Consider the following 97,485-nt stretch of genomic DNA (forward strand, 5'->3'; position numbering starts at 1 on the left):
AAGCTGCAAGCGTCTTGGGTCACCCCTGCAACGTCAAGCCGCTTGCAGCCGGCAGCTTCAGCGATCTATTACCGCTCCAGCAGGATGCGCAGCATGCGGCGCAGCGGTTCCGCCGCACCCCAGAGCAACTGGTCGCCCACCGTGAAGGCGCCCAGATATTGGGAGCCCATGTTCAGTTTGCGCAACCGGCCTACGGGAACACTCAGAGTGCCGGTTACAGCAGTCGGGGTCAGTTCGCGCATGCTAATCTCGCGCTGGTTCGGCACCAGTTTCACCCAAGGGTTGTGCTGGCTGATCATGCCTTCGATGTCGGCAATCGGCACATCCTTGTTCAACTTGATGGTCAGCGCCTGGCTGTGGCAACGCATCGCGCCGATACGGACGCAGATACCGTCCACCGGGATCGGGCTCTTGAAGCGGCCGAGAATCTTGTTGGTTTCGGCCTGGCCTTTCCACTCTTCGCGGCTCTGGCCGTTCGGCAGTTCCTTGTCGATCCAGGGAATCAGGCTGCCGGCCAGCGGCACGCCAAAGTGCTCGGCAGGGAACGCTTCGCCGCGCATGGCCTCCGCCACTTTACGATCGATATCCAGGATGGCACTGGCCGGGTTGGCCAGGTCATCGGCCACCGAGCCGTTGATCGCGCCCATCTGCTTGATCAGCTCGCGCATGTTCTGCGCGCCGGCACCGGATGCCGCCTGGTAGGTCATGGCACTCATCCATTCGACCAGCCCGGCCTCGAACAGACCGCCGAGCGCCATCAGCATCAGACTGACGGTGCAGTTGCCCCCGATGTAGTTCTTCACGCCGTCGTTCAGCGACTGGTCGATCACCTTGCGGTTGACCGGATCGAGGACGATCACCGCGTCGTCCTGCATGCGCAGGCTGGACGCCGCATCGATCCAATAGCCCTGCCAGCCGGCCTCGCGCAGCTTGGGGAAAACCTCGTTGGTGTAGTCGCCACCCTGGCAGGTCAGGATCACATCCAGGGTTTTCAGCTCATCGATGCTGTAGGCATCCTTCAACGGGGCAATATCCTTGCCCACGGCAGGCCCCTGCCCACCGACGTTGGAGGTGGTAAAGAACACCGGCTCGATCAGGTCGAAATCCCGCTCTTCCAGCATCCGCTGCATGAGCACGGAACCGACCATGCCGCGCCAACCGATCAGACCTACACGCTTCATGACGACTACACCTTTCAAGAAAAAGTGGGCCGCCGGCTTACCGGCGGGCCCAAGAGATTACAGATTCCGCAGCGCCGCGACTACCGCATCGCCCATCCCGACGGTACCGACCTTGGTGGTGCCCTCGGAGTAGATGTCGCCGGTACGCAGCCCTTGATCCAACACCACGCTGACCGCACGTTCAATGGCATCGGCTGCATCGCTCTGGCTGAAGCTGTAACGCAGCATCATCGAGACCGACAGAATGGTCGCCAACGGGTTGGCGATACCCTGCCCCGCGATGTCGGGAGCAGAACCGTGGCACGGCTCGTACATGCCCTTGTTGTTCGCATCCAGCGAAGCCGAAGGCAGCATGCCGATAGAACCGGTGAGCATGGAAGCCTCATCCGACAGAATGTCGCCGAACATGTTGTCGGTGACCACCACGTCGAACTGCTTCGGCGCGCGCACCAGTTGCATGGCGGCGTTGTCCACGTACATGTGGCTCAACTCGACGTCCGGATAATCCTTGGCCACTTCCTCTACGACCTCGCGCCACAACTGGCTGGAAGCCAATACGTTGGCCTTGTCCACCGAGCACAGTTTCTTGCCGCGCACACGCGCCATGTCGAAACCGACCCGGGCGATGCGGCGAATTTCGCTCTCGCTGTACGGCAAGGTATCGAAAGCCTGACGCTCGCCGTTCTCCAGCACGCGGGTTTCGCGCGGCTGGCCAAAATAGATGCCGCCGGTCAGCTCGCGGACGATGAGGATATCCAGGCCCGCAACCACTTCCGGCTTGAGCGTCGAAGCCTCCGCCAGTTGAGGATAGAGAATGGCCGGCCGCAGGTTGGCGAACAGCCCCAGCGCCGAGCGAATCTTCAGCAGGCCGCGCTCAGGACGGATATCGCGCTCTAGCTTGTCCCATTTGGGCCCGCCGACTGCACCGAGCAATACGGCGTCGGCCGCCTTGGCACGGGCCAGCGTCTCGTCAGCCAACGGTACGCCGTGCTTGTCGATAGCGGCGCCGCCAATCACGTCATGGCTCAGTTCGAAGCCGAGCTGGAACTTGTCGTTGGTCAGCTCCAGTACCTTCACCGCTTCGGCCATGATCTCCGGGCCGATGCCGTCGCCGGGAAGAATCAGAATCTGCTTGCTCATTGAATCCTCTCGATTGATGGTCGGACCGACGCTCAGGCGCCGATCCGCTCTCCATAGATTGCCGCGATGCGCTCATCCTGCTCGCAGGCGGAAAAGTGTTCCCACTCGATGCCATTGACGTCCGGCGTACTGGTAAAGCCTTCCGCGTCGTCGTCCTCGAACCCTACATGGCGCAGCATTCCAGCGCGCTCGGGCATCTGGTTGATCGAGAAGTTAAGTATCCCGGTACGCCACATGGCGTATTTACCCGGCACCACCACAGTCGCGGGCTGGCCAAGGCGACGATCGTAATCGGCGATGGACGCGTCGAGATCGGCCACCGCCAGCGCAATATGGAAGCGCCTCATGGTGTTCGCCTCAGGCTTCGCGAAACAGCCAGGGGCTGCGTTGCCGGTAACTTTCCTCGAAGCCCTTGATCGCATCGGCATCCTGCAAGGTAAGGCCGATATCGTCCAGACCATTGAGCAGGCAGTGTTTGCGGAAAGCGTCGACCTCGAAGGCGTACTGCTTGCCGTCCGGGCGCGTCACGGTCTGCGCCGCGAGGTCCACGGTCAACCGATAGCCCTCTGTGGCCTCGCATTGCTGGAACAGCTCGTCCACGTCGCTCTCGGCGAGGATGATCGGCAGCAGGCCGTTCTTGAAGCTGTTGTTATAGAAGATGTCGGCGAAGCTCGGCGCGATGATCGCGCGGAAGCCGTACTCGTCCAGGGCCCAAGGCGCATGCTCACGGGACGAACCACAGCCGAAGTTCTCGCGGGCGAGCAACACGCTGGCACCCTGGTAGCGCGGAAAATTCAGCACGAAGTCCGGGTTGATCGGACGCTTGGAGTTGTCCTGGTTGGGCTGGCCGACATCCAGGTAACGCCATTCGTCGAACAGGTTCGGACCGAACCCGGTGCGCTTGATCGACTTCAGGAACTGCTTGGGAATGATCTGATCGGTATCGACGTTGGCGCGATCGAGCGGTGCGACGAGACCAGTGTGTTGGGTAAAGGCTTTCATGTCGGTCTCCTCAGGCCTGCATCAATTCACGCACATCGACGAAATGCCCAGCCACCGCGGCAGCGGCGGCCATCGCCGGGCTCACCAGGTGGGTCCGGCCACCGGCGCCCTGGCGGCCTTCGAAGTTGCGGTTGGAGGTGGAGGCGCAATGCTCGCCGCTCTCCAGGCGATCCGGGTTCATCGCCAGGCACATCGAGCAGCCCGGCTCACGCCATTCGAAACCGGCCTCGATGAAGATCTTGTCCAGCCCTTCCTGTTCGGCCTGCGCCTTGACCAGACCGGAGCCCGGCACCACCAGCGCCTGCTTGACAGTCGGAGCGACCTTGCGGCCCTTGGCGACTTCCGCCGCGGCACGCAGGTCTTCGATACGCGAGTTGGTGCAGGAGCCGATGAAAACGCGATCCAGCGTGATGTCGGTGATCGGCTGATTGGCCGCCAGGCCCATGTATTTCAGGGCACGGACAATCGAATCGCGCTTGACCGGATCGGCCTCGGCAGCGGGGTCGGGCACGCGCTGATCGACCGCGACCACCATTTCCGGCGACGTCCCCCAGCTGACCTGCGGTTTGATGTCTTCCGCACGCAACTCGACCACGGTATCGAAATGCGCGTCCGGATCGGATACCAGTCCGCGCCACTGCGCCACGGCCTGTTCCCAGAGCGCCCCCTTGGGCGCGAAGGGACGACCTTCGACGTAGGCGATGGTCTTCTCGTCCACCGCCACCAGCCCCACACGAGCACCGGCTTCGATGGCCATGTTGCAGATGGTCATGCGGCCTTCCATGGACAGGTCACGGATGGCACTGCCGGCAAACTCCAGGGCATGACCGTTGCCACCGGCGGTACCGATCCGACCGATAACGGCCAGGACGATATCCTTGGCGGTGACGCCGAGCGGCAGCTTGCCCTCGACGCGCACCTGCATGTTCTTCATCTTCTTCGCCACCAGGCACTGGGTAGCCAGCACATGCTCGACCTCGGAAGTGCCGATGCCATGGGCCAGGGCACCGAAGGCGCCATGCGTGGAGGTATGCGAGTCGCCGCATACCACGGTCATGCCCGGCAGCGTGGCGCCCTGCTCCGGCCCGACCACATGGACGATGCCCTGGCGCACGTCGTTCATCTTGAATTCGAGGATGCCGAAATCGTCGCAATTCTCGTCCAGGGTCTGGACCTGGATGCGCGAGACTTCGTCAGCGATGGCGTCGAGGCCACCCTTGCGCTCCGCCTGGGTGGTCGGCACGTTGTGATCCGGCGTGGCGATGTTGGCGTCGATCCGCCACGGCTTGCGCCCGGCCAGTCGCAGCCCTTCGAACGCCTGCGGAGAAGTCACCTCATGGAGAATGTGGCGATCGATGTAGATCAGCGATGAGCCATCGTCGCGCCGCTTCACCTCATGCATGTCCCAGAGCTTGTCGTAGAGCGTTTTGCCAGCCATCAGCCTATCCCTCATCAGCGTGTTTCTATGCCCTCAGGGCTTGTGGGGATGATCCTAAGGACTTGCATTGAATAACTCAAATTCATATTTTTCATTCAAAGCATTCCCATGCGGAATACACCACATACCCTTCAACCTGTGTCTCCCGGAGCATCCATGGATCTCGCCAGCCTCAACGCCTTTATCGCCATTGCCGAGACGGGCAGCTTCTCGGAGGCGGGCGAACGGCTGCACCTGACCCAGCCGGCCGTCAGCAAACGCATCGCGGCGTTGGAACAGCAACTCGGCGTCCGCCTGTTCGACCGCCTCGGCCGCCAGGTAAGCCTCACCGAGGCCGGACGCGCACTCCAACCACGCGCCTACCAGATTCTCGGCGTACTGGACGACACCCGCCGGGCGCTTTCCAACCTGAACGGCGAGATCGGCGGCCGTCTGACGCTGGCTACCAGTCACCACATCGGCCTTCACCGCCTGCCGCCCCTGCTCCGTGCCTTTACCCGGGCACACCCTCAGGTGGCCCTGGATATCCAGTTCCTCGATTCCGAAGTGGCTTATGAAGAAGTCCTGCATGGCCGCGCCGAGCTGGCGGTGATCACCCTGGCGCCGGAAACCCACGCCACGGTCAAGGCGGTGCCGGTCTGGGACGATCCTCTCGACTTCGTCGCGGCGCCGGAACATCCCCTGGCCCGGAACTCGGCCATTGGACTACCGGATATCGCCCGGCATCCGGCAGTCTTTCCCGGCGGCAACACCTTCACCCATCACATCGTACGGCGGCTGTTCGAGGCCGAAGGCCTGACGCCGAACATCGCCATGAGCACCAACTACCTGGAGACCATCAAGATGATGGTGTCCATCGGACTGGCCTGGAGTGTGCTGCCGCGCACCATGCTGGACGATCAGGTGGCACGCCTGCCGTTGCCGGGCATCCAGCTCAGCCGGCGGCTCGGCTATATCCTGCACACGGAACGGACCCTGTCGAACGCTGCCAAAGCCTTCATGGCCCTGCTCGATGAGCAGCGCAGCGGCCTTGCATGGGAATAGTGGCAACGGCTAACGTGAAGCCAGGACGAACGAGCTGGCGACCGGAGCGTTTCAGATCGGCCGCCATACCTATGAACAGCAGATGGGCCACCGATGGCCAAACCCACTGACCGCACGCCTCCACTCCCCTACATTCCGGCACTCGACCCTGCGGAGTTCGAACAGACCTGGCAAGACGCGCCACGCCTGCTCGCCGCACTGAACGGTGCCCGGTTGGGGGCCTGGTCGTGGGACATCGAAAACGGGCAGGTCAGTTGGTCGCGCGGCGCCCAGGCGCTGTTCGGGCTGGACCCGCGGCGCCCATTGAGCCAGCGGGTCGACTACATCGACCTGATCCCCGAAGAAGACCGCGCCGCGGTGATGCGCTCCTTCCAGGCGGTGCTGACCGGTGCCCCGGAAACCCACTCGCTACGCCACCGTATTCGCTGGCCGGACGGCAGCCTGCACTGGCTGGAAATCAGCGGCCGCCTGCAGCCGGAAAGTGATCGCCCGATGATGATCGGCGTGATCCGCGACATTACCCTGCAGCGGGCCCAGGAGAGTGCGCTGGAAGAAAGCCAGGAGCGCCTGACCCTGGCGCTGGAGTCCGCCGACCTGGGCACCTGGGACTGGCACATTCCCAGCGGCATGCTCTACGGCTCCGCTCGCGCGGCGAACCTGCACGGATTACCGGCGGAGCCCTACCACGGCGACTTCAACCAGTTCTTCCGGCATGTTCCGGAGGAAGACCGTGAGTTCATGCGCCAGGTCTACAAGGAACTCCTGGCGGGCAAGCGCCAGGAATACCAGATCACCTACCGGATGAACCTGAGCGCCGGCGATGTGCATCACCTGGAGAGCACCGCCCGCCTCTACCGCGACGAGGCCGGGCAGCCGCTGCGCATGGCCGGCATCATCATCGACATCACCGAACGGGTGCTGCGCGAACAGCGCCTGGCAGCCTCGGAGGAGAAATTCGTCACCCTCTTCCAGGCCAGCCCGGAACCCATTTGCGTCACCCGCCTCAGCAACGGCGAATTCATCGAGATCAACCCCAGCTTCAGCGAAACCTTCGGCTGGCAGCCGGAGGACATCGTCGGCCGCAACGCGCCCGAGATCGGCTTCTGGGTCGACCTGGAGCAGCGCCGCGCGCTCTACGAACGACTGCACCGGCAGCAGGGCCTGGATAACGTCGAGGCGCGCTTTCGCACCAAGGATGGCCGCGAGCTGACCTGCATGGTCTCCACCCGCTTCATCCACGTGGAGCGTCAGCCCTGCATCACCACCACCTTTCGCGATATCACCGAGCATCAGCGCGCCGAAGCCGCGCTCAAGGCCAGCGAAGAGAAATTCGCCAAGGCGTTCCACTCCAGCCCGGACGCGATCACCATCACCGAGCGGGACACGGCCCGCTATATCGAGGTCAACGAGGGTTTTTCCCGCCTGACCGGCTACCGGCCGGAAGAAGTGATCGGCCGCACCGCCTACGAGATGAATGTCTGGGCCGACCCGACTGAACGCGCCTTGCTGCTGGAAAAACTGCAGCGCGACGGCCGCGTGCACCACTTGGAGATGCACGGCCAGCACCGTGACGGCAGCGTCCGGGTCGTGGAGGTATCGGTCGAACCGATCAACCTGGAAGGCACCGACTGCCTGCTTCTCACCGCCCGCGACATCAGCGAACTGAAAAACGCGCAGGCGCAGATCCATCACCTGGCCTATCACGACTCGCTGACCAACCTGCCCAACCGAGCCCTGCTGATCGACCGCCTGACCCAGCAGATCTCGCTGCTGAAGCGCCACGACCTGCGGGGTGCCCTGCTGTTCCTCGATCTGGATCACTTCAAGCACATCAACGACTCGCTGGGCCACCCGGTCGGCGATGCCGTGCTGAAGATGGTCACGGCGCGACTGGAAGCCAGCGTACGCCTGGAAGATACGGTGGCCCGGCTGGGAGGCGATGAGTTCGTCGTACTGCTTTCCGGCCTCGAAGGCAAACGCTCCGAAGTGACGCGGCACGTGCGCCAGATCGCCGACAAGCTGCGCAAGCTGCTGGCCGAACCCATGCTGCTCGACGGCCAGCGCCTGCAGGTCACGCCAAGCATCGGCATCGCTCTCATTCCCGACCACGGCAAGACGCCCGCAGACCTGCTCAAGCGCGCCGACATCGCCCTCTACCGCGCCAAGGATTCCGGCAGGAACGCCATTCAGCTGTTCCGCACCACCATGCAGGAAGCCGTCAGCGAGCGGCTGCGCCTGGAGAACGATCTGCGCCTGGCGGTCACCCGTGGCGAATTCGAGCTGTATTTCCAACCGCAGGTGGACGCCCGCAGCAACGCCATCGTCGGCGCCGAAGCCCTGATTCGCTGGCAGCACCCGAGCCTTGGCCAGCAGTCGCCGGCCCTGTTCATCCAGCTACTGGAGGAAAGCGGACTCATCCTGGAGGTCGGCGCCTGGATCCTCAGCGAAGCCAGCCAGATCTGCGCCCAACTGCTCCAGGATGGCTTGGTGGACGAGGACGACTTCAGCCTCTGCATCAACATCAGTCCGCGCCAGTTCCGCCACAACGACTTCGTCGAGCGGGTGGAAACCTGTCTGACCCGCAGTGGCGTGCCCAAGCAGATGGTGACCCTGGAAATCACCGAAGGCATCGTGATTCAGAACCTCGAGGACACCATCGCCAAGATGCATCGCCTCAAGCGCCAGGGTGTCAGCTTCGCGATGGACGACTTCGGCACCGGTTATTCCTCGCTGACCTACCTCAAACGGCTGCCGGTGGACGTGCTGAAGATCGACCAGTCATTCGTCCGCGATGCCACCACGGACCCCAACGATGCCGAGATCATCCGCGCCATCGTGGCCATGGCGCGCAGCCTGGGGCTGGAAATGATCGCCGAAGGCGTCGAGCAAGCCGACCAGTTGGACTTTCTCCAGCAGCAGGGCTGCCATCTCTACCAGGGCTACCTGTTCAGCAAGCCCTTGCCCCTCAATGAATTCCGCGCCCTGCTGGTTCGCAAACCGGAACAATCGGTGCAAGCCTGAACGAAAAAGGGCGCCATCGCTGGCGCCCCTTTGACAGGTGAATATCAGTGTTCCAGAGCCGGCAATTCGCCGCCGATCGGGATGCGCTTCGGCTTGGCTTCTTCGGGCACATTGCGCACCAGATCGATGTTCAGCAGGCCGTTGACCAGCGCTGCCCTCTTGACTTCGATGTGGTCGGCCAGACGGAACGACAGCTTGAACGCGCGCTGGGCGATGCCCTGGTGCAGATAGGTGACGTTCTCGTCGCTGCGATCGCGCTTGCCGCCACTGACCGTCAGCACGCCGCGCTCGACCTGCAACTCCAGATCGGCTTCCTGGAAGCCGGCAGCCGCGACGACGATGCGGTACTCGTCATTACCGTGCTTTTCGATGTTGTAGGGCGGGTACGAACTGCCCGCGTCATTGCGCAGGGCCGCTTCGAACAGATCGTTGAACCGGTCGAAACCGATGGACTGACGGAACAACGGAGCCATGGAAAATGCAGTGCTCATAACTAATCTCCTGATTTCAGCGAGTGGTTACTTGCGGGACCCGCTAGCGGCATCCCGCATGGTCCTAGATAGGGACAGCCGAATGGATTTCAAGGGCATCCGCACAACGAGGGGTTTATGTCGAAAGTCATGCTGATCACAGGGGCGAGCCGGGGCATCGGCGCCGCCACCGCCCGCCTCGCCGCCGCACAGGGCTATGCGCTGTGCCTCAATTACCGGGAACGCCGCGAAGCGGCCGAGGCGCTGCTGCGCCAGCTCGAAGCCTCGGGGACCGAGGCGATTGCCGTGGCCGCCGATGTCGCGGACGAGGAACAGGTGATGCGTCTCTTCGAGCGCCTGGACCAGGCCTTCGGCCGCCTGGACGTGCTGGTCAACAATGCCGGCCTGCTGGAGCCCCAGGCACGGCTGGAGCAGATGGACGCCGCGCGCCTGCAGCGTGTCTTCGGCGCCAACGTGATCGGCAGCTTCCTCTGCGCCCGCGAGGCGGTAAAGCGCATGTCCACCCGCCATGGCGGCCAGGGCGGCGCCATCGTCAATCTCTCCTCGATGGCTGCCCGTCTCGGTGCGCCCAACGAGTACATCGACTACGCCGCCGCCAAGGGCGCCATCGACAGCCTGACCATCGGCCTGGCCAAGGAGGTCGCGGCGGAGGGCATCCGGGTGAACGGGGTGCGCCCCGGCCTCATCCACACCGATATCCATGCCAGCGGCGGCGAACCGGGACGCATCGAGCGGCTCAAGTCCAGCGTGCCGCTGGGGCGCGGCGGCGATCCCGAGGAGGTGGCCCGGGCCATTCTCTGGCTGGCTGGCGACGAGGCGTCCTATACCACCGGCACCCTGCTCGACGTCAGCGGAGGCCGCTGAGGGTCACACCGCCGTCGCCAGGCCTGCGAGCGGATCGGAGATGCCCAGCAAGGCATCGATGCGCGCACAATCGCTTTCCCGGCGAACTTCGGCGAACAGCACCACCGCCTCCGGGTAGCTGCGGGTCAGCATGGCCAACCACTGCTTCAGGCGCCCCGGCGCGTAGCGTGGCGACAGCTTGCGCCGGGCCTGCAGCCAGAAGTCACGCAACAACGGCAGCAATTCGCCCCAGGTCATTTCCCAGGGCACCTGCCCTGCTCGTACGGCAGCGATCTGCCGGGCCAGGTCCGGGCGGGATACCAGGCCCCGGCCGAGCATGACGTCATCGACGCCGCTCACCTCACGGCAACGCCGCCAGTCGTCCAGGCTCCAGATTTCGCCGTTGGCGAACACCGGCACCTTGACCGCTTCCTGGACCCGCGCCACCCACTCCCAGTGGGCCGGCGGCCGGTAGCCCTCCGCCTTGGTCCGGGCGTGCACCACGATCTGCGCCGCGCCGCCATCAGCCAGGGCCCGCGCGCAGTCCAGCGCCCCGTCCGGGCTGTCGAAACCCAGGCGCATCTTCGCCGTGACCGGAAACTCCCGCGGCACCGCTCGCCGGACCTCGGAGATAATCGCATGGAGCAGCTCGGGCTCCTTGAGCAGCACTGCCCCACCCCGCGAGCGGTTCACCGTCTTTGCCGGGCAGCCGAAATTGAGGTCTATCACCGGCGCGCCCAGCTCGCAGGCAAAGGCGGCGTTTTCAGCCAGGCACACCGGATCGGAGCCGAGCAGTTGCACGCGCATGGGCGTGCCGGCACGGGTGCGCGATCCGACCGCCAGCTCCGGAGCCAGCTTATGGAAATGGGCGGCAGGCAGCAGGCGGTCGCAGACTCGGATGAATTCGGTCACGCACCAATCGATGCCGCCGACACGGGTCAGGACATCGCGAAGAATCTCGTCGACCAGCCCCTCCATGGGCGCCAGAGCGATCTGCATTCAGGCTTCTCGGAAGAAAAAGGCGCGTAGTTTACGGCGATCGCCGGGACGCGCAAATCCCGGCCGGCGGGATGGCTGCGGAGCTTCACCGAGTCGACGCGGTCTGCTCATAAAAGGCTACGGAAACACGTCATGAGAGCTATCGCATCCTTCGCCGCCCTGATACTGCCCCTGTTCACCACCGGCATTGCCGGCGGCGAATCCATTACTCCGGACAGCAGCGCACGGCTGATCGTCGAACGCGACAGCTCGTCAGCAAATGCCTGCGACATCGAGCTGTATGTGCAGAACAGGCTGGCCGCCCAGCTAGGCCCCGGAGAGCGGGCGGTACTGCAGGTCGCAGCGGGAGAAGTCTCGCTGGCGGTCACTCAGGCCAGCTCCGGCCCCTGTCTCGAGGCAGCTTCGCCCAGCCGCCCACAGTCCGCCCTGTTCGCACCGGGACAAACCCGGGCGTACCGGATCATGCAAGATGCCTCCGGTCTGTTTCTCTCTCCGGCTTCCGAATGAGCCTTAGAGTTCCAACGGATATGGCTGGATCAACGCCTGTCCATAACCCTCGACGAACTCCACCGGCATGCGCTTGGGCTTGCCACTGGACAGTTCGATGCAAACGAAGGTGGTCGATGCGCGCAGCAGAGTCGCCGCATCGGCCGGCCGCACCAACTGGAAACGCCGCTGCATCTTCACGCGCTGGTCCGACTCGACGATCCAGGTGGCCAGTTGCAGCTCGTCCCCTTCGTAGGCGGCGGCCAGGTAGTCGATCTCATGGCGCACCACCGCCATGGCGCGATCCAATCGGCGATATTCGCTCAGGTCCAGCCCCAGGCTCTGGGAATGACGCCATGCGCAACGCTCCAGCCAACTGACGTAGACCGCGTTATTGGCATGTCCGAGGCCATCGATGTCGTCCGTTTCGACACGGATATCGATCACGAAGGGGTTAGCAAGATCCCAGTTCATTTCACCGCTCCGGCTGGTGGCTATGGCCGGGGAGCGCACCGCTGGAACAGGCACTCCCGGGTTCGGCCGGCCATTCTAGGCGCTTGCCGCGCCCGAGACCAAGCGACGACGACCTGCAGGCCGGCCGACTGGTCCAAGTGCTACCCGAGTGGTCAGTGGCGGAAAGCGGGGTCTTCGCCGTCTATCCGCACGCACGCTTCCTGCCGATGAAGACCCGGGGGTTCGTGGACCATCTCGCCGAGGCGATCGCAGCTGAGTCCGGCGACACGTTTACCTCGCCTGGAAGAACGCATCCTGACGCAGCGCCGTCCCTCGAGCACCAGCTTGCTCTTCCAGCAGCTCCATGACCGCGCTCACTACGCGGGGATCGCCAAGAACCCGGTGATGCCCACCCGACTCCAGCAACAGCAGACGACTGTCGAACCAGTTTTCGTGGATTCGCTCCGCTTCGCTCGCCGGCACCATGGTGTCGTCGGCCGCATGGATCACCAGGCCTCGCATATCCAACTGATAGCGCGTCACGTCCAAGTGCGCGGCCGGCATACCGGCGTGTTGCTCGACCAGCCGGACGAAGTGCGCCCGAGCCAAGGGCGGCAGAGCCATGAAGCGGGCGAACTGGCGCAGCACGGTCAATATCCGGCTAGGCGTCCCGATGGTCACCACCGCCTCGCTACGCAACCCCAGCTGGGTTGCGAGCAGCACACTGGCACCACCCATGGAATGCCCGATCACCGCTTTCAGCGGCGGCAGCTCCCCGGCCGCTTCGAGCACAGCGCGAGCGAACAGGACCACACTGGCCTCCTGCCCCGGCGAGCGTCCATGGGCCGGTCCATCCAGCGCAACCACGGCGTAACCGGCCCGGATCAGCGCCTCGATCAGCGCGGCGAACTGCGTCGGCCGCCCTTCCCAGCCATGCATCAGCAAGACGGCGGGCCCGCTTCCCCAGCGCAGCGCGGACAGGCCAAAGCGCAGCGTTATGCGTTCCGCACTGCCCAGCAGCGGCAGCTCCCAACTCCGCGGAGGCAGATCGCGGGGCGTCATGAACTCGCGACGCATTTTGCTCGCCACCGCATGCGGAGCCACCCAACCCAAGGTGGCGTTGATACCGCGAACCCAGTTCAAGCTGCTCATCACAAGACCCTCATCGATTAACGGCGGACAGCGCTACCGCCTGGATGGGCGCCCAGCGGGCACCCGGTATGAAACCGAGCCTTCCCGGGCTCAAATCACTGCCGATTTCGCGGCCCGCAGTACCCGGTCGGACATCTCGCCCCGCCCCAGCGCCCGTGCCAGCACCAAACCACCCACCATCAACGCCATGTCCGCCAGGACCTTGTCGGCCTCCTCCGGGCTGTCGGCGAGTTCCGCCATGACCAACTCCAGATGCTCGGCCAATACGGCGCGAAAGCCTTCCGGCATATGCGCCAACTCGGCCAGCGAACTGGGAAGCGGACACGCCTCACCGGTTTCCGCATCGCGGTGCTTGCGTGAGAGATAGAACGCCGCCGCCAGGGCACGCCGCTCGGATGCCGGCAAGCTCCGGTCCAGCTCACCCATCAGGGCACGCCGCCGCCGGAGCGTCTGGCTGAAGGCCTCCAGCATCAGCGCATCCTTGCTTTCGAAGTGCGCGTAGAAGCCACCGACGGTCAAACCGGCCGCGCCCATCACGTCCCCTACGCTGGGTTCGGCCGGGCCACGCCGAGTAAGCGCGGCACTGGCGGCGGACAGGATGCGTTCGCGGGTCTGGGCTTTTTTGTCGTTCATGGGTGAGGCTCCAAAATATTACACCTGAAATATTATGCTCGTAATAAATTTTAGCAAGCCTTTGGGGAACGCCATTCGTCGCCGGATAAAACAGGAGAAAAAACAAAAGGGCCACCCTGACCGGATGACCCTTTAAAAGCCCGCATTGCGGGTTGGAAAAGTGGCGTCCCCTAGGGGACTCGAACCCCTGTTACCGCCGTGAAAGGGCGGTGTCCTAGGCCACTAGACGAAGGGGACGAAACCTTCGATGAACAAGACCGGCATAATCAGTCGGCCTTGCCGTGGATTGGTGGAGCTAGACGGGATCGAACCGTCGACCTCTTGCATGCCATGCAAGCGCTCTCCCAGCTGAGCTATAGCCCCGAATTTAACGTCTCGCGACTCGCGCTACCGTAGCAACACTGCTGGAATATGGCGTCCCCTAGGGGACTCGAACCCCTGTTACCGCCGTGAAAGGGCGGTGTCCTAGGCCACTAGACGAAGGGGACGAAACCTTCAAAACCAATCAACCTTCAGGCTGACCGTGGCACTCTCCCGAAGGAAAGTGGTGGAGCTAGACGGGATCGAACCGTCGACCTCTTGCATGCCATGCAAGCGCTCTCCCAGCTGAGCTATAGCCCCGTCTCGAGGACGGGGCGCATATTAGGGGGGCTCCCCTGGGCTGTCAACAGATTTTTTTCCGATCCCGAAAATTTTTTGCCATTAGAACAATTACTTAAGAGCACCGACGGAAAAAGAGTCAGCTCCGCCCTCTCCTTCCATCGGTGACTGCGGTCTACCGTGGCATCAGCCGATGGCAGCCAACAGCTTCTCCCACTCCTTGTTCTCTTTCTTCGACACACCACCGAGCAGTTCGATGGCCTGGCGCAGGCGGAAGCGGGTCAGGTCCGGCCCAAGGATTTCCATCGCATCCAGCACCGAAACGGAACTGGCCTGCCCGGTAATGGCAGCGAACATCAGCGGCATGGCGTCGCGCAGCTTCAGCTCGAGGTGCTCGACCACCGCCTGGATGCAGCTGGTGATCCGGTCCTTCTCCCACTGGCGCAGGGCTTCCAGCTTCCAGAGGATCAACTGCATCACCTGGCGCACCTGGTCGGGCGACAGCTTCTTGTGCTCGAACAGCCGGGCATCCAGCGGCACGCTGCCGGCGAAGAAGAAGCTGGCCAGCGGGGCGATATGGCTGAAGGTCTCCACCCGCCCCTGGACGTGCGGAGCGATCTTCATCAGATACTCGGGGTTCAACGCCCACTTCTGCACTTCGGCGGCGAAATCCTCGACGCTCAGCTCACGCAGCCACTGACCGTTCAACCAGGACAGTTTCTCCAGGTCGAAGATCGGCCCGCCCAGGGAAACCCGCTGGATATCGAAATGCTCGATCATCTCGGCGAGGCTGAACTTCTCGCGCTCGTCCGGCATCGACCAGCCCATCCGGCCCAGGTAGTTGAGCATCGCCTGGGGCAGGAAGCCCATGCGCTCGTAGAAAGTGATCGAAGTCGGGTTCTTGCGCTTGGACAGCTTGCTCTTGTCCGGATTACGCAGCAGCGGCATGTAGCAGAGCTTGGGCTGCTCCCAGCCGAAGTATTCGTAGAGCTTGATCAGCTTCGGTGCCGAAGGCAGCCATTCCTCGCCGCGCAACACATGGGTGATCCCCATCAGGTGGTCGTCCACCACGTTGGCCAGGAAGTAGGTCGGCAGGCCATCGGCCTTCATCAGCACCTGCATATCCATGCGGTCCCACGGGATCTCCACGTCGCCGCGGAGCATGTCCGGCACCACGCAGACGCCCTCGGTCGGGACTTTCATGCGCACCACGTTGGACTCGCCGGCCGCCAGGCGGCGGTTCACCTCCTCGGCGGACAGGTGCATGCAATGGCCGTCGTAGCGCGGGGTTTCCTTGCGCTCCATCTGCTCGGCGCGCAGCGCATCGAGGCGCTCGGGGGTGCAGAAGCAGTGGAAGGCATGGCCCTTCTCCACCAACTCCTTCGAGTACTTCTGGTAAATCTCGCCCCGCTCGCTCTGCCGGTAGGGACCATGCGGGCCGCCGACGTCCGGGCCTTCGTCCCACTCGATGCCGAGCCAGCGCAACGCATCGAAGATCTGCTGTTCGGACTCGCGGGTCGAACGCAACTGATCGGTGTCTTCGATGCGCAGGATGAACTGGCCACCGTGCTGACGGGCGAAGCAGAGGTTGAACAGGGCGATATAGGCGGTGCCGACGTGCGGGTCGCCGGTGGGCGACGGCGCGATGCGGGTACGAACGGTGGTCATGGAAGCTCTCGAACAGAGGGATCGATCAAAGCGGCGATGTTAACAGGGGCACTGCCGTGGGCTCCAGCGTAGTGGCCGCCTTCGATCCGCAGGTTGCCCATGAGGAAATCGAGGAACGCCTTCACCTTCATGGCCTGGAAACGCCGTGACGGATAGACCGCGTACAGCTCGCCGACCGGCAGCCGCGCCTCGGGCAGCAGCTCCACCAGACGCCCGCTGCGCACCGCCTGTTCGGTGATCAGCAACGGCAACCCCGCGATCCCCGCCCCGGCCATCGCGGCCTCCCGGGCAAAGGTGATGTTGTTGCAGGAGAGCACGCGCTGGCAGGGGACGCTCTCCCCCTGCACCGGCCAGTAACGCGGCGAGTCGTGGGGCAGCAGGATCGCCCGGTGGTTGGCCAGGTCCTGTACCGTGCGCGGCGTACCGTGGGCGGCCAGATAGCCGGGACTGGCGCACAGGCGCCGGGCGGTCTCGAACAGCTTGCGGCCGATCAGCGTGGAATCCTGCGGCTGGCCGACCATGATGGCTATATCCACGCCCTCCTCCACCGGATCGACGTAGCGCGAGGTCAGCTCCACCTCGGCAGTGATCTGCGGGTATTGGCGCATGAACTCGCCCAGGACCCGCCCCAGCAGCAACTGGCCGAACTCGATCGGCGCGGTGATCCGCAGCAGGCCCGACGGTTCCTGCTGCAACTGCATGACCGCCTGCTCGGCCTCGGCGAAATCCAGCATGATCTGCCGGCAGCGGTCGTAATAGGCCTGGCCGACCTCGGTCAGACGCAGCTTGCGCGTGGTGCGGTTGAGCAAGCGCACCCCCAGGCGTTCTTCCAGCAAGGCGATGCGCCGGCTCACCGTGGACTTCTGCATGCCCAGGCTTTGCGCCGCCTGGGTAAAGCTGTGGCACTCCACCACCCGGGTAAAGATCAGCGCGTCATCCAACCCCATTATTGTTCCCCATAAGCAACAAAGTTTCTGAAGTGTACCGGCTATAAGCGAGTAGGGAACACTGCTAGATTTCCGAAATTCTGCCCCGCTCATGAGCATTTCCATGCCTGCCCAACTGCAACGACGCCTGTTCGTTTTCCTGCTCGTCCTGGCGCTGGTCGCCGGGGCCTTCTTCCTGCACTGGCTGTTCGTCGGCCGGTTCGTCGAAACCACCGACAACGCTTATGTGCAGGGCGAGATCACACGCATTTCCAGCCAACTCGGCGCACGTATCGAAAAGGTCCTGGTGGAAGACAACCAGCACGTGAACCAGGGCGACCTGCTGGTGGTACTGGAAGCGGAGGACTTCCGACTGGCCGTCGAGCGAGCCCGCGCCACCCTGGCGACGCGCGAGGCGGAACTGGCGCAGGCGCGCAGCAAGCTCGAGCAGCAGGCCAGCCTGATCGCCGCCAGCGAGGCGGACGTGGCCGCCAACCAGGCGACCCTCGGCCGCACCCAGATCGACCTGTCGCGCGCCCAGACCCTGCGCAAGCCCGGCTATGTCTCCGAAGAGCGCGTCACCACCCTGTCCGCCGACGCACGCGTCGCCCGCTCGCAGCTGGCCAAGGCGGAAGCCGACCTCAAGGCCCAACGCCAGCAGATCGAAGCCCTGAACGCCGACATCCGCCGGCTGGAGGCGCAGATCGCCAATGCCCGTGCCGACGTGGCCCAGGCTGAATTGAACCTGACCCGCACAGAAATCCGCGCCCCGGTCGGCGGCCTGGTCGGCCAGCGTGCCGCGCGCTCGGGCCAGTACGTACAGGTCGGCGCCCACCTGCTGTCGCTGGTGCCGGACGACGACATCTGGGTCCAGGCCAACTTCAAGGAAACCCAGATTGGCCGGATGCAGCCGGGCCAGAAGGCCGAGCTGCTCTTCGACAGCTTCCCCGACACGCCCATCGAAGGCACCGTGCAGAGCCTGTTCGCCGCCTCCGGCGCCCAGTTCAGCCTGCTGCCGCCGGACAACGCCACCGGCAACTTCACCAAGGTGGTGCAGCGCATCCCGGTCAAGCTGACCTTCGCTGCCGACAACCCGCTGAAAGGTAAGATCCGCCCCGGCATGTCGGTGGAAGTGAAGGTGGAATTGAAGGACGAGCAGCGTGGCAGCTGACGCGCTGATACGTCCCACCAACGAGCCCAGTCGCCGCGACTGGATCGCCGTGATGAGCGCCATGCTCGGCGCCTTCATGGCAGTGCTGGACATCCAGATCACCAACTCGTCGCTCAAGGACATCCAGGGCGCGCTGTCCGCCACCCTGGAGGAAGGCTCCTGGATTTCCACCTCCTACCTGGTGGCCGAGATCATCATGATCCCGCTCACCGCCTGGCTGGTGCAGCTGCTCTCGGCCCGCCGCCTGGCGCTCTGGGTTTCCCTGGGGTTCCTCGCTTCATCGCTGCTCTGCTCCCTGGCCTGGAGCCTGGAGAGCATGATCGTGTTCCGCGCCCTGCAGGGCTTCACCGGCGGCGCGCTGATCCCCCTGGCCTTTACCCTCACCCTGATCAAGCTGCCGGAACATCACCGCGCCAAGGGCATGGCGCTGTTCGCCATCACCGCCACCTTCGCCCCGTCCATCGGCCCGACCCTGGGCGGTTGGCTGACGGAAAACTTCGGCTGGGAATACATCTTCTATATCAACGTGCCGCCGGGCCTGCTAATGATCGCCGGCCTGCTCTACGGGCTGGAAAAGAAGGCACCGCACTGGGAATTGCTGAAAAGTACCGACTACGCCGGCATCGTCACCCTCGGCCTGGGCCTCGGCTGCCTGCAAGTCTTCCTCGAAGAAGGCCACCGCAAGGACTGGCTGGAATCCAACCTGATCGTCAGCCTCGGCAGCATCGCCCTGGTCAGCCTGATCCTCTTCGTCATCCTGCAAGTATCGCGGCCCAATCCGCTGATCAACCTGGGCATCCTGCGCAACCGCAATTTCGGCCTATCGAGCATTTCCAGCATCGGCCTGGGCATGGGTCTCTACGGCTCGATCTACGTGTTGCCGCTCTACCTCGCCCAGATCCAAGGCTACAACGCGCTGCAGATCGGCGAAGTGATCATGTGGATGGGTATCCCCCAGCTGTTTCTCATCCCGCTGGTGCCCAAGCTGATGAAAGTGATCTCGCCCAAGCTGCTCTGCGGGCTCGGCTTCGGTCTGTTCGGGCTCGCCAGCTTCGCCTCCGGCGTGCTCAACCCGGACTTCGCCGGGCCGCAGTTCCAGCACATCCAGATCATCCGCGCGCTGGGCCAGCCGCTGGTGATGGTGACCATTTCACTGATCGCCACCGCCTACATCCTGCCCCAGGACGCCGGATCGGCCTCCAGCCTGTTCAACATCCTGCGCAACCTGGGCGGCGCCATCGGCATCGCCCTCCTCGCCACCCTGCTGGATGCCCGCGCCAAGATCTATTTCGACTACCTGCGCGAATCCATCGTGCCGACCAATCCCCAGGTGGCCGAACGCCTGAGCCAACTCACCAACACCCTCGGCAGCGAGCAGGCGGCGCTGGGCAAGCTGAGCGAGATCGTCCACCAGCAGGCGACGATCATGGCCTACAACGATGCCTTCCACTTCATCGGCATCGCCCTGGGCATCAGCATGCTCGCCGTGCTGCTGACCCGGCCGCTCCCCAAGGGCATGCAGGGCGGCGCGGCGCACTGAGTTCCCAAGCGGGTGCATCAATCCCGGATCGGCAACCCGGCCGCCAGACGCAGCGCCAGATGCAGCGAGGCCGCCAGCATCGGGCCATGGCCGAGGCCGGGCAACTCTCGGTAGGTGACCTCCAGCCCGTCGTGCCCACCCAGACGTTCGGCCAGGCGCTGGAGTGCATCGTCCGACAGCGTGGCCATGGCACGCGCACGCGACGAATCCCCAGCCGCGTCCCGCGTCGCCGTCCCCTCCTCGCTCCCCCTGAGCAACAGCAGGTTCGCCTGGGCACCTCCGCGATAGCTCCGCTCCAGCTCGGCGAGCAGACCGGGCTGCCACCACAGCGACGGGCTGGCGGCGATGTAAGTCTGGAAACTCGTGGGTGCAGCGAACAGCGTGTCGAGGACGAACAGCCCGCCGAAGGAGTGTCCCCAGATCGCCTGGCGCGACGCATCCAGCGGTTGGCGCGCCGCCACGGCCGGTCGGATGCGTTGCTCCAGCAGCTCACGGAAGGCCGACGAACCGCCGCCGTCATGCTCGCCGTAGCGCTGCAACGGACGGCCGTCCGGCCAGCCCGGCGTGTAATCGCGCGTCCGTGCCGGCAGGTCCAGGCGGCGGTCGCTCGCCGGGCCGATCAACACCAGCAGCGGCGGTTCGGCGGCATCCAGCTCGGCCAGCCAGTCCTCGCGCAGGGCCTGCAAGGCGGCGTTGCCGTCGAGCAGGTAGAGGGCCGGATAACCATCGGCGGGCGGCGGACGACGCGGTATCGCCAGACGGACCCGGTAGTGGCGCTGGCTATCGCGCGAGTCCAGCTCGAAGTGTTCGAAGCGGTAGAACGCCGAGCCGCGCTCAACCAGTGTTTCGCCGAGGACGGCATCGGAGTCGGGCCGCGCCGAGGCCGTCGAAGCCAGCAGCAGGCCGAGCCAGGCCAGGCAACGCAGATAGGGTGGAGTCATGGGCATCCCTCATGAAACGGCGCCACGGAAGCGGACTCCCGTGACGCCGTCGGTACCGGGCAAGCGGTCAGAACGAGGTGGTGATGGAGGCGAAATAGGCACGCCCCGGCTCGTTGTAGGTGTAGGCGCCGGCGTCGCTGGCATTGCCTTCGCGATAGATTCGCTTGTCGAACAGGTTGTTCACGCCGACCCGCAGGCTGAGGTTCTTGCTGAACGCATAGCCAGCGCTGACACCCACCAGGCCGTAGGGATCGACGTCCTTCTGCGCCTCGTCGTCGTATTCCTGGCCGGTGCGCAGGTTGAGCGACGGCGCCTCCTGCTTGCCGTAATAGGTGGCGTTGACCTGGAACGAGAGCTGCTCGCTGGCCTGCCAGTCCAGCGTGGTGTTGACGGTGTACTCGGGGATGATGCTGAGCGGCTCGCCGGTTTCCTTGTCCTCGGACTTGATCATGTAGGTGAGGTTAGTGTTCCAGTCGAGCTGCGGAGTCAGTTCGACGAACAGGTTGCCCTCGATACCCTCCACCACCGCCTCGTCGGTATTGGTCCATTGCAGTACGCGGCGACCGTTGCCCAAGCGATAGAGGTACTCGTTGCTGGCGACGATCTTGTTGCGGTAGTCGTTGCGGAAGTAGGTCGCGCTGGTTCGCCAGGTGCCCTTGTCCAGCGCCAGGCCGATTTCCTTGTTCACGCTGGTTTCCGGTTCCAGGTTCGCATTGCCCACCAGGTAGCAGCCGCCGCTGTTGGTCTCGCCGGCATTGCAGCCGTTGCCGCGGCTGTATAGCAAATAGTTGGGGTTGGACTGATAGAGGTTCGGCGTCTTGTAGGCGCGGGCGATGCCGCCTTTCAGGGTCAGCTCGTCGGTCAGTTCGTGCGAGGCGTTGAGGCTCGGGCTCCAGTTGCCGCCGAACTCTTCATGGTCGTCGAAGCGCAGGCCGGGGGTGACGGTGGTCCTGTCGTCCACTTCGATGTTGTCCTCGGCGAACAGCGCGTAGCTGCGCGCAGTGGTCTTGGTATCGCCCCGGCTGAAGCCCTCGATGGCGTCGGTGTCCCAGCTCTGCGCCCGCAGCGAGCCCGGGTCGTTGAGCGACTCGTAGAGGTATTCGCCGCCGAGGGTGAGCACCTGCTCGAAGCCAGCACTCAGCGGCAGGTTGACCTCGGCGCTGGCGCGGGTGTTGCGCAGCCGCGAGGTGAAGGCCCCCGCCCCTTCGCTGGGCGCGCCTTCCGGGCCGCCGGCCAAGCCCTCGTTGAGGCGCCAGTTGCGGGTGTAGTCGTAGCTCAGCGAGGCCTTGGAACTGCCCCAGTCGAACAGGCCGGTGTGGGTCAGCGCGTAGTGGGTACGTTGCAGGACGTTGGTTTCCTGGCCATACAGGCTGTCGATGAAGGGGATGTTGCCGCCCCCGTTGTTGAGCATGGTGTCGCCCGAATAGATATTGCCCTGGCGGCTGTAGCCGGCCTCCAGTTCGAGGCTGTGCTCGGGGCTGAGCTGCCAACCGAGCAGGCCGTCGATGTCCTTGTTGCGCACGCCTTCGCGGCCGGCTACCAGGGTGCCGTCGCTGGCCTGGTGCGAGGCGTTGATGTCGGCGTCGTCGGCGTCGGTCTTGCTGAAACCGCCGTAGACGCGGAAGGCGAACGGCTCGCCGAGCGGTCCGCTGAGACTGAAGTTGGTGCGCCTGGTCATGCCTTCGGCGTCGTCTTCCGGCAGCGAGGTGTAGGCGGTCAGCGAACCGCTCAGCTTGTCCGACGGGCGCTTGGTGATGATGTTGATCACCCCGCCCATGGCGCCGGAGCCATAGCGCGCCGCGGCCGGGCCGCGAAGAATCTCGATGCGCTCGACCTGCTCGGCTGGCACCCAGTTGGTCTCGCCACGGGTATCGCGGTCGCCGTTCCAGCCGTAGCGCACCGCGTTGCGCGAGGCGGACGGCTTGCCGTCGATGAGGATCAGGGTGTTTTCCGGCCCCATGCCGCGCAGGTCGATCTGGCGGTTGTTGCCCCGGTTGCCGCTGGTGCTGTTGCCGGTCAGGTTGACGCCCGGCTGGCGGCGGATGATCTCGGAGAGGTCGTTGGTCGGCGGTTGCCTGGCGATATCTTCCGCCGTGATGATGGATACGCCGGGTGCCTGCTTCAGCTCTTCCTCGGCCGTGCCCAGCACCCAGGCGTCATTCAGCTTGAGGACGCCCTCGTCCGCCGCCTCGTCGGCCAGAGCCAAGGGTGACGTGGCGACCAGCATGGCCAGGGTCAGTGAGCTGAATGTGAAGCGCGGCTGCATCTCGTATCTCCCGCAGATCGAAAGGACTGGCATGGCGGGAGGATCGGGAGCGTTGCGAACGGCAGGAAACCCCGGCAGCGCCCCGCCGTCGCCAGCCGGGAACGCGCCAAATGATATTAACTATCATTTGAGAGTAAAGTTCATTTACGAACTATACAATTGCCAGCCGCAGGTGCAGGCGCAAACCGGGAGAGGCATTCTCCGCCCACAGCTCGCCGCCTTGCAGACGCACCATGCTGCGCGCGATGGCCAGGCCGAGACCGAAGCCGTCGTTGCCCGGTCGAGCCGCGCTGAGGCGGGTGAAGGGTTGGAAGATCATCTCCAGCTGATCCGGCTCGACACCCGGCCCCTGGTCTTCCACCCACAGGTGCCAGTGGCCCTCCTCACGATGTCCGTCGAGGCGCACCATGCCTCCGGGCGGCGAGTGGCGGATGGCGTTGCGCAGGATGTTCTCCAGGGCCTGGGCGAGGCCGTTGAGGTGCCCGCGCACCCGGCACTCCGGCCCCAGTGCGCAAGGCAGTTGTACGGGGCTCCAGCCGGTTTCGAAGCAGGCATTTTCGCGCAGTACCTCCCAGAGCGCCGCGACCTGCACGTCCTCGAGCGGCAGCACCGGACGCTCGGTATCCAGCCAGACCAGCTCGAGGGTGTCGCCCACCAGTTTCTCCATGCCTGTCACTTCGTGCTCCAGCCGCTGGCGCAGATCGGCGGTGTCTGCCTCGCGCTCGGCCGCGACCCGCAGGCGGCTGAGCGGCGTGCGCAGCTCGTGGGACAGATCGCGCAGCAACTGGCGCTGGAAGGCCACCGTGCCCTCCAGGCGGCCGGCCATGTGATCGAACGCGCGCGCCAGCTCGCCCAGCTCATCGCGGCGGGCACTCACCTCGGCGGCGACCCGCGCGTCCAGGCGGTCGCCACGCAGGGCGTTGGCCTGGGCTCGCAGATGTGCCAGCGGCCGGCTCAACTGGCGGTAGATCAAGCCACAGAGCAACAGGGCCAGCAGGCCGGGCACCAGCACGTTGATGAACAACTGGATGCGCAGATCGGAGCCGCTGGGCAGGAAGCGTTCGGGAAGCTGCACCACCAGGCGTCCCTGCTCCGGGTTTTCGGGAAACGGCAGGCTGACATGGGGCAGGTCCGTCATGCGCCGGCTCATCGGCCAGTCGATGCGGCGCATGAAGGTCAGATTGGCGTACTCGCTGTCCAGCAGAGGCCGGCTGCCCAGGGAGCGCAGGTCGGGCCCGACCACCGCCGCCCAACTCGGCTCGTGCCGGCCGAGTTCCGCCAGCCAACGGTCGATCCCTGCCCGCCCGCCGGAGCGCCAGGCTCGCTCCGCCTCTTCGGCGTAGCGGGACAACTGCTCGCGCGCGGCAGGCGACAGGAAATAGCTGCGCTGGTCAACGTATTCGGCCCAGGAGTGGGTGAGCCAGATGATCGATACGCAGAAGCCGACCTGCAGCAGCGCCAGACGCCAGAACAACGAATGGCCGCCCGGCAGCTTCATCGCTCACACCGGGTCATCACATAGCCTTTGCCCCAGACAGTGGCCAGGCGTCCCTGGGTGTATCCCACCGTCTGCAACTTGCGGCGAACATGGCTGACGTGCATGTCCAGGCTGCGGTCATGAACGGCATAGGCGCGGCACAGCGCCTGCTGATAGAGAAAGGGCTTGCTCAGCGTCTCGTCCGAGTGCCGCCAGAGCAACTCCAGCACGCGGTACTCGCTGGGCGTCAGCCCGGCCCAGCGTCCGTTCAGCGCCACATCCTGGCGGCCCTCGTCGAATTGCAACCCGTCGCCGTCGACAACCGGCGCATGGCTGCGCCGCTCGTAGGCGACGCGGCGCAGAATCGCCTCGATGCGCACCTCCAGCTCACCCAGGCTGAAGGGTTTCGGCAGGTAGTCGTCGGTGCCCTGGCTGAACCCGGCGATGCGGTCCTGCTCGCCACCCAGCGCCGACATCAGGATCACCGGCACGCCCCGGCGGCGGCGCAAGCGCTGCAACGCGTCCAGGCCGTTGGTCCCCGGCAGCAGGATATCCATGAGAATCAGGTCGAAGTCTTGCGTCTCGGCCAGACGCAGCCCCTCGCTGCCGTCCTGGCTGTGGGTGACGGCATAGCCGGTGCCCCGCAGGTGATCGAGCAGGTGGTGGGCGAACACGAGATCATCCTCGACGGCAAGGATACGGGCGGCGAAAGAGGCGGAATCAGGCATGCGAAACCAATGCAAACAGCAATGAGAAATATTCCTGACCCATAGTACAGCTATTCGCCATCATCGGTGCTAGCGAAATCAGCCCTGTCGTCGCGCAGAGACTCTCGAACAAAAGCGCACATCCGTTCAACTCAGGCACAACGTTTCAAGCCAGCCCGCCATGGCGGACCGACACTGGACATCTCATAAGACCCAGTCCAGGAGCCCTCCATGGCAACCGCATCCGCAGCACCCGGCAAAACCCTGCTGAACCCGCTGGACCACACCCTGATCCTGATCGACCACCAGTCGCAGATGTCCTTCGCGACCAAGTCCATCGACGCCGTCACCTTGCGCAACAACGCGGCGCTGGTGTCCAAGGCCGCCCGTGAGTTCGGCGTCTCCACGATCCTTACCACCGTCGCCGAGAAGAGCTTCTCCGGCCCGATCTTCGACGAGATCAAGTCGGTGTTCCCCGATCACACCGTCATCGACCGCACCACCATGAACACCTGGGAAGACCCGCGCATCGCCGTGGAGGTGAACAGGTTCGGCAAGAACAAGATCGTCCTCGCCGGGCTGTGGACCTCGGTGTGCATCGTCGGCCCGGCGCTCTCCGCCCTGGACCAGGGCTTTGAGGTCTACGTGATCGCCGATGCCTGCGGCGACGTGTCCACCGAAGCCCATGAAATGGCCCTGCAGCGCATGATCCAGCTCGGCGCACGGCCGATGACGTCGCTGCAGTACCTGCTCGAACTGCAACGCGACTGGGCACGCGGCGAGACCTACGACCAGACCGTGAAGACCTCCATCAAGCATGGCGGCGCCTACGGCCTCGGCCTGATCTATGCCAAGACCATGTTCAACGCCTCCGAAGGCCATTGATCCATTGGGGAGCGCCCGGCGCTCCTGCGAGAACCGCCCCGAAGAGGTCGCGCGATGACACTGGAACAATCCGACGGCGTGGTCACGCTGCTGATCCGCCACCGCGTCCGTCCCGGCGAGGACGAGGCCTACGAGGACTGGCTGCGCCGCATCGTCAGGACGGCCCATGGCTACCCCGGTCACCTCGGTATCGACGTCATCCGCAGCCGCGACGGCGACTTGCACCTGTTCACCTGCGTGCTGCGCTTCGCCAGCGCCGGCCAGTTGCAGGACTGGATGGGCTCGGACGACCGCAAGCGGCTGGTCGAGGAAGTCAGCCCGCTGCTGGCCACCGGCGACGAGCAGGAACTCAACCCGACCCGCGAGTTCTGGTTCACCCCGACCACGGCCGGCAGCCGCAAGCCGCCACGCTGGAAGCAGGCTTGCGTCACCTTTCTGGTGATCCTGCCGCTGAGCCTGCTGGTCCCGCGCCTGTGGCAACCGGCATTCGAGGCGCTGCCCTGGCTGGGTGGCTACCTGCCAAGCAACGCTTTGATCACCCTGACCATCGTCCTGCTGGTGGTGTACCTGTTCATGCCACGGGTGACCCGCTGGCTGGCGCACTGGCTCGACGCGCCCTGATTCGGAGAAACCCATGTCCCAAGCCCCTGCCAACGACAGCCGGCGGCGCTTCCTCGCCGCCTCGTCCATCATCGGTGCCACCGGCGCGCTCTGGCCGGCCCTGCCGCTCTTCGCCGCCGACGCCCAAGGAGATCCCATGAATCCCGATCTGATCCTGCACAACGGCCGCATCCACACGGTCGACCGCGAAAAACCCAGCGCCACCGCCGTGGCCATCAAGGACGGCCGGTTCGTCGCGGTTGGCGACGACACCGAGGTCATGCCATTGCGCGGCGCCGCCACCCGCGTTATCGACCTGCAGCGGCGCACGGTGATTCCCGGTCTCAACGATTCGCACCTGCACCTGATCCGTGGCGGCCTCAACTACAACCTGGAGCTGCGCTGGGAAGGCGTGCCCTCGCTGGCCGACGCCCTGCGCATGCTCAAGGAGCAGGCCGAACGCACCCCGGCGCCGCAGTGGGTGCGAGTAGTCGGTGGCTGGAACGAATTCCAGTTCGCCGAGAAGCGCATGCCTACGCTGGAAGAGATCAACCGCGCCGCGCCGGACACCCCGGTGTTCATCCTCCACCTCTACGACCGCGCCCTGCTCAACCGCGCCGCGCTGCGCGTGGTCGGCTACGACCGCAACACGCCCAACCCACCGGGCGGCGAGATCGTCCGCGACGCCAACGGCGAACCCACCGGCATGCTGGTGGCGCGGCCGAACGCAATGATCCTCTACTCGACCCTGGCCAAGGGGCCGAAGCTGCCGCTGGAGTACCAGATCAACTCCACCCGCCAGTTCATGCGCGAGTTGAACCGCTTGGGCGTGACCAGCGCCATCGATGCCGGCGGCGGTTTCCAGAACTACCCGGACGACTACGAGGTGATCGAGCACTTGGCCAGGGAGGGCCAGCTGACCGTGCGCATCGCCTACAACCTGTTCACCCAGAAGCCCAAGGAAGAGCTGGCCGACTTCAAGCGCTGGACCGGCTCGGTGCAATACGGCCAGGGCAACGACTTTTTCCGCCACAACGGCGCTGGCGAGATGCTGGTGTTCTCCGCCGCCGACTTCGAGGACTTCCTCGAACCGCGCCCCGACCTGGCAGCCAGCATGGAAAGCGACCTGGAGCCGGTGGTTCGCCATCTGGTGGAAAACCGCTGGCCGTTCCGCCTGCACGCCACCTATGACGAATCCATCTCGCGCATGCTCGAGGTATTCGAGAAAGTCGACCGCGACATCCCGTTCAACGGCCTGCCCTGGTTCTTCGACCATGCCGAGACCATCAGCCCCCGCAACATCGAACGGGTCCGGGCCCTTGGCGGCGGCATCGCCATCCAGGACCGCATGGCCTTCCAGGGCGAGTACTTCGTCGATCGCTACGGCGCCAAGGCCGCCGAAGCCACGCCGCCGATCCAGCGCATGCTGGCCGAAGGCGTGCCGGTGGGCGCCGGAACCGACGCCACCCGGGTTTCCAGCTACAACCCCTGGACCTCGCTGTATTGGCTGGTCAGCGGTAAGACCGTCGGCGGCCTGGAGCTTTATCCGCAAGGCTTGCCACGGGACATGGCACTGCAGCTGTTTACCCACGGCAGTGCCTGGTTCTCCAGCGAACAGGGCAAGAAAGGCCAGATCAAGGTCGGCCAGCTCGCCGATCTGGTGGCCCTGTCGGCGAACTACTTCAGTGTCGAGGAAGAGCAGATCAAGTGGCTCGAATCGGTGCTGACGGTGGTCGACGGTAAGGTGGTCCACGCCGCCGCCGAGTTCGACAAGCTCGGCCCGCCGCACTTGCCGGTGCTGCCCGACTGGTCGCCGGTGACGCGGGTACCCGGCCACTGGAAGCCCAGTGCGCCGCTAACAGCCAGCGTGCACCAGTGCGTCGGCGCCTGCGTCGTGCATGCCCACAGCCATGAGCGAGCGCGTCTGGCGTCGGTGCCGGTCAGCGACTTCCAGGGTTTCTGGGGCGCCTTCGGCTGCTCCTGCTTCGCCTTCTGAAAGCGACGCGCGCCGGGCAACGCCCCTGGCGCGCGGGCTCTGGCACGCGGCTCCGCTGTAAGAGAGACTTGCTATCCTCTCCCAACACAGCGAGCCGGTGCGACCGCAAACCATGAAGAGCGTGGCAATCCTTCTTTTTCCCGATGTCCTGATGCTGGACGTGGCCGGACCGATCGAAGTGTTCTCGATCGCCAACCGCTACCTCGCCCCTGCCGATCACTACCGGATCAGTACCATCAGCATCGCCGAGCCAGGCGTGCGCGCGTCCAATGGCCTGCGCCTGCTGACGGACCATGTGCTGGCCGACGCACCCGAAGCGTTCGATCTGCTTCTGGTTCCCGGCGGCCCCAACGCCTACAACGAATCGCACCCGGCGCTGCTGCCCTGGCTGCGGCGAGCCACCCAGGCCTCGCGACGCTACGGTTCGATCTGCACTGGCGCCTTCATTCTCGGCGAGGCCGGCCTGCTGGACGGCCGCCAGGTCACCACCCACTGGAACTACACCGAGCGGCTAGCCCGCCGCTTTCCCGCCGCCCGGGTCATCACCGACCGGATATTCATTGCAGATGGCGAGCTGATCACCTCGGGCGGGATCACTGCCGGCATCGACATGGCCCTGGCGATCCTGGCGGACGACCATGGCAAGAAGCTGGCGGTGGACGTGGCCAAGGTGCTGCTGGTGGCCATGAAACGCCAGGGCGGCCAGGCCCAATTCAGCCCCATGCTGGCGGAAGTGGCCAGGGAAGACTCGCCCATCGCCCGGGCCCAGCAGTACATCTTCGACCGCCTCGAAGAGGAACTCAGCGTCGATGTCCTGGCCGAGGTGGCCGGCATGAGTGCCCGGCACTTTTCCCGCCTGTTCGCCCGCGACACCGGCAAGACGCCAATGGAGTTCGTCCATGCCGCCCGTATCGACCGTGCCCGCAACCTGCTGGAAACCACCGACCTGCCGCTGAAGACGGTGGCCTACCGCAGCGGCTTTCGCAGCGTGCGCTGCATGCGCATCCTGTTCAGCGAACGGCTCGGGCTGAGCCCGGCGCAATACCGCCATCAGTTTGGCTGAGTGTCCGAATCCGTCCCCAACTTGGCAGCCCAGGTCCCCACACGCACGTTTGCCGGACGGCAGCGTGACGCGATGATTCTCCTCATGCTTCGGAGTCGCCAAGCCAGCCAGTCGGTCGGGTGATCCTCTACGGTGCCCTTGACGGCACCCGGATCCCCACTCGGTGCGAGGGCCCGTAGCGCCATCTCAGCACCAGGGAGACGCGCCGGATGAGCGGACGATATTCGACACGGGGTCACGCCGACTTCGACCCGCTTCTCGAACGAACGGAAGACCGGGAGGAAGCGCCCGCGACGTCTTCCCGGCAAGCAATACGCCTGTCCGCCTGGCAGGAACGACGGGCCAAGGAGTTGATCGCGGCCCATCTGGGCAGCGGCTTATCCATCGCCCGGCTGGCCCGCGAATGCAGCCTGTCGCGCAGCCATTTTTCCCGCGCCTTCCACGGCAGCACCGGCGTTTCGCCTCACCAGTGGCTGACCCGGCAGCGCATCGAACACGCCAAGCGGCTGTTGCTGGACGACCTGCTGATCACCCGGATCGCCCAGGATTGCGGGTTCGCCGACCAGGCCCACTTTTCGCGAGTGTTCACCCGGCTGGTGGGCCTGTCGCCGAGCCGCTGGCGGCTCGGCCTCCTGCGCGGCAAGGGCATCGCCCGAGAGCGATGCCCGTCCGGCGCTACTTGCCGATCAGGGTGAAGTAGCTAGTCATCAGATTGCGATAGTTCGGGATGTGGTTGGACAGCAGATTGCCCAGTCCCTCGATATCGTTGCGCCAGTCGCGATGCAGCTCGCAGGCCACGCTGAACCAGTTCATCAGTTGCACGCCGGCGGCGCTCATGCGCGACCAAGCGGCCTGCTGCACGGTCTTGTCGAAGGTGCCGGAGGCGTCGGTGACGACGAACACGTCGAAGCCCTCGGCAATCGCCGACAGCGCCGGGAACGCCACGCACACGTCAGTGACCACGCCAGCCAAGATCAATTGCTTGCGGCCGGTACTCTTGATCGCCGCGACGAAATCTTCGTTGTCCCAGGCATTGATCTGGCCCGGACGGGCGATGTAGGGCGCGCCAGGGAACAGCTCCTTCAGCTCCGGCACCAGCGGGCCGTTCGGACCCTGCTCGAAGCTGGTGGTGAGAATGGTCGGCAGGTTGAAGAACTTAGCCACGGCCCCCAGGGCCAGGACGTTGTTCTTAAAGTCGCTGGGGGTGAAGTCCTGCACCAGCGAGATCAGACCGGACTGGTGGTCGATCAGCAGGACGACGGCATCGTCCTTGTTCAGGCGCTTGTAGGGAACAGTCATTTCGGACACTCCTTTCTTTTCGTGGGATGAACGTCAAACACGGGGGGCGGCGAGCAGGTGGCGAATGCGGATCGGCACCCCCTGCTGCTGGTAACGCCGCGCATTGGCCTCGATGCGCTGCTCGGCGCGGGTGACCCGGCCGTGGTGGCGCAAATGTTCGAGCCAGGATTCGTCGAAGAAGAACTCCTGCCAGAGCCGAGGGTCTTCGCTGTCCTGCACCAGGCCCCAGGAGAAGGCGCCATTGCGTCGGCGCATCCGGCAGACCGCCTCCATGGCCTGGCGGAAGTCCGGTATGTGCTCCGGCGCAATGCGGTATTCGAGGGTGACCATCACCGGGCCGCGCTCGCGGTCCAGTGCCTCGTCGAGCAGCGGCGCCGGCCAGTGCAGCGACGGTGCCAGGTCGTCCGCCGCGGTCGTCGGCAGGGAAAAACGCCAGCGCGCGGTGATACCGAGCACCAGCAACACGCCGCCACCGGCGAAGGCAGCGCTCAATGACAGATGGCTGGCCAACGCGCCCCAGGCGATGCCGCCCAGGGCGGAACAGCCGAAAAACACCAGGATGTAGACGGCCAATGCGCGGGCACGCACCCAGGACGGCACAGAGGTCTGTGCCGCCAGTTGCAGGCTCGACAGCACGGCGATCCAGGCCATGCCGCTCAGCAGCATCAGGGCCGCCAGCAGCGGAAACGAACGAATCCCGGCCAGGCCCAGCAGCACACCGGCATAGGCCAAGCTGGCGACCATGACGATGACGTCGCCGCTGTAGCGCGCCCGCAGCCGAGGCAGGTACATCGCGCCGACAATCGCGCCGATACCAATACACCCCAGCAGGATGCCGTAGTCCATGGCCGTGCCGGCCAGTTCGCGACGCACCAGCAGCGGCAGCAACGCCATGCCGGCCGACGCACCGGTGAAGAAGGCTGCGGTACGCACCAGCACCGCCTGCAACGGCTGCGCACTGCGGGCATAGCGCACTCCGGCACGCAGCGCGCCGAACAGCCGCTCCGCCGGTAATACCGTTTCCCGAGGGCTGCGCCGCCAGGCCAGCAGCGCCCCGATTACCGCCAGGAACGAGACCGCGTTCAGCGCGAAGGTCAGCCAGGGACCGCTCAAGCTCACCAGCACGCCGGCGATCGCCGGGCCGATGGCACGGGCCACGTTGACGCCGAGGCTGGACAGCGCCACCGCAGCCGGCAAGGCGTCGCGTTCGACGATTTCCGGCGCCAGGGCCGCCCACGCGGGCATCATCAAGGCGGTGCCGATGCCCATAGCGAAGGTCAGCAGCAACAGCAGGATCACCGACATCTGCCCGTTCAGCGTGAGAATCGCGAGGATCAGGGCGGTGGCCGCCATCCACAGCTGTACCGCCAGTAGGTAGCGGCGCTTGTCGACGATGTCGGCCAGCGCCCCGGCCGGCAGCGCCAGAAGGAAGATCGGCAGCGCGCTGGCCACCTGCACCAGCGCCACCGCCAGCGGGCTGGCAGACAGCGAGGTCATCAGCCAGCCGGCACCCACCTCGTGCATCCAGGTACCTATGTTCGAGGCGATGCTCGCCAACCAGAGCCAGCGGAATACCCTTACCCGCAGCGGCTGCCAGGGCGAGGCCGCGACCTTCTGCAGAGTTTCCATGGGCTCGCTCAACCTGCAAGGAAGGCCAGCAGGTCCTCGTTCAACGCTTGCGCATGGGTCGCGGCGACGAAGCCATGGGGAGCCCCTTCATAGACCTTCAGCCGGGCACCTTCGATCATCCGCGCCGCCTGCTTGCCGGTGGTCTCGAGCGGGACGATCTGGTCGTCGTCGCCATGGATCACCAGGGTCGGTACGTCGATCTTCGCCATGTCGGGGCGGAAGTCGGTTTCGGAAAAGGCCGTCACGCAGTCCAGGGTGCCCTTGAGCGACGCCAGCAGAGCAATGTTCAGGGTCTGGGTCAGTACGCCCTGGGAGACATTCTGGCCATGATTGGTGCCATAGAACGCCGGGGCGAAGTCGGTGATGAACTGCGCGCGGTCCTTGCGCAGGCCAGCCTTGATGCCGTCGAAAACCGCCTTTTCGACGCCCTCGGGATGATCGGCGGCCTGGCCGAAGATCGGTGTGACGGCACCCAGCAGCACCAGCTTGGCCACTCGCGTGCTGCCGTGCCGCGCGACATAGCGGGTAACGTCGCCGCCGCCCATGGAGAAGCCCACCAGGGTCACCTCATACAGATCGAGGTGCTCGATCAGCTGCGCGATGTCGTCGGCGAAGGTGTCGTAGTCATAGCCGCTCCACGGCTGGCTGGAGCGGCCGAAACCACGACGGTCGAAGGCGATGGTGCGATAGCCGCGGCTGCTCAGATACTCCATCTGGTATTCCCACATGTCCGCATCCAGCGGCCAGCCATGGCTGAACAGCACCGGCTTGCCGGTCCCCCAGTCCTTGAAGTAGATCTCGGTGCCGTCGCGCGTCGTGAAAGTCGTCATGGGAAGCTCCTTGCGTGATGGACTCCCAATGCAGCCGAAACCGGCCGTACATGAGAGAGCCCGTGGGGTTCGGGTAGCTTCACTATCCAGGGTTGCCGGCGCGGCGGATTGCACGGATGTGCTCGTTTGCGGAGAGGGTTTGGGCCCTGAGAACCCGGCCACTTGAGGAAGAACCGGCGGCAGGCACAGCACATCGCGACAATGCGGGCGAACCGGCCTGCACCTCACCGGACGTTCTTGCCGGGCAAATGAATTCGCCTACAAAAGCGCCGGAGCTTCAGACGCCCCCAGCCCCACTTCCGTAGGAGCCAGCTCTGCTGGCGATGTTTCTGAAGCCCATTCGCGAGCAGAGCTCGTTCCTACAAAAGCGCAGGACGGAACACCGCTAGGGCGAATTCATTCGCCCATCAAACCGGCGTCGCCATGCACTGCCAGATCCGCTCGCGCAGCCAGGTTTCGGCGGGATCGCTGTCGTAGGCGCCGCCCCACACCATCGACAGCTCGGCCTCATTGATCGGGAACGGCGCGTCGTCCGCGCGCAGGCTGCCGTCGTCCGCCAGGATACAGGCGGCGTAATCCGGCACCGTCGCGATCATCTCGGTATTACGCAGCAAGGCCCGCAGACTGCCGAACTGCGGTACGGCCAGCACCACCCGGCGCGAGCGGCCGATACGCGCCAGGTCCAGGTCGATGTTGCCGGACAGGTCGCCGGAGAACGACACCATCACGTGCGGCCGGGAGCAGTACTCGTCCAGGCTCAGCGGCCCAGGTCGCCGGTCGCCGCGCAGGACCTTGACGCCGATGTTGCGCAGCTTCTTGCGCTTGGCATTGGCCGGCAGGTCGGTGGTGTAGCTGACGCCCACCGAGATTTCGCCGGACGACAGCAAGGCAGGCATCAGCAGGAAATTGGCCCGCCGGACCACCACCACGGTGTTGGGTGCTTCCTGCTGGAGCACCTGGAGCAGCCTGGGAAACAGGCCGAACTCGGCATCGTCGGAAAGACCCAGGCGAAAGACATTGGTGCTGGTGGCTGGATCGAATGCCTTGGCCCGGCTGACGGCCGCGGAAATCACGTCCATGGCCGGACGCAGCTCGTCGAGGATCTGCAATGCCCGAGCGGTCGGTTCCATTTGCCGGCCGTTGCGGATCAGCAGCGGATCGTCGAACAGATCGCGCAACCGGCTCAACGCGGCGCTCACGGTGGACTGGGTGACGAACAGCTTCTCGCCGACACGGGTCAGGTTCCGCTCGATCATCAATGCCTCGAAGACCACCAGCAGGTTCATGTCGAGGTGACGCAGGTCGTTTCTGTTCATCAACCACCATCCGGTTATGCGGCTACACCTGTCATTTCAGCAGGCCTTGCCCCCTTGCGCTTGAATATTTGTGCGGATTTCCCACTTCGCCAGCCAGTGGTTGAGGTGCCGGTTCTTATCCACTAGGGTGAAAAGAAGTCGCCTCCGAGCGGCACGCGAATTCCCTGTAAAAACAATGAGTAACGACATGATTCGGCTAGGCGGCGCCTGGGTCTCGCTGGAACGACGCGAGGCCTTCAGAGAAGGGACTCCCGTTCGGCTCGGGAGCCGTGCCTTCGACATTCTCGAAGTCCTGCTGGCGTCGCCGAACCGCCTGGTGACCAAGGACGAACTCATCAGCACCATCTGGCCGGGGACGGTCGTCGAAGAAAACAACCTGCAGGTCCAGATATCGACGCTGCGCAAGGCACTGGAGCTGGACCGCAACCTGCTCGAGACCGTCCCCCGCCGCGGTTACCGGCTGAACCTCCCGCTGCCGCCCGGCCCGACGGGCTGCCCCTCACTCGTCCCCGAACCGCCGCGCCCGGAAGCGGACGCCGATGCCTGGACGCGGCTGGCCAACGTGTATGTGGTCGATGATGAACCCGCCGTGCGGACCGGGCTGGTCCGGCAACTGCGTTCGATGGGCATCGCAGCGACGGGCTACGCGTCCGCCGAGGCGTTCCTCGCCTACTGCGCCTTCGACGCGCCGGGCTGCCTGCTGCTGGACGTGCGGCTGCACGATGGCAGCGGCTTCGACCTGCTGGACGAACTCGCCCGGCGCCAGGCGCCCTTCCCCATCGTATTCATCACCGGTTTCGGCACCATCGACATGTCGGTACGCGCCATGAAGGCCGGGGCCGAAGGCTTCCTGACCAAGCCGGTGGACGAGCGCCAATTGCTGGCGGCGATCCGCGAGGCGACGGAACAGGCCAGGATACGCCACGCCGAAAATACCCTGCGCTCCGCCGCCCGGGCCCGCTACGCCGGGTTGAGCGCCCGCGAACGCCAGGTGTTCGAGCGCCTGCTGCGTGGCCACCTGAACAAGGAGATCGCGGCCGAACTCGGCTTGCAGGAAGTAACGGTCAAGGTCCACAAGAAAAACCTGATGACCAAGCTGGACGCCAAAACCCTGGTGGACCTGCTGCAGCTGGGACGGATGCTCGGCCTGCTTCCGGATATCCCCCGCCACGCCCAATCGGCCTGATCACCGTACCGAGCCGTCCATGGCCACGCAGACAGACACGCCCCCCGAAAGCCCGGACGGAACGCCCCGCTTCGACGAGTCCTGGCTGGACCGGCTCCGCTGGAGTGAAATCGACCGATCCGGCGAGCTGAGCCGCTGGCTCGTGCTGGACACCCAGTCGGGCCGCCACTGGTTGGTGGTGCGGACCAGCCCGCACGCCTCCTTGTGGGAGCTTGCCCGGCTGGACCGCGAATATGCCCATGGCCCCAGCCTGGACGCAGCCTGGGCGGTAATGCCGGCAGCCCGGTTGAACACGTCGGACGGGCCGCTGCTGGTGCTCGATGACGATGGCGGCCGGCCGCTTTCCAGCCTGGTTGGCGCCCCGCTCTCGGTGGAACGCTTTCTCCGTCTGGGCATCGCCTCGGCCGCCGCCCTGGACCAGCTGCACCGCAGCGGCATCCTGCACCGCGACATCCGTCCAGAAAACCTGATCCTGGGCTGCGACGGCAGCGTCCGCCTGACCGGCTTCGCCTTCGCCACAGCCGCCGACGCCTCAACCGACAGCGCCCTCCCGCTCGCCGACAGCAGCCTGGCCTACCTGGCGCCGGAACAGGCCGCCTCGCCCCAGGCCGACCTCTATGCCCTGGGCGCCACCTTCTTCCGGTTGCTGACCGGCCACCCGCCGTTCCAGGCCGACGACCCCGTGCAATGGCTGCACCAGCACAGGGCCATGCCGGCACCGGCCGTTTCGACCCGGCGGCCCGGCCTGCCCCCTGCACTGGACGACCTGTTGGCCTGCCTATTGGCCAAGCAGCCGGAAAAGCGCCCCGAATCGGCCCATGCCCTCGAAGCGGAGCTGCGGCGCTGTCTCAACGAGTGGCGGGAGGTCGGCAGCATTCGCCGTTCCCCTTCGCAAGCGCCGGCCAGGACCGCCGGGACTTTGGTCGGCAGGGACCGGGAACTCGATACCCTGCGCAACGCCATCAGGCGGCTCGAACAGGGATTGGGCGGTGCCGTGCTGATCGGCGGCGAAGCGGGCATCGGCAAGACCTCGCTGGTCCGCCTGTTGCGACGCAGCCAGTGGAGCGAGCGGTGCCTGTTCGCCAATGGCAAGTGCGAGCTGTCGCGCCATCGGCTGCCCTATGCCGCCCTGTCCGCCGCGCTGGCATCGCTGTTCGCCCGGCTGGCGGGCGAATCGCCGGACGACGTCCGGCACTGGGGCAAGCGGCTGCGCGAGGCGGTCGGCGAGAACGGCGGCCTGCTCGTGCGGCTGATACCGGAGCTGGAGTGCCTGACCGGCCCACTGCCCGTCGGCGCCAACCCACCGCCCATCAGCGAGGCACGACGACACCTGCACGGAATGCTCCAGCGCCTGCTGGCGGCGCTCGCTGGCCCGGATCAACCGCTGGTCCTGTTTCTCGACGACGTGCAATGGATCGACGAGGAAACCCAGACGTTCCTCGGCGAACTGCCGCCCTCCGGTTTCGATCATCTGCTGCTCATCGCGGCCTACCGTGACCGGGAAGACGAACCCAGCCCCTGCCTGCGCCGGCTGATCGAACATTGCCGCGGTCTCGGCGCGCGCACCGTGGAAATCGTCTTGCGCCCGCTGGCCGCCGCCGAGATCGGCGACCTGCTCGGCAGCGAACTTGCGCTGCACTCGGACGAACACGCCCTGCTCGTCGCCCGCCTCAGCCAGCACGGCAACGGCAACCCGATGTACATCGCCCAGTTCGTCGCCATGCTGCGAGAGTCCGGCGGCCAGGGTCCTGTTCTGGACCTTCCGCCGTTGCTGGACGACATCGCGGCCCTGATGAACTCCCGCCTGGAGCGCCTGCCGGAGCGTACCCGCGGCGCCCTCGCGGTACTGGCGATCCTGGGCAATCACACGCCGCTGGACATCCTGGCAGCCGTTGGCGGCACCACGGTGGCCCAACTTCTCAAGGTCATGCATCCGGCCTTCGACGCCGGCCTGGTCGGTGAATACCGGGAGGGTCTGTCGTTTACCCACGACGCGGTCTGGGAATCGACCCGCGCCCGGATCGACGGCAGCCTGCAACGGGCCATGTGCATGGAGTTCGCCTTGACCCTGCTGGACAGGCTCGACGCCGACGCCGACACGGAGGAGGTGTTTCGCGTTACCGCACTGGTCATGCGGGCCGATGACACCAGGCTCGCCCCCCACCAACGCAGCGCCTTCGTCGAACTGCTGATCCGCGCGGCCCGCCTGGCCATGGTCGCCGCCGCGGCATCCACGGCGCTGGACTACCTGGCCCGGGCCGATTGTCTGCTCGCCGGAACGGCGACCGCCGATGACGCGCTCGCCCGCTCGGTCGCCCTGCTGATCGCCAACAGCCTGATACTCAACGCCGACTATCGCGCCGCCGACGAGCACATCTCCAGGCTGCTCGAGCGCACCAACGAGCCCCTGGCGCGCGCCGAACTCTACCGGCTGCGCTGCGAAATCCGCTCCCTGCGCGGCGACTACGACGGTGCCGTCCGCACCGCGGTCGATGGGCTGGCGGCGCTCGGCGTCAGCTTTCCGCCCGCCCCCACCGACCGGCAGGCCGAAGAAGCCTGGCAGGCACTGCAGGAAGCGCTCGGAGCGCGCACACCGGCGATCTTCGCCACGCTGCCGCAGATCGAGAATCCAGGCATCCAGGCCACTCTCGAATTGCTGGCCACGCTGGTGATCCCGGGCTCGTTCATCCAACCCAACCTGATGCTGGTCGCCACCTGCCGGATCGCCACCCTGACCCTGGGCCACGGCATGAGCGCCGCGGCCGTCCACGCCCTCGCCTGGCTGGGCGTGGCCAGCGCCCACCGCTTCGACGCCTACGCCCTGGGCTTCGACTACGCGATGACGGCGAAGACCCTGGCCGAGCAGCCTCGCCACACGGCCAGCAAGGTCTCCGTCCTGGTCGCCCTGGATCAGGTCAGCGTCTGGACCAGACCCCTGCTGTTCTCCCTGGAGTGCGCAGAGGCGGCCTACCAAGCCGGGCTCTCGCAAGGCTCGCCCAGCTTCGCCTGCTATGCCAACAACCACATCGTCTCCGACCTGCTGGTGCTGGGCGCTCCCATCGAACGCATGCTGCGGCAGATCGACGTCGGCCTGGCCCTGGCGCGGAACCTGGAGTTCATCGATGCGCAAAGCATCCTCTACATCCAGGCACGCTATATCCGCCGCCTGGCCGGTCAAGCCGCCGGCACCATCCCCATCCCGGACAGCCACACCGTGGCGGAGCGGGTCAGCCAGAGCAGCATGGGCCCGCTGCGCTTCTGGTGGGCGCTGTTCGAAGGCCTGCTGTCGTTCCTCGAAGGCGCCTTCGAACAGGCCGCCACCCATCTCGACGAGGCGTGGTCGCTGGCCTGGTCGGCACCCGCACACATCCACCTGATCGATCTGGCGATGTTCAGCGTGCTCAACCGCGCCGCCCTGCAGACCGCCACCGGCCGGCCGCAGGACTTCGAGCCACCGATGCAGCGCCTGCGCCTCTGGGCCAACCTCAACCCCCGCTATTTCGCCGACCGCCTGGCACTGGCCGAAGCGGAACTGCTGCGTATCGAGGGGCGCGGCCTGGAAGCGCTGCGCCGTTACGAAGAAGCCATCGACAAAGCGGAAAACTGCGGCGCCATTCATATACAAGGGCTGGCGCACGAGATGGCCAGCCGCTGCCATCGGAGCCTCGGCCTGCGGGCCGGCGACCGCGCCCATCTGCAGAAGGCACGGGAGGCCTGGCGGCGCTGGGGAGCGGTGACCCTGGCGGAGCAACTGGAAGCGGAACATCCGTTCCTCCGGGAAGGCGTGGCCGCGACGACCCGCCCCCTGCCCGCCGCTCCGCAACTGGACCTGCTGGCCATCACACGCGCCTGCCAGGCGCTGTCCCGAGAAATCGAACCCACTGCCCTGATCGAGACCCTGTTGACCAACGCCGTCATGCATGCCGGCGCCACCTATACCGCCCTGCTCCTGTCGAACGACGGGGTCCTGCGCGTCGAGGCGACGGGCCAGGCGAACGGCGACGATATCGCCATCCATCTGCAACCCTCGTCGAATGCCGCGGACGCCATACCGCTGCGCCTGGTCTTCCAGGTGATGCACACGCGCAAGGCCCAGGTCATCGACAGCACCGAAGCGCTCCGGCGTTTCGACGACGATCCCTACCTGGCCCACGTCGAGGACGGCTCGCTGATGTGCCTGCCGCTGCTCAAGCAGAACGACATCATCGGCACGCTCTACCTGGAAAACAGCCTGACCCAGGGTGCGTTCGAGCCGACGCGGGTGGATGTGCTGGAGCTGCTTGCCGCCCAGGCGGCCATCTCCCTCAGCACTGCCCGGCTGTATACCGACCTGCTGGCGGAGAACCGCCGCCGGTGCGAGAGCGAAGGCACGCTGCGACGTACCCAGGCGCTGTTGGCGATCGGCCAGGAGATCAGCCGCTACGGGACCTTCGTCTGGAAATACCCGTCCGAGCGCTCGTTCTGGTCGTCGCGCCTGCTCGGCGAACTGGATCTGCCCGTCCCCACCGACGACACCTACCTGAAGGACCCCGCCGTACTGGTTCATGCCGACGATCGCCGACGCTTCGTCGAATACCTGAAGGACGCCACCGGACGCCGGGAATCTTTCCGCCTGGAATTCCGCACCCTTTCGCTCGAAGGCAGCCCGCGCTATCTCGAGTTGGCCGGCGAGCCCGACGGCAGAGACGCCTTCATCGGCGTGGTGTCGGACATCACCGAGCGCCGCCAGACGGAAATCGCCCTGCGGGCAGCCCGCAGCACGCTCGATCGCACCTCGCAGGCTACGATGCTCGGCGAACTGGCCGCCTCGATCGCCCATGAAATCAACCAGCCGCTGGCCGCCATCCTGTCCAATGCCGGTGCCAGTGTCCGTTGGCTGGAGCGCCCGCAACCGGAGATCGGCGAAGCCATCGACAGCGTTCGCGACATCCTCAGCGAGGCGCAACGCGCCGCCGCCATTGTCCGCGCCATGCGCGACCTGGCCCGCCAGGCACCACCGGAACGCCAAACCATCGCCCTGGACCGGGTAGCCCGCCATGTCCTCGCCATCACCCGGGCGGACCTGGACGACAAGCATGTCAGCGTGACCCTGAAAACGCCGCACTCGCCCCTGGTCCACGGCGACTCGATCCAGCTCCAGCAGGTCATGCGCAACCTCATCGTCAACGCGGTCGAAGCCATGCAGGCGCTGCCACCCGGCGGCCGGCGCCTGGCCCTGGAAATCCAACCGGTGGGCGGCGAGTGGCTGGTCATCGTCGAGGACAGCGGCCCCGGCGTACCGCCCGACAAGCTCGACAGGATCTTCCAGGCGTTCTACAGCACCAAGGCGACCGGCATGGGGATGGGGCTGGCCATCTGCACCTCGATCGTTTCGGCCCATGGCGGCACCCTCGGCATCAGCCAGGGCCGGAAAGGCGAAAACCTGTTCTATTTCACCCTGCCCGCGCATCCGTCGGGCTGAAGCCCGTATTCAGAACTTTTCAGGGTTCGCAAAGGACTCGCCCACCCGCGCCGGAACAGGCTGTCTCGACCCAAGCAGGAGAGACGCCATGAACGCCCATGCCATTCCACCCACGGCCACCCTGGATCTCGAAACCTATCAGCTCACACTCTCGCTGAAGGAGGCGCTCGATGCGCCGCAAAGCAGGCTCGACAGACTCACGGAGATAAGCAGGCGCCTGTGCGAACATCTGCTCGAACACCACCGACGACACACCGGAGACACCCCGGGACGCTCCGCCCTCGCCCCCTGGCAAGAACACCGGGCCAAGGAAATCCTGGCGCGCAGCCTCACCGCCCGGCTGTCCATCGCCGACGTGGCACGACAATGCGCCATGTCGCGCAGCCACTTCTCCCGCGCCTTCAAGAAAGCCACCGGCATGTCGCCCCAAGAATGGTCGCTGGACGTGCGCATCCGCCGCGCCAAGGAATTGCTCGGCGACCGCGCGATGTCCGTTGCACAGGTCGCCCAGGATTGCGGATTCGCCGACCAGTCGCATTTCAACCGCACCTTCAGCAAGCTGGTCGGCATCACGCCGAAGCGCTGGCAGCGGTTGAATGCGCTCCGCACCGAGCCGGCCTGAAGCGGGTTATCCATTGGGATATGGCCGTTGGGGTAAGCGCCTGAAACGCGGGATGTTCAAGGTATCCAGAGCCGCACATGGACAATCGTCCCGTCCCTGGGGAACGCCACCAGCCGCTCCGTTTGCGCCTGGCCATCGACGGTCATCCGGTAGCTTCCGCATGGCAGGCCCTCGTCCCGCTCCACCCGGATCGCCAGCGTCCCGCTCGCTCCGCGAACCTCGGCACTGAAATGCGTCCATCCGGGCGGTAAGCAAGGCTCGATCCGCAGCCGCCCGTCTTGCAGATGCAGCCCCAGGATGGATTCCACCGCCAGGCGCCAGGTCCAGGCCGCCGAGCCGCTGTACCAGGTCCAACCGCCGCGTCCGACCCAGGGGGCGACACTGCCGATATCCGCCGCCAGCACGTAGGGCTCGACCCGGTAGGTCGCCAATTGTCCCGCTTCGCGGGCCTGGTTCACCGGGTTCAGCAGATCGAAGATCCGCCAGCCGTTCTTCGCATCGCCAAGGCCGGCGAAAGCCATGCCCAACCAGGCTGCGGCATGGCTGTACTGGCCCCCGTTCTCGCGAATACCGGGCGGATAGGCCTTGATATAGCCGGGCTCACGGGGCGTGTCGGCGAAGGGCGGCCACAGCAGGCGGACCAGCCGTTCCTCATCCCTGACCAGATGGCGCCCGGCGCTGTCCATGGCGATCCGCGCACGCGCTTCCCCATCCGCCCCGCAGAGGAGCGACCAGGATTGGGAGATGGAGTCGATACGGCATTCATCGTCCGCATGGCTTCCCAACGGCCGACCGTCATCGTCGATCGCGCGCAGGTACCAGGCGCCGTCCCAGGCCGCCTGATCCAGCCGCTCGGCCAGGGCCTGGGCGCATTTCGTCCAGTGGATTTCCACGTCGTAGAAGGACTGGCGCCTGGCCAGCCCCGCGAAGCCCTTCATCGCCGCGATGGCGAACCAACCCAGCCAGACGCTCTCCCCACGCCCCTCCCGGCCGACACGGTCCATGCCATCGTTCCAGTCCCCCGCCCCCATCAGCGGCAGTCCGTGCTGGCCCCGGGTCACGCCGCGTTGCAATGCCCGCTTGCAGTGCTCGAACAGACTGAAGGCCTGACCGGTAGCCGGGAAGCGGGCATAGCGGTCATGTTCGTCGTTGGCCAGCGGTGGCGCCTGCAGAAACGGCACCGCCTCGCCGAGGATGGATTCGTCGCCCGTCGCCTCGACGTACTGGCTGGTGGCGAACGGCAGCCAGAGCAGGTCATCCGAGCAACGGGTACGAACGCCCCGGTCCGACGGCGGATGCCACCAGTGCAACACATCGCCTTCCTCGAACTGGTGTGCGGCACAGAGCAGGATGTGCTCCCGCGCGCGCCGTGGGTCGGTGTGCAACAGCGCCAGCACGTCTTGCAACTGGTCGCGAAAACCGATGGCGCCGCCGGCTTGGTAGAAGCCGGCACGCGCGAACAGACGCGACGCGATCGTCTGGTATTGCAGCCAGCGATTGACCATGACATCGAATGCCGGGGCCGGCGTGCTGATGCGAACCCCACTCAACAGGTGATCCCAGAACGTCCGGACCTCGGCCAATCCCTGCTCCGCCCTGCCCGCCTGCTGCCAGAATCCGGCCAGGCTCTTCGCGTGCTCACGATCCTGCCCCTGGCCAAGCACGAAGACCAGTTCCTCGCTGCCTCCCCGCGCGAAGTCCAGGTGAACCTGAAACGCCGCGCAGGGGTCGCCGCCCACCTCGACGCGGCCGCCCAGCGCCCACCGGGTCAATGCCGCGGGCAGCGCGGGATGTCCCTCACGGCCAAGAAAGTCCTGGCGATCGGTGCTCAGGCTGTGGGGCGGTTTGTTGGCGGTGAGGAATGCCACGCGCTCGGCGAAATCGGGGTTCCAGGGGTTTCGGGCGAGCAAGGCATGGCATTCGGCGTCGTAATCGCAGACGACATGCGGCCTGGCCATGCTCGCCAGGGCGCCGAGCAGCCATTCGACATAGCAGGTCGCGGTGATCCGCCGGGACCGGCCGCTGACGTCGCGCAGGCGCAGACGCAGCACCTTCACCGGCGCCGTCGGCGGCACGCATACCAGCAACTCCTGCTCCAGGCCGTGGCTGTGCTGCCGCCAGAGGGTATAACCCGTGCCATGACGGATCTGGCAGGTACAGGCCTCCCCGGCGGGCAACGGTGTGGGCGTCCACACCTCGGCGCTCTCCTCGTCGCGCAGGTAGAGCGCTTCTCCGGGCGCGTCGCCAAGCGGATCGTTGGACCAGGGCGTCAGGCGATTCTCGCCGCTGTTCACCGCCCAACTGCAGCAGTTGCCCGACTCGCTGACGAGGCTGCCGAATACTTCGTTGGCCAGTACGTTGCACCAGGGCGCCGGCGTGTGCCGGCCCGGCTCGAGATGAATGACGTACTCGCGGCCATCCGGGCTGAAACCGCCCAGGCCGTTGTCGAACAGCAAATCGCCGGGGCGCTCCAACGGCGTGTCGATGCATTCGCCCGGTGGCGCACCGGAGCCGTCGAAACGCGGCATCGGCGGCGGCATCGGCATGGCGGCGGCGAGCTGCCGGGCCAGCGGTCCGGCGCTCTCGTCGAGAACAATGCGGGCGGTGCTCTCCAGCAGGCGGATATCGTCATCGTGCAACTGGTCGGCGAACAGCAGATGCACATCGCCACCGCGGCTGGCCAGTTCGTCCTGGACGCCGCTCTCGCGCAGCAAGGCGAACACCTGCTCCCGCAGGGGTTCGGCATAGCCCGAGGCGCCCGTGCGCAGAATCACCAGATCGACCAGCAGGCCGCGCCGCCGCCAGAACTTGCAGGCACGCACCAGGGTAGCGAGCAGGCCGCTGTCCTGTTGGGTGGCAACACGCAGGAGCAGGATCGGATGGTCGCCCGACAGGCTCATACCCCACAGGCGCGGCTGGCCGAAGCGGTTGGCCGCCAGCGTTTCCGGCCCGGTACGCAGCGTCGGGTGCGGGTACAGCAGCAGCGACGCAAGCATCTGCAGCTCCGGCAACCGCTCCGGCTCCAGCCCGAGCTTGCGCGTTTCCCGGCTCGCCTCGCTGGCGGCATCGGCGAAGGTCCAGTCCAGCGACGCCAGGGAGGCATAGCGTTCGGCCAACTCGAGGATCGACTCTCGCGATCCTCCGGCCAGGGTCAGGAAGGCCAACTGCCGGCGTTCCCCAGGAGCCAGCCCGATCCGCGCCTGCAGCGCCATGACCGGGTCGAGTGTCCAGCCGGTGCGTCCTTGCAGCCCGTTCAGAATCCCGATGGGACGACGCTCGTCGCCATGGCGTCCGAGAAACGCCTCGCGGTCGCTTTCGAAAGCGACCGCCAGGGAATCCGTTTCGTCGACGACCAGCCGGTGCAACAGCAGCGCCGGCTTTTCATCGGCGTGGCGGGGCCGCCGCGTGAAGAGCAGGGCCCGCAACCCGGGCAGGTATTCGCTGCCCACGAACAGCTTGCCGAAGGCCGGATGCCGTTCATCGTCCAGCGGCGGGGCCAGCGCCACCTCGGCATAGCTGGTCAGGCTGAGCGTGCGCGGCCGGTCGGATTCGTTGGTCAGGGTGAGCCGGCGGATTTCCATGTCCTCCGCCGTCGCGACCGTCACCTCCATACGCAGACCGATGCCATGGTCGTGCCGGTGAAACTCCGCCATATGAGGATGGAAGACAACCCGCTCCTGCGCGGACACGGCACCGGTCGGCTGCCGGCCAGCCGACCAGAGATCGCCGCTCTCCTCGTCCCGGACGTAGACCCAGAGTCCGTGGTGATCGCGGGTCGCATCCGGCCGCCAGCGCGTCAGCGCATGCCGGTGCCAGCTCAAGCCACCGGCCCCGGCACGGGATATCCAGCTGTGGAGCCGCCCGTTGCCCAGCAGATGCGCCTGCGGAAACCACTCGTCGCCCGTTGGCGTCCAGGCCTGGGGCGGCGCCACGCCGCTCCAGTCGGGTGCCGGCCGCTCCAGCGACTCGCTGCGCCGGGGATCGGCCGGTAACTCCAGGGGTACGCGCTCGTGCAACAGCAACTCCATGACCTTGACGCGCGGCACGCTGCCGAAGCGGCGGACCAGGGCATTGCCACACAAGGCGTTGTTCAGCGCAGCGAAGATCATGCCCTGGTGGTGGGCCATGTAGGCCCGGACGGTGGAAAAGCGACGCCCGCTGGGTACTCGGTCGGCGGTGAAATCCGCCGCCTCGTAGAGCCCATAGCTGCCCACCAGCCCGAGCCGTTGCAACTCGATCAGGTTCTCCACCGCCGCCCTGGGGCTGACCGCGAGCGCCAGGGCCGACGCATAGGGTGTGATGACCAAGTCCTGCGCCAAGTCGCGACGCAACCCCAGCTCCGGAACGCCGAACGCGCGGTAGCGGTAGCGATGCTCGGGATCGCGCGAGGCGAACGCCGATTCCGAGATGCCCCAGGGAACATCCTGCGTCCTCGCGTATTCGCGTTGCACGGCCACTGCCGCGCGCTCGCTCTGGCCGAGCAACGAGCCGGCGTGGCTCGGCAGCAGCAGGGGCGGCATCAGGTATTCGAACATCGAGCCGTTCCACGACACCAGGGACAGGCGGCCGGCGAGACGGGACAACGGCCGCCCCAGATAAAACCAGTGTTCGAGGGGCACGTCGCCTTTCATGATGGCGAAGTAGCTGGCCAGTCGCGCCTCGGTCGCCAGCAGGTCGTAGTGGTGGCTGTCGATGCGGTCCGCGCTCAGGTTGTGGCCAATGTGGAACAAGCGCTTTTCCGCGTCGTAGAGAGGACGGAAATCCATCGAGAACGCCATGTCCCCAGCTCGCGTCGCGTCGTCGAGCAAATCCCGGCGCAAGGCCGACTGCTCCTCCAGGCCCTGCTCCAGCGCTGCATCCAGCTTGCCGAGCCAGACCTTCGTCTCGCCGTTCACGCCGGCGAAGCGGCCGAGCAAGGTACGGGCCTGGACGACCGCCGGACCGATTCCGCTCATGGGCAAATCGACCGGCAGGCATTGCTCAATCTGCCGGGCCAGCTTCGCCACCGGCGGCAGCGCGTCCCGCAAGGGGGAGAACCAAGGCATCAGCCGCTCGCGGTCGCGGCGGATCTCCCGCAGATGGTGGTGCAGCCGCTCCAGCCAGGTCTGTACCTCCTTCAGCTGCTGGATCGCCAGCCCCTGCTCACGGGCGATCATCCGCCCCACGGCATCGCGCAGCGCCTTCTCGCACTCATCGAGCGCATCGAGTCCGGCGGGATGCTCGCGGCACCGCGAGACCTGGATAGCGAAAGCGGCGAGGCGCTCTTCCAGCTCATGGTCGCCCACCGGCATCAGCGCTTCCCGGAGCAGCTCGAAAGTATCCTCCAGGCCATCCCACAGGCTGGTCGGCAACGCGGGGCCCGCCGCGATCTCCAGGCATCCCTGTTGCAGGGTCAGCAGGCAGACGGCGAGGTTGCCGCTGTCCACCGTCGAGATGTACCGAGGCTCCAGCGGAAGCAGCAGGCGGGTGTCGTACCAGTTGAGCCAGTGCCCGCGATAGCGCTCCATCCGTTCGAGGGTATCCAGCCCCCGGCGGATGCGTGCCGCGAAATCGGACAGCCCTACGTACCCTAGGTCGGCAGCGCCGAGGGACGATACGAACAGCATGCCGATATTGGTGGGAGAGGTACGGTGGGCGATCTCCGAATAGGGCTCCTCCTGGTAGTTGTCCGGTGGAAGCCAATTGTCGTCGGGGCCGACGAAGGTCTCGAAGAACAGCCAGGTGCGCCGCGCCAGCCGCCGGAGAAAGACATGCTGTTCACCACTCGGCTCATCAGTCGCCTCGCGGCGCGGCAGGCTGATGAACAGGGCGACCCCCGGTGCCAGCAGCCACACCAGCAGTAAGGGCGCGGCAGGCCAGAACGCGGCCGGATGGACCCGCCACAGGACAATGGCCAGGGTCACGGCCAGCATCGGCGAGGGCCACATCTGCCTCCAGACATAGCCATGCGAGCCCCGCCGCGCGAGGAACGAGGCCTGGTGCGCGGCCGTGGTCCACTCCAGCAGGTGACGGCGCGATACGCCGAGCCGCCACAGGGTACGAACCAGCGCATCGAGAGCGATGGCAGCATCGTTGACCAGGAATACCAGGGCGAGAAACCAGCGCCCGACGTGATCGAGCAGGCGGCGCAACAGGCCGCGCACCGCACCGCGCCGCCGGCCATGGGCGAGCCCGGTGATCAGGTCGGTGAACAGGTAGGCGCCCGGCGCCGCCACGGTCAGCAGCGTCCACACCCAGGGCGAGCCGGGCAGCCACAGCCAGCCGGCGGCGGCCAGGACGACCAGGGCCAGGGGGACCACACTGCGCCGCAGGTTGTCGATCAGTTTCCAGCGATCCAGCGCCGACAGCCGGTTCTTCAACCGCATGCCGTCGCTGCCGGAAACGGAGCGCCACAGCCACGGCAGCAACTGCCAGTCGCCGCGCACCCAGCGATGCTGGCGGCGCGCATAGTCGAGGTAGCTGCGGGGAAAGTTCTCGTAGAGCACGATATCGCTGACCAGCCCCGCCCGGCCGTGGATGCCTTCGAACAGGTCATGGCTGACCAGGCTGTTTTCCCGCACCCGGCCCTCCAGGCTGCGCTGGAAACTGGCTACCTCGTAAATGCCCTTGCCGACGAAGATGCCGCTGCCGAACAGATCCTGATAGACGTCGGATACCGCGCGCGTATAGATGTCGATGGCCGTGTCGCCGGTATAGAGACGGGCGAACAACGAGCGCTCGCCCTGCTCCGGGGCGATTTCCACGCGCGGCTGCAACACGGTATAGCCGCGCAGCACACGTCCGCTGTCGGGATCGAATTCGGCGCGGTTGAGCGGATGCGCCAGGGTACCCACCAGCCGAGCGGCGCAGCCGGACGGCAAGGCGGTATCCGCGTCGACCGTGATCACGAAGCGGATACCGCGCAGGGCTGCGGCATCGCCTTCGCGCAGGCAGAACGCGCAGTCGTCTCCGTCGAGCAGGTAGCGATTGAAGTCCTCCAGCTTGCCGCGCTTGCGTTCCCGACCCATCCAGCAGCGTTCGCCGGGGTTGTAGCGGCGCGGCCGATGCAGAAGGTGGAAAGGTCTGCCACCGTCCTTTCCATAGCGTTCGTTGAGTCGCCTCAACCCCTGGACCAGGGCGTTCTCCACCGCCCCGTCGGTGGGCAGGCTTTCGGCAGGCGCTTCGAGATGATCGCTGAGCAGAACGAAACGCAACGCCGGGTCAGGGTTGGCCAGGTAATGCAATTCCAGGCGCTCCAGCACCGCCCGCGTTTCGTCCACCCCATCGAGCAGCACCGGCACTGCGATCGCGGTGGCGCACGCCGGATCGATGCCCTGGCTGAAATCCAGCTTGGGCAGCAGCCGGGGCGGCACATTCAGCGTGACCCACCAGTTGACCACCGTGACGCTGAGCACCGAGGCCGGAATCAGCGCGAGCAGCAGTCCGGCGAACCAGAGCCCCGGCGTCGCCCCGGCAACGGCCAGATACCCACCGGGCAGGACCAGGGCGGCCACCCCGGCGAGCATCAGGCTGCCCGCGTAGATCGTCCCTGCCCGGCGATACAGCAGGCGGCGCCAGCCCGCCAGCCAGGTCGGCCGATAGCCCAGGGCAGTTTCGCAGACCTCCCGGCCCGGACCGATAAGCCAATAACCGACGTGGCCGCTGGACGCCCGCCTGTCGCCTTCGGCCGCGCGACGCAGCACCTGCTCGGCCACCTCGATTTCGTCGCGCTCCGCGCCCCGGGCCAGCTCTTCGAGCGCCTTGCGGTAGCGGTCGCGGGTTTCGAAATCCATGTGCGCATAGACCCCGGCGGGGTCGCGGGTCAACCGTTCCTCCACCAGGCTGCAACGCTCGAAGAAATCCTTCCAGGGTGTCGAGGCGATGATCGCCAGGTTCGCCAGCGCCCGCGCGACGCACTCGGTGTCTTCGAAGACACCGGCATCGGCACAGTGTCTGCTGAGCGGGAACGGGCTCTCCAAGGCGGGCAGCAACCGGCCCAGCGCACAGACCAGCACCTCCAGGCAGGTCAGGCGCAGCATGGTCGGGAACGCCCAGAGTTCGGCGATGCTCAGGGGGGCTTCGCCCTGGTAGGTACGGACGAACTGCACGACGCTCGACAGGGACAATTGCAGGCGCGAGGCATGCAGGTACCACTGGGCCACGGCGAATACCCTCGGCACCCCCTCCTCGCCCGGATTGGTCAGGCAGGGCAAGCGCTCGTAGAACGCCGCCGGCAGGTCGCGGACGACCTGCCGCACCGCCCGCTGCACCTGATAGTCGTTGTCCAGCAGCCACTCGGCGGCCTTGGTGACTTCCGGCGGCGGGTCCAGGCACAAGGTCCGGGCCCGCTCCAGCCAGCCTTCCAGCGCCTCGATCCGGGCCCATATCGGCAACGGCTCCGGCCTGCGGGAGCTGTAGCTATGGCGTTTGCACAGCTCGCACGCCGCCTGTTCGACCGGACTACGCTCCCCTTCGGGAGCAACCGCCGTCACCACGCTCCCCGCAATGGGGAATGTACCCCCGCGCCCCTGCCGCCCGTGCAGGTCTGCGTCATCGAGGCCGGTTGCTGGCGCATGATCAGCAGCGGCTTGCTGGCGTGAGTCATCAGAAATCCAGCCACGCTGCCGTAAGGGACATCCAGACGCCCGCTGTGCCCTTGGGCGGACAGCACCACGATGTCGACGGTTTCGTCGGCGACCAGACGCGCCAGGCTGCTGCGTACATCGGCGCATTGCACCAGCGTCCGGGCGACGACACCGTTCTCCGAGGCACGGGCCTGCAATTGATCCAGATACTGCCGGGCGACGCGCTCGTTGCGCCGCAACAGCTGCTGGCAGAGTTCGATATCTTCGCTTTCGGGCGGGCCGACCTCGGTCAATGCCGACGGAGGGACGATGTGGGCAAGCACCAGTTCCGCGTTCTGGACTTTGGCCAGGCGCATCGCGAACGGCAGGACGCTTTCCGCGCGGCATGAGCCGTCGACCGGAACCAACACACGACGGTAGCCCTCGGCAGTTACGGTTTCGGCTTCGCAGGGCACGAGTAGCAACGACCCCGGTGAACGCTCGACCACTTCCCGCGCCGTGTCGCCCAGGACCCAGTGCGACGCCCGCCACTCGCCGTGCGTACCCAGCACCGTCAGGTCGGTCGGATGACTTATCGCGTGCAGGCTGATCTGTTCCGCTGGTTGCCCCTCGATGATTTCGGTCTCGACCACCGGACACAGTTCGCGGTAGCTGCGGGCCAGGGCCTCCATCCGAGCCTGGGCCTCCCGGCAGCAGATATCCCAATCCACCGGGTCCAGCCGCCTGTTTCCCTCCGCGCGAGTCTCGAGCACTTTCAACAGCACAAGCGGCACATTCAATGCCCTGGACATCGCGGCCGCATGCTGGATGACCTTGCCGACCGGCTCGCTGGAGCCGATGCAGGCGACCACACGACCGAATCCGGAACCCGGACACACAGACAGTTCGTTATCGGCCGCTCTTCCGGCGAAGGACGGGGAACTGAACGGGTACATCGGCATGGCCTCCTCCGCTGCGCGAGCGGCTCCATGGGCAATTGCAACCCAACCTAACGGCAGCTGGCTGTCGCAGGTTTGATGCAAATCAAACGGGCCGGCACGTGGCTTTCCTTTCGTCCGAACGAGTCACGCCAATCTTCGCCGCAGGTAGTCCACCAGGACGTCGATCCGGTCGAGGCGCCGGTAGTCCTCCTCGGGAATGCTGACGCCCAGGCGTCGATGCAGGCTGGCCATGAAGCGCAGCCAATCCATCGAGTCCAGGTCCACCTCTTCGCGCAGCGGGCGGTCGCAACGCAGCCGCTCGGGCTCGACTTCCGGCGCAACGCTCTTCAGGGCCTGCAGCACTTCGTTGCGGATCGCCGCCTCGTCCATTTCCATCTCCTCACAGCTGGTCGGGTAGCAGAAGCAACCGGCGAATCTCGCCGAGAAAACGGCCGCCGTAGTGACCGTCGCTGGCCCGGTGGTCGGCCGCCAGGGTGGCATTCACCACCGGCCTGACGCACAACGCGCCGTTCTCGACCCAGGGCCGCTCGACGATACGGCCGAAGCCCACCAGGGCTACCTGTGGCGGATAGATGACGCCGAATACGCTGTCCGTACCCTGGTCGCCGAGCAGCGTGACGGTCAGCCCCGCACCGCTCAGTTCGGAACTGCGCAGGGAGCCGCTGCGGGCGCGCTGCACCAGGTCGGTGAATTCGTCCATCAGCGCTTGCACGGGTTTGTCCGCCACGTCATGCAGGGCCGGGGCGACCAATCCGCCCTGGCGCAGGGAGACGGCCACGCCCAGGTGGACGCCGCTGGCCGGCTGGAAGCTCCCATCGTGCCAGTAACCGTTGAGTTGCGGGTACTCGCGCAGCGCCAGTGCCACGGCCTTGAACAGCAGGACGGCGGGCAGCAGGCGGGCTTCCGGCGCCAGCGGCGCGTTGTACGTTTGCAGCCAGCTCAGCATCGGACCGAGGTCGAGGGCTTCTGCCAGGTAGTAATGCGGAATCTCGCGCTTGGAACGGCTCATCGCGGCGGCGATGGCCTGACGCATGGCGGCATTGCGATCGACCGGGGCCGCCGGCCAGCCCGCCCCTTCGACATCGTCCAAGGTGACCACGCCATGCGGACCGGTGCCATGCAGACGCTCGGCGTCGATACCCAGCTCGGCGGCCCGCTTGCGTGCGGCCGGAGAAATGCGTGGCCGACTGCCCAGGGGCATGACGGGGGCGACAGGAGATGCCAGCGGCTCCGGTGCGGCGACGGCAGCCTTGACCCTGTGCTGCGCGGTCGCTGGCGTTTCCCCAGCTTCGAGCAGGGTCGCGATCGGCGTGCCGACCGGCACCTTGACGCCCGGTTCGACCAGCAGCTCGAAGACCTCGCCCTCCTGCCAGCACTCCACATCCACCGCCGCCTTGGCGGTGTCGACCACGGCAATCACCTGGCCGCGGTGGACCTTTTCGCCGGGCTGTACCTTCCACTCCAGCAACCGGCCCTCGTCCATGTCGGCGCCCAGCGAGGGCAGCGGGAATTCGATCATCCGAGCAACCCCCTCGCCGCCGCGACGATGCCGGCAACCTGCGGCAAGGCCGCCTCCTCAAGATGCTTGGCATAAGGCATGGGGACCTCCGCGCTGCATACCCGAGCGGGCGGCGCATCCAGTTCGTAGAAGCCCTGCTCGACGATGCGGGCGATGATTTCGGCGGCCAGGCTGCCGCTGCGCCAGCCCTCGTCCACTACCAGGGCCCGGCGGGTCTTGCACACCGAAGCCAGCAGGGTGGCGTCGTCCAGCGGGCGCAGCACGCGCAGGTCGATGACCTCGGCGGAGAGGCCCTCTGCGGCCAGGCTTTCGGCCGCGGCCAGCGCCTTGCCGAGGGTGCCGCCATAGGCGATCAGGGTCAGGTCGGTGCCCTCACGGCGAATCCGTGCCGAGCGGATGTCCAGCGGCGCGCTGTCGTCGAGTTCGCCCTCCAGGTTGTAGAGCTGGGCATGCTCGAAGATCAGTACCGGGTCAGGATCCTCCAATGCCGGCCAAAGCATGCCGCGCGCATCTTCCAGGGTGGCCGGCGCGAGGATCTTCAAGCCCGGCACATGGGCGAACCAACCCTCGAGGCTGTGCGAATGCTGGGCAGCCAGTTGCCGGCCCGCCCCGGTGGCCATGCGCAGCACCAGGGGCACGGAGAACTGCCCACCGGACATATGCCGCAGGGTCGCCGCCGTGTTCACCAGCGGGTCCAGCGCCAGGAGGCTGAAGTTCACCGTCATCACCTCGACGATCGGCCGCATGCCGCCCAGCGCCGCGCCGATGCCCGCCCCGACGAACGCCAGCTCGGACAGCGGCGTGTCGCGGATGCGCTCGGCGCCGAACTCGTCGAGCAAACCCTTGGATACCGCATAGGTGCCGCCATAACGCCCGACGTCCTCCCCCATCAGGAACACGCGCGGGTCCCGCAGCAGAGCGTCCCGCAGGGCCTGGCGCAAGGCTTCGCGATAGGTGATGCGGGTCATGCCGAGCCCTCCCCGGTGTAGACGTCGAGGCACAGCGTTTCCAGCGGTTCGAGGGTGCCCGCCTCGGCGAAGGCGACAGCGGCCTCGACTTCACGTTCCACCTCGGCGAGCAACGCGGCGACGCCGTCGTCGTCCAGCACTTTCCCGGCAAGCAGCCGGGCACGGTAGGCGGGGATCGGGTCGCGTGCTTTCCAGCGCTCCACCTCGGCCTTGTCGCGGTACAGCTCGGGATCGAACATCGAGTGGGCACGGAAACGGTAGGTCTTGAACTCGAGAAAGTAAGGTCCCAGACCGGCCCGTACCCGCTCGACCGCCTGGCGCGTGGCATCGTGCACCGCGACCACGTCCATGCCGTCCACCGCCTGTGCCGCCACCTTGTAGGCCGCGGCTTTGGCGCACAGGTCGGTTTGCGACTGGGAGCGCTCCAGTGCGGTGCCCATCGCATAAAGGTTGTTCTCGCAGCAGAACAGCACCGGCAGTTGCCAGAGCGCCGCCAAGTTGATCGCTTCGTGAAAGGCGCCTTCCGCCATCGCTCCCTCGCCGAAGAAGCAGGCCACCAAGCGTGTGCTGCCCTGCATTTGTTCGGCCAGCGCCAGGCCCGCCGCCAACGGCAGCCCACCGCCAACAATGGCGTTGCCGCCGAAGAAGCGAGTTGCCGCATCGAACAAATGCATGGAACCGCCACGCCCACGCGAACATCCCTCCTGGTAGCCAAGCATCTCCGCCATGATTGCCGTCATCGGCACGCCCTTGAGCAAGGCATGGCCATGCTCGCGATAGGTCGCCACTACCGCGTCGTCCGGTGCCAGTGCGTGCACGGCGCCGACCGCCACGGCCTCCTCGCCGATGTAGAGATGCAGGAAGCCGCGAATCCGGCCCTGGCCATACAGCTCTGCGGAACGCTCTTCGAGCCGACGGATGCGCAGCATGTCGAACAGCAGGCCTACGGCGGCCGATGAGTCGATCGAGGGGTGCCCGTTCATGCCGGATTCTCCAGCGTCGAGGTATCGCCCTCCGGCAACCCCAGCTCGCGGGCCTTGAGCAACCGGCGCATGAGCTTGCCGCTGCGGGTATGCGGCAGGCTGATGACAAACTCCAGCTCCTTCGGCGCCACCGCGGCCCCCAGGCGTACGCGGGCGTGACCAAGTAGTTCGTCACGCAGGCCATCGCTGGCATGACGGCCGCCCTTCAACGAAACGAACGCCTTGACCCGCTCACCGAGCAGGTCGTCCGGTTTGCCGATCACCGCCACCTCGGCCACCGCCGGGTGCTCCATCAACGCGCTTTCCACTTCGAACGGACCGATCAGGTGGCCGGCGGACTTGATCACGTCATCACTACGGCCGACGAACCAGTAATAGCCATCGCCATCGCGGCGTGCCAGATCGCCGCTGAGGTACCAGCCGCCGGCGAAACAACGGCGGTAGCGCGCTTCCTGGCCAAGATAGGTACGGAACATGCCTGGCCAGGGTTGCCTGAGGGCCAGCTCGCCAATCTGCTCGTCGCCTAGCATTTCCAACGTACCGTCGTCGTGCAAATGGACAACGGCAGCCTCGACACCCGGCAACGGCTTGCCCATGGAGCCGGGCTTGATCGGCATGGCCAGGGTGTTGGCGATCATGATGCCGCCGGTTTCCGTCTGCCACCAATTGTCATGGATGGGCAGGCCGAGCACGTCCTGCCCCCACCATACGGCCTCAGGATTGAGTGGTTCGCCCACACTGGCGACGAAACGCAACTGCGGGAAATAGTGCTGGCACGCCAGCTCCGGCCCCGCCTTCATCAGCATCCGGATCGCCGTCGGCGCGGTGTACCAGACGGTAACCCGCTCGCGCTCCAGGATCTCGTACCAGCGCGCCGCATCGAAATCGCCGCTATCGACGATACAGGTCACACCCTGCATCAACGGAGCAAGGATGCCGTAGGAGGTACCGGTTACCCAACCGGGGTCCGCGGTACACCAGTAAATGTCGTTGGGGTGCAGATCCAGTGCGAACTTGCCGGTGACATAGTGGGTCAATGCCGCGCCATGCACATGCAGGGCCCCTTTCGGCGTACCGGTGGTACCACTGGTGAAATGCAGCAACGACGGCGTGTCTTCGGTCGTATGCACCACCTCGAAATCGTCCGCTGCCTCGGCCAGCAGTTCATGCAGATCGAGCCCCCCTCCGTACTCGACGGCCCCCCGTTCTCGTTATAGACCAACACCTGTTCGAGAGCCGGCAGACGCTCCCGCAACGCGGCCACCTTGCGCCGGTAGAGTGCCTCGCTGGTCAGCAACATTCGACATTCGCCCAAGCGCAGGCGGGTTTCCAGAGGCTCCGGGCCGAAGGCAGAAAACAATGGCGATACCACACAACCATTCTTCAGGCCGCCCAGCACCCCGAGGTACAGCTCGAGACTCCGTTCGCACAGGACGAATAGATGATCCCCGACCGACATGCCGAGCATCGTCAGGACATTGGCGAATCGATTGGTCAGGCTGCTCAACTGACCATAGGTGACGTCCCTCCGGCCGCCGCTCCGCTCCAGGATGCGCAGGGCGACATGCCGACGTAGCCCATTCAGGGCATGGCGGTCGACGGCCTCGTGTGCCAGATTCATGCCCCCTCCGGGCAGCCCCGCCAGCTCTCGCGCCGCTGCCTGCCAACTGAAGGCGGCCTGCGTTTCGGGACATGCCGACCAATTGGGCTCCACCCGCATGGCCTCTGGGTTCTTTTCGATGAGAGCCGGTCGCATTGTCCTTCCTCCGATCTCAGCAGCGCTGCAGCGCCGGTGCCGCACAAGAGTCCGTGGCACCGGTCAGCGCCAGGAAACGGTCATAGCGATAGGTCGGGCCGTCCAGACAGGCGTAGCTCGCCCCGATGTAGCAATGGCCACACAAGCCGACACCGCAGTGCATACGACGCTCCAGGGACACCCAGATGCGGCTGGGTTGGATGCCATGCTCGACGCTTGCACGGGCGGCACCCAGCATCAGCGACTCGGGCCCGCAGCACAGCAGGGTATCCGGCTGCACCGTGGCGAAGACTTCGTCGAAATGATCGAGGGGCGTGCCCCGCCGCTGACCCGCCGCGGCATCGTCCAATGTCTCGATGAACGGTATCGCCAACTTCCAGCGCAAACGCTCCCGAGCGAGGATCTGGTCCTCGTCGCGACGAGCCCCATAGACAACGCTCAGGCGCGACGACAGATGCTCCCTGGACGCCTCGTCGATCAGGCCTGCCAACGGCGCCAAACCACAACCTCCGGCGACTACCAGCACACGGCGCGGGCTGAAGAACAGCGGCCAGCCTTTGCCGAACGGACCACGATAGCCAAGGGTGTCGCCGGGGCGAAGCGCGAAGAGCGCATCGGTCAGGTTGCCCATCCGCCGTATCAGCGCATTGAAATGGCCATACAGGTTCGGCGGACTGACATAGGTGAACGGCGCCTCGCCGACACCCGGCACCGCCAGCATGAAGAACTGCCCAGGCATCGTGGCCAGGTCGTGCGCCTGGGGGAAATCGATACGAAAGCTGAAATGCCGGGCGTCCCGTCCATCCTCGTAGCTGTCCAGCAAGTGCAACTTGCGCGGAGTCAGGTCAATCATGGCCGCCCCACCTCCCCTATCACCCCGTGAACGCCGATGCCGCCGGGGCATACCCGGTCGCAACGCCCGCAGCCTACGCAACCGTAATGGCCGAACTGCTCGCGGAATGGCTCGCCGAACTTGTGCAACCAGAATCGCTGGACACGCTGACCCGGGGAGGCACTGGGGTTGTGCCCGCTCGCTTCGGCCTGGAAACCTTCGTACAGGCAGGAATCCCAGACCCGTTCATGCTGGACTTCGCCGCTCGCGCCGACCTGCTCCAACGGCGCGAAACAGGAACAGGTCGGGCATACCTGGGTGCAGCCGGAACACCCGAAGCAGTGTGTCCCCAGCGTTTCCCAGGTGTCCGCCGATACCTGCCCGGCGTTCAGCGCCGCCACGCCGTCGAGCAACTCCCGGTCGTGCAGTTGAGCCAGCGCCACCCGCGCGGCGTTGGATTCCCGGGTCGCCTGGCAGCCGTCCAGGTTCGTCGGCAGACGCAGCTCGCGAATGGCCTCGGCCCCCGCGGCGGAACCGACGCGCAGCCACCAGCCCCGCGCATCGTCGCGCCGCACCAGAACCAGGTCGGCGAGACCGTCGCCCACCAGCGGCCCGCTCTCCACCAGGCTGCAGAACCCGTTGCTGCAACTTTCCCGACACTCCACTCCCACCAGCAGGGTGGCGTGACGGCGCGCCTGATAATGCGGGTCTTGGGCGAAGAAGCGGTCCTGGTAGGCAATGGCCTGCAGGTCGCAGGCATGCAGGCCGAAGATCGCCTGCGGCCTGACCTCGGGCAGGGACGAATAGAACTGGCCGCCATCGAAGCGGAACAACAGTTCCCGCTCGGCGAAGAAAAACAGCTTCGCCGAGAACGGCGGCGGATCGCCCTCCGGTTCGAGTGGGGTGAAGTCCTTCGGCCCGACCTCCTGCCAATGCCGTCCGCCCTGCCCATCGTCGCGCACCTCGTACAGGCGCCGGGACTGCGCCAGGTGCCTGCGCAGACGTTCCACCTCGGCCAGCTCATGAGTGGACATGGCGAATCACCTCGGCCGCGCCCGCTTCGGCATTCGGCGCTTCCCCGGCCGGCAAGCCTTCGACCGCGACCGCACAGGCTTTCAACTCCGGCATGTGGGTGATGGGATCCTGGGCATCGTTGGTCAGGCGATTGCAGGGGGCTTCCCGGAAATGGTACGGCATGGCCACGGTGCCCCGCGGCACCTCGTCGGTGAGGCGGACCCGGGTTTCCAGTTCGCCGCGCCGGGAGCGCACACGCACCGCCTGGCGGTCATGCAATCCTAGGGCGCCGCCGTCGTCGGGATGCATCGATAGCAGGCCGGCAGGAATCTCCCGCTCGAGCAGCGGCGAATGCCGTGTCATCGATCCGCCGCCGTACTGGAAATGGAGCCGATGAGTGGTCAGGAAGAACGGATATTCCGCATCGGGGCATTCGTCGGGCGCCACGTTGGTGACCGGTAGCAGCCGGCCCTTGCCCAGGGGGAAGCGTTCCTCGTGCAGGAAAGGAGACCCCTGCGGTCGCGCGGCATCGCAGGGCCATTGCAGGCCATGGTGCTCGTCCAACCGTGCGTAGGTCATGGCCGAGAAGATCGGCGTCAGCAGGGCCATCTCGTCGAACACCGCCTCGGCATCTTCCCAGTCCATGCCGGGATACCCCATGCGCACCGCCAGCTCAGCGAGGATCTTCCAGTCCGCCTTCGCCTCGCCCGGTGGCGTCACCGCGCGGCGCACACGCTGCACACGGCGCTCGCAGTTGGTGAAGGTGCCGTCCTTCTCGGCGAAGGAGGCAGCCGGCAGCACCACGTCGGCGAGCCGCGCCGTTTCGGTCATGCTCAGCTCCAGCACCACAAGGAAATCCAGTGCGCCGAGCGCGTGGGCCACCTGGTTCTGGTCCGGATCGGTGAGCACCGGATCTTCGCCGATGATCATCAGGGCTCGCAGGGCGCCATCGCGGGCCGCACGGGTCATGCCCAGGGACGTCAGGCCGGGCGTCACCGGCGAGGTCACGCTCCAGGCTTCGCCGAACCGGGCCTGCACCGCCAGGGCCGAGGCATCCTGATAGCCGGGATAGACGTTGGGCAGGCAGCCCATGTCGCAAGCACCCTGCACGTTGTTCTGGCCACGCAGGGGATTGATGCCGGTTCCCGGCCGCCCGACCTGGCCGCAGGCCAGGGCCAGGTTGGAAACCGCAATCACGTTGTTGGTACCGCTCTGGAACTGGGTGATGCCCATGCCATAGGCGAGATACGCGGCCCTGGCCTGACTGTAGAGACGGGCCACCTCCTCCAGATCGGCGACCGCGATACCGGTCTTGGCGCTCGTTCGCTCCGGCGTCACGTCGGACAAATGATGCCGCAGAGGGCCGGTATCCTCGCAGCGGGAGGCCAGGAACGCGCTGTTCTCCCAGCCGTTGGCCAGGATGATCTGCAACAGGCCATTGAGCAGCGCGATATTGGTGCCCAGGCGCGGTTGCAGGTGGATGTCCGCCAGCCGGGCCAGGCGCGTCCGGCGCGGGTCGATCACGATCAGCCGCGCCCCCCGCGCCTGGGCGCGCAGCATGCGGGCGCCGATCATGGCGTGGTTTTCGGTCACGTCGGCGCCGATCACCAGGATGACGTCGGCCAGGTCGATGTCGGCGATGCCGTTGGTCATCGCCCCGGAGCCCAGGGTGCGTACCAGGCCGGCCACCGAGGGGCTGTGGCAGATCCGCGCGCAGTGATCGATGTTGTGGGTCCCGAGCACGGCCCGAGCGAACTTCTGCGCAGCGTAGTTATCCTCGTTGGTTGCGCGGGCACAGCTGATCACGCCCACCGCCGTGGGGCCAGCGGCATCCCGCGCCACGCCGAACTCGTTGGCGACCCGCTCCAGCGCTTCGTCCCAGGACGCCGGGCGGAACCGCCCGTGCTCCTTGATCAGCGGCCGGGTCAAACGATGCCCGGCATCAATGGCGAAACTGGTGGACCAGCCCTTGGCGCAGAGCTGCCCCTGACTGACCGGGTGGCCGGGCTGCGGTTCGACGCCAACCACCCGATCGTTCTCGACCCGCAGGCCGATGCCACAGCCCACGCCACAAAAGGTGCATACGCTCGGTACCACGTTCATCACGAGACCTCCCGCCGATCTGGAATCAGGCTAGGCCCCGCCCCCCGCATCGAGTTTGATCCGGATCAACGAATCGAGGCCGCACCACGGCTGGCGATTGATCGAAATCAACGTCGGTCGGTTACCTCGATCGCAATATCTTTCCGTCCGCTGTCGGACTACCCGAATGGAGGGATTCAAGATGGCCAATACCGCAAAAAAGGTTCCAGTGACCACCGAGGAAAAGACCAGCAAGGCCCCCGCCCTGTCTGAGCCTTGGCATCCGCTGGACAACCTGCGCCGGCAAATCGACCACCTGTTCGAAGATTTCAACCGCATGCCCCTGCGCTTTCCGTTCTCACGCAGCAGTGCGTTCGAAATCGAGCCGTTCTGGCGTCGCGATGTCTTCGCCCATGGCCTCCCGGCCGTGGACATCGCCGAGAAGGAGAAAGCGTTCGAAATCACGGCCGAACTGCCGGGCATGGATGAGAAGAACATCGAGATCAAGCTGTCCAACGGCAACATGATCATTCGCGGTGAGAAGCGAGAAGAGGCCGAGGAGAAGAAGAAGGATTACTACCTTTCCGAGCGCCACTATGGTTCCTTCGAGCGCATCTTCAACCTGCCCAAGGGCGTCGATCCGGACAAGATCGACGCCCACTTCAGCAAGGGCGTACTGACCATCAACCTGCCGAAGAAACCGGAAGCCATCAAGCCGGAGAAGGTGATTCCGATCAAGGCGAGTTGAACATGCCCTCTGGGCCCCGCCACTGATCGGCGGCGGGGCGTTGGGTCACTCCGTATCCCTGGTGAGAACCGAATGGACAGCCAGGATGAAGTCATCGCTTTTCTCTCCCGCCCGGATAGCTACGGCGATCCGGCCGGTACGGTCGAGCGCATCGAGCCCCATGGCTCGGTGGTTTTCCTGCATGGCCGATACGCCTACAAGCTCAAACGAGCCGTCGCCTATGCCGCACTGGACTTCCTGACCCGCGAAAGCCGTGAACGGGCCTGTCGTGCGGAACTGGTATTGAATCGTCGGACGGCACCCGATCTCTACCTGGCAGTGCGCTCGATCGACCGCACCGCCGATGGTAGCCTGATATTCGACGGTGGCGGATCAGCTGCGCTGGATTGGGTCGTGGTGATGCGTCGCTTTCCTCAGGGCGCGCTGTTCGAGCGCATGGCGTCCGACGGTCGCCTCACTGTCGACCTGATGGACAAACTGGGCGAAGAGATTGCGCGCTTCCATGCACTGGCCGAAATCACTCCGGGCTTCGGCGGAGCCGATGGCATCCGCCAGGTCATCGAAGACAACCACCGCGAACTCTGCCGCTACCCCGCGGTGCTCGACGTTCGGGCGCTATACCGGCTGCACGATGCTTCGCTCGGCAGGCTCGACGAACTCGCCTCCCTGCTCGACCGACGACGGCTGGAGGGCCGTGTGCGGCGATGCCACGGCGATATGCGCCTGGCCAACATCTGCCTGCTGGATGGCCGGCCGACACTATTCGATGGTATCGAGTTCAGCGACCCCCTCTCCTGCATCGACGTGCTCTTCGATCTAGCCTTCGTGCTCATGGATCTCGACCACCATGGCCTCGCCCCGTTGGAAGATCGCCTGCTCCGGAGCTATTTGTGCCACAGCGACGCGCTCGAAGACTGCCGCCCGCTACCCTTGTTCCTGTCGTTGCGAGCAGCGACCCGCAGCTTCACCCTGGCCTGCAGTGCCGGCCGGCAAGAGAAACCGACAGCCGCACACGACAAGGCCCGGCGGGCACGGGCACTCCTGCGCCTGGCCGAACTCTTTCTGAAGGAAACCACCGCCCAAGGCCGGCGACCCTGCGTGGCGCCCCCGGCAGCCAGGAGTGGACCATGAATCGATCGCCTCCCCTGTTGTTCGCTTTGCATGGCAGCGAGGACTACGGGCGCCGGGTTGCGACTCGCCTGGGCCTGCCCCTGGCGCCGCTGGAAGAGCGGGAGTTCGAAGACGGCGAACACAAGAGCCGCCCTCTGGAGCCGGTCGTCGGCAAGCCGGCCATCGTCCTCCATGCGCTCTACGGGGACACCCGGCACAGTGTCAATGACAAGCTCTGCCGCCTGCTGTTCTTCTGTGGCGCACTGAAGGACGCCGGGGCCGCCCGGGTCCATGTGGTGGCACCCTACCTGTGTTACGCCCGCAAGGAGCGGCGGACACAGCTCCAGGACCCGATCATCAGCCGCTACGTTGCGGCGCTGTTCGAAACCAGCGGCGTGGATCGCCTGAGCGCCCTGGACGTGCATAACCCCGCAGCCTTCGACAATGCCTTCCGCATCCCCACCCGCCATTTGGAGAGCGCCGAGCTGTTCGCCGATCGATTCGCGGCTCTTGCCGCCGAAGGCCGCGTGGTCGCGGTATCCCCCGATGCGGGCGGCACCAAACGGGCCGAGCGGTTCCGCCAGGCCCTGGAGCGGAACCTGGGGCGACCGGTGGCCAGCGCCTACATGGAAAAATTCCGCAGCAATGACATCGTTACCGGCACCCTGCTGGTCGGCGAGGTACGCGATGCGGTGGCGATCATTATCGATGATCTCATCAGCACCGGAGGAACCCTGTTGCGAGCAGGCGAGGCCTGCCGGGCGGCCGGCGCCATGCGGATCTTCGCCGCCGCGACCCACGGCCTGTTCACCGGCGGCACCGGGCTGCTGGACAGCCCGCTGTTCGAGCGCCTCCTCGTATGCGACAGCGTCCCACCTTTCCGGCTGGAGTCCGAGCGCTGCGCCCAACGGCTGGAAATCCTCGATACCACGGCCATGGTCGCAGCGTCGCTCGCCGAAGAGTACGGCCTGTCCCGGAAGACATCGCCATGAAAACCGTTCTCTGTCCCGACGCCCACGACCTGCTTCTGGTGATCGACGTACAGAACGACTTCTGTGCCGGCGGTGCCCTGGCTATCCCCAGTGCGGACGCCGTGGTAGCGCCGATCAACCGCCTCGCCCAGTGTTTCGCACACATCGTCCTGACTCAGGATTGGCGCCCCGCAGACCATTGGAACTTCGCCGACAACCACCCCGGCCGTCGTCCGTTCGACACCATCCACCTCGCCTATGGTGCCCAGGCGCTATGGCCCAGCCACTGTGTGCAAGGCAGCCGGGGCGCGGACTTCCATCCGGGCCTGCGCCTGTCACGGGCCGAACTGATCCTGCGCAAGGGCTACCGCAGCGGCATCGATTCGTACTCGGCCTTCTACGAGAACGACCGGAGCACCCCGACCGGGCTTAGCGGGTATCTGAAGGAACGAGGAATCAGGCGTCTGTTCCTCGCCGGGCTGGCAACCGATTACTGCGTGCTCTATTCAGCCCTCGATGCCCGCCGGGAACGCTTCCAGGCGGTACTGTTGGAGGAAGCCTGCCGGGGCCTGGATATCGAGGGCTCGGTGGCAAAAGCCTTGCAAGCCATGCGCGGGGCCGGCATCGACATATGGCAGACGGCCTGACGGGGCTCGTCGTCAACCCAGCCGCCAATCAGGACGGCGGTGCCGCACCGCGGCCACCGGTAATAAGGCGATCCGCTTCCGCCGCCAGGGCGCGCAAGGTGTCGGATACGTGCACGGGGTAGACGGCGGGTTCCAATCCCCGCAGCGCCATGGGCAGGCTCGCCAGTTGCCGTTGCGTGTAGCGGCGCACCTCCTCCAGAGAGGGCGACGGCCGGAGTCGCCGCCCCTGGCGCATCACCGGCTGGATCAGTGCAGCGCCCCTTGTCGCATCGCCCTCTAGCGTCAGGGTGTCGCCGCTGCAAAGGCCCGCGCTGTCATAGCGGCGATACACCTGCTTGCGCCCCGGCCAGGTGGCCTTGCCCTCCGAGCGTTTGCGACGGGGAAGCCCGGCGTACTCCTGCAGTTTGTAGGCACAATCCAGCGCCGGCGCATCGCTGGAGGTATCGAGCCGCGTGCCGATGCCGAAGCCATCGATGGGCGCGCCCTGGGCCAGCAGATCGCCGATCAGGTACTCGTCCACGCTGCCGCTGGCGAATACCGTGACCTTGTCCAGGCCGCCCTCATCGAGGATCGCGCGGACCTTGCGCGCGTGCTCGCCGAGGTCGCCGCTGTCAAGGCGCACGCCCTGCACCGCGATGCCGGCGGACGCCAGGCGCGGCGCCAGCCCCACCACCTTGGCGGCCCCAGCCTCAGTGTCGTAGGTGTCGATCAACAGGACTACCGACGCCGGCAGGCTGTGGGCGAAGTGCTCGAATGCCTCGGCTTCGTTGGCATGTGCCTGGATGAACGAGTGTGCCATGGTCCCGGCGAGCGGAATGCCGAACTGCGCGCCGGCCAGCACCGTGGCCGTGGCGGAGAATCCGACCAGATAACTGGCACGAGCGGCCAGCACGCCGGCCTCGGCGCCATGGGCACGGCGCAAGCCAAAATCCACCAGGCGCTTGCCCGGTGCCTGCAACACGACGCGGGCGGCCTTGCTGGCGATCAGGGTCTGGAAATGCAGCAGATTGATCAGGCGGGACTCCACCAGCTGCGCCTCCGGCAGCGGCGCGGTAACCCGCAGGATCGGCTCGTCGGGAAAGAACGGCGTACCCTCGGGCATCGCATGCACATCGCCGGTAAAACGCAGGCCGGCCAGGTAATCGATGAACGCCGGCCTGAACATCCTCTGCGTCGCCAGCCACTCCAGCTCGATGTCCGAGAAGCGCAGTTGTTCGAGGTAGTCCAGCGCCTGCTCCAACCCCGCAGCCAAGTAGAAGTTCCGGCAACCCGGCAGCTTGCGGGCGAAGAACTCGAACACCGCCGTGTCGAACATGTCACGCTCGAAGTAACCCTGGAGCATGGTCAACTGGTACAGATCGGTGAGCAGCACCCCGGCATCGGCCAGGTGAGGTCGCTTCTGCGTCATCTCGCAGTCCTCCCGTCGTGGCTACGGCGACACAGGCAGTTTGCCGTCGGGTGGCACAATGAAGTGCTGATATCGATCAAGATGCCGATGGTCCGAAGCGCCACCATGGTTCGCAAGGCCAACGAAGAGGGTCCGGCCATGCCCGACGTCCGCCCGCACCTGCGCCTCTTTCTCGGCGGTGACCTTATGACTGCGAGGGGTATCGACCAAATCCTCCCGAACCCCGGCGATCCCCTCCTGCACGAAGCCTATGTCACCCACGCCGGGGACTACGTGGCGCTGGCCGAGCGGCGCAACGGCCCGATCCCCCGGCCGGTGGATTTCGCCTACGTCTGGGGCGTGGTGCCCCAGGTCCTGGCCAGACACAGGCCGGACGTCAGCCTGGTCAATCTGGAAACGGCGGTGACGCGCGGGGGCTGGCCCCAGCCCAAGGGCATCAACTACCGCATGGAGCCGAACAACCTGCCGGTGCTCGGCGCGGTGAAACTCGACTGCTGCAGCCTGGCCAACAATCATGTGCTCGACTGGGGCGAAGCGGGCCTCCTCGACACCCTGGCGGCCCTCGACCACCTGGGCCTGGGTCACGCCGGGGCCGGTGTCGACCGACGCAGCGCGACGGCGCCGGCCGTGCTGCCCGTCGTCGGTGGACGGCGCTTGCTGGTGTTCGCTTTCGCGACGCCCGATTGCGGCGTGCCATCGGAATGGTCGGCCGATGACCGGCAACCCGGCGTGGCTTGGCTGAGCGAGCTGTCGCCGCGCAGCCTGAACCGGATCGCCACTCGCATCCGCGCCCTGAAACGTCCTGGCGACCGCGTGCTGGTATCGCTGCACTGGGGTGGCAACTGGGACTTTTCCATCCCGACGGAACAGGTCCGGTTCGCCCATGGGCTGATCGACGAGGCCGGCGTCGACCTCGTGCATGGGCACTCCTCGCATCACGTCAAAGGCATCGAGGTCTATCACCGCCGACTGATCCTCTACGGTTGCGGCGACCTGCTGGACGACTACGAAGGCATCGACGGTTATGCCTCCTATCGCAGCGACCTGGGCCTGCTGTATTTCCCCTCGCTGGATGCCAAGGGCAACCTCCTCTCGCTCCTGCTCTATCCGACGCATCAGTGCCGTCTGAGCATCCAGGCCGCGGAGGACTCCGACCGGGTTTGGCTGCTCGACACCCTGCAGCGGGAATGCGCACGCTTCGGCTGCTCGGTTATACCGACCGCCAATGATTTATTCCGCCTCGTCTGGCGAGAGGCGCGCCATTGAACAGACGCGTCAGCCTGGCAACGGTGGCTCGGTTTCCCGGGGTTCCTTGTCCGGCAGCTCGGTGAGGGTCGCTTCGGTGAGCAACAGGACGCTCGCCACCGAAACCGCATTCTCCAGGGCGACGCGGACGACCTTGGTCGGGTCGACGATCCCGGCCCCGTACATATCCACGTAGCGGTTGGTCGAGGCGTCAAAACCGATATCGCCGGCTTCGGCGAGCATCCGCGCCACCACCAAACCCGCGTCCACCGCAGAGTTCTCCGCAATGATACGGGCCGGGGCCTCCAGGGCGCGCCGAAGGATCTGCAGGCCCGTTCTCTCGTCGCCTTCGCAACGGCCCTCCTCTTCGGTCACCGCCTTGACGGTACGCAACAGGGCCAGGCCACCCCCCGGCACAATGCCTTCGGCGATGGCAGCCTTTGTCGCCGAGATGGCATCGTCCAGAGCGTCCTTGCGGGTTTTCATCTCCGCTTCGGTGGGGGCGCCGACACGGATCACCGCAACGCCGCCGGACAATTTGGCGAGACGCTCCTGCAGTTTCTCAAGGTCGTAATTGCTGCTGGTCTTTTCCATTTGCGTGCGAATCTGCTGGATACGCGCATCGATGGCCTCGCGCTCGCCGGCTCCGCCGATCAGCGTGGTGCTGTCGCGGTCCGCCACCACCCTCCGCGCCCGGCCGAGCTGCGACAGCTCCACCTGTTCCAGGCGAATGCCGACGTCGCGGGAAATAACCTGGGCTCCAGTCAGGATGGAAATGTCCTGGAGCAGCTCCTTGCGCCGATCACCGTACCCCGGCGCCTTCACCGCCACGGCCCGGAGGATGCCGCGCATCTGGTTGACGATCAGTGTCGCCAGCGCTTCGCCCTCAATGTCTTCGGCGATGAATACCAGCGGCCGTCCGCTCCTGGCGACCTGCTCCAGCAGGGGGATGAGATCCTTCAGCAGGCCGATCTTTTCATCGCAGATGAGCAAGTAGGCATCCTCCAGCACCGCCTGCATCTTTTCCGTATCGGTGATGAAGTACGGCGAGACGTAGCCACGGTCGAAGCGCATGCCTTCGACCACTTCCACCACCGTCTCGATGGTCTTGGACTCCTCCACCGTGATGACGCCTTCTCCACCGACCTTTTCCATGGCATCGGCGACCAACTCACCGATCACACCATCGTTGTGTGCCGAAATGGTGGCTACCTGGGCTTTCTCCTTGCGGCTACGTACCGTCCGGGATTGCGTCTTGAGCGATGCGACGGCCACTTGCAGGCCCCGATCGAGGCCACGCTTGATGTCGATGGCACTTGCCCCGGCCACCACGTTGCGCACGCCGTCGGCAAAGATGGCGTGCGCCAGGACGGTTGCCGTGCTGGTGCCATCCCCCACCGCTTCGCCCGTCTGCTCCGCCGCCTGGCGCAACATCTGCGCGCCGAGATTTTCCTCGGGATCTTCGAGCACCACTTCCTTGGCAATGGTCACACCATCGTTGCAGACCATTGGCGTTCCCCAGTTTTTCTTGATCAGGACTGACTTGGACTTCGGCCCGAGGGTCACGCGTATCGCATCAGCCAACTGAGTGGCACCGCGCAGCACCTTCTCCCGAGCCTCGCTACGGAACAGAATCCGGGTATGAGCCATGGCGTGTTCTCCATTTCGATACTCGACAGAGTCGGCTCGCCAGTAATGACCCGTTTTGATTCATATCAAGCACCCCGCCAAAGGCCCGCATACCAGCCAAACGCACCGAAACAGGGCTCTATTCTCCGTTCGTCACCAGGCAGCCAAAAAACCGACAAATGGCCAATAGCCACTGCATCTAATGGGGCTAATCTGCTAATTCCAATGGATTTCTTGACGCTTATCCGCATGGAAAACCATCCGCGAGCCGGCCGCACATTCGAAGCTCATGTTCACTGCCAGAGCTGCTCCATCAGAAAGCTGTGCTTTCCCTTCAGCCTGGGCGACGACGAAATCGTGCGGCTAGACAACATCATCAAGCGCAATCGCCCCTTGCAGCGTCACGAACACCTGTTCCGTGCCGGCGACCGCATGCAGCATGTCTATGCTCTGCGCTCCGGTTCGCTGAAGTGCTATCTGCTGAATGCCGACGGCTCCGAGCAGATCACGGGTTTCTACCTCCCCGGCGAACTGATCGGCCTGGACGGTTTCGGCACCGGCACCTACCCCACCTGTGCCGCCGCGCTGGAGACCACCCTGGTCTGCGCCGTGTCCCTCACTCAGCTGGAAGAGCTGGCGGGAACCATTCCCCACCTACGCAAACACCTGTTGCGAGCCCTCAGCCGGGAAATCCACGATGAGCAGGAGCATTTCACCCATAACCGGGAAACTGCCGAACAGCGCCTGGCCGCGTTCCTGCTCAACCTGTCGGCCCGTTATGCCCGGCGCGGCCTGTCGGCGACCGACTTCATCCTACCGATGAGCCGCGGCGAGATCGGCAACTACCTGAGCCTGACTACGGAAACCATCAGCCGCCTGTTCACCCGCTATCGCCAGCAGGGCTTGCTGAACATCGATGGACGCGAAATCCATCTGCTGAACCCCGCCGCGCTGTGCCATCTCGGTGTTGCCTGAACGCCGGTCACCGGCTATCGCCAGAGTGGTCCCCGAGCCTTCGCATCCACCGATCAGCCTGCCCGCCTTTGGCACCGGAAACTCGATACCGCCTCGGCACGGCACCCTGGCGGCATGGATAAGGCCGTCACGTCAGGGCCGGTCGAGCCATGCCTTCGCCCTCGTCCAGCCAGCCGTTCCACAGGGCTCTGTCAGGCTCCGGCATCCGTTTGTGCGGGGGCACAGGAGGGAATCTCTACTGAGCCACCCGCCTCGAAGCAACCTTGCAGAGCGATCCGTTGAGATCGATTGGCAAGGCGCCGGTTGGCACCAGATAGGCATGTTCGAAAGGCATGGAAAATACCTCAGTATCGAGCGACAACTCCAGTCTGAGAGTCATAGGAAGCGCCGTGCTGATGCAGATCAAGCATGCCACTCTCAGCCGGCTTAGAAGCCGATCAATGGCATCGCCACTCCCTCCGAGCAAAGCCCCTCCCGACGGCTACCAGTTCCCGATTGGTGAACTCCGAAGCCCTGTAGCCACATCGGCGCGGCCTGAAGCCCGACCACCGGCTATCGTTAGAGCAAGACGATCCCTGGAGGAACCGGCCATGTCTTCGGCATCCGCCGACCAACGCATCTGCCTGTACGACAGCGACGAACTCGACGGCGTCCTCGACGCCATGGCAGGTCACGCCGCCCTGCTCCTGCCTGCCAACCGTTATGCCCTGGTCGGCGTCTTGCGCCGGGGCGCCCCCCTCGCCCGTATGCTCCAGCAACGCCTGGCCCGGCTCACGGGAACGCCGGAAGTGCCCCTCTATTCGCTGAAGGTGAAGCGCTACGCGGACGACCTCAGCCTGTTGCATCCCGAAACCGCGCTGACCGAGAACCCCGAACTCGCCGGGATGAACCTGGCCGACACCTCGCTGCTGGTCGTGGACGACGTGCTTTACGAGGGGCACTCGCTCCTACGCACCTGCGCCTACCTGACACGTCTCGGCGCTCGCGAAGTGCGCACGGCGGTCCTGGTGGACCGTTGCGTCAGCCGCCAGCCGATCCGGGCGGACATCATCGGCATCCGCCTGCAGGTCGCGCCCGGTGATATCGTCGAGTGCAATGTTCCGCCTTACGAAAGCACCTTTCGCATCGACATATTGCGCCATGACTGACGCCCCCTCTCGCAGGGCCTCTCCTGTTTGATGCAAATCAATGCCGCTCCGGGCAAACAGGCGCATATCCAAGAAGCCTCATTGCAACCAGCCGGAGACGATCATGGACAAATACCAGCAGAGCCATAAAGACAAACTCTTCAAATCGAAGACTCATGATCCCTATCTCGCGGAACACAGCGCCGGCCCCGCTCTTTGTCCGCACTGCGGCGCGCTCTATCGCACCGGGCACTGGGCCTGGTCCGCCACGATCCCGGCCGAGACGGAAATGGTTATCTGCCCTGCCTGCCGGCGTGTGGCCGAGAACAGACCCGCCGGAACCCTGAACCTGTCCGGCGCCTTCCTCGGCGCTCACCGGCAGGACATCATCAACCTGATCAGAAACACCGAGCAGTTGGAGAAGGCCGAGCACGCCCTCGAGCGGATCATCGGGATCAACGAAGACAAGGATACCGTCGAAGTCACCACGACCGGGCTGCACCTGGCGAACCGCATCGGGCATGCCCTGGGCGCAGCCTACAAAGGCCATTCCCGCTACCAGTACAGCGACGACGAGACGCATCTCAGCATTCATTGGGAGCGTGATTGATCGAAGGCGCGGCACACTCCGCACCGGCTCCTCCTCGGATACCGGGCTGCCGCGCGATCATTCGATCGACGAAGCAGTCCCGAGTATCCACTCCGGGCGAACTTATGCTCCGCACCGTCACGCATCCCGAGTGGCCGTGATGACGGTTCTCCTGCTGCCCCCAATTCTTCTTCGCCCCAAAAGCCAACTGGTTAACAGTTTGCCATCTCATCAGGCATGGAGCGATGACAGTGGCACGGACCGACCGCATCATGTTGCGCACCTTTCCGATTGTCCTGCCCCCGGAGCAAGGAACCGTCCTGCATGCTTCGTATCGCCTCTTCCTCGTTGCTGGATTTCGCCGGGCTCACCTCGCCCGGCCAGATGCGCGAGCACAATGAAGATTCCCTGCTGTGCTGCCCGGCGCTCGGCCTGTGGGCGGTGGCCGATGGCATGGGTGGCCACCAGTGCGGCGAGGTCGCCAGCGCCCTGGCGCTGCAGGCGCTGGAGCAGGCGGTCGGGCGTGGCGAACGACTGGAGGCCGCGGTCCACAGCGCCAACCGAGCCGTGCTCGAAGCGGCACAGGACGGCATGGGCACCACCATCGTCGCCGTTCGTTTCGAGGGCATCGACTTCGAACTCGCCTGGGTCGGCGACAGCCGCGCCTACCGCGTCACCGCCGACAGCATCGTTCCCCTCAGCCGCGACCACAGCTGGGTGCAGACGATGATCGACGCCGGCGAGCTGGACCCTGCCGAAGCCCAGACGCACCGCTGGCGCAACGTCATCCTGCAATGCCTGGGCCGCGACCAGGCGCTCGACGTGGGTGTCCTGAGCGGCACCCTGCAGGCCGGCGAGGTATTGCTGCTGTGCAGCGACGGCCTGACCGGCGAACTCAGCGAAGCGCAGATCCATGCCCAGTGCACCGCCGCCGAGACGCTGGAAGACATGGTCGAGCAATTGATCGGACAGGCCAACGCGCATGGCGGCCGCGACAACATTTCCTGCATCGTGCTCGGACACAGCCTGCCGCCGCCGTCGGCCGAACCACCCCGGAACGGGCTCTTCCACAAGCTGTTGAAACCTTTCAAGTCGTAGGAACGAGGCATGGAGAGGACGCTGCAAATACCCGGTTATCGCCTGCACAAACGCCTGGGCAAGGGCGGCATGGCGGAGGTCTACCTGGCGACCCAGTTATCGCTGGACCGGGAAGTGGCCATCAAGGTACTGCTGAACACCGAGGACGAAGCCTTCACCGAGCGCTTCATCCAGGAGGGGCACATCATCGCCTCCCTGCACCACCCTGCCATCATCACCATCTATGACATCGGCCAGATCGGCGACGGCCGCCACTACCTGGCGATGGAATACGTCGGCGGCGGCGACCTGGTGCAGTACCGCGGCACCGTGCTCTCCCCCTCGCGGGCGCTGGATATCGTCCGCCAGTTGGCCGGTGGCCTGGCGGTGGTGCACGACAACGGCTTGGTCCACCGCGATGTGAAACCCGCCAACATCCTGTTCCGCAACGACGGCAGCGTGGTGCTCACCGATTTCGGCGTGGCCAAGGCCGTGGAACTGGACAACGAACTCACACACTTCGGCGTCGCGGTCGGCAGCCCGGCCTACAGCAGCCCGGAACAAGCGCGCTGCGAACCGCTCGACGGGCGCAGCGACATCTATAGCCTCGGCGTCATCCTCGCCGAGATGCTCACCGGGACCAATCCGTTCCGTGCCGGCAGCTATCCGCAGACCGTGCTCAACCACATGCAGATGCCGCCGCCGCGGTTGCCGCCGGCTCTGGCCGCGTATCAGCCGCTGCTCGAGCGCATGCTGGCCAAACAGCCGGACGAGCGCTTCGCCAACTGCCGGGAACTGCTGGAGGCCATCGAAGAAGCCACCGAGCCGGACATGGACATGACCCGGATCGCGCCGGCCGTGGCCCTCAAGCCACCGGTCGCCAGCCCGCGCGCCCGTCGCCCCGTGCGACGCTGGCTGACCGCCACGGTCGCCACGCTGCTGCTGGCGGCGGCATTGGGTATCGGCGGCTTCAAGTGGTACCAGCAGCATCGCATCCATGACTACCTGGCCCGCGCCGAGCAGAGCCTGGTCAGCGGCAGGCTGGTGACACCGGCCCAGGACAACGCCGACTATTGGTTCCGCCAGGCCTTGCGCCTGGATGCCGAGAATACCCAGGCCATCGATGGCCTGAAGCGGGTTCTGGAGGCACGCATCGCCGGTTATCTGGAGCTGGCCGAGACGCGTCTCGCCGAGGGCCGGTTGATCGAGCCGGTGGAGGACAGCGCGCTCTATTACTACCGCCAGGTACTCGGCTGGGTGCCGGACCATGCCGGCGCCCTCGACGGCATCCATCGCATCGCCCAGCGCTATGTCGACCTCAGCGAAGCCGCCTACCAACAGCGCGAATACGCCCAGGCGCTGGAGCATATCCAGCAAGGGCTCGACGTCGAACCCGACAACCAGACCCTGCTCGCGCTGCGCGATGACCACGCCCGGCGCGTTGCCCAGGCCCAGGCGCAAGCCCGCGCGAACCAATTGGCGACACGGGCGCCGGCTCCGTCATCCACACGCAGCACGCGCCCCGCCAGCCAGCCGGCGCAGGAGCAGAGCAATCCGATCAAGCGCCTGTGGAACCGAATCTTCCAGTGAACACCCGATGCGAGGCCATCCGCCTCGCCAGCCCAAGGTAGAGGCAGACATGCTCAGGATTCACTTCGTTGACAACCGCCAGGGCCCCGTCTGGCTTGCCGATGAACACTTCACCCTCGGTGCGGACAGCCGCAACAACCTGGTGCTCGACGCCCCCGGCGTCGGCGCCTTCCACGCCGAGCTGCGCCAGGAAAACCGCTTCTACTACCTGACCGACCTGGGCACGCCCGGCGGCACCTACGTCAACGGCGAGAAGATCGGCGAGCACTACCAGATCCGCTCCGGCGACCGCGTGCGCCTGGGCACGCTGGAGCTGACCATCGACGACCCGGCCCGGACCGGCCCCAAGGTGGCCAACGCGCCGCGCTGGCTGCTGCAGGTGGTGGAAGGCGAAAACCAGGGCCACAAGTACCACATCACCGGCTCGATGACCTTCGGCCGCTCGGTCAAGTGCGAGTTGTGCTTCAGCGACCCGGAGCTGTCGCGCCGGCACGCCGAGTTCTACCTCAAGGGCGACAACCTGGAAGTGAAGGACCTGGCCTCGGCCAATGGCATCCAGGTGAACCGCCAGAAAGTCATCGCCGCCGTGCTGCAACCGGGCGACTTGGTGCAACTGGGCAACACCCGTCTGCTGGTCATCGGCCCCAAGGTGGCCGTGCCGGAAACCGTCGATGAGGACGCCACGGTGTTCATGCGCGCCGCCGACCTGCCCGCTGCCGTCGCCGCCCAGCCGACACCGCCCCGCCCGGCCACACCCAACCCCCTACGCACGGCCTCAGCGAGCGGCGCGGCACCCAAACCGCCCGCATCGGCAGCCAGCGCGAAGAAATCCGGCTCGCGCCTGGGCCTGCTGCTGGGTGGCCTGGTATTGGTCGTCCTGGCGGGCGTGATTGCCCAGCGGATGCTGTAGATCCCGGCGTGACGAGGGCTCCGCCCGAGCCCTCGCCCCCGCGACCACTAGTCGGGAATTCCTGGTCCGCGGCCTTTCTCCATCCAGCTTGATAGTGGCGCCAGGCGCTCCTCACCAATGCGCAGAACCGGGTGGCTTTCAGTTGCACGCTCCCATAGCTAACGCACCTCGATGTCTGCCTTTCGCGCACCGAACCACCCATGCATCAGTCCGGCCTGAAAGAACTGCACCGGCGCCTCGAACCCCGCCGCCTCGATAATGCCGGCGACCTGCGGCGCCGGCAGGATTGCCACATCGCGGGCATAGGCGGCCCGCACCCGTTCCAGCATCTCCGGTTGCACCCCGGCTGAGGACATCAGCGCCATCCAGTTGCGTAGCAGCGCCTCATAGGCAGGAGATTCGGTATCAGAGGCGAGATCGGCATTTGCCAGCACTCCGCCCGGTGACAGCCGACGGGCGATCTCATGGAAGAAGGCAATGCGCGCTTGCGGTTCGAGCAAAAATTGCGACACCAGAAAACAGGTAGCACCGTCGTGGTTGGCTTCGGCGGGCAGCGTGTCGAGATAGCCTTCGTGAAAACGGCAACGCGGGAGGAAGCCGCCCTGTGTGGCCCGCTGACGGCAGATCTCGAGCATGGCGCCCGAGGGATCGACGGCCGTGAATTGCCAGCCGGGGAAACGCTCCGCCAAGTGAGCCAGCTCCGCACCGGTTCCCACGCCGACACAAAGTATCCGGGCATTTTCCGGTAAGCCTACGAAGAGGGAGTCGAGCAGGAAATACAGGGCGTCGCGAATGGGCGCCATTCCCGCCCATTGCTTGTCATAACCGGCGGCCTGCTGGTCGAACAAGGCTTTGAGTTCTTCATTGCGCATGGGCACCCTCCTTTGCGTCGTGACGGAATGCACCACGCTGGCCGCGGTGCTGCTTTCAGTATCCCAGGGCTGTCAAGTCCCCCTCCGGTTCGAAGGCAGGGCTCCGTTGCCAAGGTACGCAGCCCCTTCGCCATCTCATCTTCAAGGCCGACTAAGAGTGAACATCGCACAGCGGTGCTAGTGGCGACTAACGGGCCAGAAGCGGACGTATAGAGGAAACAAATCTGTCTCCTTTTCGGCTTCGTTGAGCTGGGCCTCAATCACCTGAGTGCTTTCATTTGAGTTTTTGAGCTTGGCGACTTTCTGTTCCAGGCCTATAACGTCGGGCTAGAGACCGTAGGCATTTGACGATCTGAATCACTCACGGGCCAAAGTCGAACAGCATTCCGTCTTCACGCAAACGCTGAAGAATTGGCCGATAATCAACGTCATTAGCCGGCTATCGGCTCTGCACACAACGATGTCAATATGATGTCCACTGGAGAATTGATGGCATTCGATGTTCGCCGTGAGGCGCAGCCGGACGCCGTACGCATATGAATAAGGGATTATGGTTTCGATTCAGATGGGTGGTGAGGACAAGACTGCGAAGATTAGCGACTGGTCGATTTACTGGAGCGACAAGTACGAAGCCCTGCAACTGACCTGTTACTACCCCTCCAAGAAAACTTACACGCGTCCGCTCAGTGACTGCCGGGTTTCCCCCACCCGCGAGCTGGGAGAGATGTTGCTGACCAAGCCCGGCAGCACGATAGTCAAGCCCATTGTCAAAGCTACGATCTACGGCGAGCGATATGCCGTCGTGCACTATCCGGACGCCGACAAACCCTATGTCTACAAAATGGACGGCATCAGCCTTGCCACGCCAACGGCGATAAAAGACTCGCCAGTCTTTCATTATTTCTCAGCCGTGGCGAATGCCCGTCAGGACCACGCCGAGTCGGAGGCTGACCGTGAAATCGCCGCCAATGTCGTGCGCCAACTGGGAAAACTGCCCGCGAGTGCCGACACCGCCTTGCACGCCTATTGTTCTGGGCGCAACGGCACGCTGAGGCCGGGCCAGGGGCTGATCTATCCGTTCGGACTGAACGAGAGCCAGCTCGCAGCGGTCGAGCAAGCCTTCCGCGCGCAGGTCAGCGTGATCGAGGGCCCACCGGGGACCGGCAAGACCCAGACTATCCTCAACATCCTCGCCAATATCCTGCTGCGTAGACAGACGGTTGCTGTGCTGTCCAACAACAATGCGGCAGTGGAGAACGTCTACGAGAAACTGGAGAAGTGCGGCCTGGGCCATCTGATTGCCAAACTCGGCAACCAGGACAACCGAAAGAGTTTCTTCGCTGACCTGCCGCCTTGGCCATCGAGCGAGCCCGAGCCCGCACCGACGCTGGATGAGATTCAAGTCTTGCTGTCCCGTTTGAAGCAGCACTTGCACGACCACAATCGGGCGGCGCAACTGCAGGTCGAGCTCGATGAGCTAACTATCGAGCGACGCCACCTACAGCAGTGGCAGGCAGACAGCGGCATACGGGCCGCCAACTCGCTGGATAAGTACAGACTGTCGCCGCGCAAGACCGCAGACCTGATGGCATATCTGGCCCATCTCGGTGAGCAGCGCATCCGCCTCAAGGATCGCGTCGAGCTGCTGTTCAACTTCAGGATTTTTCGTACCAAGCCATTCGCTCAGGGCGATGCGCGCCTGTCCGTCTTTCATGCCCTGCAGATGCACTATTACGACAAGGCGTTGCAAGACACGGAAGCGGAGCTGCAAGCGTGCCGCGAATCGCTGGTACGCGGAAACTTCACAGCGTTGCTAGACGAGTTGAAAACGGCATCGATGCGTCATCTGAAGCAGCAATTACAACGCCAGGCGCCGCGATCGGACAGCTTCGATGCCAACACGTACCGTCAACAGTTCGATGCCTTCGTGCAGCGCTTTCCGATCCTGGGCAGCGGCACACACTCCATCGTCAATTCAATCGCGCCGGGGGCAATCCTCGACTACGTGATCATCGACGAAGCCTCGCTGCAGAACATCGTGCCGGGCATTCTAGCGCTGGGCTGCGCGAGGAATCTGATCGTCGTCGGCGACAACCGTCAGTTGGCGCACATCCCCGTGATACTAGGCCTGCAGGCGCCCGCCGAGGCCTACGATTGCGAGCGCTACAGCCTGCTCGATTCGTGCATTGGCGTGTTCAAGGAGGCGCTTCCCCGAACCCTGCTGAAAGAGCATTACCGCTGCCACCCCAGGATCATTCAGTTCTGTAACCAGCAGTTCTATAACAACGCGCTGGTACCGATGACCGAGGACAAGGGCGAAGCGCCACTGCGCCTGGTGGTGACGGCCAAGGGTAATCACACCCGCCAGAACGTCAACCTGCGCGAGCTGGACTCTCTGCTCAAGCTACTCGAGAACGAAGGGGAGCCGGTTGGGCTGGACGGAGAGGGTCGCGGCTTCATCGCGCCGTTCCGGGCACAGGTAAACCTCTCCGGCAAGCACCTGCCTCCGGATTTCGTCAGGGACACCGTACATAAGTTCCAGGGCCGAGAGTGCGACGAGATCGTTTTCTCCACCGTGCTGGACAAGAAGCGCTACAACCAAGAGCGTAAACGCCTGGATTTCGTCGACGACCCACGCATGATCAACGTGGCGGTGTCGCGGGCCAAGCACCGCTTCACCCTTGTGACGGGCGACGAGGTGTTCACCGGCAACAACGGCCACATCGCGGCCCTGATACGCTACATCACCTATTACGCGCAGGACGAGCAGATCGTGCGCGCCCCCGTGGTATCGGCCTTCGACTTGCTGTATCGGGAGTTTGACTCGTCCCTGGCCCGCTTGGACGCTCGCCTGCGACCTGGCGATTCACGCTACAAATCCGAGCAGATCGTGGCGCAACTGCTGCGCGAGGCGCTGTCCGCGCCGGCGTACCAGTCATTGATGTACCACTCGCAGATCAAGCTGGATCAGATCGCATCGCCAAGCAACCTGGATTGGACCGACCGCGAGCGAGCCTTCATGGCGCGCGCCAGTTGCGATTTCGTAGTCTATTTCAAAGTAGGCAAGATCCCGGTGGGTGTAATCGAGGTCGATGGCGGCTCCCACAACCGGCCCGACCAGGCAGTACGCGACGCCTTAAAGAATGGCGTCCTAGCGAAAAGCGGCATTCCCATTCTGCGTCTACGCACGGTCGAGAGCCGCATCGCGGAAAGAATCGGTGACTTCATCGCCCAGTGGGCCAGCCCGACGCCCAGCGGATAAGGCCTCCTTTCGATGACACCCTTAAAGCGGCGCTGATGGCCTTTCTTTTGTCATATCAACAATATTGACCTTACAAGCGAGCCACGTATACCTTAGCGGCATTCTTCGCCCGTGCGTCGCTACGTTGCGAGGTCCCAACACCTCGGCACAACTGGCCGTCAATCCCCCGGCCCTGCAGGGCGCAGCCTCAGGAGAGGAAATAGCCGTGACTGATCAGACTTCAGGCCTGCACGCCCTGCGTGCGTTGATTCGTGGCGAGCTTCCCGCGCCCTCCATCGGCGAGACCATGGGCCTGACCGCCGTGGACGTGCAGCCGGGGCGGATCACACTGGAGGCCCGTCCCGACGGACGCCACCTCAACCCGGCGGGTGCCGTGCATGGCGGTTTCGCCGCGACCTGCCTGGACGGCGCCGCCGCACTGGCACTGTTCTCGACGCTGGAAACCACTACCGCCCATTCCACCGTGGACCTCAACGTCAAATATGTACGGCCCCTTCATGCCGGCGAGACCTACCAGGTCAAGGGGTGGGTCGTGGAGCGTACACGAAGCCTGGCGATCTGCGACGCCCAAGTGACCGATGCGGCCGGCAAACTCTACGCCAAGGCCACCACCACGTTCGTCATCAGGAGCTAGCGATGAAAGCGCTGATCGTCCATGGCCCCGGTGAGTTGGCCTGGGAAGAAGTACCCTCGCCTCCCCTAGCCAGCGCGCATAGTGCACTGGTGCGGCCCATCGCCTCCGCATCCTGCGATCTCGACCGCCGGTTGATCGCCGGCGTCACGCCCTTCAAACCACCCTTCGCGCTGGGCCATGAATGTGTCGCCGAAGTGCTGGAAGTGGGTGACGAGGTAGGGACCGTGCGACGTGGCGACCTGGTGTCGGTGCCATGGAAGATTGCCTGCGGCGAGTGCCCTCAATGCCATGCGGGACGGGCCACCGCCTGTACGTCGGTGCCGCGCCATGCCGCCTACGGTGTGCCCGCTGGCGGCCACTGGGGCGGGTTGTTCTCGGAAGTGGTCCATGTACCGTTCGCCGACGCCATGCTGGTGCCCTTGCCGCCTGGACTCAACCCGCTCGCGGTAGCCAGCGCCAGCGACAACCTGACCGACGCCTGGGTAGCCACCAGCCGCCCCATCGCCACGCGCCGCGACGCACGCGTGCTGGTGGTCGGTGGCACGGAGAGCCTCGGGGTGTTGGCGGTGCAAATGGCGGTTGCGGCGGGGGCGGCCAGCGTCGACTACCTGGACGACAGCGACTACCGCCGCGACCTGGCCCTGCGCAGTGGCGCCAATGTCGAACTAGGACAGACGCTCGACGAGCGCTACGACGTGGTCGTCTCCGCCACGCGCGACCCGCAGGCGCTGTACCGGGGACTGCTGGCACTGGCGCCTGGGGGACACTGCTCATGCATAGGCATCATCTTCGATGACCCGAAGATTCCCTTGTTCGGCATGTACCTGCGCGACGTTACCCTGTCGGTGGGTGTCTGCAACGTACGCCCCCACATTCCCAAAGTATTCGATCTGGTGGGCAGCGGGCGTTGCAACCCGTTGCTGGTGAGCCCGACCGTAGTGACGTGCGAAGAGGCAACCGAAGCATTGGTCCAGCCACTGGCCAAGTGCATCGTGGTGCGCGAGCGCATTACATGATGCCTTCAGTTCAGGCGCTCGGCCAAGGCCATCATCACCTTCATCCAGGCCTCCTTCCCCTGCACATCGGTGCGGGCAAACGCGTCACGCAAGGCCTGCCGCTCCAGCTCGGAGACTGCCTGCTCCAACGCCTGCCCGCGCTCGGTGAGTGCCAGCAGTTTGAAGCGGTGGCGCCCCGGCTCGCGGGTGTAGCAAACCAGGTCACGCTCGAACAGATGGGTCAGCGGCCGGTGTGCCGCCTGCTTGCTCACGCCCAGCGTGGACGCCAAGTCGCCGATGTTGATCTCGTCGGCGCGGGCGATGACATACAGGATGCGGTGATGGACACGAGACAGGCCCTGGGTCTCGAGAAACCTGTCCGCCTCGACCGTCAACCCACGAAAACCGAAGTGCAACAGCTCAAGGGAATGATCGAGCGGGTCCAGCGACTTCATGCGCACGGAGGCCGTATTGATCTTCTTCTCTATGACCATGGTGCCCTCACCCGACTGAATTGCGGCGAAGCGTAAGCGCTTCCGCCTCTGCGGAACAACCAGATAACTCCCACAGCGAGTCGAAATCATGCAACTCATCTATGCGGCGGCATCGCCCTTTGCTCGGAAAGTCCGTGTCCTGGCCAGTGAAACAGGACTGCTGCCCGGCATTGAGCTGATCGGCACCGCCGTGCTGCCGGTTACCCTCAACGAACAGATCAACCGCCTCAATCCACTTGGCAAGATTCCGGTGCTGCTGACCGATGACGGCGAAGCGCTGTTCGATAGCCGAGTGATCTGCGAGTACCTCGACAGCCTGCACGACCGCCCTCGACTATTCCCTTCCGAACCTGCCGTACGCTGGCCCGCCCTCCGCCTGGCGGCCCTGGCTGACGGCCTCATGGAAGCAGCGCTCCTCGTGCGCTACGAGCGGGCCGTGCGCCCGTCCGAGCACCAGTGGGATGACTGGGCCGAAGGTCAACTCGGCAAGGTGTGTCGTGCACTGACGGCACTGGAAGCGCATGCCGGACAACTGCAAGGCCCGTTGAACATTGCGCACATTACCGTGGCTTGTGCGCTGGGATACCTGGACTTTCGTTTCGCCGAGATTGCCTGGCGGGAAACCCACCCTGGACTCGCGAAGTTTCAAGAAACGTTCGCGGCTCGCGAGTCGATGCAGACGACCATCCCAATATGAAGCTGCGGATGCCGCTCAGGCTCACCTGCCGCAGCCCGAATAATCCGGGACCAAGCCCCGGACGCTTCAAGGCCAAAAGAAAAAGCCCCAGGTTTTCACCCAGGGCTTTTGAATTTGGCTCCGCGACCTGGACTCGAACCAGGGACCCAATGATTAACAGTCATTTGCTCTACCGACTGAGCTATCGCGGAACAACGGGGCGTATCCTACTGATTAAAAAGGGGAAGTCAAGCGTGACAGCGAGACTTCCCCTGCATTTTTCAGAGAACCTGGGCGATCGCCCGGGTGACGCTTTCCAGGTTACTGCGGTTCAGGGCGGCGACGCAGATGCGGCCGGTGCTGACGGCGTAGATGCCGAACTCGCTTTTCAGGCGCTCCACCTGCTCGGCGCTCAGGCCGGAGTAGGAGAACATGCCGCGCTGGCGGGCGACGAAGCTGAAGTCGCGCTTGGCGCCCAGGGCGGCCAGTTGCTCGACCATGGCCATGCGCATGCCACGGATGCGTTCGCGCATCTCACCCAACTCTTCTTCCCACAAGGCACGCAGTTCCGCGCTGTTCAGCACGCTGGCGACCACGGTGGCGCCGTGGGTCGGCGGGTTGGAGTAGTTGGTGCGAATGACGCGCTTGAGCTGCGACAGCACGCGCGTGGCTTCATCCTTGGAGCCGGTGACGATGGACAGCGCGCCGACCCGCTCGCCGTACAGCGAGAAGGATTTGGAGAACGAGCTGGACACGAAGAACGGCAGGCCGGATTCGGCGAACAGGCGCACCGCCGCGGCGTCTTCCTCGATGCCGTCGCCGAAGCCCTGGTAGGCGATGTCGAGGAACGGTACGTGCTCCCGCTCGCGCAGTACTTCGAGCACGGCTTTCCAGTCGTCAAGGCCGAGGTCAACGCCGGTCGGGTTGTGGCAGCAGGCATGCAGCACCACGACGGAACGCGCGGGTAGCGCCTTCAGGTCGTCCAGCATGCCGGCACGGTTCACGCCGTGGGTGGCGCCGTCGTAGTAGCGGTAGTTCTGCACCGGGAAGCCGGCGGACTCGAACAGCGCACGGTGGTTTTCCCAGCTCGGGTCGCTGATGGCGACGACCGATTCCGGCAGCAGGCGCTTGAGAAAATCCGCACCGACCTTGAGGGCACCAGTACCGCCCAGGGCCTGGGCCGTGACCACGCGACCTTCGCTCTGCAGCGCCGAGCCGGCACCGAACAGCAGGGTCTGCACGGCCTGGTCATAAGCCGCGATGCCTTCGATCGGCAGGTAGCCGCGCGGCGCGTGGGCAGCGATACGGGCTTTCTCAGCCTCCGCTACCGCGCGCAACAGCGGAATCCTGCCCTCTTCGTTGTAGTACACGCCCACGCCCAGGTTGACCTTGGTGGCACGGGTATCGGCATTGAATGCTTCATTGAGGCCCAGAATGGGGTCGCGAGGAGCCATTTCTACGGCGGAGAACAAACTCATGTCGGGGAAGCTCGAAGAGAGAGGTGGGAGGCCATGCAACACTCCCGCGGATGAGCGCTGGAGCGTTGCGCAAACGGGGCCGTATTATAGCGGCCATGCGTCCTGGCTGCGATATGCTGTCGGGAGTTTTCCTGGCTTTTCAGCCTCAGCGGAGCAATGCGCGATCAGCGGTCGCCAACCATTGCAAACCTGCCCGCATGGTCAAATCTTCGAGGTCCGTCATGTCCGAGCTCCAACTCGTCACCCGCTACAAGCCGGCCGGCGACCAGCCGGAAGCCATCCGCCAGATGGTCGAGGGGCTGGAAGCCGGGCTCTCGCACCAGACGCTGCTGGGCGTGACCGGCTCCGGCAAGACCTTCAGCATCGCCAACGTCATCGCCCAGGTGCAGCGGCCGACCCTGGTGCTGGCGCCGAACAAGACCCTGGCGGCGCAGCTCTACGGCGAGTTCAAGTCCTTCTTCCCGAACAACGCGGTGGAGTACTTCGTTTCCTATTACGACTACTACCAGCCGGAAGCCTACGTTCCCTCCTCGGACACCTACATCGAGAAGGACGCCTCGATCAACGACCACATCGAGCAGATGCGCCTGTCGGCGACCAAGGCGCTGCTGGAGCGGCCGGACGCGATCATCGTCGCCACCGTCTCCTCGATCTACGGCCTGGGCAGCCCCGATGCCTACCTGAAGATGGTGCTGCACATCGACCGGGGCGACAAAATGGACCAGCGCGCCCTGCTCCGCCGGCTGGCCGAGCTGCAGTACACCCGCAACGACATGGATTTCGCCCGCGCCACCTTCCGCGTGCGCGGCGACGTGATCGACATCTTCCCGGCGGAATCCGACCTGGAGGCGATCCGCGTCGAGCTGTTCGACGACGAAGTGGAAAGCCTGGCCGCCTTCGATCCGCTGACCGGCGAAGTGATCCGCAAGCTGCCGCGCTTCACCTTCTACCCGAAGACCCACTACGCCACACCCCGCGAGACCCTGCTGGAGGCCGTCGACCAGATCAAGGCGGAGCTGCGCGACCGCCTCGAGCACCTGCGCAACCAGAACAAGCTGGTGGAGGCGCAGCGCCTGGAACAACGTACCCGCTTCGACCTGGAGATGATCCTCGAGCTGGGCTACTGCAACGGCATCGAGAACTACTCGCGCTATCTCTCCGGTCGCGCGCCGGGCGAGCCGCCGCCGACCCTCTACGACTACCTGCCGGCTAATGCGCTGCTGGTGATCGATGAATCCCACGTCACGGTGCCGCAGGTCGGCGCCATGTTCAAAGGCGACCGCTCGCGCAAGGAAACCCTGGTGGAATACGGCTTCCGCCTGCCCTCGGCACTGGACAACCGTCCGCTGCGCTTCGACGAATGGGAGGCGATCAGCCCGCAGACCATCTTCGTCTCGGCGACGCCCGGCCCCTACGAAGCCGAGCATGCCGGCCGGGTGATCGAGCAGGTGGTCCGCCCGACCGGCCTGGTCGACCCGGAGATCGAAGTCCGCAAGGCCACCACCCAGGTGGACGACCTGCTGTCCGAGATCCGCAAGCGCGTCGCGGTGGACCAGCGGGTGCTGGTCACCACCCTGACCAAACGCATGGCCGAGGACCTGACCGACTACCTGGCCGACCACGATGTACGGGTACGCTACCTGCACTCGGACATCGACACCGTCGAACGGGTGGAAATCATCCGCGACCTGCGCACCGGCGCCTTCGATGTGCTGGTCGGCATCAACCTGCTGCGCGAAGGTCTGGATATGCCGGAAGTCTCCCTCGTGGCGGTGCTGGACGCGGACAAGGAAGGCTTCCTGCGCTCCGAACGCTCACTGATCCAGACCATCGGCCGGGCGGCGCGCAACCTGCACGGCAAGGCCATCCTCTATGCCGACAACGTCACCGGCTCGATGCAACGCGCCATCGACGAGACCGAGCGGCGGCGGGCCAAGCAGATCGCTTTCAATGAAGCCCACGGCATCGTGCCGAAGGGCGTCAAGAAGGATGTGCAGGACATCCTCGAAGGCGCCACCGTCCCCGGCTCGCGAAGCAACAAGCGGCGTGGGATGGCCAAGGCGGCGGAAGAAAGCGCCCGCTACGAGAACGAACTGCGCTCGCCCAGCGAGATCAACAAGCGCATTCGCCAATTGGAAGAAAAGATGTACCAGTTGGCCCGCGACCTCGAATTCGAAGCTGCGGCACAGGTACGCGACGAAATTCAGAAACTGCGGGATCGCCTCCTGGCGGTCTGAACGCAATCGGGATAGGCGGCACGTCCGTGTGCCTCGGATGGGGAACGCCGGCATGGTTGGCGTCCCCTCCCCGGTTCGTCACTTCGTGCTGCCGTAGCGTGCCCGGTCTTCCAGGATCGGCGAGCGGTAGCGCGGCGCGGCCGGAGGCATGGACATCTCCGTCATCGGCCCTGCCGCGGTAGGCTGTTCTTCCAGCAACTGTGCGAAACGCTCGGAGTGGTCGATGGCCATCCGCTGACCGGTCAGCATCTGCTGCTTCATCCGCCATTCGCCCAGCCGCTCGCCACCGTCTTCGGCCCACACCATTGTCGTGCCCGTCATGGCCAACGCCATCAGCACACTCAGTATCGGTTTCATCTGACACCTCCTCGGATGCGTCCCCCGTTCAATGGATGAACGAGGCGGCCTGTTGTTACAGGCCGCTCGGCACCGGAAAGGAAACGTCGACGGGAGGTAAAACCCTGACCGCATGGCGGCCCTGTATCCGCGGCTCAACCCTGGTCGGCCAGCTTCTCCGCCTGGGGTGCGTCCAGCGTCCGCACCATGGCCGCCTCGATCGGGTGAATCGCCGCGCGCCGGTGTTTCAGCATGCCGCCTTCGCGCCGGTTGAGCACGGCGGTGATTTCCCCCAGCGCCGCCAGCGCGACGCTTTCCGGCGTGTCGCCGCCGAGGTCGAGGCCCATGGGGTAATGCAGATTATCGAGTCCCGGCAAGCTCGTGCCCTGCGGATCGATTTCCGCCAGCAGACGCTGGGTGCGGTCGCGCGGGCCCAATTGGCCAATGTAGACGGGCGAGGACTGCAACGCCTGATGCAGCCAGCGGAGATCCTGGCTGTAGCTGTGGGTCATCACCAGCACGACGGCGCCGTCGAGCGACAGCGGCGCCTCGCCGGGTGTGGCGCAGATCACCGCATCGGCTTCGGGAAAGCGTTCCGGGCGGGCGAAATGCGTGCGGCCGTCCATCACAGTGACGTGCCAATCGAGCATCTTCGCCATGCGCACCAGCGGCTGGGCGTCGTGACCGCAGCCGAAGACCACCAGGCGAACCTGCGGCGCCACGTATTCGAGGAACACCTCGATGTCGCCCCGCGCGTCGCTGTAGACACGCAACTCGGAGCGCTGCCGGGACAGCACCTCGGCCAGGTCGCGACGGATCGCTTCCTCCAGCTCCGCATGCCACAACCGCCCGGCGAAGCGCCAGGACGGCTCCAGCACCAGCCGGTCGCCGACCTGGACACGGGCATTGCGGTAGGTGGAGATCACCGTGGCCAGAGCGCCGGGCAGTTGGCTCCGGCGTACCTGCTGCAGCAACTCCACCACTGGCGACGAAGACGCCGGCGCCAAGCGCTCCAGCAGCACATGCACGGTGCCGTTGCAGCCCAGACCGAAGGTCAGCGAACGCTCCTGCTCGTCGTCCGACTCGTCGGTGCCGGTGCTATAGCGCCGCACCCTGGGCACACCGGCCTCGGTGAACCACCAAGCCTTCTTCGCCAGCTCGGCCTCCAGGCAACCGCCGCTGACGGTGCCGACCGTGCCGCCATAGAGCGGAATGAGCATCCGCGCGCCCGGCCGCCGATAGGCCGAGCCCTCGACCTTGACCACCGTGGCCAGGACCGACTCTTCGCCGGCCCGCTCGGCACGCTGGATCGCCTCGAGCAATGCACTGGTACCCGTCATCGCAGCTCTCCCGCCATCAGGCCAGGCGTCCCTGGGACAGGAACGGCAGCGTATGCACGCGCTTGCCGGTGGCGGCGAAGATCGCATTCGCCACCGCCGGGCCGACCGGGGCCACACCCGGCTCGCCGACGCCGGTGGGCGCCTCGCCGGAGGGCACGATGTGCACCTCGACCTTGGGCATTTCGGCGATCCGCAGTACCTGGTAGCCGTCGAAGTTGTTCTGCTCGACCTTGCCGTCCTTCAGCGTGATCGCACTGTGCATCACCGCGCCAAGGCCGAAGCCGATGCCGCCCTCCATCTGCGCGGCGATGATGTCCGGGTTGATCGGCGTGCCGCAGTCCACGGCGCAGACCACGCGATCCACCTTGACCTGGCCCTTCTCATCCACCGTCACTTCCGCGACCTGGGCGACATAGGTGTTGAACGCCTCGGCCACCGCGATCCCACGCCCACGGCCCTTCGGCAGCGGCTTGGCCGGGTCCCAGCCGGCTTTCTCGGCGGCCAGTTCGAGCACACCGAGCAGGCGCGGCTGCTTCGCGAGCAGCGCACGGCGAAAAGCGAGCGGGTCCTGTCCCGCCGCCTGCGCGGCCTCGTCGATGAACGCCTCGACCGCAAATGCGGTATGCGAGCTGCCGACCACCCGCCACCAGAGCACCGGCACGCCGGCCTGGGTGGTGGTCAACTCCACAGACATGTTCGGGATCGCATAGGGCAGGTTCGCCGCCCCCTCCACCGAGGTGTGATCGACGCCATCCTTGACCATCATTTGCTCGAACGGCGTGCCGGCGAGAATCGACTGGCCGACGATGCGGTGCCGCCAGCCGATGAGCTTGCCTTCGGCATCCAGGCCCGCTTCCAGCTTGTGCACGTACATCGGCCGATAAAGCCCGCCGTGGATGTCGTCCTCGCGGGTCCATTGCAGCTTCACCGGCGTACCGTTGGCACCCAGCGCCTTGGCAATCGACACTGCCTCGACGATGTAATCCGAGCCCGGATTGGCGCGACGGCCGAAGCTGCCGCCGGCGTACAGGGTGTGGATCGTCACCTGCTGCGGTTCGAGCCCGGCCGTTTTCGCCGCGTTCGCCTGGTCGATAGTCTGGAATTGTGCGCCGGTCCAGATTTCGCAGCGGTCCGCCGTCAGCTTGACTACCGCATCCAGCGGCTCCATCGGCGCATGCGCCAGGTAGGGGAATTCATAGCTGGCCGACACCGTCTTCGCCGCTCCGGCCAACGCAGTGGCCGCATCGCCCTCCACCCGCGCCGGCAGGCCGGGCTTCTCGGCGAGCTGGCGGTACTCGGCGAGCATTGCATCGCTGCTGCGCTTCTCCGCCTTGGAATCGTCCCACTCGACCTTGAGTGCATCGCGCCCCTGCTTGGCCGCCCAGAAGCCCTGGGCGACCACCGCCACGCCACGCGGAACCTGCACCACCGACACCACGCCCGGCACCGCCTTGGCCGCCGAGGCATCGAACGATTTCACCGTCGCACCGAACTGCGGCGGCCGCTGCAACAGCGCCACCAGCATGCCGGGCATCGTCACGTCGAGGGTGAACTGCGCGGTACCGTCGGACTTCGCCGCGGCATCGACCCGCGGCGCCTGCCGGCCGACCAGGCGGAACTCCTCGGGCGACTTCAGCGTGACGTTCTCCGGCACCGGCAGCTTCGATGCCGCAGCCGCGAGCGAACCGTAGCTGGCCTGGCGACCGCTGGCCGCGTGATGGACCACGCCCTCACGGGTGGTCAGCTCGGAGACCGGCACGTTCCACGCGGCAGCCGCCGCCGCGATCAGCATCGCCCGCGCCTTGGCGCCGGCCTCGCGCAACTGCATCCAGGAATTGGCCATCGCCGAGCTGCCGCCCGTGCCCTGCATCTTTCCCCAGGCGAGGTTGGCGTAGCGCTCCGCGTCGGCCGGCGCGCTTTCCACGCGCACCTTGCGCCAGTCCGCGTCCAACTCCTCGGCGAGGATGGTGGCAATGCCGGTATAGGCACCCTGGCCCATCTCGACGTGCTTGGCGATGACCGTAACGCTGTCGTCGGGGCCGATGCGCAGGAAGGCGTTCGGTGCGAAGGTGCCCTCGGCCGGATCGGCGGCCATGGCGCGCCCTCCGCTACCGATCCACTGGAAGCCGATCAGCAGGCCGGCGGCCGCGACACCGGCGGATTTCAGGAAGGTCCGGCGGGACGGTTGCTGCAATTCCGGGAGATCGAGTCGAGTGGTCATGGGCTCAGGCCTTCAGCGTGTCGGCAGCTTCGTGGATGGCATCGCGAATGCGCGCATAGGTGGCGCAACGGCAGATGTTGCCGTTCATCGCGGCGTCGATGTCGGCATCGCTCGGCGCGGCGTTGCGTTCGAGCAGCGCCGTCGCCGACATGATCTGCCCGGACTGGCAGTAGCCGCACTGCGGCACCTGCAATTTCACCCAAGCGGCCTGGACCGCCTTCGCGGGCTTGCTTTCCAGACCCTCGATGGTGGTGATGTGCTTACCCGCGACGGCGGACAGCGGCAACACGCAGGAGCGCACCGCCTGCCCGTCCATATGCACCGTACAGGCGCCGCATTGCGCCATGCCGCAACCGAACTTGGTGCCGGTCAGCCCGGCGACTTCGCGGATCGCCCAGAGCAGCGGCATGCTGGGGTCTGCATCGAGGGTGATGTTCTTGCCATTGAGCACGAGCGTTGTGGCCATGAATGTCTCCATACGAAAGCCAGGGCCTTGTCGGCCGATACAACGCAGGTTGCCGGATCGCCCCGCTCCGGCGCTTGCACGATTCTGCGAATTTCTTGAACGATCCTGTCGATCTCACTCATCGCTTGGCTGGCTACCTTTATTCCGCCCTGACCAGCCACCCGACCAGCGACCGCGCCACCGGCGTGACCAACAGTACCGCCGGAAAGGCAAAGAGCCAGGCCATCAGCCAGGCACCGCACCACAGGCTGGGGAAACCCGGCCCCAGCCCGGCAGCCCGGTAGGTGGAAATGCCGGACACCAGCAGTGACATGAGGCCGGAGAGAATCAGGCTGAACAGCAACGGAGCGAAGCGCTTGGGAAGCATGGACACCTCCACTCAGGCGAGGCCGGCGAGCCGGTGCAGGGTTTCGGAAAACTGCCGGCCGAATATCCGCGCGGTCTTGATATCCCCCGGCGCGAAGGCATCGGCCGGAGCGGAGTGGCTGGACTGGGCCATCAACCCCGACCAGGAGCCGAGCCGGTTGGCCGCTTCCTCATAAGGCACGCCCGCATGCTGCTCAGGCAGGATCGGATTGCCCACCCAGAGCATCCCGTGCTGCATGCAGAACGCGAACAGCGACAGGAGCGTCGACTGCTTGTCCCCCGCCGGCAGCGACGACACGGTGAACCCGGCCGCGAGCCGTCCCTTGAGCTTCTGCGCACGCCAGAGCGGCCCGGTGGTGTCCATGAAGTTCTTGAAGGGACCGGACACGCCACCGAAATAGGTGGGCGAGCCGAGGATATAGCCATCGAATCCGAGCAGGTCGTCCGGCGTCCTGCCCAGGTCCTCGGCCTTGAGCAGATGGACCTCGGTGTCCGGCACGCCCTGGGCGCCTGCGTAAATCTGCCGGGCGATGTGTTCGGTGTGGCCGTGGCCGCTGTGGTAGATGACGGCGAGTTTCTTCATGGCGTTAGGTTCCTTGGGTCAGTTATTCGAGCTATCGAGCGATCCAGTCGATCAGCAGCGCGGCGATGAAAAGCCCCAGGCCGAAGACCGTGTGGTTGGCCAGGCTGCGCAGGCAGTTCTTCAAGGGCGTCGGTGTTCTCGAGGCGGCAAAGCCGGCCCCCATGGCGGGCTGCATCAGGAACAGCGGCGCAACCACGGTCCCCATCCCGACCAGCACGGCAGGCAGCAGGGTCGGGTTGGCCACCCAGTTCATTCCGAAGACCGCCACCAGCAAGCCCGCGAAGGCGATGCCAATGACATAGTGGGCCAGCCAGCCCAGGGCCCATTCAGCGGGAATGGGTTGCGCCTTGGCGATGGCAGCGTGGGCGAAGCGCCCCCGGAACAGGTGGCCGACCCAGCGTCCGATGAATGCGATGTTGAGTGTCTGAACGCCCAGGCGCTTGAGCAGGCTGAGCCAGATATCCATGACGGCGGTAGCGCCGATGCCGATGAGGGCGATCTGGATGATGTCATGCAGTAGCGTCATATAAGCCCCTTGGTCGTTGACGAGTGGAGGTGTCGGAGCTCACTGTAGAAGTTGAAGTCAACTTCAAGTCAAGAGGGTACGGATGGACATCGCCGAAGTCGCCAAACGCAGCGGAATACCGGCATCGACACTGCGTTTCTACGAAAAGAAGGGCCTGATCGTCTCCCTCAGCCAGCAAGGGACCCGGCGCTGGTTCGGGCCCGGCATTCTCGATCAGTTGGCCCTGATTTCCTTGGGCCAGGCGGCCGGGTTATCGCTGGATGAGATTCGCTCGATGTTCAGCCCCGACGGTACGCCGAACATCGACCGGCAACTGCTGGCGACGAAAGCCGACGAGATCGACGCCCTCATCAAACGCCTCGAAGCCATGAGCAAAGGGCTACGGCACGCGGCGGCCTGCCCTGCTCCCAGTCACCTGGAATGCCCGACCTTCAAGCGCCTGCTCAAGGCTGCCTCGTCAGGCGTCATCGAGCGGCGCTGGAACAAAGCGACACCCAAGCCAGACCTGTAGGGCGAATTCATTCGCCCCTACAACGGACCATGCTTTTCCGTAGGAGCCAGCTCTGCTGGCGAAGCTCCTGCGAGGCCCCAATCGCGAGCAGAGCTCGCTCCTACATAGGGACCGTGCTCCCGGATTGCACCCTGGCTTATCTGGGCCTCGATCCAAAACTCACACTGTAGGGGCGAATTCATTCGCCCAACCCAACTCTGCCGGGCGAATGAATTCGCCCCTACAGACGGGATCGATGGCAAATCTTTACGTCCCTGCGCCTCGACACATCGCGCACCAGCGACTATCAGGAAAAGGGCCCGCCTCAATCTGGCGGCCCCGGCGTCATCGCCCTGCCCCGGTTCCGACCATCCACGAGGCCATCCATGCAATTCCAACTGTGCATTGCCGGACACTGGAACCGCATCCCGACGCCACCCGCCAGCCTGGGCTACTACGTCTGCGGCGACCGCAATTGCCGTGGCCCATTGGCCGGCCCCGTGTACGAAATCGCGCCTGGCCCGGCACTGGCCGCACAGCATCGCACCAGCGGCCCGTTCTATTACCGCTGCGCCAACGGCCACTGGTCGGTGACCGACGAACGCCTGCGGGGGCCCGATGCCGAGCGCCTGGCGGTCTGCGGGCATCCCGGATGTGCCGCGGGTCTGGCCAGCCACGCCAGCACCGACCGCCCAACCGCCCCGCTCTATGCCCTCGTCAGTGCGATCGCCGATCTGCGCGATCTGCACGCCCCGGTCACCGACAAGCACAAGACTGGCGGCGAGGTCGACCTCTACGATCAGCAGGTGTTCAAGTACCTCTTCAGCTTCGCCCGACAGAAGTTCACCGCCGACGGCAGCGTCGACTTCCTCGTCGGCGAAACCCGCTACGCCGTCTTGCGCTCGCCGTCCCGGGAGTTTCCCCTGCACCCGTACTGCTACCCCTCGCTGCGCGCCGACGGTGGCGATTGCCACGCCGACGCACGCTACGAAGACATCGGCCGCCAACTGATGCAATACACGCCGGACTTCATCGACAGCCTGCTCACCGTGGCCATCCGCGTGATGAAGCAGAAGCACACCCGCGACGACATCGACTGCATCGCCAACATCTGCAACAACGTCGACCTGATCCTCTCGCCCCGCCGCACCGTCCTCCCGGTGCGCTGGCATCCGCTCTCGCTGTTGTGCGTGCTGGTGGGCAGCGCCGCCGCCGAGACCGGCCGGGGCCTGGTGGGGTTCGTCAACGTGCTGGCGGCCTTCCATCACATCAAGCACGACGCGAGGAAAGCCTGGAACAACTGGGCTCACGTGATCGGCCAACCCGGCGCCGACTTCGACAGGAACACCAATCGTTTCCTGGACCAAACGAAACAAGGAATCGAGAACGTCTATCCCAGCAGCTACACCTTCAACGGCAGCGAAGCGAAACGCAACAGCGTCGGCTTCAGCGGTTCGGAACGGATGATCAAGGCCGCCAGCGGCGAAGTCTCCGGCAGCAGCATCCCGCCGGAAAACGAGAACAAGTGGCGCGCCTACAAGGAGTTCGTCAAACGCGACATCAACCACTTCGCCAAATGGCAGGGCCCGGACTATCGCATCCTCGGCCCAGGCAGCCCGCCGTCAGCGGATACAACGGAGAACTTCGAACGCAAGGTGCTGCGGCATTTGCAGCTCCTGTTCGGCGGGCGGGGCCATTAGCCCTTGGCCGCCGCCAAGTAGGCCCCCAACCGCCGCCCCATCTCCTCGCCGAGCGCCTGCAAGCCGCTCATGGGACGGACCATGACTTCGAACTCGACGATCTTTCCCTGCTCGTCGAAACGGACCATGTCGATGCCCTTCAATTCACGCCCGTTGACCCGGGCACTGAACTCCAGCACCACGCTCAGGCCATCGGCCGTGGCCAACTGGCGGTGGTAGCGGAAATCCTCGAAGACCTGGAGCACCGTATTGAGGATGGTCGAAACCACCGGCGCCCCCGGGTATGGCGTATGCGCCATGGGCGAACGGAACACCACGCTCTCCGCCAGCAGCTCGGGCAGTGACGATAGGTCGTGCCGGTCGATCATTCCGTGCCAGTGTTGCAACGAAGCGGCGGCCTGGGGGTGCAGGTTCAATTCGGACATCGTGTCTTCCTCTCGATCGTTGTTCTTGTGGAGGCCCGCCCCGGACCGATACGCCGTCCGTGCGGTGTGAACGGACGATACGACCCGGACCAGACCGGCTCAATGATCGAAAATGACAAAGGAATGATCCTGTCGCACAACATGCGCCGTACCCAGGCCGGACAGCTCAGTGGGTCGTCCGGGGAATCAGGAACGTCAGCAGCTGCGGGTCGTCATCCGGCTCGAGGGTATGCACCGGCCTGGGCAACTCGGCCAGCACCGCGCGCCAGAAGGCCAGCGCCGTTTCGTCCTGGCGGTAGAAGCGCACCAGCCAATCGCTCTCGCCGCTCGACAGCACCTGCACGGCCAGCGCCCGGCCGATCCCCTGCCGCCGATATTTCTTCAAGACGAACAGATCCGCCAGTTCCAGGGCCTCCACATCCGGCAACTCGCTACGCTCGATCAGCAAAAAACCGGCAATGAAACCATCCACCAGGATCAGATTGGCGCTCCAGCCCGGCTCCCGCCAATAACGTGCCAGATGCGCCTCATGGATATAGAAACGGCCATCCAGCTCTACGTCCTCCTGCTCCCAGTCCGAGGACTCGTAGGCGTAGAACTGGTACAGGTTACGGATCAGCTCGGCCTGCTCCGGGCCGGTCCGCACCCACTCGACCATGGCCCCGCTCACGGCCTGGGCTCGCAGCGGGACGGGCGACGGGAAAAAGCAGCGGGGATCGTGGGCATGGTGGTCTCGGTGAGATAGAGGCGGTTCGTTCGGGTTGCCATTGTGCGTGGCGCCATATTTTGTCGCTATCGTCGAAACGGCAGCCGACTCCAGCAAGCCTTGGGCTCCCCTCGCACTCCAGCACTCTTCGGTCCCTCATGCCAGACAGACACGCACAACACCCGCCCCGACGGCAGGCTTCCGCCAGGGCGAGGGCGTGCTGCCGCGTCATTGCTTCCTGGGATCGTCCGCCGGATCGAGATAGCTGATGCCCCAAGGGCCCGCACCGTGCAACTGCAACTCGGCCTCCCCCTCTTTGGTGCCGGCGAACATCGGCATGCCGGCCGGAATGACCAACATGTCACCCGCCTGATAGGCAGCAGCCTGGGCATCGTCGAACTTGTCGCCGGTGGCGAAGTAGAACGTGCCCGATATCACCGTGACACGCTCGGTCACCGGATGGGTATGTACGCCGATCCGGGTGTTCGCCGGCAGCTTCAGGCGCATGGTGAAAGGGTCGCCGGTCTTGGGATCGCCTTCGATCACAGCGAGCATCGCCCCGGGCCCCACCGACGGTGCGGGAACCCAGTTCAGCTCGGACGATTTGGCGGCAATGAAGGCGGGCTCCGCCGCCCAGGCGCCGGCCGTCACGAACGAGGCGCCAAGCAAGGCCAGCAACGCGGCTTTCTTGGGAGTAGTCATCACAATCTCCTTCTGTTGGCTTGAGCAACGCCGGGCCGATACGCCACCGCAACCGAGGCAACCCGGAAAGCCCTCCCGGCGGCAACGCGAACCTCCTGTAAGGCGAGCGGAAACGCCCACCCTCCGGGAACCCGACCCGCCCGCTGCGATACGGCCGGCGCGGGGGTAAAACAAGCGAACGAGGAGAAAAATCGGCGATATACCCGTGACGATAGACGAAGCGGAACGGCCGGTTATGCCGTTTGGGAGCAGCTTAAAACCCTGGGTTATGGCGCTATGCCATCCGCAGGGGGCGAGTGCATTCGTTGATCGTTCCCACGCTCCGCGTGGGAACGCCTCCCGTGACGCTCCGCGTCACGCAGGGCGAATGAATTCGCCCCTACAGTTCGCCGAGAAGAGTGCAAATGGGGGCAGCCCTACCGCTGCTTACAAGCCTCCAGCTCTCCCTGGGTTCTCAGCTCGGTCTCTATTCCCAGACGGTACTTGCAATAGTCGATAACAAGCTGACGCTCCTCATCATTCAGTTCGTGCAGCTTCTTGTTATCGGCATCGTTGGCGAAGAGGTTTTCAAACTTCATTTGAAATGTGGGGTATTTCTTGATGAAGAACACGGTGTTGAGTTCCGCATCATCAATGGCTTTGTAGTACCCGATGAACAGCACGGCGAGGAGGGCCAACACGGCAGGGATGATGAGTTTTTTCATGATGTGGGTGGAGGCAATAGTTGAGTCTTGCTTCGAATGGCCTTTACCAGCTCCATTCCGACATTACCGGGACATACCTTTCCTTCAGCACGCTGACCTGGGTACTCCCTGTGTCCACCAAAGTGCTTGATGACAAAGACGCTCTTCAATGCGGAGACCAAGGTCACTACCGCATCGACCTGCGGAGCGGGAATTCGGTTGGTTGTGTTGACTCCGATTGACTCCAGCGCTTCGCGACCAAACGCGACCAAGTCGTCCCCCTCTTCGGCAGTAGTCAGGTTGTTCAGCAGGACTACACCAATGACGCCGGTGTTGTACTCAAGAACGCTGGACCCTTTGAAACGGATATCACGGCCTTCGTAAATGATTCCTGAACAATCGATCCCGAAGTGATAGCCAATGTCATCATACCGACCATCCAAGTGATCTTCCTGGGTTGCAAGCATCTGCTCGGTACCACTGCCACACGAATAGCTCCGACCAGCATGGTGCAGCGCAATCATGGTGTAGTCCCAATCGTCGACCATTGATCCTTTGGCCTTATGGGCTCCCCACTGCGAACGCTCTACGAACTGATGCTTGAGCGAGCGAACTTTGCGAATGATCGCCTCACGTGTTGCCGCCCTGTCGTTGACAGTAATCGCGACTGGAACAGGCGGTTGCCCAGGCTTGACCTCCTGCGCCTTGACTGTTGTCTTGAACATGCCCTCAGTCATTGGTCGTCCCCCGATAGCTCAGTAAGCATGTGCGCCGGGGATTTGAACAGGACGTGCAGCGCGATGGTCGACGACTCCGAAGGCGCTTGGATATGGGCCACGCCGTTGCCATCCGTCACCCCGCGCTCTTCGCGCCCGTCCACTACCGCAAGGAATTCTCGATAGGCAAGACAAGCACCGGTTTCGCTGTCCGTAACAGCGAACACTCGGGCGTAGGTCTTGCTAAGGGCAAGAGGCGTGGGAGGAGTGAAAGGGGCAGGCGAAAAACTGTCGCCGATAAGTACCGTGCCAGAGCCAGCAATCACCACATTCCCATGCGAGCCACTACTGCCCACGGTAGCGGCCGGCATGCCGTTAATGAAAACAGTGGAGGACAGTCCGGAAACCAGCGGGCTACCGCAGCCACTCACATCACCTTGACGCGCCGCTGGAAGCCCATCGAAGAGGACATTGGGAGAGCCTACAGCTATCGGATTGGTACCATGCCCAGGAACAGGGCAGCTTGTGGGATCAGAAGCACGAGCAGCGGGCTTTGCCATACGAGTTCCTTTCGTAAGTTGAGGGGAGGTCGGACCTTACCAAAGCACCGCCAGCGCTCTCCACATGCATGCCGCCAGAATTGGGCCCGCCTCTCATTGATCGTTCCCACGCTCCGCGTGGGAATGCCTCCCGGGACGCTCCGCGTCACAAGGGCGAATAAATTCGCCCCTACACGTCCCCAACTAGCCCGCTCAGGACTTGATCGTTCCCACGCTCCGCGTGGGAATGCCTCCCGTGACGTTCCGCGTCACGCAGGGCGAATGAA

At 65.2% G+C, this 97,485-nt stretch carries 80 protein-coding genes, 5 tRNA genes and 1 pseudogene; 32 read left to right on the plus strand and 54 right to left on the minus strand.

From position 1 onward, the window contains the following. Nucleotides 1-68: 68 nt before the first annotated feature. The 5 genes from asd to leuC are packed head-to-tail and all read right to left on the minus strand — an operon-like array spanning nt 69 to nt 4,761. The gene (gene asd, locus PIN01S_RS17945; protein WP_084337483.1) at nt 69-1,181 is read right to left on the minus strand and encodes an aspartate-semialdehyde dehydrogenase; all 1,113 of its coding nucleotides are present in this window, start codon (nt 1,179-1,181) and stop codon (nt 69-71) included. A 57-nt stretch (nt 1,182-1,238) separates the two neighbouring features. Next, nucleotides 1,239-2,321: a 3-isopropylmalate dehydrogenase gene (leuB, locus tag PIN01S_RS17950; RefSeq protein WP_084337484.1), complete on the minus strand. Its 1,083-nt coding sequence runs from the start codon at nt 2,319-2,321 to the stop codon at nt 1,239-1,241. A 32-nt stretch (nt 2,322-2,353) separates the two neighbouring features. Beyond that, entirely contained in the window at nt 2,354-2,668 is a 315-nt protein-coding gene (locus PIN01S_RS17955) for a VOC family protein (RefSeq protein ID WP_084337485.1), read from the minus strand. Between the two features lie 10 nt (nt 2,669-2,678). Beyond that, entirely contained in the window at nt 2,679-3,323 is a 645-nt protein-coding gene (gene leuD / locus PIN01S_RS17960) for a 3-isopropylmalate dehydratase small subunit (RefSeq protein ID WP_084337487.1), read from the minus strand. A 10-nt stretch (nt 3,324-3,333) separates the two neighbouring features. Then, nucleotides 3,334-4,761, minus strand: coding sequence for a 3-isopropylmalate dehydratase large subunit (gene leuC / locus PIN01S_RS17965; protein ID WP_084337489.1), 1,428 nt, complete (start codon nt 4,759-4,761; stop codon nt 3,334-3,336). 156 nt (nt 4,762-4,917) lie between these two features. On the opposite strand from leuC, the gene PIN01S_RS17970 reads away from it, so the two are divergent. Both PIN01S_RS17970 and PIN01S_RS17975 read left to right on the plus strand, forming a co-directional pair. Further along, nucleotides 4,918-5,805, plus strand: coding sequence for a LysR family transcriptional regulator (locus PIN01S_RS17970; protein WP_084337491.1), 888 nt, complete (start codon nt 4,918-4,920; stop codon nt 5,803-5,805). Nucleotides 5,806-5,898: 93 nt separating this feature from the next. Further along, a complete protein-coding gene (locus PIN01S_RS17975; RefSeq protein WP_084337493.1) occupies nt 5,899-8,826 on the plus strand; it encodes a sensor domain-containing phosphodiesterase in 2,928 nt (975 codons plus the stop codon). A gap of 44 nt (nt 8,827-8,870) precedes the next feature. Here PIN01S_RS17975 and PIN01S_RS17980 read toward each other — a convergent pair whose 3' ends face one another. Continuing rightward, the gene (locus PIN01S_RS17980) at nt 8,871-9,317 is read right to left on the minus strand and encodes an Hsp20 family protein (RefSeq protein WP_084337495.1); all 447 of its coding nucleotides are present in this window, start codon (nt 9,315-9,317) and stop codon (nt 8,871-8,873) included. Between the two features lie 117 nt (nt 9,318-9,434). Here PIN01S_RS17980 and PIN01S_RS17985 point away from each other — a divergent pair, with 117 nt between their 5' ends. Further along, on the plus strand, nt 9,435-10,181 hold the full coding sequence (locus PIN01S_RS17985; RefSeq protein ID WP_084337497.1) for an SDR family oxidoreductase: 747 nt from the start codon (nt 9,435-9,437) through the stop codon (nt 10,179-10,181). Nucleotides 10,182-10,184: 3 nt separating this feature from the next. Here PIN01S_RS17985 and PIN01S_RS17990 read toward each other — a convergent pair whose 3' ends face one another. Next, nucleotides 10,185-11,159, minus strand: a complete 975-nt coding sequence (locus PIN01S_RS17990) for a tRNA dihydrouridine synthase (protein WP_084337499.1) — start codon at nt 11,157-11,159, stop codon at nt 10,185-10,187. A gap of 132 nt (nt 11,160-11,291) precedes the next feature. Here PIN01S_RS17990 and PIN01S_RS17995 point away from each other — a divergent pair, with 132 nt between their 5' ends. Then, nucleotides 11,292-11,666: a hypothetical protein gene (locus tag PIN01S_RS17995; protein ID WP_084337501.1), complete on the plus strand. Its 375-nt coding sequence runs from the start codon at nt 11,292-11,294 to the stop codon at nt 11,664-11,666. A 3-nt stretch (nt 11,667-11,669) separates the two neighbouring features. On the opposite strand, the gene PIN01S_RS18000 is transcribed toward PIN01S_RS17995, so the two are convergent. The 9 genes and pseudogenes from PIN01S_RS18000 to PIN01S_RS18045 form a co-directional block, all read right to left on the minus strand. Next, a complete protein-coding gene (locus PIN01S_RS18000; protein ID WP_084337503.1) occupies nt 11,670-12,119 on the minus strand; it encodes an acyl-CoA thioesterase in 450 nt (149 codons plus the stop codon). A gap of 270 nt (nt 12,120-12,389) precedes the next feature. Next, nucleotides 12,390-13,250 carry an alpha/beta fold hydrolase gene (locus tag PIN01S_RS18010; RefSeq protein WP_084337507.1) on the minus strand — a complete coding sequence of 287 codons (861 nt, stop codon included), beginning with the start codon at nt 13,248-13,250 and terminating at the stop codon, nt 12,390-12,392. 90 nt (nt 13,251-13,340) lie between these two features. Then, a complete protein-coding gene (locus PIN01S_RS18015) occupies nt 13,341-13,883 on the minus strand; it encodes a TetR/AcrR family transcriptional regulator (protein WP_084337509.1) in 543 nt (180 codons plus the stop codon). A gap of 161 nt (nt 13,884-14,044) precedes the next feature. Continuing rightward, nucleotides 14,045-14,120 (minus strand) — tRNA-Glu (locus PIN01S_RS18020). Between the two features lie 50 nt (nt 14,121-14,170). Then, nucleotides 14,171-14,246: transfer RNA gene (locus PIN01S_RS18025), tRNA-Ala, on the minus strand. 49 nt (nt 14,247-14,295) lie between these two features. Then, nucleotides 14,296-14,371 (minus strand) — tRNA-Glu (locus tag PIN01S_RS18030). Between the two features lie 57 nt (nt 14,372-14,428). Then, nucleotides 14,429-14,504, minus strand: a tRNA-Ala gene (locus tag PIN01S_RS18035). Between the two features lie 165 nt (nt 14,505-14,669). Continuing rightward, entirely contained in the window at nt 14,670-16,151 is a 1,482-nt protein-coding gene (gltX, locus tag PIN01S_RS18040; protein WP_084337511.1) for a glutamate--tRNA ligase, read from the minus strand. 25 nt (nt 16,152-16,176) lie between these two features. Then, a pseudogene (locus PIN01S_RS18045) lies at nt 16,177-17,098 on the minus strand (LysR family transcriptional regulator). A 103-nt stretch (nt 17,099-17,201) separates the two neighbouring features. Between PIN01S_RS18045 and PIN01S_RS18050 the strand changes: the two are divergent. Together PIN01S_RS18050 and PIN01S_RS18055 are read left to right on the plus strand one after the other, a co-directional pair. After that, the gene (locus PIN01S_RS18050) at nt 17,202-18,248 is read left to right on the plus strand and encodes an HlyD family secretion protein (RefSeq protein WP_084337513.1); all 1,047 of its coding nucleotides are present in this window, start codon (nt 17,202-17,204) and stop codon (nt 18,246-18,248) included. Next, the gene (locus PIN01S_RS18055; protein WP_084337515.1) at nt 18,238-19,788 is read left to right on the plus strand and encodes an MDR family MFS transporter; all 1,551 of its coding nucleotides are present in this window, start codon (nt 18,238-18,240) and stop codon (nt 19,786-19,788) included. The genes PIN01S_RS18050 and PIN01S_RS18055 overlap by 11 nt, the downstream gene beginning before the upstream one ends. A gap of 17 nt (nt 19,789-19,805) precedes the next feature. On the opposite strand, the gene PIN01S_RS18060 is transcribed toward PIN01S_RS18055, so the two are convergent. From PIN01S_RS18060 to PIN01S_RS18075, 4 genes are all read right to left on the minus strand, one after another. Beyond that, nucleotides 19,806-20,729 carry an alpha/beta hydrolase gene (locus PIN01S_RS18060; protein ID WP_212633067.1) on the minus strand — a complete coding sequence of 308 codons (924 nt, stop codon included), beginning with the start codon at nt 20,727-20,729 and terminating at the stop codon, nt 19,806-19,808. Nucleotides 20,730-20,796: 67 nt separating this feature from the next. Then, nucleotides 20,797-22,995, minus strand: a complete 2,199-nt coding sequence (locus PIN01S_RS18065; RefSeq protein ID WP_084337519.1) for a TonB-dependent siderophore receptor — start codon at nt 22,993-22,995, stop codon at nt 20,797-20,799. 151 nt (nt 22,996-23,146) lie between these two features. Then, nucleotides 23,147-24,493: a sensor histidine kinase gene (locus PIN01S_RS18070; RefSeq protein WP_084337521.1), complete on the minus strand. Its 1,347-nt coding sequence runs from the start codon at nt 24,491-24,493 to the stop codon at nt 23,147-23,149. Further along, complete coding sequence (locus tag PIN01S_RS18075; protein ID WP_084337523.1) at nt 24,490-25,200, minus strand: response regulator transcription factor; 711 nt, start codon at nt 25,198-25,200, stop codon at nt 24,490-24,492. The genes PIN01S_RS18070 and PIN01S_RS18075 overlap by 4 nt, the downstream gene beginning before the upstream one ends. 210 nt (nt 25,201-25,410) lie before the next feature. Here PIN01S_RS18075 and PIN01S_RS18080 point away from each other — a divergent pair, with 210 nt between their 5' ends. From PIN01S_RS18080 to PIN01S_RS18100, 5 genes are all read left to right on the plus strand, one after another. Then, entirely contained in the window at nt 25,411-26,064 is a 654-nt protein-coding gene (locus PIN01S_RS18080) for a hydrolase (RefSeq protein WP_084337525.1), read from the plus strand. 54 nt (nt 26,065-26,118) lie between these two features. Beyond that, the gene (locus PIN01S_RS18085) at nt 26,119-26,685 is read left to right on the plus strand and encodes an antibiotic biosynthesis monooxygenase (protein ID WP_084337527.1); all 567 of its coding nucleotides are present in this window, start codon (nt 26,119-26,121) and stop codon (nt 26,683-26,685) included. Between the two features lie 136 nt (nt 26,686-26,821). Further along, entirely contained in the window at nt 26,822-28,660 is a 1,839-nt protein-coding gene (locus tag PIN01S_RS18090; protein ID WP_090257213.1) for an amidohydrolase, read from the plus strand. Nucleotides 28,661-28,772: 112 nt separating this feature from the next. Then, nucleotides 28,773-29,723, plus strand: coding sequence for a GlxA family transcriptional regulator (locus PIN01S_RS18095; protein ID WP_084337531.1), 951 nt, complete (start codon nt 28,773-28,775; stop codon nt 29,721-29,723). A gap of 209 nt (nt 29,724-29,932) precedes the next feature. Then, entirely contained in the window at nt 29,933-30,418 is a 486-nt protein-coding gene (locus PIN01S_RS18100) for a helix-turn-helix domain-containing protein (protein ID WP_084337533.1), read from the plus strand. On the opposite strand, the gene ycaC is transcribed toward PIN01S_RS18100, so the two are convergent. From ycaC to PIN01S_RS18120, 4 genes are all read right to left on the minus strand, one after another. Further along, nucleotides 30,399-31,022: an isochorismate family cysteine hydrolase YcaC gene (ycaC, locus tag PIN01S_RS18105; RefSeq protein WP_084337535.1), complete on the minus strand. Its 624-nt coding sequence runs from the start codon at nt 31,020-31,022 to the stop codon at nt 30,399-30,401. The genes PIN01S_RS18100 and ycaC overlap by 20 nt on opposite strands. 33 nt (nt 31,023-31,055) lie before the next feature. Further along, complete coding sequence (locus PIN01S_RS18110) at nt 31,056-32,651, minus strand: MFS transporter (protein WP_084337537.1); 1,596 nt, start codon at nt 32,649-32,651, stop codon at nt 31,056-31,058. A gap of 8 nt (nt 32,652-32,659) precedes the next feature. Next, nucleotides 32,660-33,481, minus strand: coding sequence for an alpha/beta fold hydrolase (locus PIN01S_RS18115; RefSeq protein ID WP_084337539.1), 822 nt, complete (start codon nt 33,479-33,481; stop codon nt 32,660-32,662). 407 nt (nt 33,482-33,888) lie between these two features. Next, a complete protein-coding gene (locus PIN01S_RS18120; RefSeq protein WP_084337541.1) occupies nt 33,889-34,797 on the minus strand; it encodes a LysR family transcriptional regulator in 909 nt (302 codons plus the stop codon). A gap of 187 nt (nt 34,798-34,984) precedes the next feature. Here PIN01S_RS18120 and PIN01S_RS18125 point away from each other — a divergent pair, with 187 nt between their 5' ends. The 3 genes from PIN01S_RS18125 (at nt 34,985) to PIN01S_RS18135 (ending at nt 42,066) form a co-directional block, all read left to right on the plus strand. Then, entirely contained in the window at nt 34,985-35,983 is a 999-nt protein-coding gene (locus tag PIN01S_RS18125; RefSeq protein ID WP_084337543.1) for a response regulator, read from the plus strand. A 19-nt stretch (nt 35,984-36,002) separates the two neighbouring features. Continuing rightward, nucleotides 36,003-41,444, plus strand: a complete 5,442-nt coding sequence (locus tag PIN01S_RS18130) for a trifunctional serine/threonine-protein kinase/ATP-binding protein/sensor histidine kinase (protein ID WP_084337545.1) — start codon at nt 36,003-36,005, stop codon at nt 41,442-41,444. A gap of 88 nt (nt 41,445-41,532) precedes the next feature. Next, nucleotides 41,533-42,066 (plus strand): AraC family transcriptional regulator, encoded by a 534-nt coding sequence (locus PIN01S_RS18135; RefSeq protein ID WP_169715845.1) that lies wholly within the window; start codon nt 41,533-41,535, stop codon nt 42,064-42,066. A 56-nt stretch (nt 42,067-42,122) separates the two neighbouring features. Here PIN01S_RS18135 and PIN01S_RS18140 read toward each other — a convergent pair whose 3' ends face one another. The 11 genes from PIN01S_RS18140 to fdhF all read right to left on the minus strand — a co-directional run bounded on the left by PIN01S_RS18140 (nt 42,123) and on the right by fdhF (nt 60,746). Beyond that, nucleotides 42,123-50,537 (minus strand): glycoside hydrolase family 94 protein, encoded by an 8,415-nt coding sequence (locus tag PIN01S_RS18140; protein ID WP_084337629.1) that lies wholly within the window; start codon nt 50,535-50,537, stop codon nt 42,123-42,125. After that, nucleotides 50,534-51,565, minus strand: coding sequence for a universal stress protein (locus PIN01S_RS18145; protein ID WP_169715846.1), 1,032 nt, complete (start codon nt 51,563-51,565; stop codon nt 50,534-50,536). Before PIN01S_RS18145 ends, PIN01S_RS18140 begins: the two co-directional genes overlap by 4 nt. A gap of 129 nt (nt 51,566-51,694) precedes the next feature. Next, nucleotides 51,695-51,940, minus strand: coding sequence for an acyl carrier protein (locus PIN01S_RS18150; protein WP_084337551.1), 246 nt, complete (start codon nt 51,938-51,940; stop codon nt 51,695-51,697). Nucleotides 51,941-51,950: 10 nt separating this feature from the next. Further along, complete coding sequence (locus PIN01S_RS18155; RefSeq protein ID WP_084337553.1) at nt 51,951-53,090, minus strand: dihydrolipoamide acetyltransferase family protein; 1,140 nt, start codon at nt 53,088-53,090, stop codon at nt 51,951-51,953. Beyond that, nucleotides 53,087-54,058: an alpha-ketoacid dehydrogenase subunit beta gene (locus PIN01S_RS18160; protein WP_084337555.1), complete on the minus strand. Its 972-nt coding sequence runs from the start codon at nt 54,056-54,058 to the stop codon at nt 53,087-53,089. The genes PIN01S_RS18155 and PIN01S_RS18160 overlap by 4 nt, the downstream gene beginning before the upstream one ends. Then, nucleotides 54,055-55,041 carry a pyruvate dehydrogenase (acetyl-transferring) E1 component subunit alpha gene (pdhA, locus tag PIN01S_RS18165; RefSeq protein ID WP_084337557.1) on the minus strand — a complete coding sequence of 329 codons (987 nt, stop codon included), beginning with the start codon at nt 55,039-55,041 and terminating at the stop codon, nt 54,055-54,057. Before pdhA ends, PIN01S_RS18160 begins: the two co-directional genes overlap by 4 nt. Beyond that, complete coding sequence (locus PIN01S_RS27350) at nt 55,038-56,171, minus strand: AMP-binding protein (protein WP_280522869.1); 1,134 nt, start codon at nt 56,169-56,171, stop codon at nt 55,038-55,040. Before PIN01S_RS27350 ends, pdhA begins: the two co-directional genes overlap by 4 nt. After that, entirely contained in the window at nt 56,075-56,662 is a 588-nt protein-coding gene (locus tag PIN01S_RS27355; protein WP_280141658.1) for an AMP-binding protein, read from the minus strand. The genes PIN01S_RS27350 and PIN01S_RS27355 overlap by 97 nt, the downstream gene beginning before the upstream one ends. A gap of 151 nt (nt 56,663-56,813) precedes the next feature. Continuing rightward, on the minus strand, nt 56,814-57,650 hold the full coding sequence (locus PIN01S_RS18175) for an FAD/NAD(P)-binding protein (RefSeq protein ID WP_084337559.1): 837 nt from the start codon (nt 57,648-57,650) through the stop codon (nt 56,814-56,816). After that, nucleotides 57,647-58,663 (minus strand): 4Fe-4S dicluster domain-containing protein, encoded by a 1,017-nt coding sequence (locus PIN01S_RS18180; RefSeq protein ID WP_084337561.1) that lies wholly within the window; start codon nt 58,661-58,663, stop codon nt 57,647-57,649. Before PIN01S_RS18180 ends, PIN01S_RS18175 begins: the two co-directional genes overlap by 4 nt. Further along, nucleotides 58,650-60,746: a formate dehydrogenase subunit alpha gene (gene fdhF, locus PIN01S_RS18185; protein WP_084337563.1), complete on the minus strand. Its 2,097-nt coding sequence runs from the start codon at nt 60,744-60,746 to the stop codon at nt 58,650-58,652. Before fdhF ends, PIN01S_RS18180 begins: the two co-directional genes overlap by 14 nt. Before the next feature lie 181 nt (nt 60,747-60,927). On the opposite strand from fdhF, the gene PIN01S_RS18190 reads away from it, so the two are divergent. The 4 genes from PIN01S_RS18190 (at nt 60,928) to pncA (ending at nt 64,201) form a co-directional block, all read left to right on the plus strand. Then, nucleotides 60,928-61,473: an Hsp20/alpha crystallin family protein gene (locus PIN01S_RS18190; RefSeq protein ID WP_084337565.1), complete on the plus strand. Its 546-nt coding sequence runs from the start codon at nt 60,928-60,930 to the stop codon at nt 61,471-61,473. Nucleotides 61,474-61,545: 72 nt separating this feature from the next. Continuing rightward, entirely contained in the window at nt 61,546-62,604 is a 1,059-nt protein-coding gene (locus tag PIN01S_RS18195; protein ID WP_084337567.1) for a phosphotransferase, read from the plus strand. Then, nucleotides 62,601-63,575 carry a ribose-phosphate diphosphokinase gene (locus tag PIN01S_RS18200; RefSeq protein ID WP_084337569.1) on the plus strand — a complete coding sequence of 325 codons (975 nt, stop codon included), beginning with the start codon at nt 62,601-62,603 and terminating at the stop codon, nt 63,573-63,575. The genes PIN01S_RS18195 and PIN01S_RS18200 overlap by 4 nt, the downstream gene beginning before the upstream one ends. Further along, entirely contained in the window at nt 63,572-64,201 is a 630-nt protein-coding gene (pncA, locus tag PIN01S_RS18205) for a bifunctional nicotinamidase/pyrazinamidase (protein WP_084337571.1), read from the plus strand. The genes PIN01S_RS18200 and pncA overlap by 4 nt, the downstream gene beginning before the upstream one ends. A 28-nt stretch (nt 64,202-64,229) precedes the next feature. Here pncA and PIN01S_RS18210 read toward each other — a convergent pair whose 3' ends face one another. Next, on the minus strand, nt 64,230-65,609 hold the full coding sequence (locus PIN01S_RS18210) for a nicotinate phosphoribosyltransferase (RefSeq protein WP_084337573.1): 1,380 nt from the start codon (nt 65,607-65,609) through the stop codon (nt 64,230-64,232). A 138-nt stretch (nt 65,610-65,747) separates the two neighbouring features. Between PIN01S_RS18210 and PIN01S_RS18215 the strand changes: the two genes are divergently transcribed. Continuing rightward, nucleotides 65,748-66,875 carry a CapA family protein gene (locus PIN01S_RS18215; RefSeq protein WP_084337631.1) on the plus strand — a complete coding sequence of 376 codons (1,128 nt, stop codon included), beginning with the start codon at nt 65,748-65,750 and terminating at the stop codon, nt 66,873-66,875. A gap of 9 nt (nt 66,876-66,884) precedes the next feature. Here the strand turns inward: PIN01S_RS18215 and groL are convergent, their stop codons facing one another. Next, nucleotides 66,885-68,504, minus strand: a complete 1,620-nt coding sequence (gene groL / locus PIN01S_RS18220) for a chaperonin GroEL (RefSeq protein ID WP_084337575.1) — start codon at nt 68,502-68,504, stop codon at nt 66,885-66,887. 228 nt (nt 68,505-68,732) lie between these two features. Between groL and fnr the strand changes: the two genes are divergently transcribed. The 6 genes from fnr (at nt 68,733) to PIN01S_RS18250 (ending at nt 74,751) form a co-directional block, all read left to right on the plus strand. Next, the gene (gene fnr, locus PIN01S_RS18225; RefSeq protein ID WP_084337577.1) at nt 68,733-69,458 is read left to right on the plus strand and encodes a fumarate/nitrate reduction transcriptional regulator Fnr; all 726 of its coding nucleotides are present in this window, start codon (nt 68,733-68,735) and stop codon (nt 69,456-69,458) included. A gap of 590 nt (nt 69,459-70,048) precedes the next feature. Beyond that, nucleotides 70,049-70,606 carry a phosphoribosyltransferase family protein gene (locus PIN01S_RS18230; RefSeq protein ID WP_084337579.1) on the plus strand — a complete coding sequence of 186 codons (558 nt, stop codon included), beginning with the start codon at nt 70,049-70,051 and terminating at the stop codon, nt 70,604-70,606. A gap of 103 nt (nt 70,607-70,709) precedes the next feature. Beyond that, nucleotides 70,710-71,195 carry a BCAM0308 family protein gene (locus tag PIN01S_RS18235; RefSeq protein ID WP_084337580.1) on the plus strand — a complete coding sequence of 162 codons (486 nt, stop codon included), beginning with the start codon at nt 70,710-70,712 and terminating at the stop codon, nt 71,193-71,195. 303 nt (nt 71,196-71,498) lie between these two features. Beyond that, nucleotides 71,499-72,272 (plus strand): PP2C family protein-serine/threonine phosphatase, encoded by a 774-nt coding sequence (locus PIN01S_RS18240; protein WP_084337582.1) that lies wholly within the window; start codon nt 71,499-71,501, stop codon nt 72,270-72,272. A 9-nt stretch (nt 72,273-72,281) separates the two neighbouring features. Further along, complete coding sequence (locus PIN01S_RS18245; RefSeq protein WP_084337584.1) at nt 72,282-73,841, plus strand: serine/threonine-protein kinase; 1,560 nt, start codon at nt 72,282-72,284, stop codon at nt 73,839-73,841. Nucleotides 73,842-73,890: 49 nt separating this feature from the next. Then, a complete protein-coding gene (locus PIN01S_RS18250; RefSeq protein WP_084337586.1) occupies nt 73,891-74,751 on the plus strand; it encodes an FHA domain-containing protein in 861 nt (286 codons plus the stop codon). A gap of 158 nt (nt 74,752-74,909) precedes the next feature. On the opposite strand, the gene PIN01S_RS18255 is transcribed toward PIN01S_RS18250, so the two are convergent. After that, nucleotides 74,910-75,623, minus strand: coding sequence for a class I SAM-dependent methyltransferase (locus PIN01S_RS18255; protein WP_084337588.1), 714 nt, complete (start codon nt 75,621-75,623; stop codon nt 74,910-74,912). 550 nt (nt 75,624-76,173) lie between these two features. On the opposite strand from PIN01S_RS18255, the gene PIN01S_RS18260 reads away from it, so the two are divergent. From PIN01S_RS18260 to PIN01S_RS18270, 3 genes are all read left to right on the plus strand, one after another. Then, on the plus strand, nt 76,174-78,885 hold the full coding sequence (locus tag PIN01S_RS18260; RefSeq protein ID WP_084337590.1) for an AAA domain-containing protein: 2,712 nt from the start codon (nt 76,174-76,176) through the stop codon (nt 78,883-78,885). Nucleotides 78,886-79,090: 205 nt separating this feature from the next. Continuing rightward, entirely contained in the window at nt 79,091-79,519 is a 429-nt protein-coding gene (locus tag PIN01S_RS18265) for a PaaI family thioesterase (RefSeq protein WP_244505977.1), read from the plus strand. Nucleotides 79,520-79,521: 2 nt separating this feature from the next. After that, the gene (locus PIN01S_RS18270; RefSeq protein ID WP_084337592.1) at nt 79,522-80,535 is read left to right on the plus strand and encodes a zinc-dependent alcohol dehydrogenase; all 1,014 of its coding nucleotides are present in this window, start codon (nt 79,522-79,524) and stop codon (nt 80,533-80,535) included. Nucleotides 80,536-80,540: 5 nt separating this feature from the next. Here the strand turns inward: PIN01S_RS18270 and PIN01S_RS18275 are convergent, their stop codons facing one another. Next, nucleotides 80,541-81,008 (minus strand): MarR family winged helix-turn-helix transcriptional regulator, encoded by a 468-nt coding sequence (locus PIN01S_RS18275; protein ID WP_084337594.1) that lies wholly within the window; start codon nt 81,006-81,008, stop codon nt 80,541-80,543. Nucleotides 81,009-81,096: 88 nt separating this feature from the next. On the opposite strand from PIN01S_RS18275, the gene PIN01S_RS18280 reads away from it, so the two are divergent. Then, nucleotides 81,097-81,705 carry a glutathione S-transferase N-terminal domain-containing protein gene (locus tag PIN01S_RS18280; protein WP_084337596.1) on the plus strand — a complete coding sequence of 203 codons (609 nt, stop codon included), beginning with the start codon at nt 81,097-81,099 and terminating at the stop codon, nt 81,703-81,705. A 115-nt stretch (nt 81,706-81,820) separates the two neighbouring features. Here PIN01S_RS18280 and PIN01S_RS18285 read toward each other — a convergent pair. Further along, nucleotides 81,821-81,896 (minus strand) — tRNA-Asn (locus PIN01S_RS18285). Between the two features lie 69 nt (nt 81,897-81,965). Next, nucleotides 81,966-83,162 carry an amino acid aminotransferase gene (locus PIN01S_RS18290; RefSeq protein WP_084337598.1) on the minus strand — a complete coding sequence of 399 codons (1,197 nt, stop codon included), beginning with the start codon at nt 83,160-83,162 and terminating at the stop codon, nt 81,966-81,968. Nucleotides 83,163-83,383: 221 nt separating this feature from the next. On the opposite strand from PIN01S_RS18290, the gene uvrB reads away from it, so the two are divergent. Continuing rightward, nucleotides 83,384-85,399, plus strand: a complete 2,016-nt coding sequence (gene uvrB, locus PIN01S_RS18295) for an excinuclease ABC subunit UvrB (protein ID WP_084337600.1) — start codon at nt 83,384-83,386, stop codon at nt 85,397-85,399. Nucleotides 85,400-85,477: 78 nt separating this feature from the next. Here the strand turns inward: uvrB and PIN01S_RS18300 are convergent, their stop codons facing one another. From PIN01S_RS18300 to PIN01S_RS18330, 7 genes are all read right to left on the minus strand, one after another. Then, nucleotides 85,478-85,756: a hypothetical protein gene (locus PIN01S_RS18300; protein ID WP_084337601.1), complete on the minus strand. Its 279-nt coding sequence runs from the start codon at nt 85,754-85,756 to the stop codon at nt 85,478-85,480. Between the two features lie 134 nt (nt 85,757-85,890). Then, entirely contained in the window at nt 85,891-87,075 is a 1,185-nt protein-coding gene (locus PIN01S_RS18305) for an XdhC family protein (protein ID WP_084337602.1), read from the minus strand. A gap of 16 nt (nt 87,076-87,091) precedes the next feature. After that, nucleotides 87,092-89,296: a xanthine dehydrogenase family protein molybdopterin-binding subunit gene (locus tag PIN01S_RS18310; RefSeq protein WP_084337603.1), complete on the minus strand. Its 2,205-nt coding sequence runs from the start codon at nt 89,294-89,296 to the stop codon at nt 87,092-87,094. Nucleotides 89,297-89,300: 4 nt separating this feature from the next. Then, nucleotides 89,301-89,762 carry a (2Fe-2S)-binding protein gene (locus PIN01S_RS18315; protein WP_084337605.1) on the minus strand — a complete coding sequence of 154 codons (462 nt, stop codon included), beginning with the start codon at nt 89,760-89,762 and terminating at the stop codon, nt 89,301-89,303. Between the two features lie 139 nt (nt 89,763-89,901). Continuing rightward, nucleotides 89,902-90,129, minus strand: a complete 228-nt coding sequence (locus PIN01S_RS18320) for a DUF2798 domain-containing protein (protein WP_084337607.1) — start codon at nt 90,127-90,129, stop codon at nt 89,902-89,904. A 12-nt stretch (nt 90,130-90,141) separates the two neighbouring features. Continuing rightward, nucleotides 90,142-90,711 (minus strand): flavodoxin family protein, encoded by a 570-nt coding sequence (locus tag PIN01S_RS18325; protein ID WP_084337609.1) that lies wholly within the window; start codon nt 90,709-90,711, stop codon nt 90,142-90,144. Between the two features lie 31 nt (nt 90,712-90,742). Further along, nucleotides 90,743-91,237: a DUF2938 domain-containing protein gene (locus PIN01S_RS18330; protein WP_084337611.1), complete on the minus strand. Its 495-nt coding sequence runs from the start codon at nt 91,235-91,237 to the stop codon at nt 90,743-90,745. Nucleotides 91,238-91,319: 82 nt separating this feature from the next. On the opposite strand from PIN01S_RS18330, the gene PIN01S_RS18335 reads away from it, so the two are divergent. Together PIN01S_RS18335 and PIN01S_RS18340 are read left to right on the plus strand one after the other, a co-directional pair. After that, a complete protein-coding gene (locus tag PIN01S_RS18335) occupies nt 91,320-91,748 on the plus strand; it encodes a helix-turn-helix domain-containing protein (RefSeq protein WP_084337613.1) in 429 nt (142 codons plus the stop codon). Nucleotides 91,749-92,113: 365 nt separating this feature from the next. After that, nucleotides 92,114-93,427 (plus strand): hypothetical protein, encoded by a 1,314-nt coding sequence (locus tag PIN01S_RS18340; protein ID WP_084337615.1) that lies wholly within the window; start codon nt 92,114-92,116, stop codon nt 93,425-93,427. Here the strand turns inward: PIN01S_RS18340 and PIN01S_RS18345 are convergent. The 6 genes from PIN01S_RS18345 to PIN01S_RS18370 form a co-directional block, all read right to left on the minus strand. Next, nucleotides 93,424-93,852: a nuclear transport factor 2 family protein gene (locus PIN01S_RS18345; protein ID WP_084337617.1), complete on the minus strand. Its 429-nt coding sequence runs from the start codon at nt 93,850-93,852 to the stop codon at nt 93,424-93,426. The genes PIN01S_RS18340 and PIN01S_RS18345 overlap by 4 nt on opposite strands. 166 nt (nt 93,853-94,018) lie before the next feature. Continuing rightward, the gene (locus tag PIN01S_RS18350) at nt 94,019-94,510 is read right to left on the minus strand and encodes a GNAT family N-acetyltransferase (protein WP_084337619.1); all 492 of its coding nucleotides are present in this window, start codon (nt 94,508-94,510) and stop codon (nt 94,019-94,021) included. Nucleotides 94,511-94,786: 276 nt separating this feature from the next. Next, nucleotides 94,787-95,260, minus strand: coding sequence for a cupin domain-containing protein (locus PIN01S_RS18355; RefSeq protein WP_084337621.1), 474 nt, complete (start codon nt 95,258-95,260; stop codon nt 94,787-94,789). Between the two features lie 416 nt (nt 95,261-95,676). Beyond that, nucleotides 95,677-95,964 carry a hypothetical protein gene (locus PIN01S_RS18360; protein WP_084337623.1) on the minus strand — a complete coding sequence of 96 codons (288 nt, stop codon included), beginning with the start codon at nt 95,962-95,964 and terminating at the stop codon, nt 95,677-95,679. Next, nucleotides 95,961-96,668, minus strand: a complete 708-nt coding sequence (locus PIN01S_RS18365) for a peptidoglycan recognition protein family protein (RefSeq protein ID WP_244505976.1) — start codon at nt 96,666-96,668, stop codon at nt 95,961-95,963. Before PIN01S_RS18365 ends, PIN01S_RS18360 begins: the two co-directional genes overlap by 4 nt. 8 nt (nt 96,669-96,676) lie before the next feature. Then, nucleotides 96,677-97,219, minus strand: coding sequence for a PAAR domain-containing protein (locus PIN01S_RS18370; RefSeq protein WP_084337627.1), 543 nt, complete (start codon nt 97,217-97,219; stop codon nt 96,677-96,679). Between the last annotated feature and the right edge of the window lie 266 nt (nt 97,220-97,485).

It is taken from the genome of Pseudomonas indica NBRC 103045, assembly GCF_002091635.1.
Taxonomy (GTDB): domain Bacteria; phylum Pseudomonadota; class Gammaproteobacteria; order Pseudomonadales; family Pseudomonadaceae; genus Pseudomonas_M; species Pseudomonas_M indica.

Bases quoted from the DNA above. Each gene is read 5' to 3' on its own strand.
- asd (WP_084337483.1), bottom strand. From the start codon at position 1,181: ATGAAGCGTGTAGGTCTGATCGGTTGGCGCGGCATGGTCGGTTCCGTG.
- leuB (WP_084337484.1), bottom strand. From the start codon at position 2,321: ATGAGCAAGCAGATTCTGATTCTTCCCGGCGACGGCATCGGCCCGGAG.
- PIN01S_RS17955 (WP_084337485.1), bottom strand. From the start codon at position 2,668: ATGAGGCGCTTCCATATTGCGCTGGCGGTGGCCGATCTCGACGCGTCC.
- leuD (WP_084337487.1), bottom strand. From the start codon at position 3,323: ATGAAAGCCTTTACCCAACACACTGGTCTCGTCGCACCGCTCGATCGC.
- leuC (WP_084337489.1), bottom strand. From the start codon at position 4,761: ATGGCTGGCAAAACGCTCTACGACAAGCTCTGGGACATGCATGAGGTG.
- PIN01S_RS17970 (WP_084337491.1), top strand. From the start codon at position 4,918: ATGGATCTCGCCAGCCTCAACGCCTTTATCGCCATTGCCGAGACGGGC.
- PIN01S_RS17975 (WP_084337493.1), top strand. From the start codon at position 5,899: ATGGCCAAACCCACTGACCGCACGCCTCCACTCCCCTACATTCCGGCA.
- PIN01S_RS17980 (WP_084337495.1), bottom strand. From the start codon at position 9,317: ATGAGCACTGCATTTTCCATGGCTCCGTTGTTCCGTCAGTCCATCGGT.
- PIN01S_RS17985 (WP_084337497.1), top strand. From the start codon at position 9,435: ATGTCGAAAGTCATGCTGATCACAGGGGCGAGCCGGGGCATCGGCGCC.
- PIN01S_RS17990 (WP_084337499.1), bottom strand. From the start codon at position 11,159: ATGCAGATCGCTCTGGCGCCCATGGAGGGGCTGGTCGACGAGATTCTT.
- PIN01S_RS17995 (WP_084337501.1), top strand. From the start codon at position 11,292: ATGAGAGCTATCGCATCCTTCGCCGCCCTGATACTGCCCCTGTTCACC.
- PIN01S_RS18000 (WP_084337503.1), bottom strand. From the start codon at position 12,119: ATGAACTGGGATCTTGCTAACCCCTTCGTGATCGATATCCGTGTCGAA.
- PIN01S_RS18010 (WP_084337507.1), bottom strand. From the start codon at position 13,250: ATGAGCAGCTTGAACTGGGTTCGCGGTATCAACGCCACCTTGGGTTGG.
- PIN01S_RS18015 (WP_084337509.1), bottom strand. From the start codon at position 13,883: ATGAACGACAAAAAAGCCCAGACCCGCGAACGCATCCTGTCCGCCGCC.
- gltX (WP_084337511.1), bottom strand. From the start codon at position 16,151: ATGACCACCGTTCGTACCCGCATCGCGCCGTCGCCCACCGGCGACCCG.
- PIN01S_RS18050 (WP_084337513.1), top strand. From the start codon at position 17,202: ATGCCTGCCCAACTGCAACGACGCCTGTTCGTTTTCCTGCTCGTCCTG.
- PIN01S_RS18060 (WP_212633067.1), bottom strand. From the start codon at position 20,729: ATGACTCCACCCTATCTGCGTTGCCTGGCCTGGCTCGGCCTGCTGCTG.
- PIN01S_RS18065 (WP_084337519.1), bottom strand. From the start codon at position 22,995: ATGCAGCCGCGCTTCACATTCAGCTCACTGACCCTGGCCATGCTGGTC.
- PIN01S_RS18070 (WP_084337521.1), bottom strand. From the start codon at position 24,493: ATGAAGCTGCCGGGCGGCCATTCGTTGTTCTGGCGTCTGGCGCTGCTG.
- PIN01S_RS18075 (WP_084337523.1), bottom strand. From the start codon at position 25,200: ATGCCTGATTCCGCCTCTTTCGCCGCCCGTATCCTTGCCGTCGAGGAT.
- PIN01S_RS18080 (WP_084337525.1), top strand. From the start codon at position 25,411: ATGGCAACCGCATCCGCAGCACCCGGCAAAACCCTGCTGAACCCGCTG.
- PIN01S_RS18085 (WP_084337527.1), top strand. From the start codon at position 26,119: ATGACACTGGAACAATCCGACGGCGTGGTCACGCTGCTGATCCGCCAC.
- PIN01S_RS18090 (WP_090257213.1), top strand. From the start codon at position 26,822: ATGAATCCCGATCTGATCCTGCACAACGGCCGCATCCACACGGTCGAC.
- PIN01S_RS18095 (WP_084337531.1), top strand. From the start codon at position 28,773: ATGAAGAGCGTGGCAATCCTTCTTTTTCCCGATGTCCTGATGCTGGAC.
- PIN01S_RS18100 (WP_084337533.1), top strand. From the start codon at position 29,933: ATGAGCGGACGATATTCGACACGGGGTCACGCCGACTTCGACCCGCTT.
- ycaC (WP_084337535.1), bottom strand. From the start codon at position 31,022: ATGACTGTTCCCTACAAGCGCCTGAACAAGGACGATGCCGTCGTCCTG.
- PIN01S_RS18110 (WP_084337537.1), bottom strand. From the start codon at position 32,651: ATGGAAACTCTGCAGAAGGTCGCGGCCTCGCCCTGGCAGCCGCTGCGG.
- PIN01S_RS18115 (WP_084337539.1), bottom strand. From the start codon at position 33,481: ATGACGACTTTCACGACGCGCGACGGCACCGAGATCTACTTCAAGGAC.
- PIN01S_RS18120 (WP_084337541.1), bottom strand. From the start codon at position 34,797: ATGAACAGAAACGACCTGCGTCACCTCGACATGAACCTGCTGGTGGTC.
- PIN01S_RS18125 (WP_084337543.1), top strand. From the start codon at position 34,985: ATGATTCGGCTAGGCGGCGCCTGGGTCTCGCTGGAACGACGCGAGGCC.
- PIN01S_RS18130 (WP_084337545.1), top strand. From the start codon at position 36,003: ATGGCCACGCAGACAGACACGCCCCCCGAAAGCCCGGACGGAACGCCC.
- PIN01S_RS18135 (WP_169715845.1), top strand. From the start codon at position 41,533: ATGAACGCCCATGCCATTCCACCCACGGCCACCCTGGATCTCGAAACC.
- PIN01S_RS18145 (WP_169715846.1), bottom strand. From the start codon at position 51,565: ATGTACCCGTTCAGTTCCCCGTCCTTCGCCGGAAGAGCGGCCGATAAC.
- PIN01S_RS18150 (WP_084337551.1), bottom strand. From the start codon at position 51,940: ATGGACGAGGCGGCGATCCGCAACGAAGTGCTGCAGGCCCTGAAGAGC.
- PIN01S_RS18155 (WP_084337553.1), bottom strand. From the start codon at position 53,090: ATGATCGAATTCCCGCTGCCCTCGCTGGGCGCCGACATGGACGAGGGC.
- PIN01S_RS18160 (WP_084337555.1), bottom strand. From the start codon at position 54,058: ATGACCCGCATCACCTATCGCGAAGCCTTGCGCCAGGCCCTGCGGGAC.
- pdhA (WP_084337557.1), bottom strand. From the start codon at position 55,041: ATGAACGGGCACCCCTCGATCGACTCATCGGCCGCCGTAGGCCTGCTG.
- PIN01S_RS27355 (WP_280141658.1), bottom strand. From the start codon at position 56,662: ATGAATCTGGCACACGAGGCCGTCGACCGCCATGCCCTGAATGGGCTA.
- PIN01S_RS18175 (WP_084337559.1), bottom strand. From the start codon at position 57,650: ATGATTGACCTGACTCCGCGCAAGTTGCACTTGCTGGACAGCTACGAG.
- PIN01S_RS18180 (WP_084337561.1), bottom strand. From the start codon at position 58,663: ATGTCCACTCATGAGCTGGCCGAGGTGGAACGTCTGCGCAGGCACCTG.
- fdhF (WP_084337563.1), bottom strand. From the start codon at position 60,746: ATGAACGTGGTACCGAGCGTATGCACCTTTTGTGGCGTGGGCTGTGGC.
- PIN01S_RS18190 (WP_084337565.1), top strand. From the start codon at position 60,928: ATGGCCAATACCGCAAAAAAGGTTCCAGTGACCACCGAGGAAAAGACC.
- PIN01S_RS18195 (WP_084337567.1), top strand. From the start codon at position 61,546: ATGGACAGCCAGGATGAAGTCATCGCTTTTCTCTCCCGCCCGGATAGC.
- PIN01S_RS18200 (WP_084337569.1), top strand. From the start codon at position 62,601: ATGAATCGATCGCCTCCCCTGTTGTTCGCTTTGCATGGCAGCGAGGAC.
- pncA (WP_084337571.1), top strand. From the start codon at position 63,572: ATGAAAACCGTTCTCTGTCCCGACGCCCACGACCTGCTTCTGGTGATC.
- PIN01S_RS18210 (WP_084337573.1), bottom strand. From the start codon at position 65,609: ATGACGCAGAAGCGACCTCACCTGGCCGATGCCGGGGTGCTGCTCACC.
- PIN01S_RS18215 (WP_084337631.1), top strand. From the start codon at position 65,748: ATGCCCGACGTCCGCCCGCACCTGCGCCTCTTTCTCGGCGGTGACCTT.
- groL (WP_084337575.1), bottom strand. From the start codon at position 68,504: ATGGCTCATACCCGGATTCTGTTCCGTAGCGAGGCTCGGGAGAAGGTG.
- fnr (WP_084337577.1), top strand. From the start codon at position 68,733: ATGGAAAACCATCCGCGAGCCGGCCGCACATTCGAAGCTCATGTTCAC.
- PIN01S_RS18230 (WP_084337579.1), top strand. From the start codon at position 70,049: ATGTCTTCGGCATCCGCCGACCAACGCATCTGCCTGTACGACAGCGAC.
- PIN01S_RS18235 (WP_084337580.1), top strand. From the start codon at position 70,710: ATGGACAAATACCAGCAGAGCCATAAAGACAAACTCTTCAAATCGAAG.
- PIN01S_RS18240 (WP_084337582.1), top strand. From the start codon at position 71,499: ATGCTTCGTATCGCCTCTTCCTCGTTGCTGGATTTCGCCGGGCTCACC.
- PIN01S_RS18245 (WP_084337584.1), top strand. From the start codon at position 72,282: ATGGAGAGGACGCTGCAAATACCCGGTTATCGCCTGCACAAACGCCTG.
- PIN01S_RS18250 (WP_084337586.1), top strand. From the start codon at position 73,891: ATGCTCAGGATTCACTTCGTTGACAACCGCCAGGGCCCCGTCTGGCTT.
- PIN01S_RS18255 (WP_084337588.1), bottom strand. From the start codon at position 75,623: ATGCGCAATGAAGAACTCAAAGCCTTGTTCGACCAGCAGGCCGCCGGT.
- PIN01S_RS18260 (WP_084337590.1), top strand. From the start codon at position 76,174: ATGGTTTCGATTCAGATGGGTGGTGAGGACAAGACTGCGAAGATTAGC.
- PIN01S_RS18270 (WP_084337592.1), top strand. From the start codon at position 79,522: ATGAAAGCGCTGATCGTCCATGGCCCCGGTGAGTTGGCCTGGGAAGAA.
- PIN01S_RS18275 (WP_084337594.1), bottom strand. From the start codon at position 81,008: ATGGTCATAGAGAAGAAGATCAATACGGCCTCCGTGCGCATGAAGTCG.
- PIN01S_RS18280 (WP_084337596.1), top strand. From the start codon at position 81,097: ATGCAACTCATCTATGCGGCGGCATCGCCCTTTGCTCGGAAAGTCCGT.
- PIN01S_RS18290 (WP_084337598.1), bottom strand. From the start codon at position 83,162: ATGAGTTTGTTCTCCGCCGTAGAAATGGCTCCTCGCGACCCCATTCTG.
- uvrB (WP_084337600.1), top strand. From the start codon at position 83,384: ATGTCCGAGCTCCAACTCGTCACCCGCTACAAGCCGGCCGGCGACCAG.
- PIN01S_RS18300 (WP_084337601.1), bottom strand. From the start codon at position 85,756: ATGAAACCGATACTGAGTGTGCTGATGGCGTTGGCCATGACGGGCACG.
- PIN01S_RS18305 (WP_084337602.1), bottom strand. From the start codon at position 87,075: ATGACGGGTACCAGTGCATTGCTCGAGGCGATCCAGCGTGCCGAGCGG.
- PIN01S_RS18310 (WP_084337603.1), bottom strand. From the start codon at position 89,296: ATGACCACTCGACTCGATCTCCCGGAATTGCAGCAACCGTCCCGCCGG.
- PIN01S_RS18315 (WP_084337605.1), bottom strand. From the start codon at position 89,762: ATGGCCACAACGCTCGTGCTCAATGGCAAGAACATCACCCTCGATGCA.
- PIN01S_RS18320 (WP_084337607.1), bottom strand. From the start codon at position 90,129: ATGCTTCCCAAGCGCTTCGCTCCGTTGCTGTTCAGCCTGATTCTCTCC.
- PIN01S_RS18325 (WP_084337609.1), bottom strand. From the start codon at position 90,711: ATGAAGAAACTCGCCGTCATCTACCACAGCGGCCACGGCCACACCGAA.
- PIN01S_RS18330 (WP_084337611.1), bottom strand. From the start codon at position 91,237: ATGACGCTACTGCATGACATCATCCAGATCGCCCTCATCGGCATCGGC.
- PIN01S_RS18335 (WP_084337613.1), top strand. From the start codon at position 91,320: ATGGACATCGCCGAAGTCGCCAAACGCAGCGGAATACCGGCATCGACA.
- PIN01S_RS18340 (WP_084337615.1), top strand. From the start codon at position 92,114: ATGCAATTCCAACTGTGCATTGCCGGACACTGGAACCGCATCCCGACG.
- PIN01S_RS18345 (WP_084337617.1), bottom strand. From the start codon at position 93,852: ATGTCCGAATTGAACCTGCACCCCCAGGCCGCCGCTTCGTTGCAACAC.
- PIN01S_RS18350 (WP_084337619.1), bottom strand. From the start codon at position 94,510: ATGGTCGAGTGGGTGCGGACCGGCCCGGAGCAGGCCGAGCTGATCCGT.
- PIN01S_RS18355 (WP_084337621.1), bottom strand. From the start codon at position 95,260: ATGACTACTCCCAAGAAAGCCGCGTTGCTGGCCTTGCTTGGCGCCTCG.
- PIN01S_RS18360 (WP_084337623.1), bottom strand. From the start codon at position 95,964: ATGAAAAAACTCATCATCCCTGCCGTGTTGGCCCTCCTCGCCGTGCTG.
- PIN01S_RS18365 (WP_244505976.1), bottom strand. From the start codon at position 96,668: ATGTTCAAGACAACAGTCAAGGCGCAGGAGGTCAAGCCTGGGCAACCG.
- PIN01S_RS18370 (WP_084337627.1), bottom strand. From the start codon at position 97,219: ATGGCAAAGCCCGCTGCTCGTGCTTCTGATCCCACAAGCTGCCCTGTT.